Source organism: Zhihengliuella salsuginis, from assembly GCF_014651715.1.
GTDB classification, from domain to species: Bacteria; Actinomycetota; Actinomycetes; order Actinomycetales; family Micrococcaceae; genus Zhihengliuella; species Zhihengliuella salsuginis.
On the sequence record NZ_BMXK01000005.1, the window covers coordinates 110,283 to 220,910 of the forward strand.

At 70.9% G+C, this 110,628-nt stretch carries 110 protein-coding genes (2 of these 110 running past the window's edge); 61 read left to right on the forward strand and 49 right to left on the reverse strand.

Features of this window, described 5'->3' with window-relative positions:
• Positions 1-875 carry the 3' portion of a cell division protein ZapE gene (gene zapE / locus IE069_RS06790; RefSeq protein ID WP_189349371.1) on the forward strand. 133 nt of this gene lie to the left of the window's left edge, so the window shows 875 of its 1,008 coding nt (coding positions 134-1,008); its start codon lies beyond the left edge, outside the window; its stop codon occupies positions 873-875.
• A 38-nt stretch (positions 876-913) separates the two neighbouring features.
• Here the strand turns inward: zapE and IE069_RS06795 are convergent, their stop codons facing one another.
• Both IE069_RS06795 and IE069_RS06800 read right to left on the reverse strand, forming a co-directional pair.
• Positions 914-2,410: a multicopper oxidase family protein gene (locus tag IE069_RS06795; protein WP_229790995.1), complete on the reverse strand. Its 1,497-nt coding sequence runs from the start codon at positions 2,408-2,410 to the stop codon at positions 914-916.
• Positions 2,411-2,420: 10 nt separating this feature from the next.
• Positions 2,421-2,900 carry a hypothetical protein gene (locus tag IE069_RS06800; protein ID WP_189349373.1) on the reverse strand — a complete coding sequence of 160 codons (480 nt, stop codon included), beginning with the start codon at positions 2,898-2,900 and terminating at the stop codon, positions 2,421-2,423.
• Positions 2,901-3,053: 153 nt separating this feature from the next.
• On the opposite strand from IE069_RS06800, the gene IE069_RS06805 reads away from it, so the two are divergent.
• Both IE069_RS06805 and IE069_RS06810 read left to right on the forward strand, forming a co-directional pair.
• The gene (locus tag IE069_RS06805; protein WP_189349374.1) at positions 3,054-4,322 is read left to right on the forward strand and encodes a sensor histidine kinase; all 1,269 of its coding nucleotides are present in this window, start codon (positions 3,054-3,056) and stop codon (positions 4,320-4,322) included.
• A complete protein-coding gene (locus tag IE069_RS06810) occupies positions 4,319-5,011 on the forward strand; it encodes a response regulator (protein ID WP_229790996.1) in 693 nt (230 codons plus the stop codon). The genes IE069_RS06805 and IE069_RS06810 overlap by 4 nt, the downstream gene beginning before the upstream one ends.
• Here IE069_RS06810 and IE069_RS06815 read toward each other — a convergent pair whose 3' ends face one another.
• The gene (locus IE069_RS06815) at positions 5,012-5,434 is read right to left on the reverse strand and encodes a helix-turn-helix domain-containing protein (protein ID WP_189349375.1); all 423 of its coding nucleotides are present in this window, start codon (positions 5,432-5,434) and stop codon (positions 5,012-5,014) included.
• A gap of 271 nt (positions 5,435-5,705) precedes the next feature.
• Between IE069_RS06815 and betT the strand changes: the two genes are divergently transcribed.
• From betT to IE069_RS06855, 8 genes are all read left to right on the forward strand, one after another.
• On the forward strand, positions 5,706-7,865 hold the full coding sequence (gene betT / locus IE069_RS06820) for a choline BCCT transporter BetT (RefSeq protein ID WP_189349376.1): 2,160 nt from the start codon (positions 5,706-5,708) through the stop codon (positions 7,863-7,865).
• 4 nt (positions 7,866-7,869) lie between these two features.
• On the forward strand, positions 7,870-9,369 hold the full coding sequence (locus IE069_RS06825; protein WP_189349377.1) for an aldehyde dehydrogenase family protein: 1,500 nt from the start codon (positions 7,870-7,872) through the stop codon (positions 9,367-9,369).
• A 9-nt stretch (positions 9,370-9,378) separates the two neighbouring features.
• Positions 9,379-10,947: a GMC family oxidoreductase gene (locus IE069_RS06830; RefSeq protein ID WP_189349378.1), complete on the forward strand. Its 1,569-nt coding sequence runs from the start codon at positions 9,379-9,381 to the stop codon at positions 10,945-10,947.
• 287 nt (positions 10,948-11,234) lie between these two features.
• Complete coding sequence (locus tag IE069_RS06835; RefSeq protein ID WP_229790997.1) at positions 11,235-12,404, forward strand: NAD(P)-dependent malic enzyme; 1,170 nt, start codon at positions 11,235-11,237, stop codon at positions 12,402-12,404.
• 187 nt (positions 12,405-12,591) lie between these two features.
• Positions 12,592-13,437, forward strand: a complete 846-nt coding sequence (locus IE069_RS06840; RefSeq protein WP_189349379.1) for an HpcH/HpaI aldolase/citrate lyase family protein — start codon at positions 12,592-12,594, stop codon at positions 13,435-13,437.
• A gap of 7 nt (positions 13,438-13,444) precedes the next feature.
• Positions 13,445-14,368 carry an exonuclease domain-containing protein gene (locus IE069_RS06845; RefSeq protein WP_189349380.1) on the forward strand — a complete coding sequence of 308 codons (924 nt, stop codon included), beginning with the start codon at positions 13,445-13,447 and terminating at the stop codon, positions 14,366-14,368.
• A gap of 76 nt (positions 14,369-14,444) precedes the next feature.
• Entirely contained in the window at positions 14,445-15,059 is a 615-nt protein-coding gene (locus IE069_RS06850; RefSeq protein WP_189349381.1) for a class I SAM-dependent methyltransferase, read from the forward strand.
• Complete coding sequence (locus IE069_RS06855; protein WP_189349382.1) at positions 15,056-16,267, forward strand: MFS transporter; 1,212 nt, start codon at positions 15,056-15,058, stop codon at positions 16,265-16,267. Before IE069_RS06850 ends, IE069_RS06855 begins: the two co-directional genes overlap by 4 nt.
• A 15-nt stretch (positions 16,268-16,282) precedes the next feature.
• Here IE069_RS06855 and IE069_RS06860 read toward each other — a convergent pair whose 3' ends face one another.
• The 6 genes from IE069_RS06860 to IE069_RS06885 all read right to left on the reverse strand — a co-directional run bounded on the left by IE069_RS06860 (position 16,283) and on the right by IE069_RS06885 (position 22,751).
• Complete coding sequence (locus IE069_RS06860) at positions 16,283-16,939, reverse strand: SDR family oxidoreductase (RefSeq protein WP_189349383.1); 657 nt, start codon at positions 16,937-16,939, stop codon at positions 16,283-16,285.
• Positions 16,940-17,035: 96 nt separating this feature from the next.
• Positions 17,036-17,656, reverse strand: a complete 621-nt coding sequence (locus tag IE069_RS06865; RefSeq protein ID WP_189349384.1) for a TetR/AcrR family transcriptional regulator — start codon at positions 17,654-17,656, stop codon at positions 17,036-17,038.
• Positions 17,653-19,824 carry a YhgE/Pip domain-containing protein gene (locus IE069_RS06870; protein WP_189349385.1) on the reverse strand — a complete coding sequence of 724 codons (2,172 nt, stop codon included), beginning with the start codon at positions 19,822-19,824 and terminating at the stop codon, positions 17,653-17,655. Before IE069_RS06870 ends, IE069_RS06865 begins: the two co-directional genes overlap by 4 nt.
• Positions 19,821-20,507: an ABC transporter ATP-binding protein gene (locus IE069_RS06875; protein ID WP_189349386.1), complete on the reverse strand. Its 687-nt coding sequence runs from the start codon at positions 20,505-20,507 to the stop codon at positions 19,821-19,823. The genes IE069_RS06870 and IE069_RS06875 overlap by 4 nt, the downstream gene beginning before the upstream one ends.
• 257 nt (positions 20,508-20,764) lie before the next feature.
• Positions 20,765-21,469 carry a potassium channel family protein gene (locus IE069_RS06880; RefSeq protein ID WP_229790998.1) on the reverse strand — a complete coding sequence of 235 codons (705 nt, stop codon included), beginning with the start codon at positions 21,467-21,469 and terminating at the stop codon, positions 20,765-20,767.
• A 40-nt stretch (positions 21,470-21,509) separates the two neighbouring features.
• Positions 21,510-22,751, reverse strand: coding sequence for a benzoate/H(+) symporter BenE family transporter (locus tag IE069_RS06885; protein ID WP_229790999.1), 1,242 nt, complete (start codon positions 22,749-22,751; stop codon positions 21,510-21,512).
• 252 nt (positions 22,752-23,003) lie between these two features.
• Between IE069_RS06885 and benA the strand changes: the two genes are divergently transcribed.
• The 6 genes from benA to IE069_RS06915 all read left to right on the forward strand — a co-directional run bounded on the left by benA (position 23,004) and on the right by IE069_RS06915 (position 31,252).
• Complete coding sequence (gene benA / locus IE069_RS06890) at positions 23,004-24,380, forward strand: benzoate 1,2-dioxygenase large subunit (RefSeq protein ID WP_189349387.1); 1,377 nt, start codon at positions 23,004-23,006, stop codon at positions 24,378-24,380.
• Positions 24,381-24,431: 51 nt separating this feature from the next.
• Complete coding sequence (gene benB / locus IE069_RS06895; RefSeq protein WP_189349388.1) at positions 24,432-24,968, forward strand: benzoate 1,2-dioxygenase small subunit; 537 nt, start codon at positions 24,432-24,434, stop codon at positions 24,966-24,968.
• An 11-nt stretch (positions 24,969-24,979) separates the two neighbouring features.
• Positions 24,980-26,032: a benzoate 1,2-dioxygenase electron transfer component BenC gene (benC, locus tag IE069_RS06900; RefSeq protein ID WP_189349389.1), complete on the forward strand. Its 1,053-nt coding sequence runs from the start codon at positions 24,980-24,982 to the stop codon at positions 26,030-26,032.
• Positions 26,032-26,847 carry a benzoate diol dehydrogenase BenD gene (gene benD, locus IE069_RS06905; protein ID WP_189349390.1) on the forward strand — a complete coding sequence of 272 codons (816 nt, stop codon included), beginning with the start codon at positions 26,032-26,034 and terminating at the stop codon, positions 26,845-26,847. The genes benC and benD overlap by 1 nt, the downstream gene beginning before the upstream one ends.
• Positions 26,848-26,937: 90 nt before the next feature.
• Positions 26,938-28,299, forward strand: a complete 1,362-nt coding sequence (locus tag IE069_RS06910; RefSeq protein ID WP_189349391.1) for an MFS transporter — start codon at positions 26,938-26,940, stop codon at positions 28,297-28,299.
• Between the two features lie 67 nt (positions 28,300-28,366).
• Positions 28,367-31,252 (forward strand): helix-turn-helix transcriptional regulator, encoded by a 2,886-nt coding sequence (locus IE069_RS06915; protein ID WP_189349392.1) that lies wholly within the window; start codon positions 28,367-28,369, stop codon positions 31,250-31,252.
• Here IE069_RS06915 and aqpZ read toward each other — a convergent pair.
• From aqpZ to IE069_RS06970, 11 genes are all read right to left on the reverse strand, one after another.
• Positions 31,249-32,001, reverse strand: a complete 753-nt coding sequence (gene aqpZ, locus IE069_RS06920) for an aquaporin Z (RefSeq protein WP_189349393.1) — start codon at positions 31,999-32,001, stop codon at positions 31,249-31,251. The genes IE069_RS06915 and aqpZ overlap by 4 nt on opposite strands.
• Before the next feature lie 183 nt (positions 32,002-32,184).
• On the reverse strand, positions 32,185-32,916 hold the full coding sequence (locus tag IE069_RS06925; RefSeq protein ID WP_189349394.1) for a hypothetical protein: 732 nt from the start codon (positions 32,914-32,916) through the stop codon (positions 32,185-32,187).
• A gap of 152 nt (positions 32,917-33,068) precedes the next feature.
• On the reverse strand, positions 33,069-33,776 hold the full coding sequence (locus IE069_RS06930) for a YcnI family copper-binding membrane protein (RefSeq protein WP_189349395.1): 708 nt from the start codon (positions 33,774-33,776) through the stop codon (positions 33,069-33,071).
• A 59-nt stretch (positions 33,777-33,835) separates the two neighbouring features.
• Positions 33,836-34,600 (reverse strand): hypothetical protein, encoded by a 765-nt coding sequence (locus IE069_RS06935; RefSeq protein WP_189349396.1) that lies wholly within the window; start codon positions 34,598-34,600, stop codon positions 33,836-33,838.
• Between the two features lie 242 nt (positions 34,601-34,842).
• Positions 34,843-35,589 carry an HAD-IIA family hydrolase gene (locus tag IE069_RS06940; protein WP_229791013.1) on the reverse strand — a complete coding sequence of 249 codons (747 nt, stop codon included), beginning with the start codon at positions 35,587-35,589 and terminating at the stop codon, positions 34,843-34,845.
• Positions 35,590-35,720: 131 nt separating this feature from the next.
• A complete protein-coding gene (locus IE069_RS06945; protein WP_189349398.1) occupies positions 35,721-36,569 on the reverse strand; it encodes a fumarylacetoacetate hydrolase family protein in 849 nt (282 codons plus the stop codon).
• Positions 36,570-36,633: 64 nt separating this feature from the next.
• The gene (locus tag IE069_RS15600; RefSeq protein ID WP_229791000.1) at positions 36,634-37,329 is read right to left on the reverse strand and encodes a DUF805 domain-containing protein; all 696 of its coding nucleotides are present in this window, start codon (positions 37,327-37,329) and stop codon (positions 36,634-36,636) included.
• Between the two features lie 60 nt (positions 37,330-37,389).
• Positions 37,390-37,848: a DUF805 domain-containing protein gene (locus IE069_RS06955; protein WP_189349399.1), complete on the reverse strand. Its 459-nt coding sequence runs from the start codon at positions 37,846-37,848 to the stop codon at positions 37,390-37,392.
• Between the two features lie 10 nt (positions 37,849-37,858).
• On the reverse strand, positions 37,859-38,536 hold the full coding sequence (locus tag IE069_RS06960; RefSeq protein ID WP_189349400.1) for a DUF805 domain-containing protein: 678 nt from the start codon (positions 38,534-38,536) through the stop codon (positions 37,859-37,861).
• Between the two features lie 63 nt (positions 38,537-38,599).
• Entirely contained in the window at positions 38,600-38,866 is a 267-nt protein-coding gene (locus IE069_RS06965) for a helix-turn-helix transcriptional regulator (RefSeq protein ID WP_189349401.1), read from the reverse strand.
• Positions 38,859-39,149: a hypothetical protein gene (locus IE069_RS06970; RefSeq protein WP_189349402.1), complete on the reverse strand. Its 291-nt coding sequence runs from the start codon at positions 39,147-39,149 to the stop codon at positions 38,859-38,861. The genes IE069_RS06965 and IE069_RS06970 overlap by 8 nt, the downstream gene beginning before the upstream one ends.
• Before the next feature lie 133 nt (positions 39,150-39,282).
• Here IE069_RS06970 and IE069_RS06975 point away from each other — a divergent pair, with 133 nt between their 5' ends.
• The 4 genes from IE069_RS06975 (at position 39,283) to IE069_RS06990 (ending at position 42,881) form a co-directional block, all read left to right on the forward strand.
• On the forward strand, positions 39,283-39,912 hold the full coding sequence (locus tag IE069_RS06975; protein ID WP_189349403.1) for a TetR family transcriptional regulator: 630 nt from the start codon (positions 39,283-39,285) through the stop codon (positions 39,910-39,912).
• Positions 39,909-41,447, forward strand: coding sequence for an MDR family MFS transporter (locus IE069_RS06980; RefSeq protein ID WP_189349404.1), 1,539 nt, complete (start codon positions 39,909-39,911; stop codon positions 41,445-41,447). Before IE069_RS06975 ends, IE069_RS06980 begins: the two co-directional genes overlap by 4 nt.
• Positions 41,448-41,478: 31 nt before the next feature.
• A complete protein-coding gene (locus IE069_RS06985) occupies positions 41,479-41,883 on the forward strand; it encodes a hypothetical protein (RefSeq protein WP_189349405.1) in 405 nt (134 codons plus the stop codon).
• A gap of 65 nt (positions 41,884-41,948) precedes the next feature.
• Positions 41,949-42,881, forward strand: a complete 933-nt coding sequence (locus IE069_RS06990) for a F510_1955 family glycosylhydrolase (protein WP_189349406.1) — start codon at positions 41,949-41,951, stop codon at positions 42,879-42,881.
• A 6-nt stretch (positions 42,882-42,887) separates the two neighbouring features.
• Here IE069_RS06990 and IE069_RS06995 read toward each other — a convergent pair whose 3' ends face one another.
• The 3 genes from IE069_RS06995 to IE069_RS07005 form a co-directional block, all read right to left on the reverse strand.
• The gene (locus IE069_RS06995; RefSeq protein WP_189349545.1) at positions 42,888-43,682 is read right to left on the reverse strand and encodes a carbon-nitrogen hydrolase family protein; all 795 of its coding nucleotides are present in this window, start codon (positions 43,680-43,682) and stop codon (positions 42,888-42,890) included.
• Between the two features lie 104 nt (positions 43,683-43,786).
• Positions 43,787-44,686: a LysR family transcriptional regulator gene (locus IE069_RS07000; protein WP_189349407.1), complete on the reverse strand. Its 900-nt coding sequence runs from the start codon at positions 44,684-44,686 to the stop codon at positions 43,787-43,789.
• A 4-nt stretch (positions 44,687-44,690) separates the two neighbouring features.
• Positions 44,691-45,860, reverse strand: a complete 1,170-nt coding sequence (locus IE069_RS07005; protein ID WP_229791014.1) for an acyl-CoA dehydrogenase family protein — start codon at positions 45,858-45,860, stop codon at positions 44,691-44,693.
• A 217-nt stretch (positions 45,861-46,077) separates the two neighbouring features.
• Between IE069_RS07005 and IE069_RS07010 the strand changes: the two genes are divergently transcribed.
• A complete protein-coding gene (locus IE069_RS07010; RefSeq protein WP_189349409.1) occupies positions 46,078-47,286 on the forward strand; it encodes a CaiB/BaiF CoA transferase family protein in 1,209 nt (402 codons plus the stop codon).
• 21 nt (positions 47,287-47,307) lie between these two features.
• Here IE069_RS07010 and IE069_RS07015 read toward each other — a convergent pair whose 3' ends face one another.
• From IE069_RS07015 to IE069_RS07050, 8 genes are all read right to left on the reverse strand, one after another.
• Positions 47,308-48,258: a D-2-hydroxyacid dehydrogenase family protein gene (locus IE069_RS07015; protein ID WP_189349410.1), complete on the reverse strand. Its 951-nt coding sequence runs from the start codon at positions 48,256-48,258 to the stop codon at positions 47,308-47,310.
• 26 nt (positions 48,259-48,284) lie between these two features.
• Positions 48,285-49,076: an SDR family NAD(P)-dependent oxidoreductase gene (locus IE069_RS07020; RefSeq protein ID WP_189349411.1), complete on the reverse strand. Its 792-nt coding sequence runs from the start codon at positions 49,074-49,076 to the stop codon at positions 48,285-48,287.
• Positions 49,077-49,118: 42 nt separating this feature from the next.
• Positions 49,119-50,276 (reverse strand): acyl-CoA dehydrogenase family protein, encoded by a 1,158-nt coding sequence (locus IE069_RS07025; RefSeq protein WP_189349412.1) that lies wholly within the window; start codon positions 50,274-50,276, stop codon positions 49,119-49,121.
• A gap of 197 nt (positions 50,277-50,473) precedes the next feature.
• Positions 50,474-51,436, reverse strand: a complete 963-nt coding sequence (locus tag IE069_RS07030; protein WP_189349413.1) for an NAD(P)-dependent oxidoreductase — start codon at positions 51,434-51,436, stop codon at positions 50,474-50,476.
• 87 nt (positions 51,437-51,523) lie between these two features.
• Positions 51,524-52,363 (reverse strand): catechol 1,2-dioxygenase, encoded by an 840-nt coding sequence (gene catA / locus IE069_RS07035; protein WP_189349414.1) that lies wholly within the window; start codon positions 52,361-52,363, stop codon positions 51,524-51,526.
• A gap of 195 nt (positions 52,364-52,558) precedes the next feature.
• Complete coding sequence (gene catC / locus IE069_RS07040) at positions 52,559-52,837, reverse strand: muconolactone Delta-isomerase (RefSeq protein WP_189349415.1); 279 nt, start codon at positions 52,835-52,837, stop codon at positions 52,559-52,561.
• 27 nt (positions 52,838-52,864) lie between these two features.
• Positions 52,865-53,965: an enolase C-terminal domain-like protein gene (locus IE069_RS07045; RefSeq protein ID WP_189349416.1), complete on the reverse strand. Its 1,101-nt coding sequence runs from the start codon at positions 53,963-53,965 to the stop codon at positions 52,865-52,867.
• Positions 53,962-54,840, reverse strand: a complete 879-nt coding sequence (locus IE069_RS07050) for a LysR substrate-binding domain-containing protein (protein WP_189349417.1) — start codon at positions 54,838-54,840, stop codon at positions 53,962-53,964. The genes IE069_RS07045 and IE069_RS07050 overlap by 4 nt, the downstream gene beginning before the upstream one ends.
• A gap of 246 nt (positions 54,841-55,086) precedes the next feature.
• Between IE069_RS07050 and IE069_RS07055 the strand changes: the two genes are divergently transcribed.
• The gene (locus IE069_RS07055) at positions 55,087-55,905 is read left to right on the forward strand and encodes a DUF2637 domain-containing protein (RefSeq protein ID WP_189349418.1); all 819 of its coding nucleotides are present in this window, start codon (positions 55,087-55,089) and stop codon (positions 55,903-55,905) included.
• Between the two features lie 107 nt (positions 55,906-56,012).
• Complete coding sequence (locus tag IE069_RS07060) at positions 56,013-56,777, forward strand: maleylpyruvate isomerase family mycothiol-dependent enzyme (RefSeq protein ID WP_189349419.1); 765 nt, start codon at positions 56,013-56,015, stop codon at positions 56,775-56,777.
• A gap of 15 nt (positions 56,778-56,792) precedes the next feature.
• On the opposite strand, the gene IE069_RS07065 is transcribed toward IE069_RS07060, so the two are convergent.
• On the reverse strand, positions 56,793-57,455 hold the full coding sequence (locus tag IE069_RS07065; RefSeq protein ID WP_189349420.1) for a GntR family transcriptional regulator: 663 nt from the start codon (positions 57,453-57,455) through the stop codon (positions 56,793-56,795).
• Between the two features lie 129 nt (positions 57,456-57,584).
• Here IE069_RS07065 and IE069_RS07070 point away from each other — a divergent pair, with 129 nt between their 5' ends.
• Genes IE069_RS07070 through madM form a run of 3 tightly spaced genes read left to right on the forward strand, consistent with a single transcriptional unit; the run spans position 57,585 to position 61,536 of the window.
• Positions 57,585-60,311, forward strand: coding sequence for an AMP-binding protein (locus tag IE069_RS07070; RefSeq protein WP_229791001.1), 2,727 nt, complete (start codon positions 57,585-57,587; stop codon positions 60,309-60,311).
• Positions 60,312-60,368: 57 nt separating this feature from the next.
• Positions 60,369-60,770, forward strand: a complete 402-nt coding sequence (madL, locus tag IE069_RS07075) for a malonate transporter subunit MadL (RefSeq protein WP_189349421.1) — start codon at positions 60,369-60,371, stop codon at positions 60,768-60,770.
• A gap of 1 nt (position 60,771) precedes the next feature.
• On the forward strand, positions 60,772-61,536 hold the full coding sequence (gene madM, locus IE069_RS07080; protein ID WP_189349422.1) for a malonate transporter subunit MadM: 765 nt from the start codon (positions 60,772-60,774) through the stop codon (positions 61,534-61,536).
• A gap of 55 nt (positions 61,537-61,591) precedes the next feature.
• Here the strand turns inward: madM and IE069_RS07085 are convergent, their stop codons facing one another.
• Complete coding sequence (locus IE069_RS07085; RefSeq protein ID WP_229791002.1) at positions 61,592-62,686, reverse strand: Fic family protein; 1,095 nt, start codon at positions 62,684-62,686, stop codon at positions 61,592-61,594.
• Between the two features lie 649 nt (positions 62,687-63,335).
• On the opposite strand from IE069_RS07085, the gene IE069_RS07090 reads away from it, so the two are divergent.
• The 4 genes from IE069_RS07090 (at position 63,336) to IE069_RS07105 (ending at position 65,630) form a co-directional block, all read left to right on the forward strand.
• On the forward strand, positions 63,336-64,157 hold the full coding sequence (locus IE069_RS07090) for a hypothetical protein (protein ID WP_189349423.1): 822 nt from the start codon (positions 63,336-63,338) through the stop codon (positions 64,155-64,157).
• A gap of 126 nt (positions 64,158-64,283) precedes the next feature.
• Entirely contained in the window at positions 64,284-64,718 is a 435-nt protein-coding gene (locus IE069_RS07095) for a hypothetical protein (protein WP_189349424.1), read from the forward strand.
• Positions 64,719-64,740: 22 nt separating this feature from the next.
• Positions 64,741-65,364: an Rv1352/Rv1906c domain-containing protein gene (locus tag IE069_RS07100; protein ID WP_189349425.1), complete on the forward strand. Its 624-nt coding sequence runs from the start codon at positions 64,741-64,743 to the stop codon at positions 65,362-65,364.
• Between the two features lie 56 nt (positions 65,365-65,420).
• On the forward strand, positions 65,421-65,630 hold the full coding sequence (locus IE069_RS07105; RefSeq protein WP_189349426.1) for a hypothetical protein: 210 nt from the start codon (positions 65,421-65,423) through the stop codon (positions 65,628-65,630).
• Here IE069_RS07105 and galE read toward each other — a convergent pair whose 3' ends face one another.
• Both galE and IE069_RS07115 read right to left on the reverse strand, forming a co-directional pair.
• Positions 65,631-66,644 carry a UDP-glucose 4-epimerase GalE gene (gene galE / locus IE069_RS07110; protein WP_189349427.1) on the reverse strand — a complete coding sequence of 338 codons (1,014 nt, stop codon included), beginning with the start codon at positions 66,642-66,644 and terminating at the stop codon, positions 65,631-65,633.
• Positions 66,641-67,459, reverse strand: a complete 819-nt coding sequence (locus IE069_RS07115; protein WP_189349428.1) for a DeoR/GlpR family DNA-binding transcription regulator — start codon at positions 67,457-67,459, stop codon at positions 66,641-66,643. The genes galE and IE069_RS07115 overlap by 4 nt, the downstream gene beginning before the upstream one ends.
• A gap of 128 nt (positions 67,460-67,587) precedes the next feature.
• On the opposite strand from IE069_RS07115, the gene galT reads away from it, so the two are divergent.
• From galT to IE069_RS07150, 7 genes are all read left to right on the forward strand, one after another.
• The gene (gene galT / locus IE069_RS07120) at positions 67,588-68,760 is read left to right on the forward strand and encodes a galactose-1-phosphate uridylyltransferase (RefSeq protein WP_189349429.1); all 1,173 of its coding nucleotides are present in this window, start codon (positions 67,588-67,590) and stop codon (positions 68,758-68,760) included.
• Position 68,761: 1 nt separating this feature from the next.
• Positions 68,762-69,973 carry a galactokinase gene (gene galK, locus IE069_RS07125; protein WP_189349430.1) on the forward strand — a complete coding sequence of 404 codons (1,212 nt, stop codon included), beginning with the start codon at positions 68,762-68,764 and terminating at the stop codon, positions 69,971-69,973.
• A gap of 80 nt (positions 69,974-70,053) precedes the next feature.
• Positions 70,054-71,271, forward strand: coding sequence for a GDSL-type esterase/lipase family protein (locus IE069_RS07130; RefSeq protein WP_229791003.1), 1,218 nt, complete (start codon positions 70,054-70,056; stop codon positions 71,269-71,271).
• 109 nt (positions 71,272-71,380) lie between these two features.
• The gene (locus IE069_RS07135) at positions 71,381-72,148 is read left to right on the forward strand and encodes a SurA N-terminal domain-containing protein (protein WP_229791004.1); all 768 of its coding nucleotides are present in this window, start codon (positions 71,381-71,383) and stop codon (positions 72,146-72,148) included.
• Between the two features lie 47 nt (positions 72,149-72,195).
• Entirely contained in the window at positions 72,196-72,882 is a 687-nt protein-coding gene (locus IE069_RS07140) for a peptidyl-tRNA hydrolase (RefSeq protein WP_229791005.1), read from the forward strand.
• 68 nt (positions 72,883-72,950) lie between these two features.
• A complete protein-coding gene (locus IE069_RS07145) occupies positions 72,951-73,745 on the forward strand; it encodes a dioxygenase family protein (RefSeq protein ID WP_189349432.1) in 795 nt (264 codons plus the stop codon).
• Positions 73,746-73,819: 74 nt separating this feature from the next.
• Positions 73,820-73,990 carry a hypothetical protein gene (locus IE069_RS07150; protein ID WP_189349433.1) on the forward strand — a complete coding sequence of 57 codons (171 nt, stop codon included), beginning with the start codon at positions 73,820-73,822 and terminating at the stop codon, positions 73,988-73,990.
• Here the strand turns inward: IE069_RS07150 and IE069_RS07155 are convergent.
• Entirely contained in the window at positions 73,987-74,673 is a 687-nt protein-coding gene (locus IE069_RS07155; RefSeq protein WP_229791006.1) for a transporter substrate-binding domain-containing protein, read from the reverse strand. The two genes, IE069_RS07150 and IE069_RS07155, sit on opposite strands and share 4 nt — an antisense overlap.
• 183 nt (positions 74,674-74,856) lie before the next feature.
• Positions 74,857-75,651, reverse strand: a complete 795-nt coding sequence (locus tag IE069_RS07160; protein WP_189349434.1) for an IclR family transcriptional regulator — start codon at positions 75,649-75,651, stop codon at positions 74,857-74,859.
• A gap of 215 nt (positions 75,652-75,866) precedes the next feature.
• Here IE069_RS07160 and IE069_RS07165 point away from each other — a divergent pair, with 215 nt between their 5' ends.
• A complete protein-coding gene (locus IE069_RS07165) occupies positions 75,867-76,835 on the forward strand; it encodes a zinc-binding dehydrogenase (protein ID WP_189349435.1) in 969 nt (322 codons plus the stop codon).
• Here the strand turns inward: IE069_RS07165 and IE069_RS07170 are convergent.
• Complete coding sequence (locus tag IE069_RS07170; RefSeq protein ID WP_189349436.1) at positions 76,832-77,788, reverse strand: helix-turn-helix domain-containing protein; 957 nt, start codon at positions 77,786-77,788, stop codon at positions 76,832-76,834. The genes IE069_RS07165 and IE069_RS07170 overlap by 4 nt on opposite strands.
• A gap of 221 nt (positions 77,789-78,009) precedes the next feature.
• Here IE069_RS07170 and IE069_RS07175 point away from each other — a divergent pair, with 221 nt between their 5' ends.
• The 7 genes from IE069_RS07175 to IE069_RS07205 all read left to right on the forward strand — a co-directional run bounded on the left by IE069_RS07175 (position 78,010) and on the right by IE069_RS07205 (position 84,850).
• Positions 78,010-78,777 carry a glucose 1-dehydrogenase gene (locus tag IE069_RS07175; RefSeq protein WP_189349437.1) on the forward strand — a complete coding sequence of 256 codons (768 nt, stop codon included), beginning with the start codon at positions 78,010-78,012 and terminating at the stop codon, positions 78,775-78,777.
• Positions 78,778-78,822: 45 nt separating this feature from the next.
• On the forward strand, positions 78,823-80,286 hold the full coding sequence (locus IE069_RS07180; RefSeq protein WP_189349438.1) for an extracellular solute-binding protein: 1,464 nt from the start codon (positions 78,823-78,825) through the stop codon (positions 80,284-80,286).
• Between the two features lie 140 nt (positions 80,287-80,426).
• The gene (locus IE069_RS07185) at positions 80,427-81,263 is read left to right on the forward strand and encodes a carbohydrate ABC transporter permease (RefSeq protein ID WP_189349439.1); all 837 of its coding nucleotides are present in this window, start codon (positions 80,427-80,429) and stop codon (positions 81,261-81,263) included.
• Positions 81,263-82,132 (forward strand): carbohydrate ABC transporter permease, encoded by an 870-nt coding sequence (locus IE069_RS07190; protein ID WP_189349440.1) that lies wholly within the window; start codon positions 81,263-81,265, stop codon positions 82,130-82,132. The genes IE069_RS07185 and IE069_RS07190 overlap by 1 nt, the downstream gene beginning before the upstream one ends.
• 46 nt (positions 82,133-82,178) lie before the next feature.
• Positions 82,179-83,222: an NAD(P)-dependent alcohol dehydrogenase gene (locus tag IE069_RS07195; protein ID WP_189349441.1), complete on the forward strand. Its 1,044-nt coding sequence runs from the start codon at positions 82,179-82,181 to the stop codon at positions 83,220-83,222.
• A gap of 37 nt (positions 83,223-83,259) precedes the next feature.
• Positions 83,260-83,607, forward strand: a complete 348-nt coding sequence (locus IE069_RS07200; protein WP_189349442.1) for a bifunctional 3-phenylpropionate/cinnamic acid dioxygenase ferredoxin subunit — start codon at positions 83,260-83,262, stop codon at positions 83,605-83,607.
• A 1-nt stretch (position 83,608) separates the two neighbouring features.
• Entirely contained in the window at positions 83,609-84,850 is a 1,242-nt protein-coding gene (locus IE069_RS07205; RefSeq protein ID WP_189349443.1) for an NAD(P)/FAD-dependent oxidoreductase, read from the forward strand.
• Between the two features lie 16 nt (positions 84,851-84,866).
• Here the strand turns inward: IE069_RS07205 and IE069_RS07210 are convergent, their stop codons facing one another.
• Positions 84,867-85,298 (reverse strand): PaaI family thioesterase, encoded by a 432-nt coding sequence (locus IE069_RS07210; protein ID WP_189349444.1) that lies wholly within the window; start codon positions 85,296-85,298, stop codon positions 84,867-84,869.
• A gap of 88 nt (positions 85,299-85,386) precedes the next feature.
• On the opposite strand from IE069_RS07210, the gene IE069_RS07215 reads away from it, so the two are divergent.
• Entirely contained in the window at positions 85,387-85,929 is a 543-nt protein-coding gene (locus IE069_RS07215; RefSeq protein ID WP_189349445.1) for a hypothetical protein, read from the forward strand.
• Here the strand turns inward: IE069_RS07215 and IE069_RS07220 are convergent.
• From IE069_RS07220 to IE069_RS07240, 5 genes are all read right to left on the reverse strand, one after another.
• Positions 85,926-86,273 carry a DUF202 domain-containing protein gene (locus IE069_RS07220; protein WP_189349446.1) on the reverse strand — a complete coding sequence of 116 codons (348 nt, stop codon included), beginning with the start codon at positions 86,271-86,273 and terminating at the stop codon, positions 85,926-85,928. The genes IE069_RS07215 and IE069_RS07220 overlap by 4 nt on opposite strands.
• 2 nt (positions 86,274-86,275) lie before the next feature.
• The gene (locus IE069_RS07225; RefSeq protein ID WP_189349447.1) at positions 86,276-86,656 is read right to left on the reverse strand and encodes a YidH family protein; all 381 of its coding nucleotides are present in this window, start codon (positions 86,654-86,656) and stop codon (positions 86,276-86,278) included.
• An 85-nt stretch (positions 86,657-86,741) separates the two neighbouring features.
• Entirely contained in the window at positions 86,742-88,754 is a 2,013-nt protein-coding gene (locus tag IE069_RS07230) for a bifunctional metallophosphatase/5'-nucleotidase (protein ID WP_189349448.1), read from the reverse strand.
• Between the two features lie 169 nt (positions 88,755-88,923).
• On the reverse strand, positions 88,924-89,748 hold the full coding sequence (locus IE069_RS07235; RefSeq protein ID WP_189349449.1) for a hypothetical protein: 825 nt from the start codon (positions 89,746-89,748) through the stop codon (positions 88,924-88,926).
• Between the two features lie 48 nt (positions 89,749-89,796).
• The gene (locus tag IE069_RS07240) at positions 89,797-90,489 is read right to left on the reverse strand and encodes a GntR family transcriptional regulator (RefSeq protein ID WP_189349450.1); all 693 of its coding nucleotides are present in this window, start codon (positions 90,487-90,489) and stop codon (positions 89,797-89,799) included.
• 159 nt (positions 90,490-90,648) lie between these two features.
• On the opposite strand from IE069_RS07240, the gene IE069_RS07245 reads away from it, so the two are divergent.
• From IE069_RS07245 to IE069_RS07285, 9 genes are all read left to right on the forward strand, one after another.
• Entirely contained in the window at positions 90,649-92,085 is a 1,437-nt protein-coding gene (locus IE069_RS07245; RefSeq protein ID WP_189349451.1) for a sugar porter family MFS transporter, read from the forward strand.
• Positions 92,082-93,026, forward strand: coding sequence for an N-acetylglucosamine kinase (locus IE069_RS07250; protein WP_189349452.1), 945 nt, complete (start codon positions 92,082-92,084; stop codon positions 93,024-93,026). Before IE069_RS07245 ends, IE069_RS07250 begins: the two co-directional genes overlap by 4 nt.
• A gap of 16 nt (positions 93,027-93,042) precedes the next feature.
• Positions 93,043-93,843 carry a glucosamine-6-phosphate deaminase gene (gene nagB / locus IE069_RS07255; protein ID WP_189349453.1) on the forward strand — a complete coding sequence of 267 codons (801 nt, stop codon included), beginning with the start codon at positions 93,043-93,045 and terminating at the stop codon, positions 93,841-93,843.
• Entirely contained in the window at positions 93,840-95,021 is a 1,182-nt protein-coding gene (gene nagA, locus IE069_RS07260; RefSeq protein WP_189349454.1) for an N-acetylglucosamine-6-phosphate deacetylase, read from the forward strand. Before nagB ends, nagA begins: the two co-directional genes overlap by 4 nt.
• Before the next feature lie 247 nt (positions 95,022-95,268).
• Positions 95,269-97,182 (forward strand): BCCT family transporter, encoded by a 1,914-nt coding sequence (locus tag IE069_RS07265; RefSeq protein WP_189349455.1) that lies wholly within the window; start codon positions 95,269-95,271, stop codon positions 97,180-97,182.
• Positions 97,183-97,365: 183 nt separating this feature from the next.
• Positions 97,366-98,970, forward strand: coding sequence for an SLC13 family permease (locus tag IE069_RS07270; RefSeq protein ID WP_189349456.1), 1,605 nt, complete (start codon positions 97,366-97,368; stop codon positions 98,968-98,970).
• A gap of 100 nt (positions 98,971-99,070) precedes the next feature.
• On the forward strand, positions 99,071-99,373 hold the full coding sequence (locus IE069_RS07275; protein ID WP_189349457.1) for an MmcQ/YjbR family DNA-binding protein: 303 nt from the start codon (positions 99,071-99,073) through the stop codon (positions 99,371-99,373).
• Positions 99,374-99,463: 90 nt separating this feature from the next.
• Positions 99,464-100,306 carry an SGNH/GDSL hydrolase family protein gene (locus IE069_RS07280; protein WP_189349458.1) on the forward strand — a complete coding sequence of 281 codons (843 nt, stop codon included), beginning with the start codon at positions 99,464-99,466 and terminating at the stop codon, positions 100,304-100,306.
• Positions 100,303-101,655 (forward strand): MFS transporter, encoded by a 1,353-nt coding sequence (locus IE069_RS07285; protein WP_189349459.1) that lies wholly within the window; start codon positions 100,303-100,305, stop codon positions 101,653-101,655. The genes IE069_RS07280 and IE069_RS07285 overlap by 4 nt, the downstream gene beginning before the upstream one ends.
• A gap of 159 nt (positions 101,656-101,814) precedes the next feature.
• On the opposite strand, the gene ald is transcribed toward IE069_RS07285, so the two are convergent.
• Entirely contained in the window at positions 101,815-102,930 is a 1,116-nt protein-coding gene (ald, locus tag IE069_RS07290) for an alanine dehydrogenase (protein WP_189349460.1), read from the reverse strand.
• Positions 102,931-103,112: 182 nt separating this feature from the next.
• Here ald and IE069_RS07295 point away from each other — a divergent pair, with 182 nt between their 5' ends.
• Complete coding sequence (locus IE069_RS07295; protein ID WP_189349461.1) at positions 103,113-103,601, forward strand: Lrp/AsnC family transcriptional regulator; 489 nt, start codon at positions 103,113-103,115, stop codon at positions 103,599-103,601.
• Positions 103,602-103,741: 140 nt separating this feature from the next.
• On the forward strand, positions 103,742-104,074 hold the full coding sequence (locus IE069_RS07300; RefSeq protein WP_189349462.1) for a hypothetical protein: 333 nt from the start codon (positions 103,742-103,744) through the stop codon (positions 104,072-104,074).
• On the opposite strand, the gene IE069_RS07305 is transcribed toward IE069_RS07300, so the two are convergent.
• Positions 104,071-104,973, reverse strand: a complete 903-nt coding sequence (locus IE069_RS07305) for a CPBP family intramembrane glutamic endopeptidase (protein ID WP_189349463.1) — start codon at positions 104,971-104,973, stop codon at positions 104,071-104,073. The two genes, IE069_RS07300 and IE069_RS07305, sit on opposite strands and share 4 nt — an antisense overlap.
• A 225-nt stretch (positions 104,974-105,198) precedes the next feature.
• Here IE069_RS07305 and IE069_RS07310 point away from each other — a divergent pair, with 225 nt between their 5' ends.
• Entirely contained in the window at positions 105,199-105,486 is a 288-nt protein-coding gene (locus IE069_RS07310; protein ID WP_189349464.1) for a DUF1540 domain-containing protein, read from the forward strand.
• Between the two features lie 10 nt (positions 105,487-105,496).
• Here IE069_RS07310 and IE069_RS07315 read toward each other — a convergent pair whose 3' ends face one another.
• Genes IE069_RS07315 through IE069_RS07325 form a run of 3 tightly spaced genes read right to left on the reverse strand, consistent with a single transcriptional unit; the run spans position 105,497 to position 108,373 of the window.
• The gene (locus IE069_RS07315; protein ID WP_189349465.1) at positions 105,497-106,246 is read right to left on the reverse strand and encodes a cupin domain-containing protein; all 750 of its coding nucleotides are present in this window, start codon (positions 106,244-106,246) and stop codon (positions 105,497-105,499) included.
• The gene (locus IE069_RS07320; RefSeq protein ID WP_189349466.1) at positions 106,243-107,178 is read right to left on the reverse strand and encodes a DUF6807 domain-containing protein; all 936 of its coding nucleotides are present in this window, start codon (positions 107,176-107,178) and stop codon (positions 106,243-106,245) included. Before IE069_RS07320 ends, IE069_RS07315 begins: the two co-directional genes overlap by 4 nt.
• Entirely contained in the window at positions 107,171-108,373 is a 1,203-nt protein-coding gene (locus IE069_RS07325) for a Gfo/Idh/MocA family protein (RefSeq protein ID WP_189349467.1), read from the reverse strand. The genes IE069_RS07320 and IE069_RS07325 overlap by 8 nt, the downstream gene beginning before the upstream one ends.
• A gap of 263 nt (positions 108,374-108,636) precedes the next feature.
• Here IE069_RS07325 and IE069_RS07330 point away from each other — a divergent pair, with 263 nt between their 5' ends.
• Together IE069_RS07330 and IE069_RS07335 are read left to right on the forward strand one after the other, a co-directional pair.
• Positions 108,637-109,680 carry a LacI family DNA-binding transcriptional regulator gene (locus tag IE069_RS07330; RefSeq protein ID WP_189349468.1) on the forward strand — a complete coding sequence of 348 codons (1,044 nt, stop codon included), beginning with the start codon at positions 108,637-108,639 and terminating at the stop codon, positions 109,678-109,680.
• Positions 109,681-109,855: 175 nt separating this feature from the next.
• A protein-coding gene (locus IE069_RS07335; protein ID WP_189349469.1) for an ABC transporter substrate-binding protein crosses the window boundary here: on the forward strand, positions 109,856-110,628 show its 5' portion. It continues 496 nt past the right edge of the window; 773 of the gene's 1,269 nt are visible here — the first part of the coding sequence; it begins with the start codon at positions 109,856-109,858; its stop codon lies off the right edge, out of view.

Here is a 110,628-nt window from a genome sequence, read left to right on the forward strand (position 1 = left end):
ACGCCCGCGGCGTGTACCTGTTCGGCGGGGTCGGCCGCGGCAAGACCTGGATGGCCGACGCCTGCTTCGCCGCTGCCCCGGGGCCCAAGCGACGCGTGCACATGCACTCCTTCCTCGCAGAGATCAACGCAGCCGTCGCCGCCCGCGCCGATCCGGCGGCGGAGGCGATCGCCGGCCTCGTCGGCGAGGCTCGTTTCCTCTTCATCGACGAGTTCCACGTGCACGACGTCGGCGACGCGATGCTGATCCGCCGGCTTCTGGACGTTCTCCTCCGGGCGCGGATCGGCCTGGTCGCCACCTCGAACTACGCGCCGGAGGACCTGCTGCCGAACCCGCTCTTCCACCACCACATGCTCCCGGCCATCGAACAGATCCGCGCGCACCTCGCCGTCGTCGAGGTGGTGCCCGGTACGGACTATCGCGTCGCCGGCTCGGCGGAGGGCGGCTTCGCCGCGGGCGCCTGGACGGCCGCCCCCGGCGACGGGGCCCGGCCGGCCGGGAGGCGGGACGACGGCGGCAGGGGCGGCGACGTCGTCGTGCTGGGGAGCAGGACGGTGCCGGTGCGTGCCGCGGATGCGGGGCGCGGTGTGCTGTCGGGGACGTTCGCGCAGTTGTGCGAGGCGCCGCTGTCGGCGGCGGACTATGTGACGCTGGCGTCGCGGTACTCGCGCTGGGAGCTGACGGATGTGCCGGGGCCGGGGGAGATCGACGAGCAGGGGTTCCAGCGGTTCGCGCACCTGGTGGACGTGCTGGTCGACGCGCAGCACCGGCTCGACGTGACGGCCGGCCTGCCGCTCGAGCAGTGGGCGGAGCCGGGCGGCATGCCGCGGGATGCGGCCCGTTTCCTCAGCCGGCTGAGCCTCCTGAGGAGCTGACGGCCTGGACCTGCCGGTTCGCTCGTGGCTGGTGAGCGTCAGTGGTCGGTCGCCGGGATGCCGGCCGGGACCGGCTCGCCGTCCTCGAGGACCACGAACTGCCCCATCATGCCCTCGTCCTCGTGGAGGAGCAGGTGGCAGTGGTACATGTACGGCACCTTGGCCGAGGTGTAATCCTCGAAGCGCATGATGATCCGGTAGACCCGCCGCGGCTCCAGGTAGATCGTGTCCTTGAGGCCGCCCAGCTCCGGCGGAGGGTCCTGCCCGTCGATCGACACCACCTGGAACTGGACGTCGTGCACATGGAAGTTGTGCGGGTACGGGTTGGTGTTCCGCACCTCCCACACCTCCGTGGAGCCGACGCGCACCACCTCGTCGATCCGCCCCATGTCCATCTCCTTGGAGTTGATCTTGCGGTCCGCGAGCCGGAAGTCGCGCAGCCCGGCCGCGTCCTCCACCCGCAACCGCTCGATCCTCGCCAGGGTGCCCGGCACAGGGGGCGACGGCGCCAGCTCGCCCGCCGCGCGCAGCTCCAGCACGTCGAACTCGTCCTCACCGCCGAACGCGGCCGGCACCGCGACGGCGCCGAGCTCGACGCGCCCCGAACGCAGCATGATCGTCTCACCGGGCGCCATCTCCACCACGATCTCCGCCCGCTCGGCCGGCGACAGCCGGATCGAGGCGAGCGGCACGGGGGAGGCGAGCAGGCCGCCGTCGGACGCGATGAGCGCGAACTCGCGGGAGTCGGCGAAGCCGAAGTTGTAGGTGCGCGCGGTCGACGCGTTGAGCAGGCGCAGGCGCACCCGCTGGCTGGAGACCTCGAAGAAGGGGTTTCGCGCGCCGTTGACCAGCAGGGTCGAGCCGAGGATGCCGATCTCGTTGCCGGACGTGTCCAGCAGGAAGCCGCCCTCCTCGCCGACCATCTTGTCCTGCACGATCACCGGCACGTCGTCGACCCCGTACTCGCCGGGCAGCCCGGCGGGGGTGTCCTGGTCGTCGACGACGAACAGGCCGGCCAGCCCCAGATTCACGTGCCGCTGCGTCTCGCCGTGCGGGTGCGGGTGGTACCAGAGGGTCGCGGCCGGCTGGTCGATGAGCCACTCCGGCTCCCACGTGTCCCCGGCGGCGACCGGCTGGTGCGGCCCGCCGTCCATCTCGGGTGGCAGGTGCATGCCGTGCCAGTGCACCGAGGTGGCCTCGTCCAGCTCGTTGGCCACGCGGACGCGGACGCGCTCGCCGCGGGAGGCCCGCAGCGTCGGCCCCAGGAACGGGCCGTTGAAACCGGCGGTCGGGGTCGGGAAGCCGGGGAGCAGGTCCATCGTGCCGGGCCGAGCCGCGAGGTCGAAGACCCGGACGCCGTCCTCGACGCGCGAGTCCGCCAGGGGAGGGATCGGCAGGGCGGCGGTGGGCGCCGCGGGCAGCTGCACCTCGTTCTGGCGGCCGCACCCGGCCAGGGAGCCGGTCAGCGCCAGCAGACCCAGCGAGGTGAGCCCGCCGAGGACGGCGCGGCGGGAGGGGCGGTGGAAATCGGACACGGTCTCCATGCTAGGCCCGGGTCCCGCTTCCGGGCGCGAACCCCCGCAGCCGCTGCACGGCGAGGGCCAGCAGCCCGGCGACCGCGCCCCACAACACGCTGGTCGCCAGCACGGCGATGACGCCGAGCCCGAACGGCGCCTGCCACGGCCCGGCACCCGGACTGAACACGGTCGCGAGCACCAGCTCGAGACCCCCGTACAGCAGCCCCGTCACCACCAAGGTCAGGATGGGCCGGGCGACGCGGCTGAAGCCGACCACGCCGATCCACACGAGCGCCGTCACGCCGATCAGGGTCAGCGGCACGACGGCGGCACCCGGGCCGCCGCGGCTGGCGCCGCCGGATGTGCCGTCGTCGTGCAGGCCGAGCAGGCCCGCGAGCGGGTGCAGCAGCGCGAGGGCCGCCAGGCCCGCGATGAGCGGCCAGTTCAACGGCTGGCGCGGACGGTGGTCGTCGGCGGAGGGGATCTGCGGTACTGAATTGTTTGTCATGTCTCCAACCTAGGAACGCGCGCGCCGGCGCGAATCCGCCGCAGGGCGCGACCTTCCGTCCCGGTTTGTCGACACGCGACTACGTCGAGAGGCGACACCAACCCTGAACGGCAGGCGATTCCGGCCGCCACGGCCCGCGTCTACGATGGGGCCATGAGACGACGCCCGCGCCCCGGCGAGCCCGCCCGCTACGCGGGGCCGGCCGAACGCCAGGTCAGCCCGTGGGTCCTCGACGCCCTGCTGGGCGTCGCCGTCGTCGCAGTGCTGGCGCTGCTGGTCGCCACGGATCCGCGCGGGACCCGCGCCCCGGATGTGCTGGCGTTCGGCATCGCCGCGTTCCTGGGCGCGCTGATGCTGGTGCGCCGGTTCGCGCCGCGCGCCGTGCTGCTCGTGACCATCGCCGCGGTGTGCGGCTACTACATCCTCGACTATCCGCCGATCGGCATGGCCGTCCCGCTCGCCGCCGCGCTCTACTCGGCGGCCGAAGCCGGTCGCCTGCGGACAGCCGTCGTCGCGGGGGCCGCCATGCTCGCGGTCTCCAGCTACTTCCGCCTCGGCGAGAGCGAACCCCTGGGCTTCCTGCTCGGCTACGAGCTCGTCTCCAACGCCGCGATCATGGCCGCCGCGATCGCCCTCGGCGACGGGGTCCGGGCCCGCCGCGCCCGCCGCGAGCAGCAGGCCGAGGTCGAACGGCTCATCGTCGCCGAGCTCGAACGCGAGGGGCAGGTCCGCGTGCAGGCCGAACGCGTCGCGATCGCCCGCGACCTGCACGACTCGATCGGCCACCGCCTCTCCGTGATCTCCCTGCAGGCGGGCGTCGCCAGCGACGAGATCGGGAACGACGACGCCCGCGCCGCCGCGGCGGTGGACCAGATCCGCGCCGCGAGCCGGGACCTGATGGGAGAGCTGCGGTCCGTCGTGCGCATGCTCCGCTCCCCGGGCGCCGCAGGAGAGCAGGCCGTCATCGGGCTCGAGGGCATCGCATCACTCGTGGCGAAGGCCCGCGATGCCGGGGTCGACGTCGAGTTCGAGGAGGTGGGCCCGCCCGCCGGTGCCGGCGAGATCTCCTCCACCGTGCAGGCCGCCGCCTACCGGGTGGTGCAGGAATCGTTCACGAACGCGATGCGCCACGCCCCCGGAGCCGCCATCCGGCTGACGGTCGACGCAGACGGCGATACCGTCGTGATCCGGGCGGCGAACGGGCCCGGGCGGACCGAAGGGAACGACGCCGGCCCGCCGGCCGCAGTTGTCGGCGCCGGCACCGGCCTGGCCGGCATGGGCGAGCGCGTCCGCCTCCTGGGCGGAGACCTCGAGTGGGCTGACGAGGGCGCGGACGGTTTCCGGCTCTCGGCCACGATTCCCGTTCGGGTCGACACGAACGAGCCGGATGGGCTGAACCGGTCGAACGAGGAGGCGCAGTGACCCGGGAGGCGTCAGGGCCGGCGGAGGCGATCGCGGTGGTCCTCGTCGACGACCAGGAGCTCGTGCGCACCGGACTGCGGGCGCTCGCCGAACGTGACGGGGACATCCAGGTGGTCGCCGAGGCCGCCGACGGCCGCGCCGGGGTGAGCCGGGTGCGGCAGCTTCGCCCCGACGTCGTGCTGATGGACCTCCGGATGCCCGTCATGGACGGGCTCGCCGCGACGGAGGAGATCGTCTCCGACCCCGGGCTGTCCGGCACGCGTGTGGTCATCCTGACCACGTTCGACGAGGACGACGACGTGCTGCGTGCCGTCCGCATCGGGGCGAGCGGGTACCTACTCAAGGACATTGGGCCCGCCGAGCTGCGGGCGGCGATACGCACGGTGGCCGGAGGGCAGGCGTTGCTGTCGCCGGCGATCACCACCACGGTCATGCGGCAGCTGTCGGACTCGCGGGCCGGGCGGACGGACGAGTCGCTCGTGTCCGGGCTGACGGACCGCGAGCGGGAGGTGCTGGCGCGGGTCGGGCTCGGGGAGTCGAACGACGAGATCGGCCGGGCCCTGTTCATCTCGCCGGCGACCGCGCGGACCTACGTCAGCCGGCTGCTCGCGAAACTGGGCGCCCGCGACCGTTCGCGCCTGGTGGTGATCGCCTACGAATCGGGGCTCGTGACGCCGGGGAACGGCTGATCAGACGTCGGCTTCCTCCGCGTCGTGGACGGCCGCGGCCCGCGACTCGAGCCACGCCTGGACGTCCTCCGGCCGGACGCGGCGGTGCGTGCCGCGGTAGTGCACGGGGATCGCGCCGGCGTCCGTCAGATTGCGCATGTAGGTGTTGGACACCCCCGCGAGCTGCGCGGCCTGCGACGTGTTCAGCCACGCCTCCGCCGTGCTCACGGTGACGGATTCGCCGGCCGCGAGCCGGGTGAGGGCGTCCAGCACGACGGCGCTGGCGTCGGCCGGCAGCTGCAGGGCGGTCCCGTCCACGAACACGGTCACGTCGCGGGCGCTCTCGAGCGAACGGGCCAGCCGGACGGCGTCGTCGTCGGGCAGTGCGGGATGGTTTGTCGCCTTCGTCAGCGCGGTGGTGTTGGATCCGGTGGTCCTGGCCATGATGTCCGCCTGTAGTCGGGGATGTGGCTGATGCAGTCGCGCGCCGCGGTGTCCCCTGGCGCGCGATGGTGGTCCGTTCCATTATGACCTTAAGCACGGGCGCAGGTGTAAGTGCTCACAAGAGTGGCCATGATATGAGGCATGGCCCTGTGCCGACCGTCTCGATAGGGTGACGGATGAATCGGTGGCGGGCGATGAACCGCATCGCCGATTCGTTCGAGGCAGACTGCACCCTGAGACTGATGAGCACCGACATGAGGCGATGAAGACGATGACAACTGAAGCACCCGGAACCGAGGCCCCACCCGGGAGGGCCAAGATCAAAGTCAACAAACCAGTGCTGATCGGGTCCGCAGCGGGAATCCTCGCGATCACGCTCTGGGCGATGATCGCGCCGGGCAGCGCCGAGACCGTCATCTTCGGCGCCGTCGCCTGGGTGGGCACCACGTTCGGCTGGTACTACACCCTGCTGGTGGTGGTCGTCCTGGCGTTCGTGATCTTCGTGGCCGCCGGCAAGGTGGGCAAGACCCGCCTGGGCCCAGACCACTCGCGACCGCACTTCAACCTGTTCACGTGGACCGCCATGCTGTTCGCCGCCGGCATCGGCGTGGACCTCATGTTCTTCTCCGTCGCGGAGCCGATCACGCAGTACATCCAGCCGCCGACCGGCGACGGCGAGACCGTCGAGGCGGCCCGCCAGGCGATGGTCTGGACGCTCTTCCACTACGGCATCCTCGGCTGGGGCCTCTACGCGCTCATGGGCCTGGCCCTGGCGTACTTCGCCTACCGCCACAACCTGCCGTTGAGTATCCGCTCGGCCCTCTACCCGATCATCGGCAAGCGCATCCACGGTGCGGCCGGCGACGCCGTCGACATCGCCGCAATGCTCGGGACCATCTTCGGCATCGCCACGAGCCTCGGCATCGGCGTCGCCCAGCTCAACTACGGGCTGCACTTCATGTTCGGCCTGCCGCAGAACCTCACGATGCAGATCGCTCTCATCGCGGTCGCCGTGATCATGGCGACGGCCTCGGTGGTCTCCGGCGTCGACAAGGGCATCCGCCGCCTCGCCGAGCTCAACGTGCTGCTGGCGATCGCCCTGATGGTCTTCGTGTTCATCGCCGGCAAGACCGCCTACCTGGCGGACGGCATCGTCGCCAACGTCGGCGACCTGATCTCCCGCTTCCCGGGCATGGCACTGGACACCTTCGCGTACGACCGCCCCGACGACTGGCTGAACGCCTGGACCCTGTTCTTCTGGGCCTGGTGGATCGCCTGGGCGCCGTTCGTGGGTCTCTTCCTCGCCCGCATCTCGCGCGGGCGCACCATCCGCCAGTTCGTGACCGGCGTCCTGGTGGTCCCGTTCGCGTTCATCGCCCTGTGGATCTCGATCTTCGGCAACAGTGCCCTGGACGTGGTCCGGAGCGGGAACGGGGCGTTCGCCGACATCGCGATCAACCAGCCGGAGCAGGCGTTCTACGGGCTGCTGGAGCAGTATCCGGGCGTGATCATCAGCGCCGCGATCGCGACGTTCACGGGCATGCTGTTCTACGTCACGAGTGCCGACTCCGGCGCCCTGGTGATGAGCAACTTCACGTCGCGGCTGACCGATCCGGAAGCCGACGGTCCGCCGTGGCTGCGCATCTTCTGGGCCGTCGTCACGGGCCTGCTGACGCTGGCGATGCTGATCGTCGGCGGCGTCTCGACGCTGCAGGCGGCCACCGTGATCATGGGGCTGCCCTTCTCGATCGTGCTGGTCTTCATCATGATCGGCCTCTACAAGGCGCTGCGCGTCGAATCGGCGCTGGCGGCGTCGTACCGGCAGGGCCTGCCCTCGGTCCTGTCCTCCCGCGCCAACGCGGCCGGCGACCAGCGGCGCGGCTGGCGGCAGCGGCTCACGCGCGCGCTGAGCTACCCGAGCAGCCGGACGACCCAGCGGTTCATGACCGAGGTCGTCTGCCCGGCGCTCGAGGAGGTCAGGGAGGAGCTCGAACGCCAGGGAGTCAAGGCGACGCTGAACACCCAGCGCCTCGACGCCTTCGGCATCGACACCGTTGACCTGTTCATCGATTTCGACGGCGAACGCGACTTCAAGTTCCAGGTGTACCCGGTCCAGCACGAGATCCCGTCCTACGCGCGGGCCACGAGCGCCACCGACCGCTACTACCGGCTCGAGGTGTTCTCGCTCGAGGGCAGCTACGGCTACGATCTGTACGGTCTGAGCCAGGAGCAGGTCATCGCCGATGTCCTGGACCACTACGAGATCCACCTCGAGTTCCTGCACCAGTCCACGTCCACCGGGGCGCTGCCGACCAGCACCGTCACCGAACCGCACAACGTCACCACCGGGTGGGGCGGCGACTACGACACAGCCGCAGAGCCGGCTGACAACCAGGCCGGCGGCGACGCCGAGCCCGTCAAGGAAGGTTAGGGATATGGCGGATACCGCAACCCTGTACATCGACGGCCAGTGGGTCCCGGCCGCGTCGGGCGCCACCCGCACGATCGTCTGCCCCGCCGACGGCACGGAGGCCGCCGTCGTCTCCGAGGCCTCCCGGGAGGACACAGAGCGCGCGATCGCGGCTGCCCGCGCGGCGTTCGACTCCGGCGTGTGGTCCTCCGTCCCCGCTCCGGAGCGCGGCGCGTTCCTGTTGAAGGTCGCGGCCCGGCTGCGCGAGCGCAAGGACGAGTTCGCGAAGGCCGAGTCCGCCGACACCGGCAAGCGCTTCGTCGAGTCCCAGATCGACATGGACGACATCGCGGCGTGCTTCGAGTTCTTCGGCCGGCTGGCGGGCCAGCAGGCCGGACGCATCGTCGACGCCGGCGACAACAGCGTGCTCAGCCGGATCGTCTACGAGCCCGTGGGCGTGTGCGGCATGATCACGCCGTGGAACTACCCGCTGCTGCAGGCCGCCTGGAAGCTGGCCCCGGCCATCGCCGCCGGCTGCTCGTTCGTGCTCAAGCCGTCCGAGCTGACCCCGTCGACGTCGATCCTGATGATGGACGTCTTCGCCGAGCTCGGTCTCCCGGACGGCGTCGCGAACCTCGTCTCCGGCACGGGCCCCGACGCCGGGGCGCCGCTGTCGGAGCACCCGGACGTCGATCTCGTCTCCTTCACGGGCGGCCTCGCCACCGGCAAGATCATCGCCGCGGCCGCCGCGGGCACGGTGAAGAAGGTCGCGCTCGAGCTGGGCGGCAAGAACCCGAACGTGATCTTCGCCGACGCCGACTTCGACGCCGCGGTGGACAACGCGCTCAACGCCGCGTTCGTGCACTCCGGCCAGGTCTGCTCCGCCGGCGCCCGGCTGGTGGTCCACGAGGACATCGCCGAGAAGTTCGTGGACGAGCTGGTCCGCCGCGCGGAGCAGATCCGCATCGGCGGTCCGTACGACGACGCCGCGGAGACCGGTCCGCTGATCTCCGCAGCGCACCGGGACAAGGTGCACGCCTACGTCCAGGCCGGCATCGCCGAGGGCGCCCGCGTGCGCACCGGCGGGCGCTTCGCCACCGACGAGGACGGCGAGGGCCTCGGCTCCGGCATCTACTACCTGCCGACCGTCATCGACAACGTGCTGCGCGGGATGTCCGTCGTCGTGGAGGAGGCGTTCGGGCCGACCGTGACTGTCGAGACGTTCGCCGACGAGGACGAGGCCGTCGCCATCGCCAACGACACCGTCTACGGCCTGGCCGGCGCGGTGTGGAGCCAGGACGCGGGCCTCGCCCAGCGCGTGGCCGGGCGCCTGCGCCACGGCACCATCTGGATCAACGACTTCCACCCCTACCTGCCGCAGGCGGAGTGGGGCGGTTTCGGCCAGTCCGGCGTGGGCCGCGAGCTGGGCCCGATGGGCCTGTCCGAGTACCAGGAGGCCAAGCACGTCTACCAGAACACGGCACCGGCGGTCACGGGCTGGTTCGCCGACCACTCCGCCAAGTAGGGAGCGACCATGAGCGAGAACAACCAGACCGAATTCGACTACATCGTCGTCGGCGGCGGCTCCGCGGGCGCGGCCGTCGCAGCCCGCCTCAGCGAGGACCCGGCCGTGCAGGTCGCCCTCGTCGAGGCCGGCCCGGACGACCGCGACATCCCCGAGGTTCTCCAGCTGGACCGCTGGATGGAGCTGCTCGAGTCCGGCTACGACTGGGACTACCCGATCGAGCCGCAGGAGAACGGCAACTCCTTCATGCGCCACGCCCGCGCCCGCGTCATGGGCGGCTGCTCGAGCCACAACTCGTGCATCGCGTTCTGGGCCCCGCGCGAGGACCTCGACGAGTGGGAGTCGAAGTTCGGCGCCACCGGCTGGAACGCCGAGAACCTGTACCCGCTGTACAAGCGCCTCGAGACCAACGAGGACGCCGGCGACGACGCCCCGCACCACGGCGATTCCGGGCCGGTGCACCTGATGAACGTGCCCGCGAAGGACCTGTCGGGCGTGGCCCTGCTGGACGCCGCCGAGGCGGCCGGCATTCCACGCGCCAAGTTCAACAACGACGAGACCGTGGTCAACGGCGCCAACTTCTTCCAGATCAACCGGCAGGCCGACGGCACCCGCTCCTCGAGCTCCGTCTCCTACATCCACCCGATCATGGACCGTCCGAACTTCCACCTGCTGACGGGCCTGCGCGGCAAGGAGCTGCGCTTCGACGGCGAGACCTGCACCGGCGTCTCCGTCGTCGACAACGCGTTCGCGCGCACCCACGAGCTGACCGCCCGCCGCGAGGTCGTCCTCTCCGCCGGCGCGATCGACTCGCCGAAGCTGCTGATGCTCTCGGGCATCGGCCCGGCGGAGCACCTGGCCGAGCACGGCATCGAGGTCCGCGTGGACTCGCCGGGCGTCGGCGAGCACCTGCAGGACCACCCCGAGGGCGTCATCCAGTGGGAGGCGAAGAAGCCCATGGCCGAGGAGTCCACCCAGTGGTGGGAGATCGGCGTCTTCACCCCCACGCAGGAGGGTCTGGACCGCCCGGATTTGATGATGCACTACGGGACCGTTCCGTTCGACATGCACACCCTGCGCCAGGGCTACCCGACCACGGAGAACGGCTTCTGCCTGACCCCGAACGTCACCCACGCGAAGTCGCGCGGAACGGTCCGCCTGCGCTCGCGCGACTTCCGCGACAAGCCGATGGTCGATCCGCGCTACTTCACCGATCCCGAGGGCCACGACATGCGCGTCATGGTCGCCGGCATCCGCAAGGCGCGCGAGATCGTCTCCCAGCCGGCCATGGCCGAGTGGGCGGGCGAGGAGCTCTACCCGGGCCGGGACGCGCAGACCGACGAGCAGATCCAGGACTACATCAAGAAGACCCACAACACCGTGTACCACCCGGCCGGCACCGTCCGGATGGGCGCGGCCGACGACGCCATGTCGCCGCTCGACCCCGAGCTGCGCGTCAAGGGCGTCAAGGGGCTGCGCGTGGCCGACGCCTCGGTCATGCCGGAGCTCGTCACGGTGAACCCGAACATCACCACCATGATGATCGGCGAGCGCTGCGCGGACCTGATCCGCGGGTAGGGGTTCATCCCCAGAACGACGACGCCGGGCGCCGACTCACCTCGAAACGGGGGGAGTCGGCGCCCGTCGCCATTCGACTGTGAAGCAGACGCCTCTGGAATTCCGTACCCGATTCCGCGTACCGTGGAAGTGCACGGTCTAAAGAAAGTACTGACCACTGCGACACTGGCGTCGCCGATGACCTCGCGACCCAGCGCAGCGTATGCCTTGATGCCCGACTGCCGCTTGTGATCAGAGCGCGGGCACCGATCAGATCTTTCTTCTCCCATTGTTCAAGGAGCACCCCCGTGTCCGTTTCCACTGCGTCAACGACGACGCCCATCACCCGCGACGAGATCTTCGCCTCCCACGAGGGCGGGAAACTCACCGTCGAGAGCACGATGCCCCTCGACACCAAACGCGCCCTCTCGATCGCCTATACCCCCGGGGTCGCCCAGGTCTCCCGCGAGATCTCCGAGGACCCGTCCAAGCACGCCACCCACACGTGGGCCTCGCGGCTCGTCGCCGTGGTCTCCGACGGCACCGCCGTGCTGGGCCTCGGCAACATCGGCGCCGCCGCCTCGCTGCCCGTCATGGAGGGCAAGTCCGCGCTCTTCCGCGAGTTCGGCGGACTCAATTCGATCCCGCTGGTCCTCGACACCACCGATGTGGACGAGATCGTCGAGACCCTCGTCCGCCTGCGCCCGAGCTTCGGCGCCGTGAACCTCGAGGACATCGCCGCCCCGCGCTGTTTCGAGCTGGAAGAGAAGGTCATCGAGGCGCTCGACTGCCCGGTCATGCACGACGACCAGCACGGCACCGCCGTCGTCGTCCTCGCCGCACTGACCAACGCCGCCAAGCTGACCGGCCGGAAGTTCGAGGACATGCGGGTCGTCGTCGCCGGTGCCGGTTCGGCCGGCATCGCGATCGCCGAGATCCTCATCGCCCGCGGCATCGGCGACGTCATCATCACCGACTCCAAGGGCGTGATCCACCGCGACCGCGACGACCTGAACCACATCAAGGCCCGCTACGCGGCCAAGACCAACCGCGATCACGTCGTCGGCGGGATCGCCGACGCGCTCGAGGGGGCCGACGCGTTCGTCGGCGTCTCCTCGTCGAAGGTCGCCGAGGAGGATCTGGCCCGGATGAACGACGACGCCATCATCTTCGCGCTGTCGAACCCCGACCCGGAGGTCATGCCGGACGTCGCGGCCCGCCACGCGGCCGTCGTCGCCACCGGGCGTTCGGACTTCCCGAACCAGATCAACAACGTCCTCGCGTTCCCGGGGATCTTCCGCGGCGCCCTCGACGCGGGCGCCCGGCGCATCACCTCGGAGATGAAGATCGCCGCGGCGGAAGCCATTGCGGAGCTCGCGGACGACAAGCTCAGCCCGGACTACATCGTGCCCTCCCCGCTGGACCCGCGGGTCGGCCCGGCCGTGGCCGAGGCCGTGGCGGCGGCCTCCCAGCAGTAGCGTCGGAGCGCACGACTGCGACGTCAATTTCACCTAGTGGTCGGCGTGCGCACTAGACGAAACTGACGTCATGACAGCACGGCGGCGGGCGGGGACCGGAGAGCGGTCGCCGCCCGCCGCCGTCGTGCCCGATGATGAATATGTGCGCAAATGGAGCGCGCGTCCCGTTCCCCGATAGGCTGTGAGCATGTCCCTCCGCAACCGCCGCGCCGCCGCCCTGCCGGCCAAACTGTCCCGCTCCTGGCTCCTCGTCAACGCCGCGAAGGCCGAGCTCTTCGCGCCGGCGCTGGCCTCCGAGGCCGATTCGGTGATTTTCGACATGGAGGCGGCGGTGCCCGACGACGGCAAGGACGCCGCCCGCGACAACGTGGTCGAGGCGCTCAACTCCGGCATGACCGCCTGGGTGCGGGTCAACGGCATCGACACTGACTTCTGGGCCGACGATCTCGCCGCCCTGTCGAAGACCAAGGGCCTGCGCGGCGTCATGCTGGCCATGGCCGAGCAGCCGGAACAGGTCGCGCACACGGCCATGCGCCTGCAGGCCGGAACGCCCGTGCTGGCGCTGATCGAGACGGCGCTCGGGCTGGAGAACGCGACCGCCGTCGCCTCCGCCCCGGGCACCTTCCGGCTCGCGTTCGGGACCAACGACTTCCGCAAGGACACCGGCATCTCCGACGACCCGATGGCCCTGGCCTATGCGCGCAGCCGCCTGGTCATCGCCTCCCGCGTCGGCAAGCTCCCCGGCCCGATCGACGGGCCGTCCCTCGCCGCGGCGCCGACCGAGCAGGTCGTCGCGGACGCGTCGGTGACGGCGTCGATGGGCATGACCGGCAAGCTCTCCCTGTCGCCGGACCAGGTCGAGGACGTCAACCACGCCCTGGCCCCGAGCGTGGACGAGCTCTCCTGGGCGAAGGAGCTGCTCGAGGCGCACGCCGCCGGCGGAGCCATCGGCGACGGGTCCTACCTGCCGCGCCTGGCCCGCGCCCAGAAGATCGCGGACCTGGCCGAGTCCTACGGCCTCTGGAACGCGTAGCCCGCCCGTGCACGACCTGAACTTCACCGCGGTCGACGTCGAGACCGCCAACAGCAGCTACGCGTCGATCTGCCAGGTAGCGGCCGTGCAGGTGCGCGCGGGGCGGATCATCGGCCAGCACACCTGGTACGTCCGCCCGGAGGCGGGCGTCGGCGAATTCACGCCGCGCAACACCCAGATCCACGGGATCACCGGCGACATGGTGGTCGGGGCGCCCGGGTGGCGGGAGTCCATGGGCCGGCTGGCGGAGCTGGCGGGGGAGCACCCGTACGTCGCGTTCAACACGGCCTTCGACAAGAGCGCCATCAGCCAGGCCTGCGGGCTCTCCGGGGTGGCGGCCCCGGCCAACGACTTCCACTGCGCCCTCGTGCTGGCACGCAGGCTCCTGCAGCTGCCGCGGCACCGGCTGCCCGACGTCGCCCAGCACCTGGGGATCGGCGCGTTCCAGCACCACGACGCCGGCGAGGACGCCCGAGTCGCCGCCGAGATCGTGCTGGAGCTGGCCCGCCGCGAGCGCGCCTCGCACGTCTCCCACCTCTGGCCCGCCCGCCCGGCTCCGTCCGCCGGCGCCTCCGCGGCCTCGAAGTACTACGGCCGCGCCTACACGGCCTCCAGCAAGGAGCTCCCCGCCCCCAGCCCGACGGCGGATCCGTCCCACCCGTTCCACGGCCGGCACGTGGTGCTCACCGGGGACCTGGAGTCGATGGGCCGCTGGGAGGCGATGGAGGCCATCGCCGCGAACGGCGGGACAAACGGCAAGGGCGTCACGAAGAAGACCGGCGTCCTGGTGGTCGGCGACGGCCGCCGCAGTGTGACGGCCGCGGAGCTCGCCGCCGGCAGCAGCAAGGAGCGCAAGGCCCACGCCTACATGGCGGCCGGGCAGGAGATCCTGCTGATCACCGAGCCGGACTTCCTGCGCCTCACCCGCTGACCCCCGCGGGGCGGCACGTCGTCGTGTTGTCCGCGGCGCCGGGCGCAACGATACTGGGCGTGGGAAGGGGGCTCGCATGGGGCTCTACGGAGAACACATCCTGCCGCGGCTGATGGCGCGGTCCATGGAGGCGGAGGAGATCGCGCCACTGCGCCGCCGCCTCTGCGCGGGCCTGTCCGGCCGCGTGCTCGAGCTCGGCTTCGGTTCCGGCGCCAACATCCGCCACTACCCGGAGGCGGTGGACAGCGTCTGGGCCGTCGAGCCCTCCGACACCGCGTGGCGGCTCGCCGCGGACAAGATCGCGGCCTCGCGGGTCCGGATCCAGCGCGGCGGCCTCGACGGCCAACGCCTGGACGCGCCGGCCGCCGCGTTCGACCACGCCCTCTCCAGCCTGACCCTGTGCACCATCCCCGACGCCGCGGCCGCGCTGGCCGAGGTGCGCCGCGTGCTCGCTCCCGGCGGCACGCTGCACTTCCTCGAGCACGGGCTGGCACCGGACGAGGGCGTCCGTGTCTGGCAGCGGCGGCTCGACCCGATCCAGCGCAGCCTCGCCGGCGGCTGCCGCCTCAGCCGCGACATCCGCGAGCTGATCGAAGCGGCGGGGTTCGGCATCGTCGAGGCGGAGAGCTTCTACCAGCCCCCGCTGCCGAGGCCGTACGGCTACGTCACCGTCGGGGTGGCCGCCGCATGACGCGTCCCGCCGGGCCCGGGCTGCTGGCGGCCCTCCTCGGAGCAGTCGCCGCCGGCCCGCTGCTCCTCTACGGGCTGAGCGCGACGAGCGACCTGATCATCCGCGACCTCGGCATCAACGCCGCCCAGTTCGGCCTCCTCGCCACGGCCTGCTTCGCGTGCGCGACCGTCGGCAACGCGAGCCTCGGACGCCTGGCCGACGCCCACTCGGACCGGACGCTCATGATCGTGGTCTTCGCGCTCGCCGCGGTGGCCCTCGGGGTGGCCGCGCTCGCCGGCGGGTTCGCCGTCCTGCTCGTCGCCGCCGGCCTGTCGGGGCTGGCGCAATCCTTCCCCAACGGGGTCACCAACCGCATCCTGCTCCAGCGCGTGCCCGCGGGGCAGCGCATCGGCTGGGCCGGCATCAAGCAGTCGGGCGTCCAGGCCAGCCAGCTCGTCGCCTCGCTCGCGTTCCCGGTGCTGGCGGTGTGGGTCGGCTGGCGCGGGGCCTCGGTGTTCGGCATGGTCCTGGTGCTGGCGCTGATGGTCCTCGCACTCCGGGCCCTCGCCGCGGTCGACCCGCTCGAGCAAGAGGTCGAGCACGAGGTCGGGGCGGCGCGGGCCGCAGCGCCGCCGGGGCGCCGTCCCGTCACGCGTGCAAGGCAACCCGGCGTCGTGTGGGCGCTGGCCGCGTTCGGTTTCCTCAACGGGCTCGGCGTACAGGCGACGAACGTCTACATCCCGCTGTTCGCGGTGCGCGAGCTCGATTTCAGCCTCGTCGCCGGCGGTGCGACGGCGGCCGTCGCCGGTGCGGTCGGCGTGACCGCGCGCATCGGCTGGGGCCGGGTCATGGCCCGGGGCGTCTCTGCCCCGGCGCTGCTGCTCGTGCTCGCTTTGCTGGCGCTGGCCGGGGCGGGAGCGTTCTTCGCGGCGGACGCAGCCGGTTCGCCGGCCCTGCTCTGGACCGCCGTCGCGCTGCACGGGGCGTCGGCGCTCGGCGTCTCGGTGGTGCTCATGGCGGCGCTGCTGCGCAGCATCTCGGCGGCGTCGATGGCCTCGGCCAGCGGTATCGTCTCGGCCGGCATGTTCGGCGGGTTCACGCTCGGCCCGCTGATGATGGGGGCGCTGATCAGCACGGCGGGCGGCTTCGAGGCCGGTTGGGCCGCCGTCGCCGGGGCGTACATCGCGTGCGCCGGGCTGGCCGCGTTCCTGGCAGCCCGGCGCCGCTGATGCGCGCTTGCCCTTCTAGGCGGTGCCGGCCACGACCTCGACGATCGGCGTCGAGCCGTCCCGGTAGTTGATAGTCCGCCCGATGCTGCCGTCGTTGTCGAGCGACTCGACGATGCTCAGCGCCACGTTGCCGCGGGACGTGTCCGTGTTCTCCCCGGGCTCGTCGAGCACCTCGATCCGACCTGTCGCCTCGTCGAGGGTCAGCTTGCCCGGCCCCAGGATCGTCCAGTCCAGGGCGGAGCCGCGCAGGTGGGCGTCGGCGGCGATCTTCGCGGCCATGTACGGGTAGAACGGGTCGTCCTGCTGGACCAGGTACTTCTCGTCCGCGGTCGCGAAGGACACCATCACGTAGCGTTTGACGCCGGCCTGCTCGGCGGCCCGCATCGAGCGGACCGCGGCGTCGCGGTCCACGGCGTACGTGCGGTCGGCTCCGCCGGCGCCGCCGGCACCCGCGCTCCACACGACGGCGTCGTGCCCGCCGAACGCGTCCGCGAGCTCCTCCTGGGTGGCCGATTCGACGTCCAGGACGACGGCGGTCGCCCCCGTGGCGTTCACGTCGCCGGTGTGCTCGGCGTTGCGGTAGAAGGACGTGACCTGGTGGCCGCGGTTGACGAGCTCCGGCGTCGCCAGCAGGGCGACCTTGCCGTGTCCGCCGATGAGTGCGATCTTCATGTGCTGATCCTCCGATTGCGTCGATGTGTAGGGGCCTACATCAGGGCCAACGCGGCGGAGGGCGCCGTTGTTCCGCACCGGGTTCCACCGGACCGGTCAGCCGCGCGGTCCCGCGGCGTCGAGGGTTCCGAGCACGGTCGCCACGCACGCGTCGATGTCGTGCTCGACAGCGTAGACCTGCCGGTCCTGCCCCAGGATCAGGGTCGCGCCGAAGAGGGCCGACGCCGTCACGTCGACCGTGCCGGGCGGCGTCGTGCCGGGGGCGGGGCCGCGCTCGGCGAACGCGCGCTCGACGGCGTCGCGGACCGTGCCGAGCACCTGCCCGCGAAGCTGGACCAGCACGTCGCGCCATTCGCTCGGGGCGTGCCACATCTCGCTCAGCCAGAGCTGCGCGAACGCCGGGTACTCGTCGATGAATTCCAGGGCGGCGCGCACCATATGGGCGAGCTCGTCGCGCCCCGACCGCGGTTCCGGGGCCCCGGGCGTGCGCAGCCGCTCGAGCAGGATGTCCGTGCCGAAGCTCAGGAGCTGGCCGATGAGGTCCGACTTGGATCCGAAGTTGTAGTAGACGCTGCCCTTCGAGACGCCGGCGGCCGCGGCGATCTCGTCGACGGTCACGGTGTGGTGGCCGCGCTCGCCGATGAGAGACAGGGAGGCCGAGAAGATCTTGAGCCGGGTCGCGTTGGTGCGGCCGGGGCGTCGCTTGATCTCGTTCATGTGGTCAACTCCGGTTGGAAGGTCTTCAGGGTCCAGTACTTGTGGCGGCGGACGGCCAGCGTGCTCAGGAGCAGGCCCAGCAGAGTATAGGCGGCGAGGGCCAGGACCACCGGCCCCATGACCGACAGGTCCGCCCCGTACATCAGGTGCCGCATGCCAGTGACGATGAAGCCCATGGGCAGTGCCTGGTGGGCCGCGTGCAGCGGTTCCGGGGTCGTCTCCCACGGGAAGGTGCCTCCGGCCGAGACGAGCTGCAGCACCAGCAGGATCAGCACCACCATCTTCCCGGGCGTTCCCATGAACGCCACGATGCCCTGGATCAGCGCGGTGAACGCGAAGGAGGAGCCGAGCAGCAGCGCCCACGTCATCCACGGGTGCGCGGACTCCAGGCCGAGCCCGAACACGACGACGGCGTACAGCACCGTGGCCTGCAGCAGGGAGATGGCCAGGAAGGGCATCCACCCGCCGATCGCGATCTTCCAGTTCGCGGCGTTGGAGGCCAGCGCCCGGCGGGTGATCGGCCGCATGAGCTGGACCAGCATGAAGGCACCGATCCACACGGCCAGGGTCAGGAAGAACGGGGCCAGCTGGTGCCCGTAGTTCGGCGCCGAGGTCTGGCTGGTGGTGTCGATCGAGACCGGGTCGCCGATGACCGTGGAGACGCGCTTCTTCTGCGTGCTGTCGGGGTTCGGGACCTCGTCCGCGCCGTCGCCGAGCTTCGACGCGAGCTCTGCGGCGCCGTCGTCGACCTGGTGTGCGCCGTCCGCGAGCTCGGCCGCGCCCGCCGACAGGTCGCCGGTGCCGGAGGCGAGTGTGCCCGCGCCGTCGGCGAGTTCCCCGGCGCCCGCCTCGAGATCTTGCGCACCGGAGAGAGCGGACTGCTGCCCGTCGGCCAGGGTGGTCGCGCCCGTCGACAGCTCGGCGGCGCCGTCGGCGAGCTGCGAGCCGCCGTCGGCCGCCGAGGAGATACCCTGCGTCAGCGCCGGCACCGAATCGGCGAGTTGGCGGTTGCCGTCCGCCACCTGGCGGGAGCCCTCCGCGAGCTTCGCAATGTTCGCCTGCGCGGCCTGCAGCTCGGAGCGCGTGGCCTCGATCTGCTGCACCGCGGCGGAGTCCTGCGCGCGCACCTCGACGGCGTCGGCCAGCTGCTGGCGCTGCTCCTCGGTGATCACGCCCGCATCGACGAGGTCCTGAGCGGCGGAATCGACCTGGTCGGAGGTGTCCTGCTCGATCTGCGCGAGGGCGTCCGCGGCCGACTGGACCTTGTTGTTGAGCTCCTCGTTGCCGTCGGCGACCTGCTCCGCCCCGTCGGCCAGCCGGGCCGTCTGGGACGGCAGCTCGGCGGTCTTCGATTCGAGCGTGTCCAGCCCGGTGGAGAGCTCGGAGGCTCCGCCCGAGAGCTCGGACGCGCCCGCCGAGAGCTGCGTGGCGCCGTCGAGCAGCTGCCGCTGCCCGTCGACGAGGTCGCCGGTGCCGGAGTGCAGCGTGTCCGCGCCGCTGGCGAGTTCGACCGCGCCGTCGTCGAGCTCCACGGCGCCGGAGGAGAGGTCGTCACTCCCGCCGGCCAGCGTCGTCGTGCCGTCGTGGAGTTCGCCGGCGCCGTCGGCGGCGGTGGCGAGCTGGGAGTGGATGCGGCCGAACCCGGTGAGGAACTGGCTGGCGGTCTCCTCGCCGACCTGCGCGGCGACGGAGTTGTGCACCTCGCCGGCCAGCTTGTCGGCGATCGTGCCGATCATCGCGTTGTTCGCGTCGTTGGTGGTCAGTTGCAGGATGGCCTGCTGGGCGGCGTCGAAGTCCTCGGGGGAAGCGAGCGAGGCGGAGAAGTTCTCGGGGATCGTCAGCGCGAACGCGTAGTCCCCGGAGGCGACCCCGTCCTCCGCGGCGCGTCGCGAATCGACGACCTCCCAGCCGAACGTTCCGTCCTCGAGGAGGGAGTCGGTGACCTCGTCGCCGACGTGCAGGTCGTCGTCACCGGCCGTGGACCCCTCGTCGAGGTTCACGATCGCGGCGTCGACCTTGTCGAGGTTCCCGTAGGGGTCCCAGTTCGCGTAGAGGTACAGCGCGCCGTAGAGCAGGGGCACCAGGGTCAGGGCGACGATCGCGATCTTCGCGAGCCGCCCGTTGGTCATGCGCTTGAGTTCGGAGCGCGCCAGTTGAAATGTCGTCACGAGTCAGCCTGAGGGTCGGTGGGTTCTTCGGTGTCCGGGTGCTCCTCGGCCGCGGGGCGGGGGAGGTTGTCCTTTTCGGCGGCGGCCGTGCGGCCGTCCCACCCGTCGGGGATGTGCTGCACGACGGCGACGACGGCGGGCTGCCGGCGTCCGGTGGAGACGTCGCGCAACAGGCGGGTCCACTCCGCTCCGGGCAGGTCGTGCCGGTCGGGGGAGTCGAAGACGAGCAGCTTGACGTTGCCGTCCTGCAGGCTCAGCGAGGCGAGCAGGTGCAGCCGGTCCTCGGGGCTGATCGCGTCCACCCACTCGTTCGCGAGGTGGTCGAGCCGGTGGGACGCGAGCCAGCGGGCCGCGGAGACGGTGCCCCAGAACGGGCCGGGCAGCAGGGCGAGGTCCTCGGCCACGAGGTCCTTGACGCGCAGGTGCTGCTCCGGCTCGTTGATCTCGGGGGAGTCGACGAGGGCGGAGGCCCGGCGGACCGCGCGGATGTCCGCGTCGGACTCCCAGGCGACGGAGCCGCCGTCGGGCTTCATGCGCCCGCTGAGTCCCAGGGCGAGCGCGGTGCGCGCCTGCTGGGTGGGGGCGGTGACGAGGGTCAGCTCGGAGGCCGGCGCCACGAGGGACGTGGGGCGCAGCAGGGGGGCGTGGTGGCCGTCGATGGACAGCGAGTCTGCGAAGAGCACGCCTCGATTCTATTCAAACTGACCGGTCAGTTCAAATAAGAACGAGGTTCTGTGAGCCGATTCTCAGTCCCCGGCGAACGACCCGTTTCCCGGCCGCTCGTGCCGTTGCATTCAGCGGGATCACGCTGGCGGGCCGGGTGGAAACGGGTCGCTCGCACCGACGCGGTCTACACGTTGACGACGGCGGGGGTGCTGCCCGGGAGCGAGGGCGCGTGACGTCGTCGGCTCCGGCCGGGGGGGGGCGCCAGCCCCGGAGCTCACCCGGCCGGCCGCGCCCCGGGCTCGCTGTCTTCTTTCTCGACGGCGGAGACCGCCCAAGAGGCCACGCCGGCCGTCACCGAGCCGAGCAGTGCGATCCCGATGAGCATCAGGCCCACCGCGATCAGCCGGCCCGCCGTCGTGACCGGGTAGAAGTCGCCGTAGCCGACCGTCGCGCTCGTGACGACCGCCCACCAGAGCGCGTCCCCGATGGTGGTGATATTCGCGTCCGGGTGCCCCTGCTCCACGTCCAGGACGGCGATCGCGCCGAAGAACACGCAGACGATCGACGTCAGCGCCACGTAGATGCTGGTGCGCCCCACGAGCCGGCGGGTCAGCATGCGGTTCAACAGACGGGCCGCGCTCAGCACGCGCAGGATCCGCAGCGGCCGGAACGCGGGGACGGCGATCATCAGCACGTCGTACCAGTGGTGCAGCGCGTAGCGGAGCCGCCGCTCGGCCAGCGAGAAGCGGATGCCGAAGTCGACGGCGAAGGCGCCCCAGACCGTCCACGTCACGGTCCGCAGGAACTGCTCGAGGGTCGGCGGCAGGCTCGTGTCGATCACCGGCCAGGCGTAGGCGGCGAGGAGCGCGAGGGCCATCAGGATCATCGGGATCTCGGTGCGCCGCTCCCAGCGCTCCACGCGGCTGGGGTGTTCGGCACGTGCCGTCGCGGCGGTGGCGGTCTCGGGTGTCGGCTTCATCGCCTCCAGCCTATCGAGCCCTCCGGTGGCCGCGGGCCGGCTACCCGCGCCGGCGCAGCAGCAGGTAGGAGGCGCCGCCGGCGAGCATGCCCCAGAGCGGGGCGGCGATCCCGAACGGCGCGACGCCGCTGGCGGTGACCAGCAGCGTGATGACGGCTGCCTCGATCCCGGCCGCGCGGTGCCCGGCCCCTGAGCCGGCCGGGTTCATCGTGTCGGACAGCGCGCCCTGCAGCGCCGACAGCAGGGCGACCCCGGCCGTCGCGGTGACGAGCTGGTCCGGGACCGCGTCGAGGAGGCCGACGATGCTGTGCCCGAACATGCCGAAGACGATGTAGAACGAGCCGCACGCCACGCCGGCCACGTACCTCCGCGCCGGGTCCGGGTGCGCGTCGGGCCCCGAGGCGATGCCGGCGGTGATGGCCGCCAGGTTCAGCGCGTGGGCGCCGAACGGGGCGAACACGATCGATGCGGCGGACGTGCTGGTCAGCAGCAGCCGGTCGTTCGCCGGGTAGCCGAACGTGTGCATCATGGCCAGGCCCGGACCGTTCTGGCCGGCCATGGTCACCATCACCAGGGGGATCGCGATGCCGAGGATCGCACGCCAGGTGAAATCCGGGGCCGTGAGCTCCGGCGTCGTGATGGACAGTGCTGCGCCCGGCGAGCCGAGCGTGCCCGTCGCGGCGGAGGCCGCGACGCCGCCGGCCAGCGCCAGCAGGGCCGCGAACCGCGGCAGGAAGCGCCGTCCCGCCAGGTAGAGCACGACGACGGCGCCCGCGACGGCGGGTGCGTCGAGCAGCGCCGGCGCCACCTGGAGGACGAACGGCATCAGCACCCCGGCCAGCACGGCCGCGTGCACCGGCTTGGGCAGCAGCCGGATCAGCCAGCCGAAGAGCCCGGTGACGGAGAGGACCAGGCCGATCGCGCCCGCGACGATGTAGGCGCCGACCGCCTCGGCGAAGGAGTAGTCGCCCAGGGCGGTGATCAGCAGGGCGGCTCCGGGCACGGACCAGGCCACCATGACGGGCATCCGGGTGAACAGGCTCAGGACGACGCAGCAGAGCCCGCTGCCGATCGAGATCGCCCACACCCAGGACGAGGTCTGCGTGGGAGTGAGCCCGGCCTGCTGCGCCGCTTCGAGGACTACGAGCAGCGGCCCGGCGTAGGAGACGGCGACGGCGATGAAGCCGGCAACGATCGCCGAGACGGAGGCGTCGGCGAGGCGGATCCGCGGGGCGACGGCGACGGCCGGACCTGGTTCGGCGGTGCTGGGAAGTGCTGGCAATGGGTCCTCGAAACGAAGGGGGAGAAGCGCTGGGGTGTGGCGCGACAACTCTGATCACGTTAGGGACGGGACCGCCGGCTGACAAGTACTTTTTGCTTGTTGATTAGGACGTTTCCCGTCTGAAACGACGCCTAGGCGAACCCTAGGCATTCACCTAGTGTGACGGTCGTTACAGTCGGGCAGGGTGTAGAGCACGACATTTACCCCACCGTTCCCGGTGGTTAACCACACCTTGCATTGAAGGAGTTCGCCATGACCGAGACTCTCGACCAGATCGAGCACCAGCTGAAGGAAGCAGTCGTCGAGGATCCTGAAAACGGCGTCCACCGCGTCAAGCGCGAGATCTTCACGGACGACGAGATCTTCGAGCTGGAGATGAAGTACATCTTCGAGAAGAACTGGGTCTACCTGGCCCACGAGTCCCAGATCCCCAACGTGGGCGACTACTTCACCACCCACATCGGCCGCACCCCCGTGATCATCTCCCGTTCCAAGGACGGCGAGCTGAACTGCATCGTCAACGCGTGCAGCCACCGCGGCGCCATGCTCTGCCGCCGCAAGACCGACAACCGGGTGAACTTCACCTGCCCGTTCCACGGGTGGACGTTCAACAACAAGGGCAAGCTGCTCAAGGTCAAGGATTCCCGCGATGCCGGCTACCCCGAGCAGTTCAACAAGGACGGCTCCCACGACCTGACCCACGTCGCGCGCTTCGAGAACTACCGCGGCTTCCTCTTCGGCAGCCTCAGCGACGACGTGCTGCCCATCGAGGAGCACCTCGGCGAGTCCGCCAAGATCATCGACATGATCGTCGACCAGTCGCCGGAGGGTCTGGAGGTCGTCCGCGGGTCCTCCACCTACCACTACGACGGCAACTGGAAGGTCCAGGCGGAGAACGGCGCCGACGGCTACCACGTCTCAGCGACCCACTGGAACTACGCGGCCACCACGGCCCGCCGCACGTCCGGGGAGTCCACGAACGAGACCAAGGCCATGGACGCCGGAACGTGGGGCAAGCAGGGCGGCGGCTACTACTCCTTCGAGCACGGCCACCTGCTGCTGTGGATGTGGTGGGGCAACCCGGAGGACCGCCCGAACTACGAGAAGCTCGAGGCCTGGACCGAGGAGTTCGGCGAGGACCGGGCCCGGTTCATGGTCGGTGCCTCCCGCAACCTCTGCCTGTACCCGAACGTGTACCTCATGGACCAGTTCTCGTCGCAGATCCGCCACTTCCGCCCGATCTCCGCTGACAAGACCGAGGTCACGATCTACTGCATCGCGCCCAAGGGCGAGTCGGCCGAGGCAAGGACCAACCGGATCCGCCAGTACGAGGACTTCTTCAACGCCACCGGGATGGCGACGCCGGACGACCTCGAGGAGTTCCGCTCCTGTCAGAAGACGTACCTGGCGAAGACGGCGCCGTGGAACGACATGTCCCGCGGTGTCACCCACCAGCACGCCGGGCCCGACGAGACCGCCAAGGGGCTCGGCCTGAACCCGATCTCCTCGGGCGCGAAGACCGAGGACGAGGGCCTCTACCCGGTCCAGCACAGCTACTGGGCGGAGACCATGCGGGGCGCCGTCGCAGCGGAGCAGGCCGAGGCGGCCTCGCGGTCCAACGGCCGATAGCCCCGCCACCACCGACAACGGCACCACGAACCACGAACCGAGGACACCACCATGACCACGATTGCACCGGAGAGCACCGGGCTCAGTGCAGCCGAAACGGCCACCCTGCTCGAGCGCATCCGCCAGTTCCTCTACACCGAGGCCCGCTTCCTCGACGACCGCGAATTCGAGAAGTGGATCGACTGCTACGACCCCGAGGCCGAGTTCTGGATGCCGGCCTGGGACGACGACGGCCAGCTGACGGAGGACCCGCAGCAGGAGATCTCGCTGATCTACTACGCGAACCGCGGCGGCATCGAGGACCGCGTCTTCCGCATCCGTACCGACCGCTCGAGCGCCACCAGCCTGCCCGAGCCGCGCACCGGTCACAACATCTCCAACGTCGAGATCGTCGAGAAGCGCGGCGAGACGGTGGACGTGCGCTTCAACTGGTACACGCTCTACTACCGCTACCAGACGACGGACACCTACTTCGGAACCTCCTTCTACACGATCGACCTCTCCGGCTCGCAGCCGGTGATCACCAAGAAGAAGGTCGTGTTGAAGAACGACTACATCCACCACGTGGTGGACATCTACCACATCTAGAGGCGGACGATATGAGCCACAAAGTTGCACTGACCTTCGAAGACGGACTGACGAAGTTCATCAAGGTCAATCCCATGGAGACGGTCGCGGACGCGGCCTACAAGGCGAGGATCAACATCCCGCTGGACTGCCGCGACGGCGCCTGCGGCACCTGCAAGGCGTTCTGCGAGTCCGGCACGTACGACGGCGGCGACTACATCGACGAGGCCCTCACCGACGACGAGGCCGACGAGGGCTTCTGCCTCCCGTGCCAGATGAGCCCGGAATCGGACCTGGTCCTGCGCATGGCGGGGACGGCCGAGATGGCCAAGACCGGCATCGCCGAGTTCAAGGCCACCATCGAGCGCCTGCACTGGTACGCGGACAACACGGCGGGCATCACCCTCGAGGTCGAGAACCGCGACGAGCTGCACTTCCTGCCGGGCCAGTACATGAACATCAAGGTCCCGGGCACCGACGAGGAGCGCAGCTACTCGTTCAGCTCCGGCCCCGACGACCAGAAGCTGAAGTTCCTCGTCCGCACCGCCCCGGACGGCGTCATGACGACGTACCTCAGGGAGCGCGCGGCCGAGGGCGACGAACTGGTCCTCGAGGGCCCGGTCGGCAGCTTCTTCCTGCGCGACATCAAGCGCCGTACCCTGATGCTCGCCGGCGGCACGGGCATCGCCCCGCAGCTGGCCATGCTCGAGAAAATCGCGGCCTCCGGCATCCAGCCGGCCCACCCGATTCACATGGCGTACGGGGTCACCTTCGACCACGACCTCGTCGAGGTCGCGGAGCTGGAGCGCTACGCCGCGGCGATCGAGAACTTCACGTTCGACACGATCGTCGCCGACAAGGACTCCGAGCACCCCAGGAAGGGCTACGTCACCCAGCACCTGACGGACGAGCACCTGGGCGAGGGCGATATCGACGTCTACCTGTGCGGCCCGCCCGCCATGGTCGACGCCGTCCGCGGGTACTGGAAGAACCAGGGCATCGAGCCCGCGAACTTCTACTACGAGCGCTTCGCCACCGGCGTCTCCCACGAGCAGGGCGTGCACGCAGAAGCCGGGGCCGCCTGATGGCCGAGCCGGCTGCGGCACGGCCCGCCTTCTTCGCCGGCCGGTTCGCGGGCCGCGTCGTCGTCGTCACCGGTGCCGCACAGGGTATCGGCGAAGCGGTGGCCCGGCGGATCGGCGCGGAGGGCGGGCACGTCGTGCTGATCGACCGGGCGGAGCAGGTGCACGACGTCGCGGAGTCGATCCGCGCAGCGGGTGGAGCCGCCTTCTCGACGACGGCCGACCTGGAGGCCTACGCCGGCGCCGAATCGGCCGTCGCCGCGGCCGTCGCCGAACACGGCCGGATCGACGTGCTGGTCAACAACGTGGGCGGGGCGATCAACTTCAAACCCTTCACCGAATTCACGGACCGGCAGATCGATGCGGAGATCACGCGGTCGCTGATGACCACGCTCTACACGTGCCGGGCGGTGCTTCCGCAGATGGTCGAGCAGGGGGCGGGCACCATCGTCAACGTATCCAGCGCCGCCACCCGCGGCATCCACCGCATTCCGTACAGCGCGGCCAAGGGCGCGATCAACGCCATGACCGCCTCGCTGGCCTTCGAGTTCGCCGGGCAGGGCATCCGCGTCGTCGCGACGGCCCCCGGCGGGACCGAGGCGCCGCCGCGGAAGATCTCCCGCGGCACCCCGGTGCCGCAGGACGAGACGGAGAAGGCCTGGTTCCAGGCCCACATCGACCAGACGGTCGATGCGTCCTTCCTCAAGCGCTACGGCACGCTCGCCGAGCAGGCGGCGGCCATCACGTTCCTGGCCTCGGACGAGGCCGGATACATCACCGGCAGCACGCTGCCGGTCGCCGGGGGAGACCTCGGCTGATCCTCTCCGGCGGCCCGGAGGGGGAAAACCGGGCCGCCCACTTTCTCACCATGCCGAGCAGTCCTGCCGGCCGAGACAACGGAGTCTGACATGTCCTCATCAACCCGCGCGGTCACACCGCAGCAACGCAAGACGGTCACCTGGGTCGTCACGATCACCACGCTCTGCATGATCTTCGACGGATACGACCTCGTCGTGTACGGCACGGTCGTCCCGACCCTGCTCGCCGACCCCTCCCAGATCGGCGCGGTGACCCCCGTCCAGGCCGGCGCGCTCGGCAGCTACGCACTCATCGGCGTCCTCGTCGGCGCCCTGACCGCGGGAGCGACCGGGGACTACCTCGGCCGCCGCAAGCTGACGGTCGCCGGGATCGTCTGGTTCTCGGTCGGCATGGCCGCCACAGCCATGGCCGGTTCGGTCGCCACGTTCGGCTTCTTCCGGTTCTTCACCGGCATCGGCATCGGCCTCCTGGTCGCGACGGCCGGCGCCGTCGTGGCCGAGTTCGCCCCCGAGGGCAAACGCAATCTGCTCAACGCCGTCACGTATTCCGGCGTCCCCATCGGCGGCGTCCTCGCGTCGCTGCTCGCGATCGTCATCCCCGACTCGATCGGCTGGCGCGGTCTGATGTGGTTCGGCGCCCTGCCGATCGTCTTCCTGCTGCCGTTGGCCCTGGCCAAGATGCCGGAATCGCCGAAGTGGCTGTTCGCCGCCGGTCGCGTCGAGGAGTCCTACGTGCTCGCCCGTCGCCTCGGCATGCCGCTGGAGGTCGACGTGCCGGCCCCGGACCGCGAGCTGACCGCCTCCGAGAAGGCGGATCGCAGGCGCGGCTTCTCCGCCCTTGTGACGAGGAAGTACGCGTGGCCGACGCTCCTGCTGGGCCTGATGGGATTCTCCGGCCTGCTGCTCACGTACGGCCTGACCACCTGGCTGCCGGACATCATGGGCCGGCTCGGGTACGGGGCGGACATGTCGCTGACGTTCCTGCTCGTGCTCAACGTCGGTGCGATCCTCGGCGGCATGATCGCCTCGCGTCCCGCCGACAAATTCGGTGCGAAACGCGTCGTGGCCACGACCTTCGTCCTCGCGGCGGTCTCCATGATCCTGCTGACCATGGGTCTGCCGATGGCCCTGCTCCTGCTGTTCGTCGCGGCCGCCGGCTGCGGCACGATCGGGACGCAGGTGCTCGTCTACGGCCTCGTCTCGAACTACTACAGCTCCAACGCCCGCGCGGCAGGCGTCGCCTGGTGCGCGGGGTTCGGGCGCCTCGGGGGCATCGCCGGCCCGCTGGTCGGCGGCATCCTGATCGGCGCCGGCCTCGAGAACATCGCGGCGTTCTACATCTTCGCCGGCATCGCGCTCTTCGGCGCCGTCGTCACGGCGATCGTCCCGGCGCGGGCCAAGAACGACGTCGTGGTCCAGGATGCGGAACAGCCGGAGCCGGCCGGCGTCTGATGTCATGTAGCGTGCGACACATCAAGTGCGCCGCGGCGCGTGGCAGGACGACGAGCGACGGAGACCGATGACTGCACCCGAAGGCCAGGACTCCGCGGAGGACCCGCGGGGGACGCCGCCTGCGCGCCGGAGTGCTCCCGCGGCCGGCCGCGACTCCCCGCTGCCGGCGGGGGACGCCGCCGACCGCGGGCCCTTCGTGGGCCGCGGCGGAGAGGTGCGCACGCTGGCACGGGCCCTCGAGGACGCGGGGCGGGGCCACCCGCGGGTGCTGCTCGTGCGCGGAGGAACCGGCGCAGGCAAGACGCGCCTGGTCGGCCAGTTCCTCGACGAGCAGCGCCTCCGGACCGGGGCGCCCGGCGGCGGGCCCTTCGCCGACGGGGAGCCGAGCCTGCACTATGTGACGGGCACCAGCTGGGAGCGGGCCGTGCCCGGCGGTGTCGTCGGGCAGCTGCGCTCCTCCCTCGGCCCACTGGATCCGGCGGCGGAGCCGGTGCCGGGGATCCCCGGGGGCGAGCTGCTCGACGACCTCGGGCGGGCCGGTCGCGAGCGGCCGCGCGTGGTCGTCGTCGACAACTTCCACGCGGTCGACGACGACAGCATGCGCGCCCTCCTGTACGTCGTCAGGCGCCTGGCGGGGCTGCGGGTGCTGCTGCTCCTGATCGTCCGGGATTCGGCCCTGCACCGGCTGCCCGGCCCCTGCCGCGATCTGCTGGAGGACCGGCACATCCACCAGCTGCCGGTCGGCGCGCTCACGACTGCCGAGATCATGGAGCTGGCCGCCGCGCGGGAGGGCATCGGGCTGTCCGAACCCATCGCCCACCGCCTCGCCGGCTACTGCGGCGGCAATCTGCGCCATCTGCTGCACCTGCTGGAGGAGCAGCCGACCGCCTTCTGGCGGCAGTGGCACCGCGACATGCCCGCTCCGCGGGCACTGGTGTACGACGCCGTCGAGCGGCTGGAGGGACTCGAACCGCCCGCGCGCGGCTTCGTCGAATCCGCGGCCGTCCTGGGCCGGAGGGCCCGGCTGGCGGACGTCGTGGGCCTCTCCGCCTGCGACGACCCGCTGGCGGTGCTCGCGATCCTGACCGGAGACGGCCTGCTGTCCGTTTCCGGGGACAGCGGAGACCTGAGCACCGAATTCGCCTCCGAGGTCGAGCGGGCCGCGTATTACCGGTCGCTGGGTTTCTCCCGCCGGATCGAACTGCACCGCCGGGCCGCGGACGTCGTGTCCGACGAGGGCAGCGCGCTCGACCACCTGGCCGCCGCGGCGCTGCTGCCGGACGCCGAGCTCGCCGAGCGGCTGCGCGCCTACGCCGCCCGCCAGGCCGACGTCGGGGCCTGGTCCGTCGCGGCCAACGCGCTCTTCACCGCCGGCAGACTCACCCCGGAGGGGGCGTCCCACCAGCACCTGCTCCTGCAGGCAGTCGACGCGATGGTCGGCGCCGGCGAACTGCCGCGGGCCCTGACCTACGTCGACGAGATCAACCAGTACGCGCCCGGACCGGAGCGCAACGCGGTCACCGGTTACATGGCGATCCTGCAGGGCCGGCAGCAGGAGGCCGACATGCTCCTGACGCAGGCGTGGACGCTGGCCGGCCGGGACGGGGCCCGGCAGACCCGTGCTCTCATCGCCCAGCGCCGCGTCCTCGACTCGCTCGTCCGCTGGGATGGGGAATCCCTGGTGACCTGGGCCGGCCGGGCGCAGGAGGCCGCCGAGCCGGACAGCCCGGCAGCGATCGAGGCGGTCGCCATCCGGGGCCTCGGCCTCGGCGCCCTGGGCCGGAAAGAGGAGGCGGAAGCCCAGTATCGGCACCTGCTCTCCAGGGACGACCTCGGAGCCCAGGGGCAGCGGGTCCGCATGGGCAGCGGCTGGCTGCACCTGGCCATGGACCAGTTCGAGACGGCGCGGGAGGAACTCTCCTCGGCGGTGTCCACCGACTTCAGCTACGGCTCGTTCCGCATCTCGCTGTGGGCCAGCGCGTGGCTGGCCCGTGCCGAGTTCGGCCTCGGGAACTGGACGGCCGCGCTCGGTGTGGTCGAACGCGCGCACGTGCTGTGCACCTCGACGGGCGTCGACCTGGTCCGGCCCCTGCTGCACTGGACGTCGGCCCAGATCCACGCGCTGCGCGGCGAGATGGAGCAGGCGGAACGCCACCTGCATCTCGGGCAGTCCACCGCCGGCGACTACCTGATCATGCAGCTGCCGTACGCGATCTCGAAGGCCCAGATCGCCGAGGCGCGAGCCGACTACGAGGGGGTGCTGCGTGCGCTCGAGCCCGTGCTGGGTCGGCGGGCGCTCACCAGCGAGCCCGGGTTCTGGCCGTGGCCCGATCTGTACGCGAATGCCCTGGTCATGACGGACCGCCTCGAGGAGGCGTGTGCCTTCCTCGACGAGTTCGAGCAGCTGGCCGATCTCCGCAGCCACCGGACGTCGCGGGCGAAGCTGCACGCGGTGCGCGGCCGCGTGCTCGGGGCCCAGAGCGACATCGAGGCCGCACGCGAGGAGTTCGAGTCGGCGCTGGCCGGGCTCGACGGGCTCGACCTGCCGTACGACCGCGCACGGATCGAGTTCGCCTACGGGCAGACGCTGCGTCGGGCCGGCAAGCGCCGGGACAGCGCGGTCCCCCTGCACCGGGCCCGCGAGGGCTTCGCCGGGCTGGGCGCCGGAAACTCGGTGGAGCGTTGCGACCGGGAACTGCAGGCTGCGGGCCTGGTCAGCGAACGCGGCGAGAAGCAGCGGGACGGTGCGACGGATTGGAGCGTCCTCACCGGCCAGGAGGCCGCCGTGGTGCGCCTGGTGGCCACGGGGGCGACGAACAAGCAGGCCGGCCAGGAGCTGTTCGTCTCGGTGAAGACGGTGCAGTACCACCTGACGCGGATCTATGCGAAGCTCGGCGTCGCCTCCCGGACCGAGCTCGCGGCCCGGTACCGGGAGGACGGCACCGGAGTCTAGGCCTCGCCGATGAGCGCCTCGGCGACCTCCGGGTCCGGGAACAGCATCCTGTAGGTCAGGCCCGCGATCGCCGCGCCGACGAGCGGGGCGACGATGAAGGCCCAGACCTGGATGAGGGCGTCCGGGCCCGCGAACCACGCGACGCCGAGCGAGCGGGCCGGGTTCACCGACGTGTTGCTGATCGGGATGGAGACCAGGTGGATGAGCGTGAGCGAGAGGCCGATGGCGATCGGCGCGAAGCCCGCCGGTGCCCGCCGATCGGTGGCGCCCAGGATGACGTAGAGGAAGATCGCGGTCAGCACGATCTCGGCGATCAGCACCGCCGCGAGCGAGTACCCGTCGGGCGAGCGCTCGGCGTAGCCGTTGGTCGCGAACCCGGACGCGACCGGGTCGAACCCGTCTTTGCCGGTGGCGATGGCCAGCAGGATCGCGCCGGCCACAGTCGCCCCGACGATCTGGGTGACCCAGTAGGGGAGGACGTCCTTCCACTCCGCGCGGCCGGCGAGGACGGCGCCGAGGGTGACGGCCGGATTGAAGTGGCCGCCGGAGATGTGGCCGACGGCGTAGGCCATGACGAGGACTGTCAGGCCGAAGGCGAGCGCGACGCCGAGGAAGCCGATGCCCATGTTGATCGAGTCGTCGGTGAGAACCGAGGCGGCGAAGACGGCCGAACCGCAGCCGCCGAAGACGAGGACGAAGGTGCCGATGAACTCGGCGAGGAGTCGAGTGGGGAGTGCGGGGGTCTGCATGGGAGACTTCCTTCGATATCCGTGGTGACACAAGGAATGGAATGCTCTGCCGGTCACCCGGGCCGGCTGGCGGACCCGGATAGTCACAAGGTATCCCGTCAAACGGGGCCGGTCTAGGGCTCCACCAAGAACGCCTGCGCTCTGACTGGCGGTTTCAGCTCGACTCTGCCGGTCCGCGTGACCTTACGATGCCGCCGGCATCGTTGTCCGCCGACGCGTGCCCCGGCCCCCGTGGAGCGCCGCCACCGCGCGGTCGAACGATTCGAGGGCGGTTGCCGGCTCCGCCGAGGCGAACTCCAGAACCCGCGCCGCCCGTCGCTGCCGGGTCGGCGAGTACGATCCCAGTGCCGCGCCCAGTCGCAGCGGCGTCATCAGCGCGTCGTCGTGCAGCACCCGGGCCCGCCGCAAGGCGGCTTCGACGGCGACGACGGCGTCGACCCAGGGGAGTAGGGCCGCGCATTCGACGGCCGTGACCGCCAACGGGGGGACGGCGATGGAGGTCGGGAGGTCGTGCGCGTTCCAGAGGCGGCGGGTCCCGGACGGGGGCAGGGCCTGGTACTGGACGGCGAACCCGAGCGGTCCCGTGCCGGTGGGCCCCAGCCGGCGGCCGGGCAGGGTCCGGGCGAAGCCACGGGTCGGGGCACGGAGGACGACCCGTGGCGGGACGGTGAGGACGGGCAGCCCGTTGAGGAGGGCGGCGGTCTCGACGCCGGCGACCGCGTTCGGAGTGCTCGCGAAGACCGCGTCGACGAAGACCCGGTAGCGGGCGAAGGCATCCATCGCGTCCCATTCCCGGGCCGGAAAGTAGATGCCCGGCCGCAGGCGGAGCAGCTTGCCGGTGTGGTGGCGGTGGCGCACCGCCTCCGTCTCGGCGCGGCGGCGGGGGTCCTCTGAGGTGCGAAGGAAGCGTGTCATGCGACCGATCCTGCTGGACGCGGCACGGCGCCGGTCCTCCGGCCGGCACGTTGGGGACGGCGGCGGCGGACCGGCTCCCTGTGGACGGGGAGTCCGGGGCGGCGCGGAAGTCGATCGACGTCCGCGCCGCCGCCGCCGCACCCGCCCGTCTCCTAGCGTCGGCGGCGCAGGGCCACGATCGCCAGGGCCACTCCGAGCGTGCCCACGATGAGCCCGCCCGTGCCGATCGCGCGCGCCTGCGCGTCGGCGGCGGGCTCGTCCGCAGCGTCCGGTTCCGCGCTGGCGGAGGCACCGGGGTTCGCGACGGCAGCCTCGTCCTCGGCCGCCGTCAGGGTCAGCTGGGGCGCGGGCAGCTCGGGCTCGGTCCCGCCGTCGGCGACCTGGTCCCAGACGTTCCCGCCCTCCGTGCACTCCTGGGCGACGGGGAAGGTCAGCACGTCGCCGGCCTCGCCGTCGAGGGGCAGGAGGGCGGCGATCTCGATCGTGTCGCGCAGCTCGTCCGGCAGCGGTTCGGCAGCCGTGTAGGTGACGGAACGGGGACCGGACTCCTCTGAGACCTCGATGTCCCAGCCGGGCTTGGCGGTCGGCTTCACGCTGCCGATCTCGGCCGGGAAGTCGACGGTCACCGACTCGGTCGGCGAGCCCTCGCAGCCGTGGCCGATCGCGAAGGTCAGCGTCGCGTACTCGCCCACGGCCGTCGTCGACGCGTCGACGCTCACGTGGGCGCTGGCGGCCGCGGGGAACGCGAGGACCGCGGCCGAGGCGAGGACGACACCGGCCGTCGCCCGGCCCGCCGCTCCTTTCCGAGTGCGTGCGGCGGACGTGTTCCGGGCAGGGGAGGTTGACGTGTTCTTGCGCATGGGGATTCTCCTCGAATGCGGGCGCGCGTGCGCTCCGCGGGTGTTGTGGGCGGCCGCGTTCAGGCGGCCGGGTGGAACCGGGGCGAGGGGGCCGCCGGCGGGCCGCGCAGCACGAGCGCGGCGGCGAGGAGGAGGGAGCGCAGCTGGACGGGGGTGGACCCGGTGGCGACGCGCCGGGCCCAGCGCGGGGCCGTCCGGCTCCGCCCGGTGCCGAACAGCAGGGCGCGGACGGGCGCGCCGATCTCGACGACGGCGACGGCGGCCGCAGCCAGCGCCGCGGAGATCGCGCGCGCGGCACGGCGTCCGGCCGTGACGGCGTCGGCCGTCGCGAGTGCGAGGGCGGCCGACATCCGCCGCAGCGCCTGCCACCCGGACCGCAAAACGACCAGTGTCGCGGCACCGGCGAGCAGGTGGGTGCCGAGCATGTGGGTCGCCGGCAGGGCGGAGGCTCCGGCATGGGACGCGTGGGCGGCGGAAGCCGCAGCCTGCTGCAGGGCGCCGGGGTCGAGGTGGTGCGCGTGGGCGGCGGACGCCGTCGTGCCGAGTTCTGCGGAGAGGGCGCCGACGGTGACCTGCGGGGCGATGAACGTGAACGCCGCGTGCAGCAGCACCTGGGCGGCGGCGACGGCGGAGGCCAGCGTCGCCAACGTCACGCGGCGGCCGCCGGCGACCAGGCAGAGCGGGACGGCAACCGCGAAGACGAGGCCCATGACCACGGGGTGCGGGTAGTGGCCTCCGCCGAGGTCGTGCGCGCAGGCCGTCGCGAGCGTGCTGACGAGCGCGGAGACGAGCGCGCGTGCGAGGCGTTCGTGCCGCTCGTGCATGGCGCCTCCGGTCGATGAGAAGGGCCGATGTCGACCCAGCGCGATTCTACGCCGCGTAGAAGTCTGCGTCGAGGCGTGTCGGCGGCCGACTCTGCCCGGATGGCGAAACTCTGCTTTTGTGCGGGCAGAGTCTCGACGTGCGGGCAGAGTCAGGCCGGCGGGTCCATGCTCGGTTGCTCGGTACCGACCGGCGCGGACGTGGTCGCCGAGCGTCCGGATTTTCGGGCCGTCCGCCCGTGCGCTCAGCCGGCGAGCTCGGCCCCCAGCTCGGCCACCGACGGGTAGGACAGGTCCGGGCGGAACGGGAAGGAGGCGACCTCGTCCACGCTCGTGATGCCCGTGTGCACCAGGACCGTGAGCAGGCCGGCCTCCATGCCCGCGACGATGTCGGTGTCCATGCGGTCGCCGATCATCGCCGTCGTCTCCGAGTGGGCGTCGATCCGGTTTAGGGCCGAGCGGAACATCATCGGGTTCGGCTTGCCGACGATGTAGGGGTCCTTCTTCGTCGCTGCCGTGATGAGCGCGGCGACCGCGCCGGTGGCCGGCAGCAGGCCCTCCTTCGAGGGGCCGGTGGCGTCAGGGTTGGTGCAGATGAAGCTGGCGCCGTCCTCGATGAGGCGGATCGCGCGCGTGATCGCCTCGAAGGAGTACGTGCGGGTCTCGCCGAGCACCACGTAGTCCGGCGCGTGGTCGGTCATGATGAAGCCGGCGTCGTGCAGTGCCGTCGTCAGGCCGGCCTCGCCGATCACGTACGCGCGGCCTCCCGGGCGCTGGCGGCGCAGGAACTCGGCGGTCGCGAGCGCGGACGTCCAGATGCTCTCCTCCGGAATGTCGAGCCCCGAGGCCAGGAGGCGGGCGCGCAGATCGCGCGGGGTGAAGATCGAGTTGTTGGTGAGCACCAGGAAGCGCTGGCCGTTGCTCCGCCAGCTGTCGATCAGCTCGGCGGCGCCGGGGATCGCCTGGTTCTCGTGCACCAGGACCCCGTCCATGTCGGTCAGCCAGCATTCGATGTCTCCGACGGTGCGTTCGGTCCAATCGGGGGTCTTCGCGGTCATGCGGGGGTCCTCTCACTAGCGAAGGATGAAGGGTTCAGGGGCGGTGCTCCGGGGTGCGGGTCCGGTCAGGTGAAGACCGTGCGCTGGGTGCCGAGGCCCTCGATCTCGGTCTCCAGTACGTCGCCGGCCCGCAGCCACGGGCGGCGCCCGGTCTCCGGGTCCTTCCGGCCCAGTGCGACGCCGGCCGGCGTGCCCGTGAGGATCAGGTCTCCGGGGCGCAGGGTCACCATGGTCGAACAGTAGGCGACGAGGGCCTCGGGGGTGAAGATCAAGTCGCCCGTCGAGTCCTGCTGGACGACGTGGCCGTTCACGCGGGTCTCGATCTTCGCGCCGGGTGAGAACTCGTCCGTGGTCACGAGGTACGGGCCCACCGGGGTGGAGGCCTCCCAGCACTTGCCCTGGGTCCACTCGGGGGTGCGGCCCTGCCAGCCGCGCATCGAGACGTCGTTGGAGACCGCGTAGCCGGCGATCGCGGCGCCGGCGTCGGGCTCGGCGATGCGGCGTCCGCCCGTGCCGATGACGATCGCGAGCTCGCCCTCCCAGTCGATCCGGTGCTCCTCGGCGGGGATCTCGACGGAGTCGTTCGCGCCGCAGAGGGAGTCCGCGAACTTGGTGAAGATCGTCGGATAGGCGGGGATCTCGTTGCCGGTCTCGAGCGCGTGGTTGCGGTAGTTCAGCCCGATGCAGAAGATCTTCGACGGGGTCGGGACCAGAGGGGCGAAGTCCGCGTCGGCGACCGGGGTGCCGCTCTTGCCGCCGGTGTCCGTCAGGGCCTCGGCGCGGTCCGCGTCGGGGGCGGCGAGGAAGGTGCCGACGTCGTCGTACCCGACGAGTTCGAGGGCGCGCCCGTCCTCGATCAGGGCGGCGAAGGTCGCACCCGGCTGGCCGTCTCGGCGGATCGTGGCAAGTCTCATGCCACCATCACAGCACAATCAGGCCCGGCGCGGGGCCTTCGCCGTCGGAATCGGGCGCGGATTTCTAGCGCTGCTCGTCCGGCCGTGGGCCCTCGGGCCGCTGGTCGTCGTCCCGCGCCGCGTCGGTCGTCCGTGGCTCCTCCGGGGCGGGGGCGGGCTCGGGCTCAGCCGCGGGTCGGGGTGCTGCTGCGGGCTCGGGGTCCGGCGCGGGAGCGGGCCGGGGTGCCGCTGCCGGCTCGGCTGCCGGAGGGGGCGCCGGGGCCGGGGCCGGGTTCGGGGCCGGGGCCGGGGACGCTGCCGGCGGGGCCGGCTGCGGAGTTCCCCCAGCGGGAGGTGCGGGCCGGCCGGCGCCGGCCGGGCCGACGTCGTACTGCGCCCCCTCGGGCTTGGGCTCGAGGACCATGAACACCAGCAGCGCGATCTGCCCGAGGAACGGCACCAGGCCGATCAGGGCCAGGAAGCCGGAGAATCCGGCGTCGTGCAGGCGGCGGACGATCAGCGCGACGCTGGGCACGATGGTCGCCAGGGAGAACAGGACCGACAGGACGGTGCCCAGGACCGGAATGGCGTTCAGGACGACGTGGACCACGGTCAGCACCAGGGCCACCCACCAGAACTCGGAGCGGCTGGAGCGGCCCGTGAAGACCACGTAGTTCTGCAGGAAGCGGTCCAGTGCCTGCAGGGTGGTGGCCCCGTAGAGCGGTTTGTCGAGCGGCGGTTCGGCGGCGGGATCTTTGACCAGACGGAGATTCTCGAACACGGCGTGCCTTCCAGGTGGAGGGTGTTGCCCGCCGGCCGAGCGGCCGGCGGGAGATGGTTCTCAGAGTTGCGGTTCCGGCGGGTTGTCGAAGAAGTTGACGGGGGCGTCGCCGGGCTGGCCGATGTCGTACCTGGCCCCCGCGGCGCGGGACGGCATGACCGCGAGGATCAGGACGGCCGCGGTGCCGAACCCCGGCACCAGGTTCAGCAGCAGCAGCCAGGCGGACAGGCCGGCGTCGTGCAGGCGGCGGCACGTGAGCGCCACGGACGGGATGAGCAGGGCCAGGCCGAACAGGACGGAGAGCACTTCGCCGAGCCCGGGCACCCAGGAGAGCAGCGCCCCCGTGAGGAACACGATGAGCGCCACCCACCAGAACTCGGAGCGGCTGGCGCGGCCGGTGAAGACGAAGAAGTTCTGCAGGAAGCGGTCCAGGGCCTGCTGGACCGACGCCTCGTAGAGCGGGCGGTTCAGCGGCGGTTCGGTCGAGGGGTCCCGGACCAGGCGGAAGTTCTCGAACATGGCGGCCTCCCTAGGTCTCGCGTGGCGGGTTCGGTCCGTCCCCGGCGGGCGGGGACGACGGCGGTGCCGGCCAGTTGCCTGCGGTCGGGTTCTCCGGTGGCCGGGTCGGGTCGGGCGGCAGGTGCGGCTGGCTGCCGGGGTAGCCGCCGTACGGGTAGGGGGAGAGCAGGAAAGGCGCGTTGGGCGCGGGCGGGTAGCCGTACGGCGGGTCGTCGAAGCGGGCGCCCTCGGGCACGGAGGGCAGGACGGTGAAGACCAGCACCGCGATGCTGCCACCCGGGGCCAGGTTGAGCAGGTACCACCAGCCGGAGAAGCCGGCGTCGTGCAGGCGGCGCACGGTGACCGCGATGGTCGGGACCAGGACGGCGAGGCCGGCGAGTGCCATGACGCCGTAGAAGGCGGTCGCGACGCCGAGCGCGCCGAACCCGACGGCATCCCCGGCGGCCGGATCGTCGAGGGCGGCGAAGTCCGTGGCGGCCGCGAACATGCCGACGGTGATGACCATGATCAGCAGGAAGACCATCGAGAGGGCGAAGAACGCGAGCGACACCCACCAGAATTCGCTGCGGCTGGCGCGGCCGGTGAAGTCGGCGTACTTCGTGAAGAAGCGCTTGACCGCCTGAACCATCGTGGCGCCGTACAGGGGCTGCCCGCGCGGCGGCTCGGCGTTCGTCGCGTAGGTGCTCATCTGGGTCCCTCCGGTCCTCGAGCGATTCCCTACTCCCAAGATACGCCGCCTGCGGCGCTGCTGCTACGGGGGTTGTGCCCGATCGGACCCGGATCGGCGCCGGCGGGCGCCGCGGGCGGGGAGCTCGTCGAAGAACAACTCCTCGATCGTCGCGCCGTAGAGCTGCGCGAGGCCGTGGGCCAGCTTCAGCGTCGGCTCGAACTTCCCCCGCTCGATCGAGTTGATGGTCTGCCGGGAGACACCGAGCCGGACGGCGGCCTGGGCCTGCGTCAGGCCGAGCAGGTTCCGCGCCTCCAGCAGGCGGGCGCGCGGCGGGGGCGGGTCAGGCATTGCTGCGCGCGATCCCGTAGCGGGCCCAGTAGTCGGCGGCGACGAGCCCGACGTACCCCAGCAGCAGCCAGGCGACGACGACGCGTGCCGGATCCGAGTAGAGCATGACGGCCCACACCGCGATGGCGGCGATGAAGGCGTCCCGGAAGGCGAGTGCCGCGGTCGGCAGGTGGGCCAGCCAGGCGGGGGACACGTTGCTCTCGACCCGCCAGGCGGCGGCCGCGATGAGCGCCCCGAGGGAGCCGACGGCCAGGAGGATCAGTTGCAGGGCGGGGCTTCTCATGGTCCCACCGTCCGTTCCCGCGCCCGCTGTGTCAAGTGGACTTGACACGAAACAGCCCGCTGTGACCCCTTGTGTCCGATGTCACCGAACTTTGCACTTGTGCAATTTTGCATGAGTGCATAAATTATTAGTTGTGCAAAGCAATCAATCTGAACTCTCGTTGCGCGAACGCAACCGCGTCGAGACCTGGAATGCCGTCCACGACGCGGCGTCCTCTATCGCGCTCGACGACGGTCTGGCCGCCGCGACCATCGAGGCCATCGCCGCGCGGGCGGGCATCTCCCGGCGCACGTTCTTCAACTACTTCCCCACCAAGGAGGACGCGATCCTCGGGACGCAGCCTCCCGTCGTCGGAGACGACGCGATCGAGCGGTTCCGCGCCTCCGGCGACGACCTCCTGGTCCGCACCGTCAACCTGCTCGCCTCGGTCCTGTCCACATCGTTCGTCAGCGGCAGCATGGCCCGGCGCCGCGTCGTCGTCAAGGCCCGCCCCGAGCTGCGCGAACGCGTCATCCAGCACGTGTCCGACGCCGAGGAGCTGGTCACCCAGGTGCTGCACGAGCGCATCGCCGACGGCGTCGACGGGTCGGCGATCGACACCCTGCCCGATCCCGAGCAGTCGCCGCGCGCCCTGATCATGCTGGCCGGCGTGATCACCAAGTTCGCCTTCTCCAATTTCCAGGACGCGGGCCGCGGCGACCTCGAGCCGCACCTCGCAGACTCCATCGCCACTTTCCGAAAGGTCGTCGAAGCAACACGATGAGCACTCCACCAGACAGCAAGACAGCGCCCACTGCTGCGGGCGAGCCGAAGCAGCACCTGGGGATGATCTTCGGCGCGCTGATCATGGCGATGCTGCTCGCCTCCCTCAACCAGACCGTGCTCGCCACCGCACTGCCGACGATGGTCGGCGAGCTCAACGGCGTCGAGCACATGGCCTGGGTCATCACCGCCTACATCCTCGCGTCCACGGTGATGATGCCCGTCTACGGCAAGCTCGGCGACATGTTCGGGCGCAAGGTGCTGCTGGTCGGCGCGATCGCCGTGTTCGTGGCCGGTTCCGTCCTGGGCGCCCTGGCCCAGGACATGAACCTGCTCATCGCCGCCCGCGCCGTGCAGGGTCTCGGCGGCGGCGGTCTGATCATCCTGTCGCAGGCGATCATCGCCGACGTGGTGCCCGCCCGCGAGCGCGGCAAGTACATGGGAGTCATGGGCGGCGTCTTCGCTGTCTCCTCAGTGGCCGGGCCGCTGCTCGGCGGCTGGCTGACCGAGGGCCCCGGCTGGCGGTGGGCGTTCTGGATGAACGTGCCGCTCGGGCTCCTGGCCATCGCCGCCGCCGCGTTCCTGATCCGCCTGCCGAAGCCGTCGGCCGAGGGCCGTGGCCGCATCGACTACCTCGGCATGGCGCTGCTGGCAGCGACGACAGCGGCGATCGTGCTCTTCGCGACCTGGGGCGGGAACACCTACGCGTGGACCGACCCGGTGATCCTGTCGCTGATGGCGGGCGCCGTGATCGGAGCCGCGTTGTTCGTGTGGGTCGAGTCCCGGGCGGCCGAGCCCGTCATGCCGCTGCTGCTGTTCAAGAACCGCAACTTCAACCTGACCACGGTCGCCGGTCTGGCCGTCGGCGTCATGATGTTCGGCGCCCTTGCCTACATGCCGACCTATCTGCAGATGGTCACCGGCTTCGGCCCGACCGAGGCCGGCCTGCTGATGATCCCGATGATGGGCTGCATGCTGGCCACGTCGGTCCTCATGGGCCGCCGCATCTCGGCGACGGGCCGCTACAAGCAGATCATGCTCGTCGGCACGCTGATCATCGGGCTGGGCCTGGGCGGGCTGTCCACGATCCACGCCGACACCCCGGTCGTCCTGGTCTGCATCTACCTGGGTGTGATGGGCATCGGCCTCGGCGCCACCATGCAGAACCTGACCCTCGTCGCGCAGAACTCGTTCCCGCTGCGCTTCGTGGGGACGGCGACGGCGTCGTCGAACTACTTCCGCCAGGTCGGCGCGACGCTCGGGTCGGCCGTCGTCGGATCCCTCTTCGCGAGCCGCCTGACCAGCGAGCTGGCGAGCACGCTCCCGGCCGACGCGGCCTCGTCCGGCGCCTCGGGCGGTTCGCTCACGCCGGCCCTGGTGACGAGCCTGCCGGAGCCGCTGCACACGCTGATCATCGAGGCGTACAACCACGCGCTGATCCCGCTGTACCTGTGGATCGCGCCGCTGGCGATCGTCGCGTTCGTGCTGCTCTGCTTCGTCGAGGAGAAGGAGCTCGCCACCAAGCTCGAGCGGTAGGATCGTCCCGACACCGCGACGGGAGGCACGCATGCTGCACGTCCGGCGCCGCCGGCGCCTGCTGATGCCCGCCTGCCTGCTGGCCGCGGTCCTCGTCGCCTGCTTCTCGCACGCGCTCTCCGCCGACGGCGGCCCGGGGCACGCCCCGCCGGCCGCCGCCGTTTCCCAGCACGACGGCGCCGCGCATCAGCCGCTCGCGTCCGCGGCCCCCGCCGAGGGGACCGGGTGCGGGCACGGGTGCTCCGCGGACGCCGCGGCCGGCGCCCTGATGTGCGCGATGGCGGCCGTCGCCGCGATCGGCGTCCTGCTGCTCGCCCGTCGGGAGCGGCTCCTGCCGCCCTTGCCGGCGCTCGCCGTCCTGCCGCGCACCTGGAGCCCGACGCCCGCCGTGCCGCGGCCGCCGTCGTTGTCCGCGCTCTGCATTAGCCGGACGTAGGCCGGCATCCGGCCGCCCCGCAGCGGGCGGCGGACGCCAGTGCCGAGACGACGACAAGGAACACCATGAATTTTTCACGCACCCCTGCCCGCGCCCTTGCGCCGGCCGCCCTGCTCGCCCTTCTGCTCTCCGCATGCGCGCCGGCCGAGGAGCCGGCGACCCCGGCCGACGGGTCCCCGGCGACGGCGAGCCCGAGCGCCCCGCCCGCGTCCGACGCCGCCGGCGACGGGACCGCGGAGAACGGCCCGGCCGACTTCGGGCACATCCACGGCCTGCACCCCGACGGCGACGAACTCCTCATCGCCAGCCACCACGGCCTCTTCGCCGCCGGCCTGGACGGTGTCGGCGCGGACGGGTTGATGCCGGACGGCAGCGGCCCGGAGTCCCGCGGGCCGCTCATCGATCTGATGGGCTTCACGGCCGGCGACGGCGCGCTCTACGCGTCCGGCCATCCTGGCGCGGGCACGGACCTGCCGAACCCGGTCGGCCTGCTGCGCTCGGACGACGGCGGCGCCACCTGGGAGCCGCTCTCCCGCACCGGCCAGTCCGACTTCCACGCCCTGACCGCCGCGTCCGGCGCCGTGGTCGGCTTCGACGGCGCCCTGGTGCGCACCGAGGACGGCGAGAACTGGGAGAGCGTCGAGGGGCCGGACGCGTTCGCGCTCGCCGGGCATCCGGAGGGGGAGGCCGTCCTCGCGACCACGCAGGACGGGATCTGGCGCTCGGAGGACGCCGGGAAGAGTTGGACGGAGCCGTCCGGCGGGCCCCTGCTGCAGTACATCGCGTTCGGCGACGCGGACACGGCTGTCGGCATCGCCCCGGACGGGGCGATCCACGTCAGCGGGGACGCCGGCGCCAGCTGGGAGGCCGCCGGCGACGCCGGCGAGGCGCCTGGTGCGATCGCCGCCGACGTGCGCGACGGGCAGCTGCACGTCTGGGCGGCGGTGGGCTCCGCCGTCGTGCACTCCGCCGACGGCGGGGCCACCTTCAACGGTTGACCGTGCTCAGCGCAGCCGGGCGTTCTCCAGCACGGGGATCGCGGCGCGGGCGGCGTCCACCTGGTCCGGGTCGATGTCGACGAGGAGCAGGCCCTCGGCGCCGTCGAGGCGCTGGATGACCTCGCCCTTCGGGCCGATCGCCGCGGACCGGCCGATGCCCAGCGGCGTCGAGTCCGGGGCCTCGATGCCGCGCGTCGCCGGGTCCGCCTGCCCGCAGGCGAGCACGTAGGAGGTGCTGTCCAGGGCGCGGGCGGCGGTCAGCAGGTCCCACTGGCGGGCCTTGTCCGGCCCCGCGCCCCACGAGGCACAGACGAGTTGCACCTGCGCCCCGGCACGCGCGTTGGCGGCGAACAGGGCCGGGAAGCGCACGTCGTAACACGTGGCCAGGCCGAACGTCAGGCCCCCGAGCGCGAACGTCGCGGGCGTCTCGCCGGGGGCCACGGCGTCGGACTCCTTGAAGCCGAACGCGTCGAAGAGGTGGATCTTGTCGTAGGCGGCCTCGATTCCGTCGCCGGTCGCGAGCAGCGTGTTGCGGATGCGGCCGCCGTCGCCCGGCGTGAAGAGACCCACGACGACGGCGATGCCCACCTCCGTGGCGATCTCGCGGACCCGCTGGGCCCACGGGCCGTCGAGCGGTTCGGCGACGGCGTTCAGGTCGTTGCCGAACGCGGCCATCGTGGCCTCGGGGAAGACCACCAGCTCGGCGCCGGCGGCGCGGGCCTCGCGGGCCCGCCCGGCGACGGTCTCCAGGTTCTCGGCCGGGGTGGACGAACTGAGGATCTGGGCGAGGGCGATTCTCAACGTGGTGCTCCTGACGAATTCTTCGAACGGCGCGTGCTCGTGCGGCGGGCGGCGTTCCGCGACCGCACGCCCGCGCACGATCCGATCCTACGCGGGCGTCCCGGTCACCGTCCCGGATCCGGCAGCGTCTCGCGGGAGATGTCCACGACGGCGGTGAGGGCGGGGTTCGCGTCGTCGCGCCGCCAGATCATCCGGACCTGCACCGGATCCGGTGCGGGCGCGAGGGGACGGAACGCGACTCCGGGGGCCGGCGTGTGCTCCCGGACGCTCGAGAGCGTGAGCGAGACGCCCATCCGCGCGCCGACCAGGACCATGATCGTCCACGAGTCGGGCGCCGTCTGCAGGCGCCTCGGCGCGAACCCGGCGTTGAGCGCGAGCGTGTGCATCCGGTTGGTCAGGGTGCCCCGGGCGCCGCCCGGGAGGACGATCCACGCCTCGTCAGCGAGGTCCTCCGCCCGCACGGCGTCCTCGGCGGCGAGGCGGTGCCCCTCCGGAAGGGCCACGAGGAGCTGCTCCTTCGCGACGAGCCGGGAGTCGACGGCCGGCGGCAGGTGGTCCCAGCGTCCCAGGACCACGTCGAGGTTGCCGGCCAGGACGCGTTCGAGGCCGACGTGGGAGAACTGCGAGCTGTGCAGCTCCAGATCGATGCCCGGCCGCCGGGCGCGCACCTCCCGCGCCAGGTCGCCGACCAGGTCGTTGACGGAGCCGCCCGCGAACCCCAGCGCCACGCGTCCCGTGGACCCGTCGAGGCTGTCGCGCACGATCGAGGCCATCGACTCCGAGATCCGCACCAGCTCGCGTGCCGGCTCGACGAGCGCCGCCCCCTGCGGGGAGAGCTCGACGTGGCGGGTGCTGCGGTCGAACAGGTCGGCGCCCAGCTCCGCCTCCATGCGGCGGATCATCCGGCTCAGCGGCGGCTGGGCCATGTGCAGGGACTGGGCCGCCCGGCCGAAGTGCAGGTGCTCGGCGACCGCCAGGAACGCCCGGGCCTGATGGACCTCCACGGGGCTACTGAACCCCCTGCCTGAACGCGTTGTGGCCGGTCAGGTGGTGGCCGAGGATCAGCGTGTGGACCTCGTCGGTTCCCTCGTACGTCCGCACCGACTCCAGGTTGTTCGCGTGGCGCAACGGCGAGTAGTCGCCGGTGATCCCGTTGCCGCCGAGGATCGTCCGGGCCTCGCGGCACACCTCGATCGCGGTCCGGCAGTTGTTCAGCTTGCCCGAGGAGATGAGCGGCTTCGGCAGGGCCCCAGCGTCCTTGAGTCGGCCGATGTGGATCGCGAGCAGCTGGGCCTTCTGGACCTCGAGGGCCAGGTCCACGAGCTTGCGCTGCGTCAGCTGGTAGGAGGCCAGCGGCTGGCCGAACGGGGTGCGCTCCTGGGCGTAGCCGGCGGCCTGCGTCAACGCGTCGCGGGCCGCGCCGACGACGCCCCAGACGATCCCGTACCGGGCCTCGTCGAGGCATGCCAGCGGCCCGGCGAGCCCCGGGTGCTCCGGCAGCAGCGCGTCGAGGGGCAGGCGCACGTCCGTGAGCTCGACGTCGCACTGGATGGACGCGCGCATGGACAGCTTGCCCCCGATCGGCTCGGCCCTGAACCCGGGCGTGTCCGTCGGGACGATGAAGCCGCGGACGCGCTCGCGCCCGCCGTCGACGGAGGCCTTCGCCCAGATGATCGCGACGTCGGCGATCGTCGCCAGCCCGATCCACCGCTTGGACCCGTTGAGCACCCACTCGCCGCCGGACGCGGCGGCCGTCGTCGTCATGGCGCCGGGGTCCGAGCCCGCCGCGGGCTCGGTGAGCCCGAAGCAGCCGATGATCTCGCCGCGCGCCATGGGTGGCAGCCACCGGGTCTTCTGCTCCTCGGAGCCGTGCCGGTGGATCGCGGTCATCGCCAGCGACCCCTGCACGGAGACGAACGTGCGCAGCCCCGAGTCGCCGGCCTCCAGCTCCTGCGCCGCCAGGCCGTAGTCGACGGCGGTGCGGCCGGCGCATCCGTACCCGTCCAAGTGCATGCCGAGCAGCCCGAGCTCGCCGAACTCCGGGACGAGCTCACGCGGGAAGTGCGCCGACTCGTACCAGTCGGCGATGTTCGGCCGCACGCGGCGGTCCACGAACTCGCGGACCTCGTCCCGGCGGGCCAGCTCGTCGTCGCCGAACGCCGACGGGCATTCGAGCATCTCGGCCAGGGCTGCGCCGGTGCTGGCGGTCTCGGTCATGGGGGTCCTTCCTCGGTGCGCGAACGGTGCGTGAGGCCAGCATGTCGGACGGCGGGACCCGGTGGGAACCACCCCGCACATATATGTCACATGGGTATCAATCGAACCGTGATTCGGTATTTCAGCTTATCGGTCGAATCCGACAGGATGGAGACCACCCACGATCAAGGAGGCGGCGATGCCCCGCAGCACCGACGAACCAGCCGGCCCCGGCCAGGCGCGCACGGGACCGCTCGCCGGCGTCGTCGTCGCGGATCTCAGCCGCGTCCTCGCGGGCCCCTACGCCACCATGCTGCTCGCCGACATGGGCGCCACCGTGATCAAGGTGGAGAGCCCCGCCGGCGACGACACCCGCGCCTGGTCCCCGCCCGAGCGCGACGGCGAGAGCACCTACTTCCTGGCGGCGAACCGGAACAAGCACTCGATCGCGCTCGACTTCTCCGACCCCGCCGACCGCCGCGTGCTGGACGACGTCCTGTCCCGCGCCGACATCCTCGTCGAGAACTTCCGGCCCGGGTCGCTGGCGCGTCACGGCCTCGACTTTGAGACGCTCGCGGCCCGGCACCCGCGGCTGGTCTACACGTCGATCACCGGGTTCGGCACCGACGCCGGCGCCGGGCTGCCCGGCTACGACCTCCTGGCCCAGGCGGCCTCCGGCTTCATGTCCGTCACGGGCGAGGCGGACGGCGAGCCGATGCGCGCCGGCGTCGCGCTCTTCGACGTGATCACGGGACTGCACGCCGCCGTCGGCACCCTCGCCGCGTACACCGAGGCGCAGGCCTCGGGACGCGGCCAGCACGTCGAGTTCGACCTGCTGACCTCGGCCCTCTCCGGGCTCGTGAACCAGTCCTCGGCGTACGTCGCCGGCGGGGCCGTGCCGCAGCGGATGGGCAACGACCACCCGAGCCTCTTCCCCTACGGGCCGTTCGCGGCCCGCGACGGGCGGATCGTGATCGCCGTCGGCAACGACGCGCAGTTCGTCCGGCTGTGCGCGGTGCTGGGGCTCGACGACGCGGCCGCCGACGAGCGCTTCGCGACATCGCACGCCCGGAGCGTGAACCGCGAGGCCCTGCGGCCGCTGCTCGCCGGGCGGCTCGCCTCCCGCGACGCGCAGGACTGGTTCGAGCGGCTGCGCGCTGCGCAGGTCCCGTGCGCCCCGATCCTCTCGATCGCCGGCGGCGTGGAGTTCGCCGAGAGCCTGGGCCTGAACCCGGTCGTCGAGGCCGGCGACGGCGAGCGGCGGATCCCCACGGTGCGGAACCCGGCCACGTTCTCCCGGACCCCGGTCGATCACGCGGGCGCCCCGCCGCGGCTCGACGCCGACCGGGCGGCGGTGCTGGCCTGGCTCGACGGCGCCCCGGCCGCGCCGTCGTCGCACCGCGACTGACGCCCCGCCCGCCCGGGTGCCCTACCCGGTGATCACGCGCACCGGAGCGCCGGCCGCCCACGCCTGCACGTCCTCGAGGGCGTCCTGGTAGAAGATCCGGTACTGCTCGCGCGTGACGTAGCCGATGTGCGGGGTGAGCAGGGTGCGCGGCGCGTCCAGGAGCCGGTGCCCGGGCTGGAGCGGCTCGTCGTCGTACACGTCCAGGGCGGCGCCTCCGAGGTCCCCCTCGGCCAGGGCCCCGAGCAGTGCGTCGGTGTCCACGACGCCGCCGCGGGACGTGTTGACCAGCAGGCCGTCGGGGCCCAGCGCCTCGAGCTCGGCGCGGCCGACGAGGTGCCGCGTCCGCTCCGACAGCCGGGTCGTGACGACCACGATGTCCGACTCCGCGAACAGGTCCCGCTTGTCGACGCGGCGCGCGCCGGCGGCCGCGGCCAGCTCGTCCGTCAGGTTCGCGCTCCACGCGAGCACGTCCATGCCGAAGGCGCGGGCGTAGCCGGCGATCCGGGTGCCGATCTTCCCGAGGCCCAGGATCCCGAGCGTCCGGCCGGCCAGTTCGCGGCCGACGCCGGTCTGCCAGCGGCCCTCCCGCAGGGCGGCCTGCTGGCCCGGGATGTCGCGCACCGCCGCCATGATCAGCGCCCACGTCAGCTCCGGTGCGGCGGCGGGGGAGGCCCCGGTGCCGCAGACGGTGATGCCGGCCTCGTTCGCGGCGGCGACGTCGATGGAGGCGTTGCGCGCCCCGGTGGTGACCAGCAGCTCGAGCTCGGGCAGCTGCTGCAGCAGGTCCCGGTCGAACGCCGTCCGCTCCCGCATGGCCACGACGGCGGTGAACCCGGCCAGCGCGGCGGCCAGCTCGCGTCCGCGCAGGTGGCGGCGGATCGGGTGGACCTCCCAGCCGGAGAGGTCCTCCCAGTTGGCGACGTCGCGCGCGACGTCCTGGTAGTCGTCCAAGAGTGCGAGTTTCCGCGTCATGGCCCGATCCTACGCGCCGTCGCGGCTCACGCCATGGTCAGGCCGCCGCTGACGGACAGGGTCTGCCCGGTGACGTAGCCGGCGCCCGGCGAGGCGAAGAACGCGACCGCGGCCGCCAGGTCCTCGGGCGTCGCCAGCCGGCGCAGCGGGATCGCCTTGATGAGCGCCTTGCGCAGCTTGGGGCTGTCGGCGCTGATCGAGTCGAACAGGGGGGTGTCGGCCGGGCCGGGGCACACGCAGTTCACAGTGACCTGGTGGCGGGCGACCTCGCGGGCCAGCGTCTTGGTGAACGCGATGACCCCGCCCTTCGCCGCCGAGTACACGGCCTCGCCGCTCGAGCCCACCCGGCCGGCGTCGGAGGCGACGTTGACGATCCGCCCGCTGAAGGACTCGTCCGCGGCCCGCTGCTGCGCCATCACGGGCGCCACCGCGTGGCACAGGTTCAGCGTGCCGTACAGGCTGATCCCGATGATCCTGTCCCACAGGGCCGGGTCCGTGTCGACGAACGGGCCCACCTTGTCCCAGCCCGCGTTGTTCACGAGCACGTCGATCGTCCCGTACTCTTCGCGCACCGCGGCCACGGCGGCGTCCACGGACGCCCGGTCCGTCACGTCCGTGGCGCGGGCCGAGTGCCGGGCGCCGCCGACGCGCGGCAGGTGCGCGGCGGCGTCGTGCCCGGCCTCGGAATTGATGTCCAGGACGACGACGGAGGCGCCGCGCGCGGCGAGCTCGGTGGCGATGCCGCGCCCGATGCCGGAGGCGGCGCCCGTCACGAGGGCGGTCCGGCCGGCCAGGTCGGTGGTGGTTTCGTGGCTCATGGGGCTCCTTCGTGTTGACGTTTCGGGGGATGGGCGGGCACGCTACGGGGCGAACTCGCGGCCGACCTTGTGCCGGGCGATCACCATCTTCATGATCTGGGCGGTGCCGTCGCCGATCTGCAGGCCCAGGACGTCGCGCAGCCGCTGCTCGAACGGGAGGTTGCGCGTGTAGCCGAGCTGGCCGTGCAGCAGCAGGCACTGGTTGATGACGTCGTAGGCGGTCTTCGGGGCGAGCCACTTGCACATGGCCGCGTCCGCCGTGTGCGGCTTGCCCTGGTCCTTGAGCCAGAGGGTGCGGTGGCAGAGCAGGCGGGCGGCCGCGATCTGCGTCTCGGCCTCGGCGAGCGGGAACGCCACGCCCTGGAAGCTGCTGAGCGGGTGGTCGAACGCCTGCCGGTTCCGCGTGTACTCCCACGTCTCGTCGACCGAGGCGGCCGCCGGCCCGAGGCACTGCAGGCCGATGAGCGCGCGGGAGAAGTCGAAGCCCTGCATGACGGAGATGAAGCCCTGGCCCTCGGCGCCGAGCATCGCGTCCTCCGGGATCCACGCGTCGGCCAGGTGCACGAGCCCGCGGGCGACGGCGCGCGTGCCCATGTCGTCGATCCGCTCCCGGGTGAGCGTCCCGGCCTCCTCCAGCGCGGCCACGTCGAGCACGAACGCCGTGATCCCGTGCCCGCGGCCGGCCTCCGCGTCGGTCTTCGCGAACACGACGGCGGCCTCGGCGGCCATCGCGAACGACATCGACTTGGTGCCCGTGAGCACCCAGCCGCCCTTCTCGCGGTGCGCGCACAGGGACGGGTTGCCGGCGTCGGAGCCGGCGGCCGGCTCAGAGAGACCGATCCCCACCACGCCCGCGCCCGAGGTGATGCGGGGCACCCAGCGGGAGGCGACGTCGTCGTGCGCGTTGTGGGAGATGATGTGGCCGACGAGCGAGCCGATGATCTGCAGGTAGGCGACGTTGAAGTCGCCGCGCGCGATCTCCTCGGTGATCAGCCCGGAGGTCAGGTGGGCCTCGCCGCGGCCGCCGAGGGCCTCGGGCAGCTCGGGGGCGATCAGGCCGCGGGACCCGATCTCGGCCATGAGCCCGGGCTCGATCCGGCCGGCGCGCTCGCGGGCGGCGTAGTCGGGGGCGATCTGTGCGGCGATCTGGCGGGCCGAGGCGACGTAGCGCTGCTGCGCCGCCGTTGGTGCGAAGTCCATGGTGTCCCCTTGGGTGCGCGAGGGTGCTGCGCAGGCTCGACGTCGGCCGGGCGGGATCGCCGCCGCAGCCTCTCTGTGATGCAGGTTACACCACGATGTTAGCAGCCATTAACGCAGGCGGCGCCCCGGTGCGGCCGTATGGTGGCCGCGCCCGGGGCGCCGGTGTCCCTCCCGTCCGTCGCCGGCCGGGAGGTGGTTCAGGCGGCGGAGGCCTGCGCCTGTCCGGCCGCCCACTCGGCGACCGCGGCGCGGACGGCGGAGTAGAGCTCGTCGTAGTCCTCCTCGGTCGCGAAGCCGAGGCGCGGGGTGAGCAGCGTGTTCGGGGTGTCGTGGATGTGGCTCGACGCCGGCAGCGGCTCCTCCTCGTGCGCGTCCAGGGCCGCGGCGCCCAGGGAGTCCTCGTGCAGCGCGGCGAGGATCGCGAACGGGTCGGCCACGCCGGACGCCGACGTGTTGACCAGGACCCCGTCGCCGCCGATCGCGGTCAGCTCGGCGGGGGTGAGCAGGTTGCGGGTCCGCTCGTTCAGCGGCAGGCGCACCGAGACGATGTGCGCGGCCGCGCACAGGTCGACGACCAGTTCCGCGCGTGCGGCACCGAGGCCGGCGGCGGCCTCGTCCGTCAGGTCCGGGTCCCAGGCGACGACGTCCATGCCGAAGGCCCGCGCGTATCCGGCGAGGATCGTGTTGACCGGGTCCACGCCGAGCAGGCCGAGCGTCTTGCCCGCGAGTCGCCGGCCGAGCTCGGGCTTCCAGTCGCCCGCGCGCAGTGCCTTCTGCTGCTGCGGCATCCGGCGGATCGCGGCGAGGGCGAGCGCCCAGACGAGCTCCGCCGTCGTGCGGGGATCCTGCGGCAGTTCGACGACGGACACCCCCGCCCGGGCGGCGGCGTCCGGGTCGACGACGCGGGCGCCCGGCGTATCGGAGCCGGCGCCGATGATCAGCTTCAGGTCCGGCAGCTGCGCCAGCACGTCGGCGGGGAAGGCGGTGCGGCCGCCGACGGTGGCGGCCGCCGTGAAGCCCTGCAGTGCCGCGACGAGGTCGTCGCCGGCGAGCCTCGTGTGGAAGGGGTGGACCTCCCAGCCGCCCAGCTTCCGCCAGTCGGTGTGGTCGAGGGCCACGTCCTGGTAGTCGTCGAGGAGTGCGAGCTTGCCGGTGGTCATGGTGTCTCTTTCGCGGGGTCGAAGGGGGCGGGCGGTGCCGGCGGGAGGCTGCGGGTGCGGCCGGCCCGCCGGCACGGGGTCCGGTGCCTAGGCCGTGGGGTCCAGGACGAAGTCGTAGTCGACCTGGACGCCGTCCTCGACCGGCTTCGGGTCGAGGATCAGCTCGGGCTTCACGGCCGATGCGATGTCGTCGTCGTTGTGCGGGTCGCCCGGGAAGTAGAGCTGGGCGGTGAGCAGCTCGTGGCTCGGGGCCGAGACCTTCAGGTGCAGGTGGGCCGGACGCCACGCGTGCCAGCCGGCGGCGGCGATCAGCTGGCCGCAGGCACCGTCGGTCGGGATCTGGTACGGGGCCGGCTGCATGGTGCTGATCTGGAAGTTGCCTTCCTCGTCGGCGATGAAGCTGCCGCGCAGGTTCCAGTCCGGGATGTTCGGGGCGAACTGCGAGTAGAAGCCCTCCTCGTCGGCGTGCCACAGCTCGATCTTGGCGTTGGACAGCGGGCTGCCGTCGGTGGAACGGACCTGGCCCTGGAAGAGCAGCGGGGTGCCCTGCTCGTCCTCGCGCATTTCGATCGCGGCCGGGGACTTCTGCTCCGGGGAGTCCGGGATGTAGTACGGGCCCTCGATGGAGCCCTTGTTGCCCTCGCGGTGGTCGGTCGCGACGTCCTCGACGGAGTGCTCGAGCCACACGTCCAGGAACAGCGGCCACTCGCCGTCGTCGCCGACCTTGATCAGCCAGGCCTTCAGGGCGTTGAACTCGTCGTAGGTCACGCGCTCTTCGAGGACGATGTCGTTGGCGGCCTTGATCAGCTTGCCGGCGAGGGAGGAGACGCGCTCCTGGGGGACCTCGAGGGCGGCGAGCTTCTTCGACGAGCGGAAGCTGTCGGTGGCGGCGCTGCCCGATGCGGCGGCGGATGCTTCGGTGGTCATGGGAACTCCTCGTTGCTCGCGTGTGGTGGGTCACACCGGATGGATTGCTGCTACCAAAAGTAGGCGGCGGATTCAGATAAGAGAAATACCTCTAGACGGTTATTCCATAGGCTCTGAATATGGATCAAGACCCCCTGGGCGGGTCCTAGGAAGACCCCCGGGTCGCCCGCTGTTCCGGGGCGGTCCGGGTGCCGCTCAGCGGATCGAGTTCGGGTGCTTGGCGAGCGGGGTGACCTTGACCTTCATGTACGGGTACATCGGGAATCCGCTGAGGACCTCGTGCAGCTCGTCGTTCGTCTCGACGTCGAAGAGGGCGTGGTTCGCGTACTCGCCGACGATCCGCCAGATCCCCTGGATCCTCCCCTCGCGCTGCAGATTGCCGGAGTACTCCTTCTCCCGGGCCTGGAACACGGCGATGTCCTCGGCGGAGAGGTGGGGCGGGAAGGTGACGTCCATGCGGGTCATGTAGAGCATTGCTGCCTCCTGAGTGGTGGGTGGTGGTCAGTCCTGGCGGTACCGGGCGAGCTTCTCGTCGTCGATCCCGGCGCCGACGCCCGGCGTGCTGCGCACGTGGATCCGGCCGTCGACGATCTCGAGCGGCTCGGCGAGCAGGTCGTCGGCCATGTCGAGGAAGTTGGAGAGCTCGCCGGCGCGCCGGCTGGTCGCCTCGTGCGCGGCGCCGAAGGCCACGGTCGCGAGCGAGCCGACCTGCGTGTCGATCTGGTTGCCCATCGTGACGTCGACGCCGAGGCCCGTGCAGAGCCCCAGGATCTCCTGCGCCTCGGTGAACCCGCTGCGCGCCGTCTTGATGCAGATCGCGTTGCAGCCGCCGGAGAGCAGTTCGCGCGAGGCGTCGCCCGCGGTCGGCACGGATTCGTCGCCGACCACCGGGATCGGCGACTTCTCGACCAGGCGGCGGCGGCTCATCGCCTCCCGCGCGTCGCACGGCTCCTCCAGCAGGGTCAGGCCGAGGCCCTCGGTTGCGCGGACGACGTCCCAGGCCTCGTTGGCGGTCCAGCCGCGGTTGGCGTCGAGGTAGAGCTCGACGTCGTCCCCGAGTCCCTCGCGCAGCACGCGGCAGGCCTCGATGTCGAGCGCGAGCGGCCGGCGCCCGACCTTGAGCTTGAACGTCTTGATGCCGTACTCCTCGCCGAAGCGCCGGGCCTCCTCGAGCAGCTCCTGCGCCGGACGGAACCCCAGCATGTGGGAGACCTTCAGGTGGTCGGTGTAGCCGCCGAGCAGCTGGTGCACGGAGGTGCCCAGGCCCTTGCCGATGGCGTCCCAGAGGGCGATGTCCACGGCGCCCTTGGCCACCTGGTTGTGCACGGTGCGGTTCATGACCTGGTGGATCTTTCCGCGCTCGAAGACCGGGGTGCCGACGATCTGCGGCGCGAAGATCCTGGTGACGACCTCGATGATGGAGGACTGCGTCTCGCCGTAGGTGAAGGGGCGCGGGGGAGCGTCTGCCTCGCCGACGACGCCGTCGTCCGTGTGGACGCGGATCAGGACGTGGTCCGCGGTGCGTACCTCGCCGGAGGCGAACCGCAGCGGGTGCGTGTACTCGATCGCGTACGGGATGGCTTCGAGCCGGGTGATTCTCATCCGTGGTCCTTGAGGTCGAAGAGGGAGATGAAGCGCTCGATCAGCGCGGAGCGGTTGTCTTTGCGCCAGGCGATGGCGAGGTCGACGACGGGCGCCTGCGTCAGCGGCCGGAGCTCGACGCCCTCGAGGGCGAAGGTCCCGCGGGTCACGGGCACGAGCGCGACGCCCATGCCCGAGGCGACGAAGGACAGGAGCGTCGACGTCTCGGTGGCCTCCTGCACCACCCGGGGGCGGAAGCCGGCCTGGTGGGCGGCCTCGACGGCGATCGTGCCGACGGCGGACTCCTGCGGGAAGCTCACGAAGGGCTGGTCCGCGAGGTTCGCCAGGTCGATCGTGTCGCGCGCGGCGAGCGGGTGGCTGCTGTGGAGGGCGACGAGCAGCTCGTCCTTCTCCAGGTGCCTGAGCTCGATGTCGTCGGAGCGCACCGGCGGGCGGAGGATGGCGAGGTCGATGTGGTTCTCCACCAGCTCGCGCGTCAGTTGCGGGGTCAGCTTCTCCGCCGTGACGTGCATCTTCAGTCCGGGCATCTGCTCGCGGGCGGCGGAGACGATGCGCGGCATCATGCGGTACGTGGCGGATCCGACGACCCCGACCCGCAGCACGCCGGCCGCGCCGTCGCCGACGAGGCGGACGTCGTGCTCGAGCTGCTCGACGTCGGCCAGCAGGGCCTGCGCCCGCTCGAGCAGGAGCTCGCCGGCGGGGGTGAGGTCGACCCGGCGGGTGGTGCGTTCCAGCAGCCGGGTGCCGAGTTCCTCCTCGAGCTGCTTGATCTGCTGGGACAGCGGCGGCTGCGCCACGTGCAGGCGGGCGGCCGCCCGGCTGAAGTGCCGCTCCTCGGCGACCGCCACGAAGTAGCGCAGGTGTCTCAGCTCCATGGCGGGTTCTCCTTGCAGTGGTTCGACGGCGCCGGGGTCTCCTGTGACGGGCCGCACCGGTTTCCGCCCATCGTATGCACGGATTACGCCTGTTTGAAATATCTATACCCCCACTATTGAGACGCTGCGGATATGACTCGTCGACGTCTCCTCAGCCTCTCGTCACCTGCCGGCCACCGCGTGCGGATAATATGACACCGGGGCGGGGCTCGTCCCGACCCGCGCCGCGTAAGGAAGAACCGCCACATGACTGATCCGGACCAGCAGAAGATCCCGAACGAACCCCACCGGGCCGTTCTCCGGACCGCCGTCGGTGCGACCGTCGTCATCGCCATCGGCGCGTTCATCCTGTCCTTCGCGGCCCTGACCGACCTGGCCGAGCGCTCCGGCATCGAGTCCCATCTGGCCTGGATCTGGCCCATCATCGTCGACGGCATGATCGTCGCGGCCACGGTCGCGATCGTCGCCCTGAACGGGCACCCGCGCAAGGCGCTGATCTACCCGTGGGCCCTGCTCTTCTTCGGCGCGCTCGTCTCCACCGCGGCCAACTCCGTGCACGCGATCCTCACCGTGGAGAGCACGCAGTCCGGCATCCCGCCCGTCGTCTCGGCGCTGGTCGCCGCCATGCCGCCGGTGGTCCTGCTGGCCATCACGCACCTCACGGTGCACATGTACCAGAGGCGCGCCGAGGCCGCGCAGCTGCGCGACGAACGTCAGGCCGTGCTCGACGCCGAGTACGCGGAGTCGGCCGAGGCCAAGGCGGCCGAGCGCGCCGGGATCGAGGCCGAGGTCGACGCGCGGTACCGCGAGTTCTACGAGTCCCAGCTCAACGAGCGCATCCACGCGCTGCACGCCGAGTGGACCGCCGCCGAGCAGGCGGACCCCGCGGCCGCTGCCGCCGAGGGCCTCGAGCCGGCCTTCGACCAGTACGACGACGCCGCCCGCGGCAGCGCGGCACCGGCACCCGCCGCGGCCCGAGCGGCGAGCGACGGCCCGGCCCCGCTGTACGACGACACCTGGGAGCGCATCGCCCCGGGCACCCCGTCGCCGGGTTCGCGCGCCTGACGCCGCCCGCGCCTGACGCGCCGGCTCCCAGCGGGCCGCGCCGCCGTCGTTCCGCGTCTCTGTGCGATGCTGGTCACACCCGGACCGCCGTCTGAAAGGCATCGACCATGAGTGAGCCGACCTACCGCACCGCCGACCAGCACCTCCTGCGGGAGCTCGACGGCGCCGACGAGGCCGCCGCCTACTTCGGGGCCCGGGCGAACGAACTGCGGGATTCGCAGCTGGCCGGCGACTCGCTGCTGCCCGGCTGGACGCGCGGGCACGTCATCGCGCACGTCGGCTACAACGCCTACGCGCTCGCCCGGCTGATGACCTGGGCCGAGACCGGCATCGAGACCCCCATGTACGCCTCGCCCGAGGCCCGCGACGCGGAGATCGAGGCCGGGGCCGCCCTGGATCCCGGGTCGCTGCACTTCCTCCTCGAGGACTCCCAGCAGCAGCTCGCCGAGCACTGGCGGCGGATGGACGACGCGGCCTGGCAGGCCCGCGTGCGCACCCGGCAGGGCGCGGAGATCACCGCCTCCACCGCCGTGTGGATGCGGTCCCGCGAGCTGTGGCTGCACGCGGTCGACCTGAACAGCGGCGCCGGCTTCGTCGACCTCCCCGAGCCGGTGCTCGCCCGCCTGCTGCGCAACGTCGAGAAGGTCTGGGCGTCCCGCGAGGACGCGGCCGGCCTCCGGCTGCGCCCGGCCGGGGCCGAGGGGGAGCACGACGGCGGCGCGCCCGCCGGTGCCGGCCTCACCGTGGTCTCGGGTCCGCTGCCGGAGCTGGCGGCGTGGGCGACGGGTCGCTCGCAGCGGCTCGAGCTGCTGGAGTTCGCCGGAGACGGCTTCAACGGCGGCGCACCCGGTCCGGCCCCGCGCTGGCTGTAGGCCCGCGGCCGGTGGTCAGCGGGCGTTCAGGTGCTTCCACGTCCGGACCAGCTGGCTGAACTCCTTGACCTGCACGAGCACGTGCTCGCGCGCGGCGTCCTCCGCCTCCTCGGCCCGCCCGGCCCCGATCGCGCCGGCGATGGCCCGGTGCTCGGCGAGCGAGCGGCGCATGCGGTCGGGCACGCGCAGCTGCAGCCGGCGGTAGGGCTGCAGGGCCCGCTTGAGGGAGTGGGCCTGGTCGCGCAGGTAGTCGTTGCCGCAGGAGTCGTAGACGATCCCGTGGAACCGGGCGTTGGCGTAGTAGTACTCGTCGGCGTCGCCGGTGGCGACGTGCTCCTCGCACTCGAGCAGGGCGGCGTCGAGCCCCGCCAGCCCGTCGGCGTCGATCCGCCGCGCGCAGAGCCGGGCGGCCATGCCCTCGAGCTCGGCCATGACCTCGAACCGCTCGGCCAGCTCGGGCAGGCCCAGCTCCGTCACGTAGGTTCCCTGCTTGGGCCGGATCTGCACCAGGCCGGAGCGCTGGAGCGCCTGCAGGGCCTCGCGCACCGGGGTCCGCGAGCACCCGAACTCCTCCTCGATCCGCGTGGGGTCGAGCCGGTCGCCGGGGCGGTGGCGGCCGTCGACGATCGCGTTCTCTAGCGCGTCCCGCACGCGCTGTGATTCCGGGATTCTGCTCACGTGGTACCTCCTGGATCAGGATATCCCGGCTGCACGGGTGTGGCGCAGCTCACGTTCGTCCTGTACGGTCATTGTTATATATATCAGCGCCGATGATGTGTATCTAAGTTCCGGACCCGGGAGGACCACATGCCAGAGCACGACGACGCGCCGCTCGAGCGGCTGCTCGGCCACTGCGCGGCCCTGATGGGCGGCGGGGGAGAGGCCGCCCTGGCCCCCGTCGCCGCCCGCGCGCTGTCGGCCTACGCTCAGCTGGACGACGCGGACCGGCTCGCCTTCTTCTCGACCCTGGTCTCCGAGTACGACGTCGATGCCGACCGGGTGCGCGCGGCCTACCACCGGTGGGACCGGGCGGTCGCCGGCGGGGCGCCGTCTGCGGACGAGGCGTCGCGGCTCTTCGACGTCGTCGAGCCGTCGCGCCAGCAGCTGCTGCGCCGCCTGAACTACGCGCCGGACGGCACGCTGGCCCTCGTGGCCATGCGCGCCGACGTCCGGCGGCTGCTGCCCGCGCACGCCGCGCTCCGCCCGCTGGACCACGACCTGCACCACCTGCTGACCTCGTGGTTCAACCGCGGGTTCCTGCGGATGAGCGAGGTCGTCTGGGAGGACTCCGCGGAGGTCCACGGGTACCTGCTCGACTACGAGAGGGTCCACCCGATGGCCAGCCGCGACGAGCTGCGCCGCCGCATCGAGCCCGCGGACCGCCGCGTCTACGCCTTCTTCCACCCGGCCACGGGCAGCGTTCCGCTGGTCTTCGTCGAGGTCGCCCTGGTGCAGGGCGTGCCGGATCAGACCGCCGCCCTGCTCGAGAACCGCCGGGCGCTCGACCCGGCCGCCGCGGACACTGCGGCCCTCTACTCGATCAACAACGCGCTCGCCGGGCTCGCCGGCATCCAGTTCGGCAGCCACCTCATCAAGCAGGTCATCGACCAGGTCTCGAACGAGCTGCCGCACCTTCAGAACTTCGTGACCCTCTCGCCGATCCCCGGCTTCCGCCACTGGCTCGACGCGGCAGCGGCCGGCGACGCCGATCTGTCCGAGCTGCGGGCCGCCGCATCCGACCCGGCCGGGCTGGAGGGCGACGTGCGCGAGCGGCTGCTCGCCGCCGTCGAACGCTACGTCACGGCCGAGCAGAACGACGACGGCCGCCCCGTCGACCCGGTCGCGCGTTTCCACCTCGGCAACGGGGCGAGCCCCTGGCGCCTGAACTGGGCGGCCAACTCCTCCCGGACCGCCTGGGAGCAGTCCTTCGGCGTCATGATCAACTACCGCTACCCCGCCGCCGCCGACGCGCAGCGGCCCACCGCCCACCCGATGAGAGGAAACTCCAGCATGGACAACAGCTTCACCACGGTCTACGAGGCGTTCGCGCGGCACGCCGCCGCCGACCCGGACAGGGTGCTCTTCCACCTGCCCGGTTCCGGCACCCGCTCCTACGGGTGGACGCTCGAGACGGCGCAGCGGATCGCCGCCCGGCTGGTCGACGACGGCGTCGTCCCCGGGGACCGCGTCGCCGCGCAGGTGGGCAAGTCCCCGGAGGCGATCGCCCTCTACCTCGCGACGCTCCAGGTCGGCGGCGTGTTCCTGCCGCTGAACACGGCCTACACCGGTACGGAGATCGACTACTTCCTGACCGACGCCGAGCCGCGCGTGTTCGTCTGCGCGGTGGAAACCGCCGGCGACCACGCGCACCGCGCCGGGGAGGCGCTCGCGATCGAGACCCTGGGCGAGGCCGGCGAGGGCACCCTGCTCGGGGCGGACCGGCGCCACGAGGACGTCCACCCGGCGGGCGCCGACGACCTCGCCTCGATCCTCTACACGTCCGGGACCACGGGCCGGTCCAAGGGCGCCATGCTCACGCACGCGAACCTGGCCTCCAACTGCGCCGCGCTGATCGAGGAGTGGCGGTACACGGAGGCGGACCGGCTCATCCACGCGCTGCCGATCTTCCACATCCACGGCCTGTTCGTCGCCGCGAACATGACGCTCGTCGCCGGCGCTTCGATGGACTTCCTGCCGAAGTTCGACGCCGACGCGATCCTCGAGAAGATGGCGGACGCCACCGTGCTCATGGGTGTGCCGACGTTCTACACCCGTCTGCTCAGGAGCGAGCGCCTGACGCCCGCCGCGTGCGCCGGCATGCGGCTGTTCGTCTCCGGGTCGGCGCCGCTGCTCGCGAGCGACCACGAGGCCTTCGAGGCCCGGACCGGTCACGCGATCCTCGAGCGGTACGGGATGACCGAGACCGGCATGAACGCCTCCAACCCCTACGAGGGGGCGCGCAAGCCGGGCACCGTGGGCAGGCCGCTGGGCGGGGTCGAGGTCCGCATCGCCGACCGCGAGACAGGCGGGGCCCTGCCGGACGGCGAGGTCGGCCTCCTCGAGGTGCGCGGGCCGAACGTCTTCGCCGGGTACTGGCGGATGCCGGAGAAGACGGCGTCCGAGTTCCGGTCCGACGGATACTTCGTCACGGGCGACATGGCCCGGATCGACGACGACGGGTACGTGTGCATCGTCGGCCGCGACAAGGACCTGGTGATCTCCGGCGGCTTCAACGTCTACCCGAAGGAGATCGAGGAGCTGCTCGACGCCCGCGACGAGGTGCTCGAATCCGCTGTGATCGGCGTCCCGCACCCGGACTTCGGCGAGACCGTCGTGGCCGTCGTCGTGCCGGCCGCCGGCCGCGAGGTCGACGGCGACGCGCTCCTGGCCGCGATCGCGCCCGACCTCGCCCGCTTCAAGCAGCCGCGCGCCGTGCGCGTCGTCGACGCCCTCCCGCGCAATGTCATGGGCAAGGTCCAGAAGGCCGCGCTGCGGGCCGACTACGGGGACCTGTTCAGCGGGGCCTCCGCCTGAGACCCCGAGCCGCCGCGTGAGATCGCCGGCGGTCCCTGCACCACCGAAGGAGAAGTGATGGTCCTCTACGGAGTAGCCGCATTGGCGGCCAGCCTGCTGGCCGGGAAACTGGTCGGCGACCTGCTGGGCGCCGCGCTCGGCATCGATTCGAACGTCGGCGGGGTCGGCTTCGCCATGATCATGCTGATCCTGGTGACGGAACGCCTGCGCAAGAAGGGCCTGTTCCCGCCGGCCTCGGAGCAGGGGGTGCTCTTCTGGAGCGCCATGTACATCCCGATCGTGGTCGCCATGGCGTCCACGCAGAACGTGGCCGGCGCCGTGGGCAGCGGCCCGATGGCGATCGTGGCGGGACTGGCCGCCCTCGCGGCCGGCGCCGCGCTGGTCCCCGTCCTCTCCCGGATCGGGACGCCGGCGGAACCGCTGCCGCCGCTGGACGACGCAGAGAAGCAGGTGGTCTGAGATGGACATGGTGGTAGAACTCTTCGAGAAGAACGGGCTGCTCGTCGCCTTCGCGCTGGTCGGGGCCGTCATGCTGTTCGCCGGGTGGCTGTCCAAGTCGCTGACCCGGGGCCGGCTGCAGGGGTCCGCGATCGCGATCCTGCTGGGCCTGGTCCTTTCCTATGTCGGCGGTGCGGCTACGGGCGGCGAGGACGGTCTGGCCGACCTGGCGCTCTTCTCCGGGCTCGGGATCATGGGCGGGTCGATGCTGCGGGACTTCGCGATCGTGGCCACGGCCTACGGCGTGGACCTGCAGGAGATCCGCCGGGCCGGGCTCGCCGGCGGGCTCTCGGTCTTCCTCGGCGTCGTGGTCTCCTTCGTGGTCGGCGCAGCCGTCGCCGTGATGTTCGGCTACACGGATGCCGAGTCGGTGACGACGATCGGCGCCGGCGCGGCGACCTACATCGTCGGCCCCGTCACGGGCACCGCGGTGGGGGCGAGCTCCGAGGTGATCGCCCTGTCCGTGGCGGCCGGACTGGTGAAGGCCGTCGTCGTGATGATCGGCACGCCGTTCATGGCGAAGTCCATCGGGCTGAACAACCCCAAGTCGGCGATGGTCTTCGGCGGCATGATGGGCACGACGTCGGGCGTCGCCGGCGGCCTGGCCGCGACGGACAAGCGCCTGGTCCCGTACGGCGCGATGACCGCGACCTTCTACACGGGCGTGGGCTGCCTGCTCTGCCCGTCGGTGCTCTACCTGGCGGTGAGGGCGGTCTCGGGCGGCTGACCCGCAACTCCCAACGAACTCCCAACTTTTTTGGGAGTTCGCGAGACGCGCCTTGTCAGGTTTCCGGATCATCGTTGATGAGCAGGTCCATGAAGCGCCAATTGATGAAGAGGATTTCCCGACCGACCTGCATGTCGTGGAGCACGCCGTTCTGCACGAGGGCCTTGAGCCACTTGGTCGCCGTTGGGCGTGAGACGTGGCATTGCTCCATGACGTTGGAGATGCGGCAGTAGGGCTGTTCGAAGAGGACATCGAGGAGCGCGATGTGGGCCCCCGAGATCGATGTACTGATCCAGTCTTTGACGTCGTTCTGGAGCGTCTGGAGGCGCCCGATCTTGGACAGCGTCGAGGTCGACGTCGCACGGACGGCTTCGAGCATGTACTCGACCCAGTCCTCCCAGGACTCCTCGGCGGTGACGGCGAGGAGGGTGTCGTAGTAGTCGGTTTTTCGCCCGATGATGTATTTCGAGTGGTGGAGGACGGGTTGACGGAGTAGTCCCGACGAGACGAGCATCAAGACGTTGAGGATCCTGCCGGTGCGTCCGTTTCCATCGTCGAACGGATGGATCGCTTCGAACTGGTAGTGGGCCAGCGCCATCCTTACGAGTGGATCGAGTTCTGACGGGGCGTTGGCGAAGTTCTCCCACGCGGCGAGTTTTCCCTCGATGACCGTTCTGCCGCGCGGCGGCGTGTAGACGGCCTTCCGGGTCGCCGGATCACCGATGAAGGTGCCCTCTCCTGTGCGCAGGTCCGTCCGGTGTTTCTTGATGATCGAGCAGACCTCCATAGCGGTGTTGGACGTCACGATGCCGCGATCCGACACGCTCTTGAAGCCCTCTAGAAGGGCGGTTCGGTAGCTGAGGGCTTCGCGAGTAGCGGGATCGGCTGCCGTTTCGTCCTGGGCATGACGGAACAGGTCGTCCGTGGTGGTCACGATGTTCTCGACCTCGGAGCTGGCCTGCGCCTCGAGGAGCGGAATCGTGTTCAGGAGAACCTGCGGATTGGTCATCGCGGCAGCGGCCTGATCAAGCGAGGCCAGCGAAGCTCTTGCCTCCACGGTGAGTTTGAGGATGCGTTTCGACTCGACCTCTGCTTTCGGGGGCAGTGGGGGCAGCTCGTTGTAGGGACTCTCTGGACGCCAGGAGATCATGTAGTGAAGCTACCAACGACAGTGTCACGTGTAGATATTTAGGCAAATTTTTCGCACGATTTTTTGTCAGTAAAAACTCGCTGGCATGCCGACTTGAGTCGCGGCGAGGTGTGACGTGTAAAAAATCTGGCAGATTTTTTACAAGTTTCTGTGACGGTTGAAAATCCTTTGCATATGCGGTCCGCGTTGTCTCGGCCGCGTTGTCTCGGCCGCGTTGACATCGCCCGGTGGGCAGCACTGCCCTCAAGCAGGCTGTGAGTCATGTCTGTGCCCCGTCAACGATGTTGCAGACGCTGTCTGCAACATCGCCCGATCGTGCCATGTAGCTGTTCTGGATCCGAACCGCACGAGGAGAAGCCATTTTGTGAGTGGCCCGCCGTAGCTTGAACCTGCAACCACTTCCCGGTTGCACCGCGGCACCGCCGGCGGCCCGAGGGAGGATCCTCGCCGCCGTCCGCCGCGGCGGGAAGCCCGAAGCCTTTGCGGCTGGGCTTCTCATCTCACAGCCGCCGGTGGGCCGGCGTCGAACGCGTGCCATGCAGACGACGCCGGTTCATCGGCACCCGGCGGGGAGCGAAAGCGCTTGGGGGCGCTCCCCGCCGGACCTCATTTTCATACCTCAAGCCTCGTTCCTCTCTAGGAGAAGAAGATGGCTCAGCCAGTCAACAACATGCCGCCGGCGCCCGCGCCGAGCGGACCGCACCAGGCCAAGACCAATGCCGGCAAGGGATTGGGTATCGCCGCCCTCGTGATCGGGATCGTGGCCCTGGTCCTGTCGTGGATGCCGATCGTCAACAACTTCGCGGCCATCCTGGCCGTCATCGCCCTGGTCCTCGCGATCGTCGGGCTCATCGTGGCCGTCAAGAAGAACGGCACCAAGGGGCTGTCGATCGCCGGCGCGATCATCTCCGTCGTCGCACTGGTCGTGGTCTTCGCCAGCCAGGCGTTCTACTCGGCAGCCATCGACGAGGTCAGCCAGGGCATCGACGACGCCATCGAGCAGGCTGAAACGGGGGAGCGGGCCGCCAGTGACGACGAGCAGGAAGCCGCTGCGGGCGCACTGGCCGTTGGTGAAGCGGCTGAGGTGGGCGCCTATGCGGTGACCGTCAACCAGATCGACCTGGACGCCTCCGATTCGCTGGCCGATGCCTCGGAGTACTACACGGCGCCGGTCGGGCAGCCGGTCCTCGTGGACCTGACCGCCACCTACCAGGGCGCTGAGGAAGGCACCGTGTGGATCGACCTACAAGTGGAGCTGCTAGGGGCTGACTCCAAGGTCTACAGCACCACCACGTGTGAATCTGCGCTGAAGGAGGACTCGATGGGCCAGCCAGGGCTCAGCCAGGGTGGGACCACCGACTACCAGGTCTGCTTTGACGTTCCCGCAGAAGCGGCTGATGGTGCCACCGTCCGAGTCGGCGACCTGATCGACTTTTCCGGCGACGACAACGCGGTCTGGGAAGCGCAGTAGACAACAGGCCGTCACGGATGTGGCGGTCGACGGCGCTCGAAGGCCGGGCGTCGACACAGCAGCAGCCGCAACGGCGGGAGGAAGGCAGCTTTCTCCCGTCGGCTGCTCCAGATAGTTGGGGGAAACATGGAACAGCAACACAAGAAGCCGCGGGACTGGACGATGTTCAGCCTCGGCCTCATTCCCGGCGTCTTGCTCGGAGTCCTCATCGGCGCAGGCATCGCGGGTGGAATCGGCGGTGGATCAGCCAAGGCGGGCATCGCCTCGGCCCTTGAGGGATGCTCTCTCACCGGGGAGAGCCCCGGCATCTACTTGCTGGACGACGGCGCTGCGATCGAGCTCGACGGCAGCGGCGAGGGGGCGTCCTCCGGTGGGCTCGACATGTTCGACCAGGTGTGCGTTCTCGAAGGGCTTCAGATTCCAGAATCCGCGTTTTCGCGGATGTCGTCGACGCGGGCCCTCGACGGAACCCAGTCGATGTCGTGGGACGGATACCAGGCGTCGTGGACCTACCACCCGGACAACGGGCTCGACGTGATCGTCGAATCCGCCGACCGGTAGCAGATCAGGAGTTGGGGGAGTCATGGAACAGGAACAGTCGGGCGGTACGCCGCCACCCGAAGGGCGCGACCGCAAAGTGATGTGGTTGGCGTTGATTGCCGTTGTCGTCGCCAGCCTCGCATTCGGCGGAGGATTCGCCGCGGGCGCGGGCAGCATCGAGCCGAAGAACACGGATGAATACAAGACACTGATAACGGATCGCAACGAGGTCGCCGCCCAGCTCCAAGCCGCCGAAGGCGAGCTGGAGGCCCACGAGGCGGCCGCCCAGGAGCGTGAGGAGGCGGCCGACGCCCGCGTCGCCGAACTCGACGAGCGCGAGACCGGGCTGGACACACGCGAAGGAGAACTCGATGAGCGCGCGGGCAAACTCGACGCTCGAGAAAGCGAGCTGACCGCTGCCGAAGAGGAGGAGGCGGCGAACACGATCGACGAGGGAACCTGGACGGTCGGTGTGGACATCGCTGCCGGGACCTACCGCGCAGACGGCAACGTCAGCGGCGACTGCTACTGGGGCATCTACCGTTCCGGATCCAACGGCGATGACATCCTCGAGAACGACATCCCCGGGGGCGGGCGTCCGATGGTCACACTGTCCGATGGGCAGGATTTCCAAACGAGACGTTGCGGCTCGTGGTCCAAGCAGTAGCGGGGCGCTGAAAACCGAGTTTCGAATAACGCCGAAACGGCGGTCATCCGTACCGGATGGCCGCCGTTTCGAGTTACCCACAACCCCGTTTTGTTCTTCTCACGCTCGGCGGCTTCGGCATTTGGGCGCTGATCGACTGGATCCTGATCCTCGCCGGAGTCACCCGCGAGAAGCGCGGCCTGCCGCTGGCCGGCCACAACAGCGGACAGGCGGCGGGCGAGTCGACCGGCGGGCTGCCGGGGCCTTCGTCGTCTGCGGCCGGCTGATCAGCCGGCGTAGCCGTTCGGATTGTTCTTCTGCCAGCGCCAGTGGTCCTGGCACATGGTGTCGATCGACCGGGTGACCGACCATTCCAGATCCATCTTCGCGTTCGAGGCGTCCGCCCAGAACGCCGGCAGGTCCCCGTCGCGCCGGGGCGCGAATTCGTACGGCAGCTCGCGCCCCACGGCCTTCTCGAAGGCGTGCAGCATCTCCAGTACGGAGGTCCCCGCCCCGCCGCCCAGGTTCCACCGGTGCACCCCGGCGTGCCCGGTCAGGTAGTCCAGTGCTGCGAGGTGGCCCTCGGCCAGGTCGACGACGTGGATGTAGTCGCGCAGGCACGTGCCGTCGGCGGTGTCGTAGTCGTCGCCGAAGATCTGCAGTTTCTCCCGGCGGCCCACCGCCACCTGCGCGATGAACGGCACCAGGTTGTTCGGGATGCCCTGCGGGTCCTCGCCGATCCGCCCGGACTCGTGCGCGCCCACGGGGTTGAAGTAGCGCAGCAGCGCGACCCGCCACTCGCCGTCGGCGTTCGCGACATCGGCGAGCACGTCCTCGATCTGCTCCTTGGTGCGCCCGTACGGGTTCATCGCGCCGATCTCCATGTGCTCCATGTAGGGGTACGGGTTGTGCTCGCCGTACACGGTCGCCGAGGAGCTGAACACGATGGTCTTCACGCCGGCCCGCTGCATCACCCGCAGCAGCGAGATGGTGCCGGAGGTGTTGTTGAAGTAGTAGTCGAGCGGGATCTTCGTGGACTCGCCGACGGCCTTGAGCCCGGCGAAGTGGATGACCGCGTCCGGGGTGTGCCGCGCGAACACCTCCTCGAGGGCCGCTTCGTCCGTCAGGTCGGCGATCTCCAGCACGGGCTCCGCCCCCGCCAGCTCCCCGACGCGGCGAAGGGATTCCGACGAGGCGTTGTAGAGGTTGTCCACGGCGACGACCTCGTGCCCGGCCTCGAGCAGGGTCAGTGCCGTGTGGGACCCGATATAGCCGGCTCCGCCGGTCACCAAAATCTTCATGCTTCGCTTCCAGTCGGTGTGTCGGATGCCTTCTCCGGGGCGGCGATCAGGACCTCGCCCACGGTGTTCTCCAGGTGCTCGACGGCGGCTCGCGGCAGCCGCTCGTCAGTCACCACGGTATCCACGGCGTCCAGCGGCGCGATGGTGCACAAGCCGGTCACGCCCCACTTGGCGTGGTCCGCGACGACGGCGGTGCGCCCGGCCGCACGCAGGAATTCGCGGTTCACGTGCGCCTCCTGCATGTTCGGGGTGGTGAACCCGTGTTCGGCCGTCATGCCGTGCACGCCCATGATGTAGAGGTCGACGTGCAGCTGCGCGACGGCCCCCAGGGCGATCGGGCCGACCAGGGCGTCCGACGGGGTGCGCACGCCGCCGGTCAGAACGACGGTCTGCGAGGCGTTGTCGGCGTCGTAGAAGACCTGCGCGATGCGCGGCGAGTTCGTCACCACCGTGAGGTCGTCGATGGAGGTGCAGTGGTGGGCGAGGGCGAACGTCGTCGTGCCGGAGTTGAGGGCGAGCGACATCCCCGGGTGGACGAGGCCGGCCGCGCGGGCCGCGATCCGCTCCTTCTCGCCGGTTTGCAGGCCGAGTTTGGTGGCGAATCCGGGCTCCGAACTGGTGGTGGAGCCCTCCTTCATCGCCCCGCCGTGGACCTTGATCAGGATGCCGTCCCCCGCCAGGAACGTGAGGTCGCGGCGCACGGTCATCTCCGACACGGAGAGTTGCGCGGCGAGCTCTGCCACGCGGACCTGCCCCTGCCGTTCGACCTCGCCGACGATGTGCCGGTGCCGCTGCGCCGGGAGTAGCTCCGCCATGTCGATTCCCTCCCTGCTGGGACCTTGTGTGCGTTTGTGATCTATGCCAAGCTTACATCTGTCACTTTCTGATTGTAAATGTTTGCCCTTGATCGGATTTTGTTTCGCCTCGCACCCCAGGAGTTCATATGGGCCAGCCCGCTACCGGTGGCGCTCGACCGACCGCCACCACACTGGCCGACGGCCGGGACCTGCTCTACTTCTTCGACGGCGGGGGACCGCCCGCCGGCTTCGAGGCGCCCGCCGACGAGCGCGACCTGCCCGAGCGGCCGCCGTCGTCCGAGCTCCGGTACGACCCGCTCACGGGGGAGTGGATCGCGTTCGCCGCGCACCGGCAGTCCCGCACGCACCTGCCGCCGGCCGACGAGTGCCCGCTGTGCCCGACGAGCGCAGAACACGCCACCGAGATCCCGGCACCCCACTACGACGTCGCGGTGTTCGAGAACCGCTTCCCGTCCTTCGGACCCGAGCAGCACGCGCTGGCCCTCGGGACGGCCATCGGCGACGTCGACCCGGCGCACGGACGCTGCGAGGTCATCGCGTTCGGCGCCGGCCACCAGGACTCGTTCAGCAGCCTGACCGCCGAGCGCGCCCGGACCGTCGTCGACGCGTGGACCCACCGCACCGGCGCCCTCTACGCGATGGACGGCATCGAGCAGGTCTTCTGCTTCGAGAACCGCGGCGCCGACATCGGCGTGACCCTGCACCACCCGCACGGGCAGATCTACGCGTACCCGTACGTCCCCGGCCGCATCAAGACCTACCTCCGCCAGGCGCGGTCCCACCGGGCCGCGACGGGGGGCAACCTCTTCGCGGACGTCCTCGACTTCGAGCTGGCCGCGGGCAGCCGGATCGTCTACCGCGGCGAGCACTGGACCCTCTTCGTCCCCTACTCGGCGCGCATGCCGCTCGAGGTGCACCTGACGCCGAACCGCCACGTCGGGGACCTCACCGAGCTCACCGCGGACGAGCGGACCGAACTCGCCGACGTCTACCTCGACCTCGTCCGCGGCGTCGACGCGATCTACGAGACCCCCACGCCCTACATCTCCGCCTGGTTCCAGGCGCCGGTGCGCCGCGAGGGCGGGCAGTACGACGACGGCCGCGAGGAGTTCCGCCTCCACCTCCAGCTGACGAGCCCGCGCCGGGCCGAGAACAAACTCAAGTACCTCGCCGGATCCGAGGCGGCCATGGGCGCCTTCATCGGCGACGTCATGCCCGAGACCGCGGCGAGACTGCTGCGCGAGGCGATGGGATTCGAGATCGCGGCCAGTGGCGGCGAGGGATACGGAGAGGCCTGACATGAACGAGGCATCGCGCCGGCAGGCGGCCGGGACGCAGCAGCACTTCGCCGAGCGCTTCGGCGCGCATCCCGACGGGGTGTGGACGGCGCCGGGCCGGGTGAACCTGATCGGCGAGCACACGGACTACAACGAGGGCTTCGTCCTGCCCTTCGCGATTCCGCACCACGCGAGCGTCGCCGTGCGCCGCACGGACACCGGCACCCTGCGGGTCGCCGGCCGGCAGGACGTCGCCGGTCACGGGGCCGTCGAGGTGGACCTGGCCCGGCTCGTCGCCGAGGACGGCCGCGGGGCCGCCGCCGGCCTGCCCGGGTGGGCCCGCTATGTCGCCGGGGTGTTCTGGTCCCTCGGCCGCGAGGCCGGGGAGCCGGGCGACTTGCGGGCCGGCTACGAGATCGTCCTCGACTCGTCCGTCCCGATCGGCGCGGGGCTGTCCTCGTCGGCGGCGATCGAATGCGCCGTCGGCGTCGCCGTGAACGATTTGGCGGGCCTCGGGCACACGGGCGAGGAGCTGGTGCTCATCTGCCAGCGCGCCGAGAACGAGTTCGTGGGCGCGCCCACCGGGATCCTCGACCAGTCGGCGTCGCTGCTCAGCGAGGCCGGGCACGCGCTCTTCCTCGACTGCCGCAGCCGGCAGTCGCGCGTGGTCCCTCTGGCACTCGCCGAGGCCGGCCTGGAGATCCTGGTGATCGACACCAAGGTCAGCCACGCGCACGAGTCCGGCGGGTACGGGCAGCTGCGCAGCGCCTGCGAGACCGGCGCCCAGATGTTGGGCGTCGCGGCCCTGCGGGACGTGGCGGTCGCCGACCTGATGGCGGCGGAGGCCGAGCTGCCCGGCCAGATCTTCTCCCGCGTCAAGCACATCGTCACCGAGAACCAGCGCGTCCTCGACTCGGTGGATCTGCTCGGGTCCGACGGGTTCGATCCCGCAGCGCTCGGCGGACTCCTGACGGCGAGCCACGCCTCCATGCGGGACGACTTCGGCAACTCGTGCCCGGAGATGGACCTCGCCGTCGACTCGGCGATCGCCGCGGGCGCGTTCGGCGCGCGCATGACCGGCGGCGGATTCGGCGGCTCGGCCATCGCCCTCGTCAAGAAGGGCGATGCGGACGCGGTGCGCGACGCCGTCGTGCGTGCCTTCGCCGAGGCGGGCCACGCGGCGCCGGACGTGTTCTCCGTCCTGCCGTCGCCGGGCGCCCGCCGACAGGCCTGACCGGCGCCCCGCACGCGAACGGCGACGGAGGAGACGGATTCGATCGACGAGTTGCCGTTTCCAAGCGATACAGTGTGTCTGTGAACTCAGGCCACAGCACCGAGGAGTACCGGATGGATCAGAAGGGCTCAGATCACGACGCTCGGCGGCTGCCCGCCGTCGAACTCGGGGACGCGCTGTTCCGCGGCGCGGCCGAGCTCGAACGCACGGCCACCGGAGTCGTCCCGCACCGCCTGCCGGCGTGGGTCCGGACGCGGGGCGCCGACGGGCAGCTCCTCATGGCCGAGGCCCAGCCCGCGGCCGTGAGGCTCGCGTTCCTGACCGACTCGACCGCCGTCGAGCTCGATGTCCTGCCCACCCGCTTTGGCTTCCGGGGCGGCCCGGTGCGCGCGGACGGAGTCTACGACGTCGACGTCGACGGCGCGCACTCCTCGCGCTTCACAGCGGAGGGCGGAAATCGGGTCTGGATGGATCTGCAGACCGGCGAGCAGACGCTCGAGCCTGGCGCCGCGTCGACGCTCCGACTCGACCTCCCGCCCGGCCGGACCCGCGTCGACATCTGGCTGCCCTACGCGGAGACAACCGAGTTGCGGCAGCTGCGCGCCAATGGCGCCGTCGGCCCGGTCGGCGATGACCGGCCGGTGTGGGTGCACTACGGCAGCTCGATCAGCCAGGGGTCCAACGCCGCCACGGCCGCGGGCATCTGGCCCGTGGTTGCGGCGCGCGCTGCTGGAACGGACGTGGTCGACCTGGGCTTCAGCGGTGCCGCGATGCTGGATCCGTTCGTGGCCCGCGTCATGCGCGACACCCCGGCCGATCTGCTCAGCTTGAAGATCGGCATCAACATCGTCGGCGGGGACGTGATGCGCCGCCGCGCGTTCGCCCCGGCCGTGCACGGATTCCTCGACACGCTCCGTGAGGGACACCCCGACGCCCCGATCCTGGTCGTCTCGCCCCTCTACTGCGGGATCCACGAGGAGACTCCGGGGCCGGGCGCGTTCGACCCGGAGGCCATGGCCGTCGGCGAGACCCGGTTCATCGCCACGGGGGATGCGGGCGAACGGGCCGCCGGCCGGCTCGCGCTCGCCGACATCCGTCAGATTCTGCGGGATCTCGTGGCCGAGCGTGCCGCCGACGACCCGAACCTGCACTATCTGGACGGCCGGGAGCTGTACGGCCCGGAGGACGCGGAGCGGTTCCCGATGCCGGATCGGCTGCATCCTGACGCGGATGCCCACCGCTTGGTCGGCGAGCGGTTCGTCCCGCTCGGGCTGGAGCGCTTCCTGCCGGCGCGCTGAGTGCGCCGGGATGGTGTTCGGAGGCGATGCCCCCGGCGCGCACAGTTCGCGCTCAGGGCACCTAGTTAGGGTCGACAGGATCCGCAGTCTCCAAGAGGTAGGTAGGCACGTGAGCAAGAGCAAGAAGACGCTGGCGGCGCTGGCGCTTGTCGGTTCCCTGTCCATGGTCGCGGCGTGCGGCGCCGAAGGCGAGCAGGGGGCGGCGCAGTCCCAGGGCCAGGAGGCCTCGCAGGAGAGCGGCCAGAGTGCGGCCGCACCATCGCCCGACCTCGGTGAGCTCCCCGACGTGGTGGCCACCGTCAATGGGGAGGAGATCGACAAGGACGAGTTCTCCCGTGTGTACGAAATCCAGTTCCAGCAGGCTGCCATGCAGTCGCAGATGTCAGGTGAGGCTCCGGATCAGGAGCAGCTCAAGAAGGATGTGGCCGAATCCCTGGTCGGCACCGAGCTGCTGGTGCAGCGGGCCGAGGAAAAGGGCCTCGCGGCCACCGATGACCAGATCTCGAAGGCCCTTGGCGAGGCTGCGAAGTCGAACGAGATGAGCGAGGACGAGTTCCTGGCCGCGCTGGAGAAGCAGGGCACGGACCGGAAGCAGGTCGATGTCCAGCTCAAGCAGCAGGTGGAGGTGCAGGCCGTCGTCGCGGAGGAGGTCGGCGAGCTCACTGCCACCGAGGAGGAGCTCAAGACCGCCTACGAGGAGCAGAAGGCGATGCAGGAGCAGATGCCGGCCGAGTCCGGCGAGGCCCCTGAGGTTCCGGCATTCGACGAGGTGAAGTCGCAGCTGGAGCAGCAGATCGTGCAGCAGAAGGAGAGCGCTGCGACGCAGGAGCTGGTGGAGAAGCTGCGCGCGGACAGCGACGTCGAGATCAAGCTCTGACCCGCCGAGGGCCCGCACGACCCCTCGACCGGTGAGAAACTGGGCGTGTGGAAATACTTGAGCGTGACGAAGCCGATGCCGAACTGATGCAGCAGATCGTGCTGCTCGTGGACAAGGAGGACCCGGCGCCCGAGGGGCAGGGGCTGGCCGCGGTGGCGCTCGCCAGCGTCAACGCGTTCCTCGCCGACCCGGCCGACCCGGCGTGGCGCACGTGGCTCTCCGGTCCCGTCGGCAAGTCCGTCCGGCGGGCGGACGCCAAGACGTTCGCCAGGATCGTCGAGGCCTTCGCCGACGAGCTCGGCGGCGTGGAGGGCGAGGTCGGGCGCGGTCTGGCGATCGGCTTCCGTCCGGCCCCGAAGGACGCCGTCCCCAAGAAGGTTGCCAAGCTCCAGGTCTCCGGGACAGTGCTGCCGCGCGAGGAGCGGCCTGCGGAGGGCGGGCCGGCCCCGGAGTCCGCGGACGGCGTCGTGCTGGTTCTCAACGACGGGCTCGGCATGTCCACGGGCAAGGCCGCGGCGCAGTCGGCCCACGCGATGTTCGCGTGGCTCCTGGGGGCCATCCGGCGCGACCCGCAGCGCGTCGACGCCTGGCTCGCCGCCGAGCAGCCGACCACGGTCCGCTTCGCCTCCTCCGCGGAATTCGCCCGGCTCTCCCGGCACGCCTCGGGGCCGCGGATCCAGGACGCCGGGCGGACGGAGATCGCGCCGGGATCGGCGACGGCGTTCGTTCTCTGAGGACTCCGACGGTACGACCGTGACCCGCATCTCTTGAAGCTTCAAGTAAATCTCTCTAGTCTGAGACCATGAGCGCAACAGAACAGCCCCCGGTCCTCTTCCTCTCCCACGGCGCGCCGCCCCTGGCGGACAACGAGCAGTGGACGGGCGAGCTCGCCGGCTGGTCGGGAAGGTTCGAGAAGCCCAAGGACATCCTGATGATCTCCGCGCACTGGGAGAACGCGCCCGTGACGCTGAGCGCGACCCGGCACCAGCAGGAGCTCTACTACGACTTCTGGGGTTTCCCCGAGCACTACTACGACGTCCGCTACGACGCCCCGCTGGCACCCGAACTCGCCGACGAGGTCGCGCGGCTGGCCGGACAGCACGGCCACCACGTCGCCCGTGAGGAGCACCGGGGCCTGGACCACGGCGCGTACGTGCCGCTGAAGGAGATGTTCCCCGACGCCGACGTCCCGGTGGTCCAGATGTCGATGCCGACCCTCGACCCGGAGGGCCTCTTTGACCTCGGCCGTTCGCTGGCGCCCCTGCGCGACCGCGGCACGCTGATCGTCGGGTCCGGGTTCACCACCCACAACATGAGCTGGTTCAATCCGGCCGCGGGCGCCGACCAGGCCCCGCCGGCCGCGTCCGCCGAATTCGACGCGTGGGCCGCGGAGGCCATGGCCGGCGGAGACGTCGACTCGATTCTCGACTTCATGCACAAGGCCCCGGCCGCCGCCGAGGCGCACCCGCGCACGGAGCACTGGGCGCCCCTGTACATCGCGCTGGGGGCCGCGGCCGAGGCCGGGGGAGTGAACACGCGCAGCGAGATCGACGGCTTCTGGTTCGGGATGTCCAAGCGCAGCTGGTCGCTGACCTAGAACCGGGCGCCCTTGCCGCGGGTCGCCGCCGGTGGGATCGTGGCAGTACCGGTGCGATGCGAAGGAGCGGCGTCATGGGCAGGGACTCGTACGAGGACGAGCGCTACAAGAAGTACTACAACCACCCGCCGCACGGGGAGATCCCGCAGGATCCGAAGCGCCGCGACGCGCTGGTCAAGGGGACGGAGCTGGACGACGACGCCGCGGCCCCGGAGCCGGACGCCGACGACGACCCGGCGCGTTAGCCGAACCAGGGCTCCTTGGCCGTGTCGAAGGTGCCGTCGTTCTCCGCCATGTTCAGCCACTGGTTGACGTACTCCTGGAAGACCTCGTCGCCGAGGGGCAGCAGGTAGGCCTTCTGCGAGAAGTTGAATGGCTCGTCGGGGTGCACGGCGCACAACTCCGGCTCCTCGTTCGCCACCCACATGGTCTCCGAGGCGTCCGTGGTCATGACGTCGGCGCGGCCCGCGATGATCTCGTCGAAGATCGTGTTGTTGTCCTCGAACCGGATGATCTCGCCGTCCGGGTAGTGCTCGTCGGCGAACTTCTCGTTGGTGCCGCCGATCGGCGTGATGGAACGGACCCCGGGCTGATTGATCTCCTCGATCGTGTCGTACTTCTCGACGTTCTCGCACAGGGTGATGGGGGTCTTGCCCTCGTCGAGCGTGGCCTCCGTGTAGAACGCCTGCTCGGCGCGTTCGAGCGAGACGGAGATGCCGCCGACGCCGATGTCGTAGTTCGCCAGGAAGTCCGGCATCAGGTCCTTCCAGGTGGTCTGCACGTACTCGACCTCGACGCCGAGGCGCTCGGCCAGGTCCTCGACCATCGTGATGTCGATGCCCTCGTACTCGCCGGACTCCGGGTCGAGGTACGTGAACGGCCGGTAGTCGCCCGTGGTGCACACCGTCAGGGTCCCCGCGTCCTTCACCGTGTCGAGTCGTGACGGTTCAGCCGCACCATGGGGCTGCGCAGAGGACTCGTCCGCCGCGGGGGTGGTCTCCGTCCCGGGGGCCGTGGAGCAGGCGGTCAGGGTCAGGAGGGCGGCCGTTGCGACACTACCGACCGCGGGGCGCGCTGTACGCGAAGGCCGCGGCGCGGGGCGCCCCGGCCCCTACGGGGTCCGGCGCTGGGCCCGGGCGTTCGCGCTCGAGATCGCCGTCACCGTTCGCGTGGCCGCGTAGCAGACCTTGCGCAGCACCCCGGCCTGCGAGTCAGGGGTGAACTTGCCGACCGGCCCCGACACCGACAGCGCTGCCACGGCCTGTCCGGATGCGTCGAAGACCGGCGCAGCGATGCAATTCAATCCGAGGAGGATCTCTTCGCGGTCGAACGCCAGATTCTCCCGGTGCACGCGGGTCAGCTCGGTCCGCAGCTTGACCGGGTCCGTGATCGTGTGTGGCGTCCAGGGCAACAGGCCGGAGTCGATGACGCGGTCCGCGGCCTCCGGGTTGTAGGAGAGCAGCACCTTGCCGACGGCGGTGCAGTACGCCGGCGCGCTCCCGCCGATCCGGGACGGGCTGCGCACCTGCAGGTGTCCGAACAGTTTGTTCAGGTACACGACCTCGGTGTCCTGCAGGACGGCCAGGTGCACAGTCTGCTTGGTCTGCTCGAACAGGTCGGCCAGGGACGGGGTCAGCGCGTCGCGCATCCGCCCGTGCAGGTCCGATTCGACCGGGGCCCCGAGATTCTGGATCATCTTGCCGAGGCGGTAGGCGTTGCCGGCGCGTTCGACGGCGCCATTGCGCTGCAGCATCGACAGGAGGCGGAAGGCGGTGGACTTGGAGAGCTCTGCCCGGCGGGCCAGCTCGCTGACGCCGACGCCCACCAGGGCGTCGTCGCCGAAGGAATTCAGCAGGGACATCGCCTTGTCGACGGCGGTGCGCTCATCTCGGGCTGGCCGGGTCATGGTCTCCTCTCGGGCTGGGGCAAGTTTACCGTTCCGTCTTCTTTTCGTCCGGTTCGGGCATTTCGAAGGCGGTCACGGCGCCTCGCGTGATGTCCCTGGTGGCACGTCACGCAGGTTGCGCCCGCCCGCCGTGCCGTGGATTGGAACCCGCCGGTGACGTGGGCCGCGGGTGTCCCTAGGGTGGTTGCAACGATCCGAACCCCGTGGAGACCGCCGTGCGCGCTGCCGTCGCGATTGCCCAAGACCCCGACAACCCGCTCGACTGCCTGCGGGTACGCGAGGTCCCACTGCCGGAGGCGCCCGAGGGCTGGGTGCGCGTGCAGGTCAAGGCCTCCAGCCTGAACCAGCACGACCTGTGGACCCTGCGCGGGGTAGGACACGACCCGGAGAATATTCCGATCGTTCTCGGCTGCGATGTCGCCGGTGTGACCGAAGACGGCCGCGAAGTCATCCTGCACCCGGTCATCGCCGACCCGGACGCGGGCGCCGGCGACGAGACCCTCGATCCGCGCCGGGCGCTTCTGTCGGAACGGCACGACGGCGGATTCGCCGAGTACATCGCGGTGCCCGAGCGGTGCCTGATCGACAAGCCGAAGCATCTCAGTTTCGAAGAAGCCGCGTGCCTGCCGGTCGCGTGGGGCACCGCGTTCCGCATGTTGTTCGGCCGAGCGCAGGCGAAGCCGGGGGAATCCGTTCTGGTCCAGGGGGCGGGCGGTGGCGTGACCAGTGCGGCCATTGCCCTTGCTGCTGCCGCCGGGTTGAGGGTCTTCGTCACGAGCCGTAGCGAGGAGAAGAGGCTGCAGGCGCTCGAGCTCGGTGCGGCGGCGGTCTTCGCGTCGGGCGAGAGGCTGCCCGAACGGGTGGACTACATCGTCGAGACCGTCGGTGAGGCGACGTGGGCACATTCTCTGAAGTGCCTGAAACCCGGAGGGGCGGTTGTCGTTTGCGGGGCGACCACGGGCTTCGATCCCAGCGCCGACCTGGCCCGGGTGTTCTACCAGCAGCTGCGCGTTCTGGGGTCGACTGGTTCCACGCTCGAAGAGTCGCGGGCGGTGGCGAGATTCGTCGAGCTCAAGGGCCTGCGCCCGCGCATCGACCGTACGCTGGACCTCGAACAGATCGGCGACGGCTTTGCGGCCATGGCTGACGGCGACCTCAACGGCAAGATCGTCGTCACGATCTAGGGTCCGTCTGAAAGTTCGATGCTGTCGTGGTCCGTGCCGGAACGGGCGCGGCGGCGGTAGAACGTCGGCGTCTCCCCGGTCTCCTTGCGGAACTGGCGGTTGAAGTTGGAGAGGTTGCGGTAGCCGACTTCGAAGGCGATCTCGGAGACGGGCTGGCGCGACTGCAGCAGCAGCTTGCTGGCGTGCGCGATGCGCAGGCGGCGCACCAGGGTCGCGAAGTTCTGGCCGCTTGCCCGCGCGAAGTAGCGGGAGAACGACGATTCAGACATGCCGGCCATTCGTGCCGCGTCCGACAGGCGGACGTCGCCGGTCAGATGCTCTGACACGTAGTTCATGGCCCGGCCGATGATCTCCTGCGCGTGCGGGTCGTCGAGGGGCGGCACCCACCCATCGGTGAGCAGCCGGTGCTCGCCCTCAGGGGCGTGCGCCAGGATTCTGAACAAGTCCAGTATCCGCACGAGCCGTTCGACGCCGGCTGCCTCGCCGATCGCGTCCAGGGTCTCGGCGCCCTGGGCGGCTGCCTCGCCCGAGTACTCGATGCCGAACCGGGCCTTGCGCCAGAGGTCGCGCAGCTCGCCCAGTTCCGGCAGCAGGATCTCGCACTCCTCGAGCCACTCGTGCCGGAACTGCAGAACGACATCCGAGTTGGGCAGGGTCTGACCGGGATCAACCTGGGTGAGCCACTCGTGCGGAACGTTGGGGCCGACGAGGACGAGCTGGCCGTCCCCGAAGTGCCCGACGTCGCCGCCGACGATGTACTGGCCGTGACGCCGCGCGAGGTGGATCTCGTACTCCGGGTGGTAGTTCCAGCGCGCATACGGCCCGGGGTAGTCGTGCTCGTGCCAGCGCGCGGAGTGCCGCGGGTCGTGGGGGACGAGCTCCCGGATCGCAGCCCGCGTTTCGGCGGGGTCGCCGCCAGTCGCGCCCGCCCGTTTGGAATCGTCGCTCCGCATCGGTTCTCCGTTCTCATCGCCGGCGTGCCGTACGACGCCGAGCTTACCGCCGGACAATCAACCTTGCGCAAAAAAGTATCACTCTGTGACCCGAGGCACGCTAGTCGGCGGCGGGCTCACTCCGTAGCGTGGAAGTTCTGGATGGGCCGTTGTGGCCGCTGGTCCGCAGAGGCGCGGCCGCCCATCACGCAATGCCGGGTGATCGAAGGAAGCTGACTGATATGAATCTGCAGGACATGTTCGGGCTCCGAGGCCGCGTCGCCGTCGTGACGGGCGGGACCCGCGGCATCGGCGAGGGCATCGCCAAAGGCCTTGCCGCAGCCGGCGCCGACGTCGCCGTTGCGGCGAGGAACCTCGACGACGCCCCGGCCGTGATCGCGGCCCTCGAGGACCTCGGCGTCGCCGCACGCGCCTACCGGGTCGACGTGACCCGGCGCGACGACGTCGAACGCCTGCTCGCCCACGTACTCGAGGACTTCGGCCGCGTCGACGTCCTGGTCAACAACGCGGGCGCCTGCATCCACAAGCCTGCCCTCGAGGTCACGGACGACGAGTTCACGAGTGTCTTCGATGTCAACGTGAACGCCTTGTGGAAGTGCTCGCAGGTCTTCGGCCGGCACTTCGTCGACTCCGGCGGCGGGAACATCGTCAACATCGGCTCCATCTCCGCCCAGATCGTCAACCGGCCCCAGTGGCAGCCCGCGTACAACGCCTCCAAGGCGGCCGTCCACCAGCTGACCAAGTCGCTGGCCGCCGAATGGGCGCCGCACTCGGTGCGCGTCAACGCGCTCGCCCCCGGCTACATCAAGACGGTCATGGCGCCCGTGGACGACCCGAAGTTCAAGCCGCGCTGGATCGACGACGCGGCCATGCAGCGCGCCGGCACCCCGGAGGAGATCGCCCCCTCGGTGGTCTACCTGGCGTCGGACGCGTCGTCGTTCACCACGGGCACCGTGCTCGTGGCCGACGGCGGCTACACCCTCTACTGAGCCCATCACTTGCGCCCGCCACGGCGACACATCGAGGAGAACACCATGAGAACACGCACACCTGCGCTGACGCGGAGACAGATGCTCCGCGCCGGCGGCCTATCGCTCGCGGCTCTGGGCGGACTGACCGCCTGTGGCGCGACGAATGCCACGGCCCCCGTGCCGGGGCTCGCCCCGGGGGCGGACCCGTGGCGCCGGTTCGCCGGGACCACCATCAACTTCATCTCCGAGAACACGGCGCCCACGGCGGCGATCGCCGCGAACCTGCAGCCGTTCAAGGACCTGACCGGGATCAACGTCAACATCGTCACCCTGGCGCTGCCGGCGCTGGTCCAGCGCGTTGCGCTCGATCTTGCCGGTGGCCAGTCGCAGTACGACGTGGTTTATGCGGACCCCTACCAGGTGCTGGCCCCGTATGCGGCCGGCCTCTCGGATCTGCGCGAGTTCGCCGCGGATGACTCCTACCCGCCCCTCGAAGGCGGGTTCGAGGACTTCATCCCCACGCAGCTGCAGGCAGCGGGCATGTTCGGGGACTCGGACGCGATTCACGCGCTGCCGTACGACTGCCCGACGATGATCTGGCAGTACCGCAAGGACATCTTCGAGAAGCACCACGATTCGATGCGCACCGACCTCGGGTTCGACCCGACGCCGTCGGCTGAACGCACTTGGGAGGAGTACTTCCGGATCGCCAAGTGGATCAACGACAACGTCGACGAGGTGCCCTACGGGACTGGCCACCAGGCCAAGCAGCACGATTCGCTCATGTGCGACTTTTCCAACGTCCTCTGGTCCTACGGCGGCGACTACTTCGCCGACGGCGCGGCGGTTGGCCTGCGCGGGTCCGAGGACCCGGGCGAGTGCCTGCTGACCTCGCCCGAATCGGTGGCCGCGGCCGAGTTCTACCGGCGCCTGGTCTCGATCGCCCACCCCGGCTCGCTGGGCTGGGACTGGGACGGCGTCGGCAACGCGCTGGCCGCCGGGGAAATCGCCATGGCGCCGAACTGGCACGAGTTCGCGGCCACCAACGAGGAGGCCCTGCCCGGACTCGTCGGCTACGCACCGCTGCCGCGCGGCCCCGTGGGGACGGCTAACCACTACGGCGGCACCGGGATCGGGATCAGCGCGATGTCCTCCGGCGCCCGCCGCGGGGCCGCGTGGCTGTTCGTCAACTGGGCGACGTCAACCGCGACCCAACTGAGCAATCTCCGATCCTCCGCCGGCGGTGGAACGCCCACGCGCCAGTCGGTCTACGCGATGCCGGAGGTCCAGGCGGCCACGACGCGCCCGACGGAGATGCCGAACATGCTGACGGAAGAGGCCGTGAGCATCGCGTGGGCGGAGGGCAAGATCGGGCTCCGGCCCAAGATCCCCATGTGGAACGAGTGCGATACCGCGCTCTTCACAGAACTGTCCCGCATGCTCGCGGGCCAGAAGACAGCGCGGGAGGCCATGGAGGACGCGACCTCCCGCATCGACGGAATCGTAGCCAGGGGGTGGGTCGCATGAGTGCCGACCAGACTGCAGACCAGAACACTGCCGCACGCAGTAGAGACGCCGGTGACGCCGGGATCGGACCGACGCCGGTCGCGCCGTCCGCTCGCCAGCACGACCGGGGACGAACCGGGGGTATCACTTTTACCGGATGGATGATGTCCCCCGGCGTCGCGCTGCTCGGCCTGCTGTCCCTCATCCCGCTCGTCATGCTGATCATGATGAGCTTCAGCCGCGTCCGACTGCTCGGCGGCCTGCAGCTCGAGTTCGTCGGACTCGACAACTGGATCCGCGCCTTCTCTGATGTGGAGCTCTGGAAGAGCTGGGTGCTGACGATCGGCTTCTTCGTCTCCACCCTGGGCGTGGAACTGGTGCTGGGCATCGCCATCGCCGTCGTCCTGAACCGGTTGACCCGCGGGCGCGGGCTCCTGCTGCCGCTCATCCTGCTGCCGATGTTCGTGGCGCCGTCGATCGTGGGCCTGCTCGGCCGCTACATGCTGGACCCGACGTTCGGGCTCTACGCGAACCTGCTGCAGGGGCTCGGATTCGAGCAGGACGTGCTCGGCAACCCCGTGTCGGCGTTCGTCGCCGTGACCCTGATGGACGTGTGGGAGTGGACGCCGTTGATCGCACTGATCACCCTCGCCGGCCTGAGCGGGGTGAATCCGTCGGTGCTGGAGGCGGCATCGATCGACGGTGCGGACGAGTGGAAGAAATTCTGGAACATCGTCCTGCCGTCCATCAAACCCATTCTGCTGGTCGCCATCCTGATCCGATCCATGGACGCGGTGCGCTACTTCGACATCATCAGCGTCACCACCAACGGCGGACCGGCGGACGCCACCAAGATCATCCCCGTCCGGCTCTACGAGGCGGCGTTCCGGTTCTTCGACCTCGGATACGCCGCCGTCATCGGCATCATGATGCTCGCGCTGACCATCATGATCGCCCGGCTCTTCGTCGGCCTGCTCAGCGAGAAGGAGACCCACTGATGTCCACGCACACCATCGCCACACCCCGGAGACGCTCGACGCGCGGGCGCGGTCCGGGCGGCATCGTCGCCGCCGCGTTCCTGATCCTCGCGCTCGCCTGGACTGTCGTCCCGCTCGTCTGGATGCTGCTCGGCTCCTTCAAGGGGCCCGGCGACGTCACCGCGTCGACGCCGCAGTGGTTCTTCGAGCCCACGTGGCGGAACTACGAGAACCTGTTCAGCGGCGCCAACAACCTGGCGACCTACCTGAACCACTCGGTGATCGCGGCCGTCGGCGCGGCGGTCATCGCCACGGTGCTCGGCACGCTCGGCGGCTACGGGCTGGCGCGCACGGCCTTCAAGGGCAAGAAGGGCCTGTCCTTCTGGTTCATCTCCACGCGTATGGCGCCGATCGCCGCCGTCGTCCTGCCGCTGTTCCTCGTCTTCCGGTTTGCGGGCCTGATCGACACGCTGCCCGGCCTGATCCTGGCCTACCTGACGTTCAACCTGCCGTTCGCGATCTGGATCATGAGCGCCTTCTTCGAGGCGATCCCGCCGTCGCTGGAGGAATCGGCGGAGGTCGCCGGTTGCACGCGATGGCAGACGTTCTGGTACGTGGCGCTGCCGCTGACCAAGGCCGGGATCGTCACGACGGCGGTGCTGTGCCTGGTCTTCGCGTGGAACGACTACGCGTTCGCCACGGTGATCTCCGGCCCGAACTCGCAGACTCTGCCCATCGCCGCGACGCAGCTGGTCACGCAGACCGGCGTCGACTGGGGCCAGCTCACCGCGATCGGGACGATCGTGGTGCTGCCGATGACCCTCGTCGGGCTCGCCGTGCGGAAGTGGCTCGTCACGGGCCTGACGCTCGGTGCCGTTACCGGTGAATGAATTCCCACCCGCCCCTCGCCGGGCGGCTGATTCCAGGAGCAACAACATGACAGAACAGAACCTCAGCGCCGTCCTGCACGCGATACACGATCTGCGCATCGAGGACCGGCCCGTGCCGGAGGCCGGGCACGGCGAAGTCCTGGTCCGCGTCGAGGCGGTCGGCATCTGCGGATCCGACGTCCACTATTACGAGCACGGCCGCATCGGCGACTTCGTTGTCGAGAAGCCCATGGTCATCGGGCACGAGGCCGCCGGCACCATCGAAGCCGTGGGCGAGGGCGTGCCGGCCTCACGGGTGGGCGAGCTGGTGGCCCTCGAACCCGGCGTGCCGTGCCGGCGCTGCGGCGAGTGCCTGGCGGGTCGGTACAACCTCTGCCCCGACGTCGTGTTCTTCGCGACGCCGCCCGTCGACGGTGCGATCACCCGACGGGTGGCGATCGACGCGCAGTTCGCTCATCCGGTCCCGGCCGGGATCACCGCGGAGGAAGCCGCCATGGCCGAGCCGGTATCTGTCGGCGTCTGGGCCTGCCGCCGCGCCGGTGTCGGTGTCGGCGACCGGGTGCTCGTCACCGGGGCGGGCCCGATCGGGCTGCTGGCAGCGCAGGTCGCCCGCGCCTTCGGCGCGGAAACGGTGCGGGTGACCGACCTCGACGACGTCCGCCTGGCCAAAGCGGCCGGGCTCGGTTTCGAGACCCGTCGCGCGGACGCGCGCGCAGACGGGGAGTTCGACGTCCTGCTGGAGTGTTCGGGAGCCGCTCCGGCCTTCCGCTCCGGCCTGTCCCAGCTCGCCCGGGCCGGGCGGGCCGTGCTGATCGGCATGGGCGCGGACACCGTGGAGCTGAACGTCCCGCTCGTCCAGGGACGGGAGCTCACGGTCACCGGCCTCTTCCGTTACGCGAACTGCTACCCGGCCGCCCTCCAGCTCATCGGCGCCGGAGCCGTCGACGCGGCCGGGATGATCACGCACCGGTTCGGGCTCGAGGAGACCGAGGCCGCCATGACCGTCAACGGCCGTGATCCGGAGGCGCTGAAGGCGATGGTGCTACCCCAGCAGCGAACCGTGGCGCCACGGCCTCCCGTCAGTGGGTAGGGTGCTGGTGAGAGTCCGCGACAACGTACGGAGAATCATGAGCGATCCCATCAACATCGGCAGCGTCGACGACATCCCCCCCGGCGAGGCACGCGTCCTCGACGGAGACGACAACAGCACCGGCGTGGACATTTCCGTCTTCCACGCCGAGGACGGCAGTTTCTACGCCCTCGACGACGAGTGCACCCACGAGGAGGCGTCCCTCGCGGACGGCTTCATCGAGGACTCCCAGGTCGAGTGCCCGCTGCACGCCGCCGCCTTCTGCCTGAAGACCGGCAAGGCGCTCTGCCTGCCCGCGACCGAGAACGCCCGCACCCACCGGGTGGAGGTCCGCGACGGCGAGCTCTACCTGTACCCGGGCGAGCCGGCGACCACGCAGGCCTGACGTGGAATCAGTGATCGTCGTCGGCGGCGGGCTGGGCGGCTTCACCGCGGTCCAGCAGCTGCGCGGACGCGGGTTCGCCGGCCGGATCGCGGTCGTCGACCCGGAGGGCGTCCCGTACGACCGCCCGCCCCTGAGCAAGGAGTTCCTCGCCGGGAGCATCGACGCCGAGCAGCTGCTCTTCGTCGAGCCGCACTGGTTCGCCGAGCGGGGCGTCGACGTGTACGCGGCGGCGGCCACCGCCGTCGACCTGCCGGACGCGGAGGACGACGACGGCCGAGTCGCCGTGACGCTGTCCGACGGCGGCCGGCTGACCGCCGACCGGATCGTCTTCGCGACCGGCGGGAAGCCCCGCGCCCTGCCGGTCCCCGGCGGGGACCTCGACTCGCTGCTCGTGCTGCGCACGCGCGCCGACGCCGAGAAACTGCGGGCCGGGCTGGTCCCGGGCGCCCGGCTGGCGGTCATCGGCGGCGGGCTCATCGGGGCGGAGGCCGCATCCGCCGCGCACCGCCTCGGGGTCGAGGTCACCCTCATCGATCCCGTGGACCCGCCGCTCGTCCCCGCGGTCGGCCCCGAGCTGGCCGGGCGCCTGCACGCCATGCACGCCGCGGCCGGGATCCGGGTCCTGGCCGCCGCGCCGTCGGAGATCTCCGTCCGGGACGGCGTCCACGAGCTCGCGTTCGGCGACGGGATCGGCCCGGTGTCGGCCGACGTCGTGCTGGTGGGCATCGGGATCGTGCCGAACACGGCGCTCGCCGAGGCGGCGGGCGTCGAGGTCGACGGCGGCATCCTGACGGACGACGCCCAGCGCACCAGCCACCCGCGCGCCTGGGCCGTGGGCGACTGCACGCGACCCCGGCTGGGCGACGGGAGCCCCGGGCGCCGGGCCGAGCACTGGGAGAGCGCCATGCACGCCGGGACCGCGGCGGCGGCCGCGATGCTCGGCCAGGAGCCGCCGGCGCAGACCGCGTCGTGGTTCTGGTCAGACCGGCACGGCGTGCACGTCGAGGGGGTCGGCGACATGACGGCCGGCGACACCACGGTCACGCGCGCCGACGCGTCCGGGAACGTGCAGGCGGCCTTCCGGCTCGCGGCCGCGGACGACGGCCACCGGGTGGTGGGGGCCGCGGCGGTCGACGGCGGCGTCGCGATCCGCGTGGCCCGGCGGATGATCGACCGGGGGACCGCAGCCGATCCCGCCCGGCTGGCCGACCCGGCCGTGCCCTACAAGCAGCTGCTCAAGTAGGCGGTCCGCCGCACGCTCAACCGGCCGTGGCGACCACCGCGAGCGTGCACCGCGAGACGCAGACGAGCTTGCCGTCGTCGTTCACGATCTTGACCTCCCACACCTGGGAGCGGCGGCCGAGCGCGAGCGGCGCCGCCGTGCCGTGCACGCGCTGGCCGGGCAGCCCCGGGCGCACGTGGTTCGCGTTGATCTCCTGGCCGAAGACCTGGAACCGCTCCGGGTCCACGGTCAGGTGGCCGCCGACCGAGGCGAGCGTCTCCGCCAGGGCCACGGACGCGCCGCCGTGCAGGACGCCGGCCGGCTGGACCGTGCGCGGGTCGACGGGCATGGACGCCGTGACCGTCTCCTCGCCGACGTGCGTGAACTCGATGCCGATGTGCTCGCTCAGCGTGCCGGCGCCCAGCTCCGCCACCTCGGCGACGTCCGGCGTTCCGAACCAGATGCTCATGTGTTCTCCTGACGTGGATCCGTGCTCCCTCGGAGACTACCGCAGGGTAGCCGTGGTGCGGTGTCCGCGCGGCGGGGACACTGGAGTCATGAGGTCCCCGGCCGGACGCAGGTTGCGTGGGCTGGCCGCCGTTGCGGCGGCCGGCTCCCTGGCCGCCTGCGGTTCCGGCGGCGGGATGCCCGGCGACGAGCCCACGTCCGGCGGCCCTGCGTCGGGCAGTGCCGACGGGCCGGTGCTGCGCGCCACCGAGGTCCGCGGTGCGGGGGTCCGGCTGGTCACCCTCGAGCCGCTCCCGGGCACCAGCATCGGCATCGACGAGATGGGGCGCTACGGACAACTCTCCTACGACGGCGGCACCGAGTGCTGGCTGCTCGACCCCGCCACCGAGGAAGCGAACGGGGTCTACGGGGTGGGGTGGACGGCGGGCGCCGAGCCGCAGGCGGACGGCCGCACCGCCGTGGTCGTGCCCTCGCCCGCGGACGGCGGTGGCGACAGCGTCGCGGACGGCGACGACGTCGTGTTCTCGGCCGCGATCCACCCGCCGGAGGACGTCGAGGGGTTCCCCGCCGAATGCGTCGGGACGGCCGGCGCCGTGATGTGGATCGGCGACATGCGCCGAGACGGCGGCTAGCGACCCGTCGTGAGGACCGCGATCACGCCGAGCACGCCCAGGGCGGCGACGGCCGCCGTCGTGCCGATGATCGCGACGACGTCCGCCTGCAGCGCCTCCTCGCGGATGCCGCCGGCCTGCCGCCGGTAGCGCAGGCGCTGGGTGACGTAGATCGACAGTGCGACGACGGCGCTCGCGCCCGTGAGCGCGATCATCCAGCCGCCGTAGTACGGCAGCCAGCGCAGGAAGACGGCGCCGACGACGGTGATCGAGAGCATCGTGCGCCCCCACGAGAGGACGGTGCGCTCGGGCTGCAGCCCCGGGTCGCCGTGGTGGGTCGGGGTGGGCGGGGGAGCGTCCGGCACGGCTACCCCAGGGCCAGGATGACGAGGACGGTCGCGGCCGCGAGCGCCGACCCGAGGCCGAGCAGCGGGACGATCAGCGGCAGCGGGAGCGGCTTGCGCTGGCGCATCCGGTGCTCCACACGCAGCCAGCGCACGCCCGCGCCGAGGGCGATCAGCAGGCCGACGGCGATGATGAAGGCCGCGAGCCCGCGCCGGAACGCGTCGCTGAAGAGGTCGAGGGCGAACGCCTCCAGCGCGATGCCGCCCGCGAGGAAGGCGAGCGACGTGCGGATCCAGGCCAGGAAGGTGCGCTCGTTGGCCAGCGTGAAGCGGGGGTCCGGCTCCGTGCCGCCGGGCAGCAGGCGCTCGGCGAGCCAGCCGCGTGAGGATTCGTCGTTGTTCATCGCTTCCAACAGTACCGGGAACGCGCCGACGGCGGGCGGGCGGCCACCACCGGGGCCGCCCACCCGCCGTCAGCGGTACGTCGTGCTAGTGCTTCGCCGACGGGCTGCGGCGCAGGACCATCAGCACGGTGCCGAGCAGGACCAGCAACGAGCCGGCGCCGACGAGCCAGGCGGTCGTCGCGCCGGTCTCGGCGAGCTCGTCGTCGCCTCCGCCGGCGGGTTGGCTGCTCGGGTCCGCGGTGCCCGGATCAGCAGAGGGCTCCCCGGTCGGCTCCGTCGGCCCGTCCGAGCCGCCCGGCTTCTCCGTCGGCTCGCCGGTCGACGTCGGTTCCGCGGTGGGCTCCCCGGTCGGGGTCGGGGTCGGGGTAGGCGTCGGTTCCGGTGTGGGCGTCGGCTCCGGCGTCTCCTCGGCGACGGACGCCGCGCGTCCCAGCGGGGCCGGGTCGACGACGTCGAAGGCGCCGAAGAAGGCGACGGTGGCGTCGATGTCGACCTGGCCCGAGTCGGCGCGGTTCGTCCCCTCCGCGAAGGTGGCGAAGTTGTCCCCGCCCGAGGCGAGGAACGAGTTGGTCACGATCCGGTAGGTCGCGTCCATGTCCAGCGGCTCGCCGTCGAACTCCACGGCGGTGACGTGCGCGCCGGCGGCGGCCGCGTCGTCGTACCAGTACTGCAGGCCCTCGGAGATCCCCAGGTGCAGCTTCGGGCGGTCGTTGCCCGGCTGCCACTGCTCCTCGAGCACGGCCTTGATCTGTGCGCCGGTCAGGTCCATCGTGACCAGGGTGTTCGCGAACGGCTGGACGTCGGCCGCCTCCTTGAAGGTCACCACGCCGTCCTCGCCGTAGAGCAGGTCGGCGCGCAGGCCGCCCGGGTTCATGAACGCGATCTCGGCCGGCTCGCCCGCGTAGGAGTCGTTGGACGTCGCCCACAGGTGGATGTCGGCGACCAGGTTGCCCAGGGTCGACTCGACGCCGCGGTCGTCGCCCGGGACCTCGCCCCCGCGCACGATATCGTCCGAGATGGTGCCGAGCTCGCGCCCGCCGACGATCTCGGCCTCCGCGACGGCGTCGTCGACGATCGCCTGGATCTCCGGGTCGGGCGCGTAGCCCTGGTCGGCCAGGTCGACGAGTTCGGCCGCGGAATCCACGACGTCGCCCGTCGCCGGGTCGACGCTCAGGCTCACGTGGCTGAACGTGCTCCCGTAGTCGTTGCCCTGGAGCACGGCGCGTTCCGAGCCGTCCGGGCCGGCGATCTGGCAGGCGTAGCCCATGTGGGTGTGGCCGGAGAAGAACGCGTCGACGTCGGCCGAGGCGTTGCGGATCAGGTCCCCGTAGCCGGTCTCGGCGGAGGCCACGGCGGCGCAGTCCTCGGCCTCGGAGCCGTCGTGGGTCAGGACCACGATCACGTCGGCCTCCCCGTTGGAGTCGTCGTCGTCCGAGAGCTGGGCGGAGACGCGGTTGACCGCCTCGAGCTGGCTGCCGAACTCGATGTCCGCGATGCCGTCGGGGGAGACCAGCGTGCCGGTCTGCTCGGTGACCGTGCCGATGAAGCCGACGCTCACGCCGTCGAACTCGCGGATCGCGTACTCCTCCAGTGCGGGCTCGGTGGTGCCCTTCGCGTAGACGTTGGCGCCGAGGGCCAGGTCGCCGCCGGGCAGGCCGGTCGAGGCGGCCCAGCGGTCGACGACGCGGCCGGACAGGTCGTCGAACCCGCGGTCGAACTCGTGGTTGCCGACGGTCGAGACGGAGAGGCCGGCGGCCCCGAGCGCGTCGATCGTCGGGTTGTCGTCCTGGGACATGGACTCGAAGGTCGAGGCGCCGATGTTGTCGCCGGCGGAGACGAACAGCGTGTTCGGGTTCTCCGCCTCGAAGGCCTCGACGGCCGTGCCGATCGCCGCCGCGCCGACGCTGCCGTTGAACAGGTCCTCGGAGATGCGGCCGTGGAAGTCGTTGACGGCGATCAGGTCGATCTCGACCGGTGCGACGGCGGCGCTCGCCGCCGGCGCCAGGAGAGCGGTGCCGAGTGCGGCGACGGCCGCCGCCCCGGCCGTGCGGGTGAGCCCGGAACGCGTGGAGGCGCGGCCGGCTGTGCGATTGGACATGAAGAATCCCCCGTGGAGTGGATGAAAGCAGGACACCATTGAAGCGAACCCGCATGGCCACCAGGTGAACGGAATGTGACCGGGCGCACGGGGTCCCGGATCCGATGCTAGCGGAGCGGTTGCGACTTGTGAACGATGACTTTCAGAAATGACCGCGGCGCGGCCGGGCTCAGGCGGCCAGCGCCGCGTCCGTGCCGAGGCGGGGGCGGTCCGCGGGGGTCGCGGCATAGTGCTCGATCGAGGCCAGCAGCAGGTTCGGGTCGCACGTGAGGTACTGGACCAGGATCGTCAGGCGCTCCTCCGCGGAGCCGCCGCCGGGCCGGTGGCGCACCACGATCCGGCTGGGGCCGCGCTCGCCGAGCGGGTGCCGCTGCCCGAGCGGACCGTGCTTGGCAGGGTCCTCGGCGCGCACGCCCGTGACGTCCTTCCAGAACAGCTCGGCAGTCGGAGCCTGGCCGACCAGCACGATCCGGCTGCGCGTCAGGTAGACGCCGGGCGGCTGCTCGGCCGAGAGCTTGAGCATCCGCACGCCCTCGATCGTCACGATCACGCCCACGCCCAGCAGCATGACCGCCGCGAGCAACGGGGGAAGGTGCGCGGCGCCGTCGTACTCGGTGAGGGTGTCCGCCCCCAGGGCGAGCGCGCTGACCAGGGTGACCACCGCGACGCCGACGGTCAGGCCGCCCGTGTAGGCGGAGGCGCGGGTGGTCGCGAAGCGGGTGGCCGCGCGGCGGCCGGTGGAGGTGACGACGGCGGCGGTTGCCGGCGGCTCGTCGGCGCCGCCCCGGCGGTACTCGCGCACGATCGACCACCCGACGCCCACGCCGAGCGCGAGCAGCGGGGAGGACAGGAGCCACTCCTGTGCAGTCAGTCCCCAGACCCCGGCGCCGAGCAGGACGGCGACCAGGATGAAGGCCGGCAGCAGGTGGTGGGCGAGCTTCCAGCCGCGGTGCCGCGGGGCCCACAGGCGGGCGGCAGGATCGTGGCTGGTCATGGGTTCACGCTATCGCAGGTGCGCTGGGGGAACGCCGTGAATCCGGTGTCATCTGCTGATGCGCGCGACGAACCGGAACCGGTCGCCGCGGTAGAGCCCGCGCATCCACTCGGCGGCCCTCCCGTGCTGGTCCCAGGCGGTCCGGTGCACCTGCAGGAGCGGGTGTCCGGTGTCGACGCCGAGCGTCTCCGCGTCGTCGGCGGCGGCCAGCGCCGTCTCCACGTGGTCCTCGGCGGCCGAGATGTCGATGCCGTAGACCTCCCGCAGCGTCTCGTAGAGCGAGCCGCGGGCCTCCAGTTCGATCTCGAGGCCGGGGAAGGGCCCGGGGAGGTGGGCCGCCTCGATGGCCAGCGGCTCGCCGTCCTGCCGGCGCAGGCGGCGCAGGCGGGTGACCGTCGAGTCGACCGGCACGTCGAGGCGGGCGGCCATCTCCCCGCCCGCCTCGATGCGCTCCAGGCCCAGGACGATGCTGTCGGTCTTGTAGCCGGTCATGTCCTCGCTGAAGGAGGTCATCTGGCGGACGTGGATCTTCTTGGGGTCCGCCACGAACGTCCCGCGCCCCTGGGTGCGGGCGAGGCGGCCCTCGACGACGAGCTCCGCGATGGCCTTGCGGATGGTGGTCCGGGAGGTGTCGAACCGCTCGGCGAGCTCGCGTTCGGTGGGGATCATGGTGCCCGGCGACGTTTCCCCGATGATCTCCAGGATGCGCAGTTTCTGCTCGTAGTACTTGGGCAGGCTCATGCTGTTCCCGGCTCCTTTCTCGGTGTAATCCTTGACACATCATATTGGTCTATGCCAATTTTAAGCCAGTGCTAATTGGTCTAGTTTTGCAGACCATTGGCCCGGATGCCTCGAACATGACGGCGTCTGGACCGGACCACCCATCGAAAGGATGCCGACGTGGGCATTGTCAATGAGATACGCCAGTCGTCCCGGCTGAGCCTCATGGTCGCGGTCGCCGCGGCCACCCTGGGAATCATCTACGGCTACGATTCCTCGAACATCGCCGGCGCCCTGCTGTTCGTCACCGACGAGTTCTCGCTCAGCGTGGCCCAGCAGCAGACGGTGACCACCTCCGTCGTCATCGGCGAGATCTTCGGCGCGCTCTTCGCCGGCGCCCTCTCGAACCGGATCGGCCGCAAGTCCACCATGGTGCTGGTCGCCGTGACGTACGCGGTCTTCTCCCTGCTCTCCGGCCTCGCCTGGGCGGTCCCGGTGCTCATCGCGGCCCGCTTCCTGCTGGGCCTGACGATCGGCGTCTCGGTCGTGGTGGTCCCCGTCTTCGTCGCCGAGTCCGCACCCGCCAAGGTCCGCGGCGCCTTCCTGGTCCTCTACCAGGTCGCGACCGTCGTCGGCATCATCCTCGGCTACCTCGTCGCGTGGGCCCTCGCCGCCGGCGAGAACTGGCGCTGGATGCTCGCCGCCGCGTTCATCCCCGGCGTGATCATCGCGCTGCTCATCGCCAAGCTTCCCGACACGGCCCGCTGGTACGCCATGCGCGGGAGGTACGACGACGCCCGCCGCACCCTCGAGCGCGTCGAGCCGGACGCGGCGATCGTCGACCGGGAGCTCGCCGAGATGCGCGAGGCCAACGACTCCCCGCGCCAGAACACGTGGCGCGCCCTGGTCCGCCACCCCTACCTGCGCGCCACGGTCTTCGTCGTCGGGCTCGGCTTCTTCGTCCAGATCACCGGCATCAACGCGATCGTCTACTACAGCCCGCGCATCTTCGAGGCCATGGGCTTCTCCGGCAACGCCACCCTGCTCGGGCTGCCCGCGCTCGTCCAGGTCGCCGGCCTGCTGGCCGTGTTCCTCTCCTTCAGCCTGATCGACCGCATGGGCCGCCGCCCCATCCTGCTGACCGGCATCGGCATCATGGTCCTCGCCAACGGGCTGCTGGTTCTCACGTTCCTCTTCGGCGAGAACTTCGGCGGCTTCCTCACGGTCCTCGGCTTCGTCGGCCTGATCCTCTTCACCGTGGGCTTCACGTTCGGCTTCGGCTCGCTGGTGTGGGTCTACGCGGGCGAATCGCTGCCCTCGCACCTGCGCTCCCTCGGCGCGAGCGCCATGCTCACAGCCAACCTCATGGCCAACGCGGCCGTCGCCGCGATCTTCCTGACGATGCTCACCAAGCTCGGCGGCGGCGGCACGTTCGTGGTCTTCGGCATCCTGGCGCTCGCCGCGTTCGTCTTCGTCCACCGCCTGGCCCCCGAGACCAAGAACCGCCCGCTCGAGGACATCTCTTCCTTCTGGGAGAACGGCGGCAAGTGGCCGGCCGAACCCGCGCAGGACGACGACGGGGCCCCCGCCTCCGCCAGCCCGAACGGCGCCGCATGACCGCGGGCACCCGGGCGCGCGGCGCCGTCGTCGGACTCGACGTCGGCGGGTCGAAAACCCATGCCGTTCTCACGATCGACGGCGTGCAGACCGCCGAGGTCCTCGCCGGCAGCGCGAACCCGTCCTCCGTCGGCGCCGAGGAGGCCGGCCGCCAGCTGGCCGGGGTGTTCGCCCGCCTCGCGGACGGCAACCCCCGCCCGGCGCGGGTCTGCGCCGGCGTGGCCGGGGCCGACACCGACGAATCACGCGCCGTGTTCGCCGGGCTGCTCGCGAAGCACGCGCCCGGGGCCGAGATCGCGGTCGTGCACGACACGGCGCTGCTGCTCGCGGCCGCCGGCCTCGAGACGGGCATCGCGCTGATCGCCGGCACCGGATCGGTCGCGTGGGGCCGCGGCGCGGACGGCACGGCCGGCGGACGCGAGGCGCGCGTCGGCGGGTGGGGCTACCTCCTCGGCGACGAGGGCAGCGGCTACTGGGTGGCCCGCGCCGCCGTCCGCCACGCGCTCGAGCGGCTCGACCTCGGCGACGGGCCGGACCGCCTGTCCCAGCAGCTCGCGGCGGACTGCGGACTGCAGGGCGCCGAGGAGCTGCTCGGCCACTTCTACGCGAACCCCGAGCGCCGCTACTGGGCGAGCCGCTCGCGCGTCGTGTTCGAGCTCGCCGCGGCCGGCGATCCGGCCTCCACCGTGATCGTCGCTGGGGCCGCCGATGCCCTGGCGTACCTCGTCGCGCGCGTCGCCGGCCGCCTCGGGCGCGCCGACGGGCAGCCCCCGCTGCCCGTCGTCATGGCCGGCGGGATGGCCGTCAACCAGCCGCTGCTGCAGCGCCACCTGCGCGACCGCCTGGCCGGGCACGGGCTGCACGACGTCCGCGTGCTCGACGCCGACCCCGTCCACGGGGCAGTCCGCCTGGCCGCAGGCCACCTCATTCCCACCGCTTAGAACCACAGGAGAAAACGTGCAGGTTGTCATCCTCCCCACCGCCGCCGAGGTCGGGCGCATCGCCGCCGCCAAGGTCGCGTCCGTCATCCAGCGGCGGCCGGACGCCGTGCTGGGCCTCGCCACCGGGTCCTCGCCGCTAGCCATCTACGCGGACCTGGCCGAGAGGGTGCGCTCGGGCGCCCTGCGGGTCGACGCCGTGCGCGCCTTCGCACTCGACGAGTACGTCGGCCTGCCGCTCGACCACCCGGAGAGCTACCACTCGGTGATCCGCAGGACCGTCACGAAACCCGTCGGGCTCGCCCCCGGCCTCGTGCACGTTCCGGACGGCGCCGCCGCCGATCTGGACGCCGCGGCGGCCGACTACGAGACCGCGATCCGCGACGCCGGGGGAGTGGACGTGCAGATCCTCGGCATCGGCGCCAACGGGCACATCGGATTCAACGAGCCGACGTCGTCGTTCGCGTCGCGGACCCGGATCAAGACCCTCGCCCCGCGGACGCGGGCGGACAACGCCCGCTTCTTCGCTTCCCCCGACGACGTCCCGCGGCACTGCGTCACCCAGGGGCTCGGCACGATCCTCGACGCCCGCGAGCTGGTCCTCGTGGCCACGGGGCCGGCGAAGGCCGACGCCGTGCACGCGATGGTCGAGGGGCCGCTGAGCAGCATGTGCCCGGGGTCGGCGCTGCAGCTGCACCCGCACGCGATGGTCGTGGTCGACGAGGCCGCCGCGGCGCGCCTGGAGATGGCAGAGTACTACCGGTACACGCACGCGAACCGGCCCGCCTGGCAGCGGTTCGAGGATCAGGGGCGGGCATGAACGCGTCGGTGGTGCGCGCGGCGTCGCGCGTCGTGACGGCGCAGCAGGTCTACGAGCCCGGCTGGGTCGAGACGTCGGGCGACCGCGTGGTCGCCGTTGGCGCCGGGCGCCACGAGCGCGTCGACGTCGACTACGGCGACGCCACGATCATCCCCGGTTTCGTCGACATCCACGTGCACGGCGGCGGCGGCGGGTCCTACACGGACCCGGATCCGGCCTCGATCCGGCAGGCCCGCGAAACCCACCTGCGGCAGGGCACGACGACGACGATGGCCAGCCTCGTCACCCTCTCGCCCGAGCGCCTGCTCGCTTCGGTGCGCCTGCTCGCGGACATGGTCGAGTCCTCCGTGGTCCGGGGCATCCACCTCGAGGGGCCGTGGCTGAGCGGCAACCGGTGCGGGGCGCACGACCCGGCCCAGCTGCGGAACCCGGCGCCCGCCGAGGTGGCCGCGGTGCTCGAGGCCGGCCGGGGCCACATCCGCATGGTGACGATCGCGCCGGAGCTGCCCGGCGCCCTGGACGCCATCGAGGCGATCACCCGTGCGGGCGCCGTCGCGGCAGTGGGGCACACCGACGCGGACATCGACGTCGCCCGGGCGGCGATCCGCGCCGGCGCGCGCGTCGCCACCCACCTCTTCAACGCGATGCCCCCGCTGCACCACCGGGAGCCGGGGGCCGTCGCGGCACTCCTCGAGGACCCGCGCGTCACCGTCGAGCTCATCGGCGACGGGGTGCACGTCCATCCCAGCCTCATCGGGCACGTCCGGGCCGCGGTCGGGGACGGCCGCGTGGCGATCGTGACGGACGCGATGTCCGCCGCGAACCTCGGCGACGGCGACTTCGACCTGGGGACCATGCGGGTCGAGGTGCGCGACTCCGTGGCCCGCATCGCGGGCGGCGGATCGATCGCCGGAAGCACGGCGACGATGGACGAGCTCTTCCGGCGGGCCCTGCGCGGTGCGGCCCCGGTCGGGCACGACGACGGCGCGCCCGTCGTCGACCACGCCGCGTGGATCGCCGCGGTGCGGCAGACCTCGACCACGCCGGCGGGCGCCGTCGGATGGGACGACGTCGGAGACCTGGCCCCCGGCAAGCGCTCCGATCTGGTGGTGCTGGACGACGGCCTGCGCGTCGTCGAGGTGGTCCCCGCCGGCTGGGCCGCGGCCGGTGCCGTCTGAGCCCGCGCCCTCCAGAAGACCGCTGACGGTCTGAACCACGGGCGGCCGCCCCGCGCATGGTGAGGTGCGGGGCGGCCGATTTCGTGGCTGCACGCCCCTCCGCGCCCGGCGCGACGAGGCCACGTCGTTGCAGGGATGAGATCAACAGATGTGATGTGATGCGGCTCACCTCGTGTTAGGTTCGCAGGAGACTCTCGAACGGCGTCTGCGGCCTGGTCGCCATTGGCACGACGAAAGAGGTATCGAAATGTCATCCGCACCCTCCGACCAGCGGACGGATCCCGCCGCGCGGTCCAAGATCCTGAAACCCGTCTTCATCCCGGCGTCGATCGTGATCATCGCGCTGCTGCTGTTCACCGTGATCTTCAGCAGGGCGGCCGGAGACACCCTCGAGGAGGCGACGGGCCAGCTCAACACCGCGATCTCCGACGGCGTCGGCTGGTGGTACGTCATCGCCGTGAACATCTTCCTCGCGTTCGCGATCTACTTCGCCGTCTCCAAGATCGGCCGCATCCGGCTCGGGCGCGACGACGAGCAGCCCGAGTTCGGGATCGCCTCCTGGTTCATGATGCTCTTCAGCGCCGGCATGGGCATCGGTCTGGTGTTCTTCAGCGTGGCCGAGCCGCTGAGCCACTACATCACCCCGCCGTACGGTGTCGAGGGCGAGACAACCGATGCGGTGAACACGTCGATGGGCGTCGTGATGCTGCACTGGGGCCTGCACCCGTGGGCGATCTACGCGATCGTCGGCCTCGGCCTGGCCTACATGACCTTCCGCCGCGGCCGCCCGCTGGCGGTGCGCTGGCTGCTCGAACCGCTGCTGGGCCGCAAGCGGGTCGAAGGCTGGATCGGGCACGCGATCGACACGGTCGCGATCGTCGGCACGCTGTTCGGAGTGGCGACCTCGTTCGGCTTCGGCGTCAGCCAGATCATCGGCGGGCTCGAGTTCCTCGGCTGGGCCGAGTCCTCGAATTGGCTCATCATCATCATCGTCGCGTCGATCACCCTGGTGGCGACGTTCTCCGTGGTCTCCGGAGTGCACAAGGGCCTGAAGTGGCTCTCGAACTTCAACATGTCGGTCGCGGCGCTGCTCGCGCTCGTCATCTTCATCCTGGGCCCGACGATCTTCCTGCTCAAGGCGCTCCCCGAGAACCTCGGCAACTACCTGAGCATCCTGCCGGAGACCATGTTCCACGCCGGTCCCTTCTCCGAGGACGGCTGGGAGGCCGGCTGGACGATCTTCTACTGGGGCTGGTGGGTCAGCTGGGCGCCGTTCGTCGGCATGTTCATCGCCCGCATTTCCCGCGGCCGTACCATCCGCGAGTTCATCGTCGGCGTCCTGCTCGCTCCGACCCTGGTGAGCCTGCTCTGGTTCACGATCTTCGGCGATTCGGCGATACTGTTCCAGCGCGAGGGCACGGTGGACATGCTCACCGACGGTGCGGTGAGCAGCACGACGGCGTTGTTCCAATTCTTCGAGGCCTTCCCGTTGACGGTGGTCCTCAGTGTCATCGCGATGGTCGTCGTCGTCTTCTTCTTCGTCACCTCGTCTGACTCCGGCTCTCTGGTGATCGACATGCTGGCCAGCGGCGGCAGCACGAACACCCCGATCGGCACCCGCATCTACTGGGCAGTGCTGGAGGGGGTGGCCGCGGCCGTCCTGCTTGTGGTCGGAGGCAGCGTGGCCCTGACAGCCCTGCAGACGCTCTCGATCTCGACGGCTGCACCGTTCTCGATCGTGCTCCTGCTGGCCTGCATCTCGCTGACGCGGGCCTTCCGCCACGACGTGGCCACGATGCCCACCTACATCGAGGTCACCTCGGCAGCCGGCGCCGACGCCGAGGAGGCGGGGGAGCCCGAACCGGCCTCCGGCCGGCGGTTGTTCCGCGGCTTCGGCGGGGCGACGACCTCGCTCGCGGGGTTCACGGACGGAAAGCGGCAGGCGGGGACGTCGAAGCACGTCATCAGCTTCCGACACGTCGACCCGGACGTCACGACCGTGAATCCGGAGACCGGGGCGATCCAGATCGTCGGCGAGCAGAAGGACCCCCTCGCCGGCCAGACCTTCGATACGCCGGAGTTCGAGTCCTCCCAGGAGTACATCGATCAGGGCGGCGAGCCCAACGGGCAGGCGGACGACGAGGTGAAGCCCACCGTCTGACACTGCCGCAACGCCCGCCGCGCCGGCGGGGCCCGGATTCGCTCCGGGCCCCGCCGGCGTTTCCGTGCCAGGTGTGCTCCGGCCGGCCTCCGCGAGTGTGTTCTTTATGAACGAAAGCGAGCCGGGGTGTGTGATCTGCAACACGCTTTAAGACATCACACGCCATCTGCATCAGGAGCCACGATGAGTCAGACCACCGAGACCACCCGCCCCCGCGGCAACCCGCCGACACGCCCCGGCCCGGGGGAGACTCCGGTCGCGGGCGCCGGCAATCGGCCCGGGGCCGGCGACGAGCAGCTCTCCCAGACGCGCCTGATCGTGGGTCGGATCCTGGGGCCGGTCCTCGCACTCGTGGTGTACGGGCTGATGAGCCTGGACCCGTCCACCCCGAACGACATGCGGCTGACCGCCGCCGTCGTCGCCCTCGTCGCCACCTGGTGGATGACCGAGGCGATCCCGCTGGCCGCGACGAGCCTCATCCCGATCGTCGCGCTGCCGCTGCTCGGCATCCTCGAACCGGCGGAGGCCACGAGCCCGTACGCCTCGCCGACCGTGTTCCTCTTCATGGGCGGCTTCATGATCGCCATCGCCATGCAGAAGTGGAACCTGCACAAGCGCATCGCGCTCGTCGCGCTGCTCGGGTTCGGCACCAGGCCGAACCAGGTCATCCTGGGCGTCATGGTCGTCACCGCGTTCCTGAGCATGTGGGTCTCCAACACGGCGACCACGCTGATGATGCTGCCGATCGCCCTGTCGCTGCTGGACCTCGTCAACCACGAGCAGGATGCCGACCCGCGGGAGTCCAAGCGCTTCAGCATCGCCCTGGTCCTCTGCGTCGCCTATGCCGCCACGATCGGCGGCCTCTCCACCCTCATCGGCTCCCCGCCCAACCTGATCCTCGCCGGCTTCGTCGAGGAGACCTATGGCTTCACCATCTCCTTCGCCGACTGGATGAAGGTCGGCGTTCCGCTCGCGGCCGTCTTCCTGATCATCGCCTGGTTCGTCATGACCCGCTTCGTCTTCCCGTCCAACCTGGGCGCGGTCGCCGGGGGCCGCAGCGTCATCCGCCGCGAGCTGCACGACCTCGGCAGGATGTCCCAGGCCGAGTGGTGCGTGCTGTGGGTCTTCATCTCCGCCGCGTTCCTCTGGGTCTTCCGCGAGGCCCTGATGGGGATCGACGCCGTCGCGAGCACCGTCCCGCTGCTGGCCAACCTCTCCGACGCGCAGATCGCGATCGCTGCCGGCCTGATCCTCTTCCTGCTGCCGGCCGCCAAGCGCGCGCCGGGCGGCAAGATCCAGGGCGTGTTGGACTGGACCTCTGTACAGCAGGGCATCCCGTGGGGCGTGCTGCTGCTCTTCGGCGGCGGCCTCAGCATCGCCGTCGCGGTCCGCGAGACCGCGCTGAGCGAGTTCCTCGGCGAGAAGATGGGAGGCCTCGCGGTGCTGCCGTCGTTCCTGCTCATCGCCGCGGTCTGCCTCATCATCCTGCTGCTCACCGAGATGACCAGCAACACCGCCACGGCCGCCACGTTCCTTCCGGTCCTCGGCGGCGTCGCGATCGCGATCGGGATCGACCCGCTGCTGATCCTCATCCCGGGTGCCATGGCCGCGACGTGCAGCTTCATGCTGCCGGTCGGCACCCCGCCGAACGCGATCGTGTTCGGATCCGGCCACATCACCATGGCGAACATGCTGCGCGGCGGCATCTGGCTGAACCTGATCGGCGTCGTGTTGATAACGGTGGCCGTGTACGCGCTCGGCGGCTGGGCGCTCGGCATCCAGTTCTAGGAGTACCGGCCTCGACCGTTGCTGATGCGGTCGAGGCTGGTGCATCCGGGCAGCGGGCGTGGCCGTTGTCCTTCCGCATCCGGAGTGCGACAGTGGGGAAATGGTCACGGAACAGGAGGTCCGCACGGTCTGCCTGAGCTTTCCCGGCGTGACCGAACGCCTCAGCTGGGGCCGCCCGGCCTGGTTCGCGCGGACGTTGATGGCCCGGATATGGGATGCCGGGGTGCTCACGGTGAAGACCGAGGAGCGCGAGGCGCTCGCGGGGACCGATCCGGGCACGTTCTATTGGACGCCGCACCATGAACGGTCGCCCCAGCTGGTGCTGGTGCGCCTGGAGTGTATCGGCGCCGTGGAACTGGGAGAGCTGCTCGACGAGTCCTACAGGATCGCCGCTGCGCGTTGAAGGGGTGCAGGACCGGCGCCCCGGCGTTGTTAACGCGCAGGTCGCGCGGCGGACGCCTCGAGGTCGCCTCGGCTTGGCAGGGTGTGGACCATGGGCGGGCTGTTCGTGGCGATCGGAGACTCCTTCACCGAGGGTGTGGGCGACTGGGACACGCGCCTGCCGAACGGGGTGCGGGGCTGGGCGGACCGGGTGGCCAAGCAGCTCTCCAAGGCCGATCCGACCTGGCGCTACGCGAACCTGGCGATCCGCAGCCGGCGGCTCGGGCACATCGTGGAGGAGCAGATCGAGCCGGCGATCGCGATGGAGCCGGACATCATCAGTTTCTACGCGGGCGGCAACGACATCCTGGAGCTGCGCAAGGACATGGGCCGGCTGCTCGACGAGTACACCCGCGCGGTCGAGCGGCTCGCCGAATCCGGGGCCCGCGTCCTGCTCTTCACCGGGTTCGACGTGCCCCTGCACCCGGTGCTCGAGCCGTTCAAGCGCCGCAACTGGACGTTCAACGAGCACGTCCGCCAGCTCGCGCGCCGGCACCCGGAGACCATCGAGCTCGTGGACTACTGGACGTGGGAGGTCTACTACGACCGCCGCATGTGGGACACGGACAAGCTGCACATGAACCGTGCCGGCCACCGCTACATGGCCATCCAGATCCTCAACCAGCTCGGCATCCGGCACCAGCTCGAGTTCGAGCCCTTCGGGCCCCGCGAGCGGCTCGGGCCGGTCCAGCTCGCCAGTCGAGAGGTCGAGTGGCTGCGGCAGTGGGTCCTGCCGATGTTCGGGCGCAGACTGCGGGGCGTCACCCTCGGCGACGCGCTCGAACCCCGCTGGCCCGCCCCGATCCGGCCGGCCGACGGCATGAAGAAGCTCTATCGCAAACGGGTGCGGAAGGCGGTCCGGGTTGCCGGTCGGCATACGATGAATGCATCATGACCTCATCGCCCCCTCCCGTCGACCTGCCCGTGCCCGCACCGCCCGACGATCCCGGCCGCAGCTCCAGCGCCGCGCCCGTCCCCGAGGCCCTCGCCGAGCCCACGGTGAACGTGCGCGCCAAGTGGATCGCCGGCGTCGTGCTGGTGAACCTGGGCATCAACGCGGTGCTGTACGCGCCGATCAACGTGCTCCTCGGTCTGCAGGCCGAGATGATCGACCCGGCCGGGAAGGAGGGGATCCTCTCCCTCGTGACGGCGTTCGGCGCCGCCGTCGCGATGATAGGCAACCCCTTGACCGGCGCGCTGTCCGACCGCACGACCAGCCGGTTCGGTCGCCGCGCGCCGTGGATCTTCGGGGGGATGCTGGTGGCCGTCGTCGCGCTGGGGTTCCTGGCGTCGATCTCCGCCCTGGTGGGCGGCACGGACATCACGGGCACGACGGCGGTGCTCGCCCTGGTCGTCGGGTGGTGCGTCGTCCAGGCCGGGGTGAATTCGGCGTACTCGACGATCGCGGCCGCCGTGCCGGACCGCGCGCCGATCGGCCAACGGGCGTCGATCGGAGGGCTCGGGGCCATGGGCCAGACGGTCGGCATCCTGTGCGGCGCCGTCATCGGGTTCGTGATCGGCGGCAACGTGGGGCTGGGCTACGGGCTCTGCGCCGCAGTGTTCGCCGTCGCAGTCGTCCCGTATCTCATCTGGCGGGACGACCCCGTGCTGCCGCGCGGTCTGGCCCCGAAGTTCGCGCTCGGTCCGTTCCTCCGCGCGTTCTGGATCGATCCTCGTAGCCACCCGGACTTCGGGTGGGCGTGGTTCACGCGTTTCCTGATGTTCGTCGGCAACCAGTTGACGATCGTCTACCTGCTCTTCTTCCTGCAGGACGAGATCGGCCACGAGCACCCGGCGCAGGGTGTCCTGGTACTCACGGGCCTGTATTCGATCATGGTGCTGATCACCGCGGTGATCGCCGGCCGGATCAGCGACGCCTCCGGCGGCCGGCGCAAGATCTTCGTCGCCGGATCCTCGGTGCTGATCGCGCTGGCCGCGCTGATCCTCGCGTTCTTCCCGGTCTGGCCGGCGGCCGTCGTGGCGGCCGGCGTGCTCGGGATGGGCTTCGGCGCGTACCTCGCCGTCGACTTCGCACTGATCACACAGGTGCTGCCGTCGGCCAATGCCCGCGGCAAGGATCTGGGCGTTGTGAACATCGCCGCGACACTGCCGCAGGTGGTCGCGCCGACGCTCGCCTGGCTCGCGGTGACGAAGCTCGGCGGCTACACCACGATGTTCGTGATGGCCGCGCTGATCGGCCTCGTCGCGGCGGTGCTGGTCTACCGCATCAAGTCCGTCCCCTAACTGGTGCCGGGGCCGGTCGGGGCGCGGCCGGAACGGTGGCGGACACACGTGCGCCCCGGCGGTCGCGGCAAGGAGTAGCCCGCGAACGCCGGGGCGCACGTTGTGGTCGATGCGGCGGTCACGGGTCCTGATCGTGCCGCACCGGCCTACTTATTATGCCTAGTCAGACAGCAGATCTGCGGTAGCGACATAGCTCATCCCGAATTCGGATGCCACCGATTCGAACGTGACCTGGCCGGCGTGGGCGTTGAGACCGTTGGCGAGCCCGGCGTCCTCGGCCAGGGCCTGCTTCCATCCCTTGTTGGCGATCCGCAGCGCGTACGGCAGGGTCGCGTTGGTCAGTGCGGCGGTCGAGGTCTGCGGGACGGCGCCCGGCATGTTCGCGACGCAGTAGTACACGGCGTCGTGCACTTTGAAGGTCGGGTCGGCGTGCGTCGTCGGGCGGGAGCCCTCGAAGCAGCCGCCCTGGTCGATCGCGATGTCCACGAGCACCGAGCCCGGGCGCATCTTGGCGACCATGGCCTTGGTGACGAGCTTCGGGGCGGCGGCGCCCGGGATCAGCACGGAGCCGATGACCAGGTCCGCGGCGGCGACCTCGTCGGCGATGGCCAGCTTCGACGAGGCCAGCGTCTTGATGCGGCCCGCGTAGGCGGTGTCGATCTCCTTCAGGCGGGAGAGGTTGATGTCGACGATGGTGACGTCGGCGCCCATGCCCACGGCGATGTTCGCGGCGTTCTCGCCGGCGACGCCGCCGCCGATGACGACGACCTTGGCCGGACGGGTGCCCGGGACGCCGCCCATGAGGACGCCGGAGCCGCCGTTCGGCTGCTGCAACTGCACGGCGCCGATCTGCGCGGACAGGCGTCCGGCGACCTCGGACATCGGAGCGAGCAGCGGCAGGGTGCGGCCGGCGGTCACGGTCTCGTAGGCGATGGCGGTGGAGCCGGCCTTGACGATGGCGTCGGTGCACTCGCGCGAGGCGGCCAGGTGCAGGTAGGTGAAGAGGATCTGGTCCCGGCGCATGCGGTGGTACTCGGCGGGGATCGGTTCCTTGACCTTCATGATCATGTGCGCGTCGGCCCACGTGGCGTCGGCATCCGCGGCGATGCGGGCACCGGCTGCGACGTAGTCCGCGTCGGCGATGCCGGACCCGAGGCCGGCGGTGGCCTCGACGACGACCTCGTGGCCGCGGGCGACGAACTCGGAGACGCCGGCCGGGGTCATGGCCACGCGGAACTCGTTGTTCTTGATTTCCTTGGGAACACCGATGATCATGGCGGTTCCTCCTCTGTGTCTGTGGTGCGAATTCTAGTCCTGCGGGCCCGTATGCGGAACTGCACAAGGGTCAGGTTGTCCCCTCCAGAATAAATATTTGTACGGCCCGATCTGGTTTCTGACGAAATTTATTCGGTATAATCCGAATTATTGGCAAATCTCAACGAAAACGGAGGTGGGAGATGCCCGTCACAACGAATGATGTTCGGCCCGACACGGTCCAACTGGACGACATCGACAAGAAGCTGCTCCGCATGCTGGGCGAGAACGCGCGCCGAACCAACAACTCCATGGCCACCGAGCTGGGCATCGCTCCGTCGACGTGCCTGGCCCGGGTCAACTCGCTGCGCGAGTCGGGGGTCATCCGCCGGTTCACCCTGGATGTCGATCCCGAGCGCATCGGGCGCTCTCTGCAGGCGCTGATCTTCGTGCGGATCCGACCGGGTGCCCGCCACACGATGTCCACGTTCAGCGAGGAGATCCGTGTCCAGCAGGGAGTCACGCAGCTGTTCTTCCTCGGCGGCACCGACGACTTCGTCCTCCACCTCGCGGTCCGGGATTCCAACGACGTCCGCCAGTTCGTGCTCGACCACCTGTCGGCGAATCCCGCGGTAGCCTCGACGCAGACCTCGCTGGTGTTCGATCACCTGCCCGGAGGCCCCTGGGTCTGAGGCGCAGCCGGCCGGACCGCCCGGTGGCGGTCATGCCCGCAGGCCTGTCGGAAAGCGCCGACACTGGCTACCCTTCGTTCAACACCCCGCGTGGGGGAGTCGCCGCCGGGACCCGGGCGGCCGGGAGGAGGAATAGACGGATGGAAGAACCCAGGCTCCTGCTCATCGGCAAGCGCCAGTCCACACTCGATGTGCTGGCCGAGGAGCTCCGGCGCTTCGGGCGGGACGTGGTCGCAACCAACGACCGCGCTCTCATCCGGCAGACCCTGACAGCAGGGGAGGCCGATCTCGTCGTCATCGGCGGTGGTCTGAGCGATCCCGAGCGGGAGGCCGTGCGTGACCTCGTGCTCGCGACGAGTCCGGACATCCCCCTCCATCTGTCACCCCGGACGGAGGGCGCCAGCCCCGCGACGCTCATACCCTTCGCCAACGAGCAGATCGTGCTCTTCAAAGTTCGTTCGGCACTGCCCTAGGACGGGGACGGTTCGACGGGTGTTTCGGGCGTGCTCCGACGCTCCATCCACTCCACCACCGCGACGTAGACCAGGGTCGTCGCGATGGAGACCGCGGCGGCGGCCGGGGCGATCTCCGTGGCGTCGAGGTCCGCCCCCGTGGCGATCCCGAAGCCGAAGGCCATGGCGTTGTTGACGACGTGCAGTGCGATCGCCGCCTCCAGCCCCCGGGTGCGGATGGTCAGGTAGCCGGCGGCGACGGCGAAGACCGCGATGTCCGTGAGCCCGACGGCGTCGTACATGTGGCCCACCACGAACAGCGGGACCGGCACCAGCACGGCCCAGGCGGGATGGCGCAGCCAGCTGCCGATGACGTTCATGAACAGGCCGCGGAAGACGACCTCCTCGGCCGTGGCCTGGAACGCGACGAGACCGAGGGCGATCGCCAGGAGCAGCAGCGCCTCGTCGTCGAGCGCCCAGGTCGGGGCCCCGTTGACGAGCACGTCGATCCCGAGGCTCGCCCCGATGACGACGACGGCGACGACGAAGTAGCGGCCCAGCCGCCGCCAGCGCATCCCTCCGGCGACCGAGAACAGGCTCGCCGAGATCCGGCGGGGCGCGCCGCGGCCGTAGATCATGCGGATCGCGGCGGAGGCCGGAGGCCACATGAGGATGACGGAGACCAGCAGGAACGCCATCCCCACCGGGTTGTTGGCGCTGGCCAGCTGCTCGAAGGCCGCCGGGTCCGCCAGGAGCGCCGCGGGGTCGCCCGAGCTCAGCATGACGGCGAACATGGTGATGATCAGCACCACGACCAGACCCGCGTAGATGCCGCCGGCGATCAGCAGGACCAGCAGGGGTTTGTACCAGCGGTGGCGATCGGAGGCGCGCAGGATGCGGTGGTAGGGGGTCTCGTTCATGGTGCCAGCTTCTCAGTACCGGGGCGCGGCGGCCGTCAACCACTGGCATGATCTTCTGCCCGGCGCGTGCGACCTCCGGATGATGCGGCGGTGACGTGGGCGGGGAGGAACCGCCGAATACGTGCGGAAATCAGCACTAAATGATCTGCAGTTCCGGGCGTACGGTGGTTTCAAGCGGCCCGCAGCGGGGAGAAGCCCCCAGGGCCGAGACGTGAGGAGAACGCCATGCAAGCCACTCCGCCAGTCGCCGACTGCACGGTCGAGAACTGTTCCTTCAACGACCACTCCCACTGCAACGCCGCGGGCATCACGATCGGCGGCAGCGAGGACCACGCCAGCTGCGCGACGTTCGTCGACATCGGCCAGTCCGGGGGCCTGCCGAAGGTGGTCGCCGAGGTCGGCGCGTGCCAGCGCGCCGAGTGCGCCTTCAACGACCACCTCCAGTGCACGGCGTCCGAGGTCCACGTCGGCCCGGGCGCCGACAACGCGGACTGCCTGACCTACAAGATCTGAGCCGGTCCGGTTACGCCGTCCACGTCCCCAGCCGTCCGCACATGCCCCACAGGCGCGGGCCGGGGCGGGGACCGCCGGCGACGACGGCGCCCTCGGCCAGGTGCGATCCGTCGCCGGCGGCGAGACCGTCCATCTGCTCGCGCGTGCGTCCGACCTGCTCCTCCACGTTCGCGGCGAAGATCTCCCGCCATGCCTCGATCTTGGGCTGGACCAGCACGGTCGCCCGTGCGTACAGCGTCTCGAGGGCGGTCGGGCCGTCCTGCTCGACGGCGGCGCGCAACTGCGTGTAGCCCTCCATCGCCAGGTCGCGGCGGGCGCGGGCGGCCTCGGCGCGCGCCTCCTCCTCGCCGGGCAGCGTAGCCGCCCGCCGGTAGGCCTCCGGATCCGCGAGCACGCGGTCCGGGAACGTCATGACGGCGTCCCCGGCCTCGGGCAGGCCCGCGTTGGCCATGACCACGTTGAGCTCCAGCCCGCCGTGGTTGACGAGCCGGTGCACGGTGCCCGGGGTGAACCAGAGCAGGGAGCCGGGCTCGAGCGGGTCGACGCGCGCCCCGTCGGAACCGAGCGTGTGCACCTCCCCGCTGCCGCCGGTGACGACGTACGCCTCGGTGGAGAGCGTGTGCAGGTGCGGGGTGCCTCCGGCGCAGCCGTCCGCGGCCTCCCAGTCGTACACCGCCAGCCGGGAGACGGAGGTGCCGCCCGGGAACCCGGGCAGCGACCGGCTGGCCGTCGCCGGCTGGCGGTTCTCCGCGCCGCTCACAGCGCGAACTCCGCCCCGAGGGCTTCCAACTCCGCGTCGTCGCACACGCGGGAGACGAACACGTAGCGGTGGTTCAGCGTCAGCGTGCCCTCGTGGGGCAGGTGGATCTCCTCGTAGAACGCCGGCGACGGGCTGATGACCGCGAAGTTGCCCGAGCGGACGAACCAGCGGATCTCCGGGATCTCGAGCGCCTCGCCGCCGGCCGCGGCCTCCGACGATCCCGAGAACGTCAGGATGGTGCCGCCGCCGTCGATCCCGTCGTGCTCGCTCTGCATCGCGATCCAGTCGGCCGTGGTCCCCATGACCGCCTCGTCGCCCTCGAGCCCCGCGGAGGAGACGACGCGGGCGCCCGTCCACGAGCGCGGGCCGCGCCAGAACCAGCCGGTGTAGCCGGCCTGGTCGCGCCCGGCCGTCGTCGGGCTGCCCATCGGCAGGGTCTCGCCGGAGACGTTCGTCAGCGTGGTCGTCAGGTCGACAGACCACAGGCCGCGTTCCGGGTCGAGGGAGTGGATCCGGTGGACGCGGTGCTCGTCGTACCAGTGCTCGCCGCGGGCGTTGATCCACTTCAGGGTCTCGTCGAGGACCACGTCCGACCCGTCCGCGGGGGGAGCGGCGAAGCCCTGGTGCTCCATGCGGCCCAGGTTGTCCTGCATCTGGTAGCCGCCCTCCTTCGAGAAGGTCGGGCCGCCCCAGAAGTTCTGGTCCTTCACGTGCGACCAGGTGAACTGCAGTCCCGTGTGCCAGCGGTGGTCCCACGGGCGGCGGACCGCGGCCTCGCCGCCGTCGAGGAAGCGCAGCGGGAAGAGGTAGGGCTTCGGGGCCTCCTCCGCCCTGGTGTCGGGGTGGACGACGTAGGTCAGCAGGTCGACGCCGCCGCCGGAGACGGTCAGCGATTCGCGGTTGTCGGTGACGGTGTAGTCGGCGTTAGCCACGTGCGGCCTCCAGGGGTTCGGTGCGGTTCGGCACGGCGGGTTGCTCCCCGCGCTTCATGCGCTGGTACGTATATGCCGGGTCGTGCATGCCTTCGTAGTAGGGGCCGGAGCGCTGCAGGTCCGCTCGGCGGACGGCCTTGCCGGTCTCGGCGGACTCGTAGAGGGCGGCGATGAACTCGAGGCTCTTGCGCCCGTCGTCGCCGCTGGCCCGCGGACGCTCGCCGCGCTCCATCGAGTCGAGCAGGGCGGAGATCTGATTGACGTGCGAGCTCGCCACGCCGCCGTCGTCCTCGAAGAACGACGACGGTGCGCGCGTCGCGCCGTCGTCGTGCGTGCCGTCCTGCGCACCCAGGTGCGGGCTCGGCGTGTGGCGCCAGTCGGAGCTGGAGTAGCCGTAGACGTGCTCGACCTCGACGGTGGCGTTCGTGAAGTCGAAGCGCAGGTAGCTGGCCTCCCGCGGGGAGAGGACCGAGTTCACGATGCTGCCGACGGCCCCGGAGGCGAAGCGCACCATGGCGAGCGAGACGTCCTCGGTCTCGAGGTCCCGGTCGAGGGTGTCGGCGATGGCGGTGACCTCGGTCCAGTCGCCGAGGATGTCGAGGAGCAGGTCCATCTGGTGGATGCCGTGGCCCATGGCGGGGCCACCGCCCTCGGTCTCCCACTTCCCGCGCCACGGGACGTCGTAGTAGTCGTGGCCGCGGTACCAGAGCGTGTTGCAGACCGCGACGTGCGGCTCGCCCAGGATGCCGTCGTCGACGGCGGCGCGAACGCGGTTCGCGGCGGGGCCGAAGCGGTGCTGGAAGACGTACGCGGCGTAGGGTCCGCCGTCGGCTTCGAGTGCGGCGACCTCGTCGTACTCGGCGAGCGAGAGCATCGGCGGCTTCTCGCACCAGACCCACGCGCCGGCGCGCAGCCCGGCCATGACGGCCTCGCGGTGGGCGCCCGGGGGAGTGCAGACCACGATCAGATCGGGCTCGGCGCCGGCGAGCAGGGCGTCGACGCTCGTGTAGTGCTGCTCGATGGAGTGCTCGGCGGCGGCCGCGGCGGCGCGTCCGGCGTCGACGTCGGCGATGGCGACGATCTCGGCGCGGTGCGCCTGGGTGCGCAGGGCCGGGATGTGGGCGCCGGTGGCGATGCCGCCGGCTCCGATGATGCCGACGCGGATGGGCGGGGCGCCGGTCTGTGTGCCTGACATGCGGGAGGTCTCCTTGGACGTTCGCGGTTCGGCCGGCGTGCGGGACGCGGCCGACGGGTGTCTCGTTAGTGATCGATCACTTTTTTGAAGGCGAAGAAGGCGCTTTCTTTCGCAGCGGTGGAATGTGATCGATCACTAAACGTGATGTAATGCACGTTATAGGCGGAGTCGAATCCCTGTCAACGGGTTCGGCCGACGAGGATTTCCCGCCGGGCGGGGCCGGGGGTCCGGTACCGTCGGGTGACCAGCTACAGGAGGCGGCGATGGTGGCAGCGAAGTCGGACAGGCCGGCGGGCAGGCGCCCCACCGTGCGCCAGGTGGCCGAGCGGGCGGGCGTCTCGCACCAGACGGTGTCACGCTTCCTGCGCGGCGACCCCGGCATGAAGCCCGCCACGGTCGAGCGCCTCCGGGAGGCCGTCGACGCTCTCGGCTACCGCCCGGACCTGACCGCCCGCTCGCTGCGCACAGGCCGCTCCGGCGTGCTGACCGCGATGCTGCCGAGCCCGGTCACCGCGTTCCCGACGCCGGTCCTGGCGGCTGCGGCCGAGGTCGCCCACGAGCACGGCTACTTCATGGAGGTCGCCGTCGTCGCGGGCGGTTCCCGCGAGCGCGCCGGCCGGGCCGCCGAACTGCTCGCCTCTGGCCGCAGCGAGGGGGTCCTGTTCCTCGGCGATCTACCCGACGGCGGCGTGCCCAGCGGCGGCGACCGCGGCGCCCTCGTGGTCTTCGACCACTTCGACGACCAGCTCCGAGGTGTCGGCCAGCTCGCCGACGCCACGCCCGTCGCCGAGGCGGTCGCCCATCTCGCCTCGCTCGGCCACCGCCGCTTCCTGCACCTCGCCGGCCCGCAGCAGTGGGCCTCGGCCCGTGCCCGCAGGAAGGCGTATCTCGAGACGATCGAGCGCCTCGCGCCCGACTACCCGGGCCTGGCCAGCGCCGGCGTCGTCCCCGGCACGTGGAGCGCTGATTCCGGATACGACGGCGTCGCGCAGCTTCCGGCGGACGCGGCCTTCACGGCCGTGATCGCCGCGAACGACCTGGTCGCCATGGGCGCGATCCGCGCCCTGGGCGAACGCGGGCTCTCCGTCCCTTCGGACGTCAGCATCGTCGGCTGGGACGACCAGGAGATGGGGCGCTACTCGACGCCGTCGCTCTCCACCGTGGTCGTCGACCGCGAGGCCCAGGGCCGGCTGGCGATGCGCCGGCTCGTCGCCCTGGTGCGCGGTGAGCAGGCGGGCGGTTCGACCGGCCTGCTCAACCGGCTCGTCTGGCGCGAGAGCGTCGGTCCGGCGCCCGCAAGGACCTAGGTGGCGGCCCGGGACGCCAGCTCGGCCATCGCCCGGTCCGCCGGATCCATGCCGGCGATCTTCTCGGCCGTCTTCTCCGCGTCTGCTCGACCGATCCTTGACCTGTGATCCACTTCACTCTAGAGTCTGGAATGCGCTTTCTTTCGCGGCGGCCCACTCTCACCGAGGAGTCGTCATGAATCGAAAATTCTCTGCCCGTGCTGCCACCGTGCTGTCCGTCGCCGCGCTCGCCCTGACCGGCTGCGGAGGCGGCGGCAGTGCTGCCGAGGGGGACCAGGTCACGCTGCGTTTCGCCTGGTGGGGTTCCGACACCCGCCATGAGAAGACCCAGGAGATGATCGAGGTCTTCGAAGAGCAGAACCCGGACGTCGAGATCGAGGCCGAATACGGCGACTGGAGCGGCTACTGGGACAAGCTGGCCACCCAGACAGCGGCCGGTGACGCCCCGGACATCATCCAGATGGACCTCCTCTACATCCGCGAGTACGCCGAGAACGGCGTCCTGCTGGACCTGTCCGACGTCGACATGTCCGACATGCCCGAGGACCTGCGCGTCTCCGGCGCGACCGACGAGGGCGTCTGGGGTATCCCGCACGGCTTGACCGCCCTGTCGATGCTGGCGAACAAGACCATGTTCGAGGAGGCCGGGGTCGAGCTTCCCGACGACTCGACGTGGACCTGGGAGGACCTGGAGGCGAAGTCGCTCGAATTCCAGGAGAAGGGCGAAGGCTACGGCCTGACGAGCCTGCCGGCGACCATGACGCTCGAGCTCTACTTGCGCCAGAACGGCAAGGAGTTCCTGACGCCGGACGGACAGCTCGGCTGGGAGCCGGCGGACGCAGAGGGCTACTTCGAGATGTACAAGGGGCTCGCCGATTCCGGCGCCCTGCCATCCGCGTCCGTCATCGCCGAAGACCAGCTCCCGTCGCTGGACCAGACGCTGACCGC

Coding starts and splice junctions, on each gene's coding strand:
- IE069_RS06980 (WP_189349404.1), top strand. CDS start 39,909: ATGAGCACTCCACCAGACAGCAAGACAGCGCCCACTGCTGCGGGCGAG.
- benA (WP_189349387.1), top strand. CDS start 23,004: ATGACCGAGACTCTCGACCAGATCGAGCACCAGCTGAAGGAAGCAGTC.
- IE069_RS06865 (WP_189349384.1), bottom strand. CDS start 17,656: ATGAACGAGATCAAGCGACGCCCCGGCCGCACCAACGCGACCCGGCTC.
- IE069_RS07030 (WP_189349413.1), bottom strand. CDS start 51,436: ATGACCACCGGCAAGCTCGCACTCCTCGACGACTACCAGGACGTGGCC.
- ald (WP_189349460.1), bottom strand. CDS start 102,930: ATGATCATCGGTGTTCCCAAGGAAATCAAGAACAACGAGTTCCGCGTG.
- IE069_RS07115 (WP_189349428.1), bottom strand. CDS start 67,459: ATGGCGGAGCTACTCCCGGCGCAGCGGCACCGGCACATCGTCGGCGAG.
- IE069_RS07265 (WP_189349455.1), top strand. CDS start 95,269: ATGTCATCCGCACCCTCCGACCAGCGGACGGATCCCGCCGCGCGGTCC.
- IE069_RS07300 (WP_189349462.1), top strand. CDS start 103,742: ATGGAAGAACCCAGGCTCCTGCTCATCGGCAAGCGCCAGTCCACACTC.
- IE069_RS07235 (WP_189349449.1), bottom strand. CDS start 89,748: ATGACCAGCCACGATCCTGCCGCCCGCCTGTGGGCCCCGCGGCACCGC.
- IE069_RS06965 (WP_189349401.1), bottom strand. CDS start 38,866: ATGCCTGACCCGCCCCCGCCGCGCGCCCGCCTGCTGGAGGCGCGGAAC.
- madM (WP_189349422.1), top strand. CDS start 60,772: ATGGACATGGTGGTAGAACTCTTCGAGAAGAACGGGCTGCTCGTCGCC.
- IE069_RS07180 (WP_189349438.1), top strand. CDS start 78,823: ATGAGAACACGCACACCTGCGCTGACGCGGAGACAGATGCTCCGCGCC.
- IE069_RS06815 (WP_189349375.1), bottom strand. CDS start 5,434: ATGGCCAGGACCACCGGATCCAACACCACCGCGCTGACGAAGGCGACA.
- IE069_RS07045 (WP_189349416.1), bottom strand. CDS start 53,965: ATGAGAATCACCCGGCTCGAAGCCATCCCGTACGCGATCGAGTACACG.
- IE069_RS07160 (WP_189349434.1), bottom strand. CDS start 75,651: ATGACCCGGCCAGCCCGAGATGAGCGCACCGCCGTCGACAAGGCGATG.
- IE069_RS07015 (WP_189349410.1), bottom strand. CDS start 48,258: ATGACGCGGAAACTCGCACTCTTGGACGACTACCAGGACGTCGCGCGC.
- IE069_RS07100 (WP_189349425.1), top strand. CDS start 64,741: ATGGAACAGGAACAGTCGGGCGGTACGCCGCCACCCGAAGGGCGCGAC.
- benC (WP_189349389.1), top strand. CDS start 24,980: ATGAGCCACAAAGTTGCACTGACCTTCGAAGACGGACTGACGAAGTTC.
- IE069_RS06880 (WP_229790998.1), bottom strand. CDS start 21,469: ATGAAGCCGACACCCGAGACCGCCACCGCCGCGACGGCACGTGCCGAA.
- IE069_RS06915 (WP_189349392.1), top strand. CDS start 28,367: ATGACTGCACCCGAAGGCCAGGACTCCGCGGAGGACCCGCGGGGGACG.
- IE069_RS06955 (WP_189349399.1), bottom strand. CDS start 37,848: ATGTTCGAGAACTTCCGCCTGGTCCGGGACCCCTCGACCGAACCGCCG.
- benD (WP_189349390.1), top strand. CDS start 26,032: ATGGCCGAGCCGGCTGCGGCACGGCCCGCCTTCTTCGCCGGCCGGTTC.
- IE069_RS07305 (WP_189349463.1), bottom strand. CDS start 104,973: ATGAACGAGACCCCCTACCACCGCATCCTGCGCGCCTCCGATCGCCAC.
- IE069_RS07010 (WP_189349409.1), top strand. CDS start 46,078: ATGCCCCGCAGCACCGACGAACCAGCCGGCCCCGGCCAGGCGCGCACG.
- aqpZ (WP_189349393.1), bottom strand. CDS start 32,001: ATGCAGACCCCCGCACTCCCCACTCGACTCCTCGCCGAGTTCATCGGC.
- IE069_RS07145 (WP_189349432.1), top strand. CDS start 72,951: ATGAGCGCAACAGAACAGCCCCCGGTCCTCTTCCTCTCCCACGGCGCG.
- IE069_RS06860 (WP_189349383.1), bottom strand. CDS start 16,939: ATGAAGATCGCACTCATCGGCGGACACGGCAAGGTCGCCCTGCTGGCG.
- IE069_RS07240 (WP_189349450.1), bottom strand. CDS start 90,489: ATGAGCCTGCCCAAGTACTACGAGCAGAAACTGCGCATCCTGGAGATC.
- IE069_RS07175 (WP_189349437.1), top strand. CDS start 78,010: ATGAATCTGCAGGACATGTTCGGGCTCCGAGGCCGCGTCGCCGTCGTG.
- nagA (WP_189349454.1), top strand. CDS start 93,840: ATGAACGCGTCGGTGGTGCGCGCGGCGTCGCGCGTCGTGACGGCGCAG.
- IE069_RS07070 (WP_229791001.1), top strand. CDS start 57,585: ATGCCAGAGCACGACGACGCGCCGCTCGAGCGGCTGCTCGGCCACTGC.
- IE069_RS06985 (WP_189349405.1), top strand. CDS start 41,479: ATGCTGCACGTCCGGCGCCGCCGGCGCCTGCTGATGCCCGCCTGCCTG.
- IE069_RS06935 (WP_189349396.1), bottom strand. CDS start 34,600: ATGCACGAGCGGCACGAACGCCTCGCACGCGCGCTCGTCTCCGCGCTC.
- IE069_RS06825 (WP_189349377.1), top strand. CDS start 7,870: ATGGCGGATACCGCAACCCTGTACATCGACGGCCAGTGGGTCCCGGCC.
- IE069_RS07280 (WP_189349458.1), top strand. CDS start 99,464: ATGGGCGGGCTGTTCGTGGCGATCGGAGACTCCTTCACCGAGGGTGTG.
- IE069_RS07095 (WP_189349424.1), top strand. CDS start 64,284: ATGGAACAGCAACACAAGAAGCCGCGGGACTGGACGATGTTCAGCCTC.
- IE069_RS06990 (WP_189349406.1), top strand. CDS start 41,949: ATGAATTTTTCACGCACCCCTGCCCGCGCCCTTGCGCCGGCCGCCCTG.
- IE069_RS07200 (WP_189349442.1), top strand. CDS start 83,260: ATGAGCGATCCCATCAACATCGGCAGCGTCGACGACATCCCCCCCGGC.
- IE069_RS07295 (WP_189349461.1), top strand. CDS start 103,113: ATGCCCGTCACAACGAATGATGTTCGGCCCGACACGGTCCAACTGGAC.
- IE069_RS07225 (WP_189349447.1), bottom strand. CDS start 86,656: ATGAACAACGACGAATCCTCACGCGGCTGGCTCGCCGAGCGCCTGCTG.
- IE069_RS07025 (WP_189349412.1), bottom strand. CDS start 50,276: ATGGACTTCGCACCAACGGCGGCGCAGCAGCGCTACGTCGCCTCGGCC.
- IE069_RS06840 (WP_189349379.1), top strand. CDS start 12,592: ATGTCCCTCCGCAACCGCCGCGCCGCCGCCCTGCCGGCCAAACTGTCC.
- IE069_RS07020 (WP_189349411.1), bottom strand. CDS start 49,076: ATGAGCCACGAAACCACCACCGACCTGGCCGGCCGGACCGCCCTCGTG.
- IE069_RS07190 (WP_189349440.1), top strand. CDS start 81,263: ATGTCCACGCACACCATCGCCACACCCCGGAGACGCTCGACGCGCGGG.
- IE069_RS06855 (WP_189349382.1), top strand. CDS start 15,056: ATGACGCGTCCCGCCGGGCCCGGGCTGCTGGCGGCCCTCCTCGGAGCA.
- galK (WP_189349430.1), top strand. CDS start 68,762: ATGAACGAGGCATCGCGCCGGCAGGCGGCCGGGACGCAGCAGCACTTC.
- IE069_RS06940 (WP_229791013.1), bottom strand. CDS start 35,589: ATGGACGGGGTCCTGGTGCACGAGAACCAGGCGATCCCCGGCGCCGCC.
- galE (WP_189349427.1), bottom strand. CDS start 66,644: ATGAAGATTTTGGTGACCGGCGGAGCCGGCTATATCGGGTCCCACACG.
- IE069_RS07195 (WP_189349441.1), top strand. CDS start 82,179: ATGACAGAACAGAACCTCAGCGCCGTCCTGCACGCGATACACGATCTG.
- IE069_RS07215 (WP_189349445.1), top strand. CDS start 85,387: ATGAGGTCCCCGGCCGGACGCAGGTTGCGTGGGCTGGCCGCCGTTGCG.
- IE069_RS07150 (WP_189349433.1), top strand. CDS start 73,820: ATGGGCAGGGACTCGTACGAGGACGAGCGCTACAAGAAGTACTACAAC.
- IE069_RS07310 (WP_189349464.1), top strand. CDS start 105,199: ATGCAAGCCACTCCGCCAGTCGCCGACTGCACGGTCGAGAACTGTTCC.
- IE069_RS06925 (WP_189349394.1), bottom strand. CDS start 32,916: ATGACACGCTTCCTTCGCACCTCAGAGGACCCCCGCCGCCGCGCCGAG.
- IE069_RS06850 (WP_189349381.1), top strand. CDS start 14,445: ATGGGGCTCTACGGAGAACACATCCTGCCGCGGCTGATGGCGCGGTCC.
- galT (WP_189349429.1), top strand. CDS start 67,588: ATGGGCCAGCCCGCTACCGGTGGCGCTCGACCGACCGCCACCACACTG.
- IE069_RS06930 (WP_189349395.1), bottom strand. CDS start 33,776: ATGCGCAAGAACACGTCAACCTCCCCTGCCCGGAACACGTCCGCCGCA.
- IE069_RS06910 (WP_189349391.1), top strand. CDS start 26,938: ATGTCCTCATCAACCCGCGCGGTCACACCGCAGCAACGCAAGACGGTC.
- IE069_RS07170 (WP_189349436.1), bottom strand. CDS start 77,788: ATGCGGAGCGACGATTCCAAACGGGCGGGCGCGACTGGCGGCGACCCC.
- IE069_RS06830 (WP_189349378.1), top strand. CDS start 9,379: ATGAGCGAGAACAACCAGACCGAATTCGACTACATCGTCGTCGGCGGC.
- IE069_RS07275 (WP_189349457.1), top strand. CDS start 99,071: ATGGTCACGGAACAGGAGGTCCGCACGGTCTGCCTGAGCTTTCCCGGC.
- IE069_RS07210 (WP_189349444.1), bottom strand. CDS start 85,298: ATGAGCATCTGGTTCGGAACGCCGGACGTCGCCGAGGTGGCGGAGCTG.
- IE069_RS07185 (WP_189349439.1), top strand. CDS start 80,427: ATGATGTCCCCCGGCGTCGCGCTGCTCGGCCTGCTGTCCCTCATCCCG.
- IE069_RS07060 (WP_189349419.1), top strand. CDS start 56,013: ATGAGTGAGCCGACCTACCGCACCGCCGACCAGCACCTCCTGCGGGAG.
- IE069_RS06800 (WP_189349373.1), bottom strand. CDS start 2,900: ATGACAAACAATTCAGTACCGCAGATCCCCTCCGCCGACGACCACCGT.
- IE069_RS07090 (WP_189349423.1), top strand. CDS start 63,336: ATGGCTCAGCCAGTCAACAACATGCCGCCGGCGCCCGCGCCGAGCGGA.
- IE069_RS07230 (WP_189349448.1), bottom strand. CDS start 88,754: ATGTCCAATCGCACAGCCGGCCGCGCCTCCACGCGTTCCGGGCTCACC.
- IE069_RS06960 (WP_189349400.1), bottom strand. CDS start 38,536: ATGAGCACCTACGCGACGAACGCCGAGCCGCCGCGCGGGCAGCCCCTG.
- IE069_RS07285 (WP_189349459.1), top strand. CDS start 100,303: ATGACCTCATCGCCCCCTCCCGTCGACCTGCCCGTGCCCGCACCGCCC.
- IE069_RS06805 (WP_189349374.1), top strand. CDS start 3,054: ATGAGACGACGCCCGCGCCCCGGCGAGCCCGCCCGCTACGCGGGGCCG.
- IE069_RS07105 (WP_189349426.1), top strand. CDS start 65,421: ATGGCCGCCGTTTCGAGTTACCCACAACCCCGTTTTGTTCTTCTCACG.
- IE069_RS07055 (WP_189349418.1), top strand. CDS start 55,087: ATGACTGATCCGGACCAGCAGAAGATCCCGAACGAACCCCACCGGGCC.
- IE069_RS07085 (WP_229791002.1), bottom strand. CDS start 62,686: ATGATCTCCTGGCGTCCAGAGAGTCCCTACAACGAGCTGCCCCCACTG.
- madL (WP_189349421.1), top strand. CDS start 60,369: ATGGTCCTCTACGGAGTAGCCGCATTGGCGGCCAGCCTGCTGGCCGGG.
- IE069_RS07270 (WP_189349456.1), top strand. CDS start 97,366: ATGAGTCAGACCACCGAGACCACCCGCCCCCGCGGCAACCCGCCGACA.
- IE069_RS06970 (WP_189349402.1), bottom strand. CDS start 39,149: ATGAGAAGCCCCGCCCTGCAACTGATCCTCCTGGCCGTCGGCTCCCTC.
- catC (WP_189349415.1), bottom strand. CDS start 52,837: ATGCTCTACATGACCCGCATGGACGTCACCTTCCCGCCCCACCTCTCC.
- benB (WP_189349388.1), top strand. CDS start 24,432: ATGACCACGATTGCACCGGAGAGCACCGGGCTCAGTGCAGCCGAAACG.
- IE069_RS06945 (WP_189349398.1), bottom strand. CDS start 36,569: ATGAGACTTGCCACGATCCGCCGAGACGGCCAGCCGGGTGCGACCTTC.
- IE069_RS07050 (WP_189349417.1), bottom strand. CDS start 54,840: ATGGAGCTGAGACACCTGCGCTACTTCGTGGCGGTCGCCGAGGAGCGG.
- betT (WP_189349376.1), top strand. CDS start 5,706: ATGACAACTGAAGCACCCGGAACCGAGGCCCCACCCGGGAGGGCCAAG.
- IE069_RS07250 (WP_189349452.1), top strand. CDS start 92,082: ATGACCGCGGGCACCCGGGCGCGCGGCGCCGTCGTCGGACTCGACGTC.
- IE069_RS07005 (WP_229791014.1), bottom strand. CDS start 45,860: ATGCTCGAATGCCCGTCGGCGTTCGGCGACGACGAGCTGGCCCGCCGG.
- IE069_RS07325 (WP_189349467.1), bottom strand. CDS start 108,373: ATGTCAGGCACACAGACCGGCGCCCCGCCCATCCGCGTCGGCATCATC.
- catA (WP_189349414.1), bottom strand. CDS start 52,363: ATGACCACCGAAGCATCCGCCGCCGCATCGGGCAGCGCCGCCACCGAC.
- IE069_RS07330 (WP_189349468.1), top strand. CDS start 108,637: ATGGTGGCAGCGAAGTCGGACAGGCCGGCGGGCAGGCGCCCCACCGTG.